The organism is Ruminococcus flavefaciens (assembly GCF_900108555.1).
GTDB classification, from domain to species: domain Bacteria; phylum Bacillota; class Clostridia; order Oscillospirales; family Ruminococcaceae; genus Ruminococcus; species Ruminococcus flavefaciens_P.
In genome coordinates this window covers 853-85,260 of the sequence record NZ_FNWV01000012.1, presented here as the reverse complement: position 1 = coordinate 85,260, position 84,408 = coordinate 853, and the positions used below count along the sequence as shown (strand labels likewise).

Here is an 84,408-nt window from a genome sequence, read left to right as displayed (position 1 = left end):
GCACTGCGGAGCTGTCTAAAACACTCCGCACACGAGCAGGACGACAACGCACTTTTCTATCAGATAATGTGCGTGCTGCACGGTGACGATTTCAAATATGACGGCGCTGAACTTGTGACGGACCTTTCCGATGTTATTTTCTACGCAGACTTCTCACAGGTGTTTGACCGAGACGCATCGCACCCTTACTATGCACAGCTCCAAGAGAAGGCTGCGGCACTTTTCACGAACAGAGGTGTGGAGATAGACTTCGGCAACGGTATGCACAAGTACGTTGCGTTTGAGCGCTCCGCAAGCATGAGCAGAAATGCTGTGCTGTCATTTATCCGTGAGGACCTTTTCTGGAAGGTCACAGAGCGCATTCGCCTCGGCATGGAGATAACCAAGTGTCAGCTCAGCAAGCTGTACGCATACAACGGACTTATGCTCTCAGGCGGCATTCGTGTTGATGGAATAAACATCGACAAGCCGCACAGAGTTATCGTTGTGGATAATCAAAAACACACTGTTCACGACACAGATGTTATCACTGTTGAAGACGATGGCAGCGACAATGCCGTTCGGAAGTATCATCGTGTTGAGCACAGGGAGAGTGTGGATATTCTCGGTTATGACGGAGAGGGCATTATCTCCAAGGAGTTCGCCAAGGTCATCAATAAAAAGCTGAACGGCGAGCATACCTCGTTTCAGATACGACTGCCGTACATCAAGGGAATGCTGCATCAGATAGATATTCACGACTTTTTCAAGAGCGCAGGAGTTGTAACGCTCACCGACATCTGGGGAGTTGAGCACAAGGTTGCTGACGTTGATATTATCCTAACCAAGAGTATGTTCAAGGGCTACAGTTGGCTCTGCGATAACAATATGAGCTGGGAGGACTATTGGGACGCATTCCGCAGATACAGGCACGCTCTGTACATCTCTGGTGTAAGCAAAGACAGTCCGCAGAAGTTCACGGAACTGAACTATCAATTTCTTAACACACTTTCAATGGCATCGGACGAGTTCCGACCGCTTGACCTGCCGTTATCATTTCCTGTGAATGATAACCGTCATTGGCTCACCAAGGAAACTGAACGTGAATACCACAGGCTTTGCACTGACAGGGAGTACCGCCTGAGCTTTTTCGCAGGCAGGAAGTATAGTCGAGGAAGCAAAGACTACTATCTCAAAAAGATACTGGAGAAAAATCCGAAGTTCATTGCAGAGCCTGTTTATGCTGACAGATTGAAGTCACGGGCGCAGGCTGTTCTGAAACAATATGCTCTCGGACGTCTTATCGTTGCAGGTGACAATCGCTATCTTTCCGCAGACCTTCTCGGTTTCCTGAAAGATTTTATACCAAAAAAGGCAAAGCGAAACACAAGTCAGCGCAACTTCTACAATGGTGCGGTGCAGAGCGATTTTGAGAAGAATGCTTTCTATGCTCCGTCCATGGCATATTCGCACAGCGAGGAGTGTACGCTCCTGCGAAATCCGCACATTTCCCGAAACGAAGAGGTTCAGCTGCAAGTCTATCCCGATGTTGAGAATATGCGGAAGTATTATTTCAGTCACCTCACTGACGTGGTTATGGTGAACTGGGATTCGCTGACTGCGGAGCGTCTCGGCGGTGCGGACTTCGACGGAGATATGATAAAAACTATCTCGGATCCTATCGTAAATCGCTGTGTCAAGAGAAATTCAAGGGCTGATACTCCGCTGTTGAAAATACCAAGTGCTGAACCTGTTATCCGTGATGCCACCGACTGGCAGGCGCGTTTTGAAACGGTCAAGAGCGCGTTTTCTTCTCGCGTGGGACAGATATCCAACGCCGCGCTTAACAGAAGCATAATCGCATACAATGAGAACTCCGACGACGAGCTCCGCGACAAATGCCGCGAGGAGACGGAAACGCTTGCTATCCTCACAGGTCTGGAGATAGACTCAGCCAAGAGCGGAGTGAAGCCTGATCTTACGGAATATCTCGGCACTAAGACTGTCGCCAAGAGCAAGTTCTTGAAGTACAAAAGCCTTCTCGAAAAGAGTGAGGGACGCCGTGCATGGTACGAGCCGACCTTCGAGGAGCAGTTCGAGAAGTTCTTCGCTGATACCGATTGGAACAAGGTTGACTCCAATGTGGAGCGTCTGCCCTATCTTGCGTATATGCTGGGTAAGAATACGACTCCTGTGGTTGACAAGCCTGCCAATGACAGCGAACTGTTTACATTTGCAGAAGATGAAAAATGGAAGGACAAGCTGAACGGCGATAAAATGAGAAAGCTGTCTGCTATTATTACCGACTATGAACGGTGTCTGTCACGCATCAGAGCCTGCGGTCAGCCGATAAAGGACAGACAGCGCAGAGGCGACATTCAGCGCATACTGTACAGCCGCGGTCAGGATCGTGAATACGACGCAGATATGCTGTATACCCTTTTTCAGGGTATACCCGCCGAGAGGATAACTGCTATCAGGCAGGAGCTGCAGGCTAAGAACTGGCACTTGACGCCCAAGGAACAGCGTGAAGATTTTCTCGCAGACTTGATACCTGAGCTTGAACGGTATTATCCGCTTTTCAGTGACTTCCGTTTCGGAGGTTACCGTGTTCTCATTGACCTCATAGCTGACATTGACGATGAAAACAACCTCACGGACAGGAAACGGCTTATCCGCGACGATGATTCGCCTGAGTTCATACGGCTTATGGAGGCTTTTCTCAATAAATCCGTGAATGCGTACTACCGTGACGCAGTTGCTGGCGAGTGCCGAAAGCTGATAGAAGCCGTAATGAAGCCTGACGAAGCAGTCAGGTACATAGTTGCTCTGGGCAAAAGAAAAGTGCTCTTCGATCTGCTGTATGACAGGATCGAAAAGCACGTCAGGAGGGACAAATAATGCTGAACGAAATTGAAGAATTCAAGGCTTACACTAATAAGCCTGTGTACAAGTGCAGCGGCAAGCGTGACCTTTCCTTCCTCGGACGTTTCAGCTTTGAGATGATGAAGGACTTCACGGGTCTGAGCCGTGTGCTGACTATTATCGCTCGGGGGTATATGTTCAAAAATGGTACTCCCGATGTGAACTTTGCACGGCGAGCTCTCTGTGCGTGGTGCAGTATTCCAGACAAAAAAACTGCCGCTCCGAAGGAGGAGTGGCAGTTCAGGACTGATTTTTGCGATTTGCATGAGGAGTTTCCCGAATTGGTGGATAAAACAGGAAAAGGCTGGTTTTACAGGCACGTTCACAAGGTTGAAAGGTTCATCACAAAGAACAGTGAAAACATGAGCAAGACTACTCTCTCCAACGCTGAGCCGCTGAAAACTAAATTTGATGCTGCTTGGAGAGATAAGGTGAAGCAGTATCAGGTATCGCTTTACTCGCCCGAGACCAAGGGTGCGTGGGTGCTACGGTTTGATGATGTACTTGCGGACGCTCTGGAGCTCGGACCGCTGGCGGATAAGACTTTTGCTTTCTCTGATGATGAAAAAGAGCGTATAAAGACCCTGCTGCCTGACGGTCTACCTTATGAGGTTGCGGAAACTGTTATCGCTTACTGCATCGCCAACAAGCCCGATGATTCGGACTATGTTATCCTGCCTGTTTCCAACTTTGATGCTTACTTCGGAAATACCAGTTTCAGCCACAAGTGGCTCAATTTGTTCCCTGACACCTTACTTGAACGGGATAAGCAGAGCTTTGGGGTGTGTAGGGTGATGAGAGCTTTTGCCAGATACGGCACACTTTGAGAGGCAGTTTGAATGTCAATGTAAAAAATTATAATTAAGAGTAATTAATTTATATGATTAAAAAGTATAGCTTTGTCTGTGGAAGTTGAATAACCTTTGGAGAGAAGTATGTACGCATATGCTGGTAATATCTTGCTTTTTTGACATATATGAAGTATAATATATTATGTAGAAAAAAATATTTTTTATAAATAGGTTGTTTGATTGTTTTCAGTGTTTCTTTCTCTAAAACCAATTTGGATTATGGCTAAACATGCATATAAATTCTCATTAACAACCAACAGAGTCAATGCATTTAACATTAAAGGCGGTGCGTATGTCTAAAATCCTAATTATTACATATTCATATGACAAAACGGTAGACTACATTATGAAAAAATTCAATCATAAAGCAGATTTTTTTCGTTTCAATGTAGATCTATTTTCAGAATATAAGGTTACTATATCTGCTGTGAACTGGGAAATAGCACATGGTAATGATACTATATCCAAAGATACAACAACGAGTATTTATTACCGCAAGCCTGCTTTTCCAGACACAAGTGAGTTTGAGATTGAATATAGGCGAATGATAAACAGCGATATTCTGGCGATAATATATGGGTTATCGCAGCAGTTATTTCAACTGTTATATGGTATTCAAGTGCAAAAGCAAGAGAATTGAAAACAGGTGTACTGCTCTATATGTTCTGGGGAGCTTCTCTCATGTGGCTCGTTGATGCAGTCGTTGAGTATATAGAGGTAGGCGCAGAGTATTTTGAACCTGCTGCAAAGGATATGCTCAATGATGCTTTCCTCGGCATATCGGTAGTTGCACTTGCACTGGTTGTATGGGTAGTATATATCCTCATAAAAGATCCGAAGCACACAGTAAGAAATATCCTTGCTGAAAAAGTAAGAAAATAAAATGAAAACGGCAGCTTAACGCTGCCGTTTTTCTATAAAAGATCATATATAATACATCAGATCAGAACTTGAACTTTTCAGCTCATTAAATCTGTCTATCAGATCTTTTAATGTGAGTTTTTCGGAAAAACTGCAAAAATAATCATTTATTGGCTTCCATAAACATTCATTTATTGCAGTATTGGCTTCAGATATCAGATTATCATTAAAAACAGTCAATGAAAGGAGCGAATTATCAAGTGCGTTTACTATTTCATTAAGAGTAATCTTTGAAGGCTCTCGTGTTAAAGTGTAACCGCCGCCTGCTCCTTTTACACTGCTTATGATATTTGATTGTTTTAGCAGAGGAATGATCTGTTCAAGATACTTAGCAGAAATATCGTTTCTGTCTGCAATGGCATTGACTTTGACTACACGTTCATATTGCGAGTTTACGGCAATATCAATAAGTGCTATAATTCCACATTCTACTTTGGTTGAAACTTTCATTAATTCACCTCCGTTATCATATTCTAGTATTCCGATTTACATACTAAGTATACCATAAATCAAATATCATATCAAGTATTTGAGTTATAGATTATTTCTATAGCTTTATGCTTTTCAAAAAGGAAAAGCTCCCGAACAACAATAAATGCTGTTTGGGAGCTTTGTGTTGATTAACGCTTATCAGCAGTCTTTTTTTCTGCGGAATACGCCTGAAACATACATTGCTGCTGCGCCAAGGATTATAAGGATACCTGCTGCGGCTTTTGCTGCAGCTAAGCCGAGAGAGTTCATTCCTGTCTGAGGAAGATCTACAGCATTGCCCTTTTCATCAGTGCCTGTACCTGTGAAACGATCTATTTTGTACTCAGAACCGTCATCAAGATCTATGACAACTGTGCCGTCTGCTGAGCTTGCTGTATTGGATACCTTAACATTCTTGCCTGCTTTTTTGCTGCGGTCAGCTGCTGCCATATCTGCAAGCTGCTTATCACTATAGCATTTGATCTGGTCTATAGTTTTTTCACCGACATATGTCAGCACATCCGGCTGAGCAGACGATCTTGTAAGTGTTATCTCAGTATCGGAAAGAACTGCTACGGCAGCTACTTCTGTCTTATCACTTGAGGTAAGTTCTACTGTCTTTAAGCCGATCCAGTTATACTTGATCTTCTCCTCAGAACCGTCCTCAGTATTGATAACTGTGATATTGCCCTTGCCGTCTATGCTGTAGTATTTCAGACCGTCATCTGTACTGCAGCTCCAGAGGCCCGGAGTAAAGAGATCCTTTATCTCGGGAAGAGCCGTAAGGTCTATCTTGTTTCCGTTCATGTCAAAGCTTTCTCCGCCGATAGGATCAACTGTGAAGCCCTGACCGTCCATGAACTGTATCATGTATTTGTTATTTTCATCAAATGATGCAAATGCGATCTCAGGACGAATTCCCGATATACGTTCGCAGTAGTCTGCCGCCATTTTTTCCATATCTGCTATTGTATATATCTTAACATCATCAGCACTGTAATTCGGCTCATATGTAAGTTTATACTTGCTTCCGTCATCAAATGTTACAGATAATTTTGTGAGACTATCGTATGTAACATTTAAAGTCGCTTCATCGTCCTTGCCCTTGTTGCAGATTATAGAAGTATCATTGTATTCTGCTGTGCAGTTCCATTCTTCGCCTTCTTCAGCAGAGTATACAATTGCTTTGCCGTCTTTTTTGAAGATGACATAATAGTGCTTTGAACTGAGATCAATATCCTGTGTCACACGATATAAGCCATTTCTGATGTACACAAATTTAACAGGCTTGCCGTCAGGATCAACTGCTGTATTCTCAAATCTGTCGAAAGAGGAATACTCAGCGATAACGCTGCCGTCCTTATCCATAAGACGTACGATACCCATTCCGTCTTTATCGTATGTTACCTCAGCTGATTCAGCCTTGCTCTTGCTGTGTGCATTGTGGTATGCAGTTACGATAGCTTTCATTTCGGGTGTAGTGATGTGATCGGCAATGCCAATACCGTCGGAGCCTGCAAAGTACATCTTCTCGGTAACGCCGTCATTCCATGCGATCACTGCATTTTTCTTATCTGTAAAGGATATTTTTCCTGTTCGTGTCTCTGATGATTTTTCGTCGGAGATCTTCATAGTAACAGAATCGCCCTTCTGTTCAAATGTAAAGCTCTTCTCGGGAGCACCGCTCTGATAATAGATATTTCCTGCATTGCTGTTCAGGAAATCATAGTAAACATCGTTTTCTCCGCCGTTCTTTGCCCACCATAATCCTGTTTTAAGATGTGTGATATCACGGCCGTCCGACATGATCTCGGTAGTATTGAACGCCTTGTCCATAGCTGCTACAAGATACTCATCAAGGTCTGTAACATCGTATGTAACAGAAACACTTCCGTCTTCGCCAACATATTTGTATGCAGGAAGGATATCCGAGAAGTCATACGACTCAATGATATCCTTTTCATATGCGTCAGCTGTTCCCATGATCGCATTTATAATGAGAGAGTCTGATCTTACAGGATTTCTGAATTCCTCAGGTGTACCATAACTCGGGATATAAATTGCGCTTAATGTACGGTCGATGTCTTTCATCTCTGTGAGCTTCGGGCTTTCTGCCGTATACTCCCCTGCAATTCCTCCATTGCCCTTGCCCATTATATAAAGTCCGTCAATATTCTTATCTGTGGAAGTTATCTCAAGAAGTTTTCTGCCTTTTTCTTCCTTTGTTTTGAGTTCAAGTACAGGTGCTGTTTTATCTATCACGATAGGAACTTCATATTTCTGTGGGTTCTTATCTGCACCTTCATAGTTGATATATCCTTCAATCACGCCCTTGTATGTGCCGTCTGCAAGATCTCCGATCTTAGTTTCGGAAAAATAGATTATCGGCATATACGGAGGCAGCAGAGAGTCGTCATCTGATTCTGATACCAACTTGTTGTCCTTATCATAGATCTTAATGCCTGAAGTGTTTGCAGCTCTCAGCAGAGAATAGGATATTTCAAGCTGTTCAGCCATTCCGTCCTTATCAGGAGAGAGATATATGCTTTCATTCTTGCACTCTGCGAGTGTAGCATTGTATTCATCATCAAAATAATGCTGAATTGCAAACGGTGACATGGCTACTTCATCTGCCGCCTCAGCAGGAAGTCTTCCGAGCAGCTTGTATAAAGCTTCAACATTAGCTGCAAACGAATCAGAAGCAGGTAATGTTCCGTCACCTGTCTGTGTATAAAAGACATAAGGTTCAAGGTCCTTTGTACCATTATGGAAGATCGGCACCTGTGCCCAGTCTCCGTAAAATCCCAGTACAGGGACAGAGATATCGCAGCAGTTTTCTGCACCGCTGAGTATGAGATATCCCTCAACAAAGAAACCGTTGGGAAAGTTTGCGCTGTGTGCTTTAATATCGTCAGCTGAAAGCTGTGCGCTGACTGTTACTTTTCTGCTTTCCTGTGCTTTTGCCTTCAGAAGAGATGAAAGATCAGCTGTGACACCGATATTGCTTGCTCCGCTGATTGAAAGCTGTCCTGATTCGTCCCCTTCAGCCCCAGCACCGTCCTCAGCTGTCAGTACCAGCTTTGCTTCCTTGAATTCAACGTCCTGATCGGTGAAGTTATTGATATCAATATCAAAACTGAATTTATCCGTGATATTATCCTTCAATTCCACCTTGGCAAGACCGTCCTTGCCCGTGAGGATAACTCTGTCATTCAGCGCATTTTTCATATTCACAAGTCCTGCGCCCTGACGTCTCGGACTCTCATATACATCTCTGTTTGAGAAAAGTGCGGCAGAGTTCATCATAAGATTCTTGATGAATGCTGTCTTTTCAGCACCTGTGAGCTCCAAGCCGTTTTTCCTGAGATACTGATCGAATACAGCAGCACAGCCTGCAACATATGGTGAAGCCATAGAAGTACCGTCAAGCTGCATTATCTTGTTGTCATATGCGGCAGATGAAACTGCACCGCCGATACCTGCGATATCAGGCTTGAGCGTAAGATCTTCTGCAGGTCCGAAAGAGCTGAATTCGCTGATGCCGCCGTCAAGCGGAGTAGCTATGCTTAATGTACTGTCCAAGCGTATCTTTTTGGACTCAGCCTCTTTCATCTTATTTCCGTCATTCATTGAGATAAACACAGACGGGAAGTAAAATTCGTCCATTGCCATTGTAGCGAGGCTGTCTTCTTCAATGTTGTTGCATACGACCATTGCAATAGCTCCTGCCTGCTGAGCATTGACTGCCTTTTCCACGAAGCTTAAAGTTCCTCTGTCGATAAGAGCTATCTTTCCTTCGACATCTTTACCCTCAAAATCCTCGGGCGCACCAATGCCGCAGTATACATATTCATATACCTCATCGCTCAGATAATCGCTGAGTTTACTGTTGTCGCACTCATTGAAGGCGATCTCATCATCAATGCCTTCTATCATGAAACACGGAACACGGCAGACAGAGTTATTGGCGGAAGCAACACATAATGCCTCCTTAAATCCTGACGGCTCGCCAATTGTATGAGTATCGGGTGATGATGTATCTATATCACAGTACTCTCCATGTCCGTTAATGTTATTGCTGTCGTTGCCTGCTGCTGTAACTACTACGATACCTGCATTATCGAGGGCTGCAATAGTATTCCTGTAAGGCTCATTTTCAGGATCAGCCAAAGCACTTCCGAAACTGAGATTGATAACATCAGCTTTGAGCTTTGCAGCATCTTCCAGAGCTGCAAGGACTGCATCTGAATCAACCGCACTGACAGACATTCCGCTTATCTCATCAAAATGCATCTGTTTGAATACCTTCATCATTACGAGCTGAGCGTCTTTTGCAATACCTGAGAGTTCTGCGCCATTGTCATCACTTATCTTATCGCCTGCTGCAATACCTGCAACGTGAGTACCGTGATATTCCTTCATATCAGCGTATTCATACGGTGTATCATCGGCATAGTCAATTACATACGGCAGCTTACTGCTGATATATGCCTTATCGGGATCGATCTTTACATTAAGATCATCTGATACGGCGATTATATCGTCCTTTGTGAGTTTGTTCTCCTTTTCATCTATGGGAGCAAACATACTATGAGTGACATCAAATTCAGAGTCCAGAACAGCTATGACCTCGCCCTCTCCGTAGTAACCTGTCGTCTCTCCGAAATAGTTGACTTCGCTGAGTTCGGGTGCTGTGTAGAGCTGAGGCTTGATCGTGTTCACAGTCTTGACCTTTGTTACGCTTTCTACCCAGCGGCATGACCTTGCTTGATCCAGAAGATTTTCAGGCAGCTTGCACGAAAAGCCGTTCATGAGAACGTTATAGTGATAGCCAACCTCAAGATCAGGATAGAGGGTCCTGAGTGAGGCTTCTGCTTCACTGCTTATCTGACGGAGCGCCTCAGCCTTTTCATCTGACTCGGCAGTATCAAGGAAATCCGTTCCCTGTTCTGCTGCTTCTTCTCCTGAAAGCAAAGCTTCTCCGCTGAGACTGATTATGACAGAGACGAGATCATCGGATTGCACTGCTTCGTATTCAGACGCTGCTAATGCAGCTGAAAGTCCGCAGTTAAGTACTGATGCTCCGCCGATCATCGCAGCAGCTGTCATGCTTAACAAATGGCGTGTAATGTTCTTCATTTTATCATCGATCCTTTCTGATTAAAATGCTGTAGTAAATACAGTGTTTACGTAAGTTGAATTTGTGAATTACATAAGCGTGTCCTCCTTTGAAAATGTACTATGTAGTTGATAAAACATTATCTGAGATATGTTTATACATCTTTAACTAATATCCGATCATTCCGTATCTATGCCTGTTTGTACTGTGTCCTGCAGGTCTACGGGTTTAAAATGATAGTATTCGATACCGAGTTCGTATTCAGTATCTTCGCCCTGTTTTTTCAGCATTATCTTGTTCTTATCGGTATTATAATATTCGGTGAAATCATCACAGCTATCCAGCTCGATATTTGCCGCTTTTTCAAAAGCTTCAAGATCATTAAGGAACTCTCCACACTCCAATACGCCTTTATTTACCCTGTATATCTTCACATGATTATTCATGTTCTCCTGATCTTCACTCCACTGATAATTACATACCACCTCAGGTGCAGAGTCATTTTCAAGATCAGCAAGGAATACGGAAGTCTTATCTTTATATCCTGTAAATTCTACGAATTTCTCTCCTGTAACATCATTGATAAAATAAGTATTCTCTATATCGGAAGTAACGCTTTCCTTACTGATATGCCAATTTTTAACGCCAAGCAAATACCCGGTATTATCCCTAATATAATACGGATAGAGAAATGCGGGACTGAATGAATAATCCTCTATTCCGAGTTCATACTCTGTATCAATGTAGCTGCTTTTAAAAATAAACTTATTCTTTTCGGGAGAATATTCATCTGAAAAATCTACATAAGAAGATAAACTGATATCATGTTCTTCTAAAATATGCTCATAATTATTAATAATTTTTCCTGCCTCAAGCATTCCGTCTCTGAGTCTGTACACTGCAGCGTGATTATTATTCTCTCCGTAGACTACTGCCCTAATATGATTACAGATCATCTCATCAGTTCCGTCATTATCAAGATCTACGAGATAAGCATATTTTTCACCTGATTTTATTTCAGAATAAGCAAATTCATTGCCTGTATCATCGTCTATGAATGTGATCCTCACAGAATTGTCATATTCATAGATATCCTCTTTTTCAATATGCCAGTTGCTGATACCGAGAATAGTACCTTTATAATCATCGGTTACTGATATAGCCGCATATGAATTTTCAACGCTGCCTGACATAGTATCGGTTTCCGAAATATCATCTGTATTTTTGTAGTTTTCCAGCTGAGAATTAAAATATACACCGCCCGTTACAACTATTGCAGCTGCTGCCAAAGGCAGAGCAACAGAACATACCTTTCTCCACACAGGACGGTGATACGGCTCAATATTATGTACCTGTACGTCCTCATAATAGTCTGCATCATTTTCTATACGTCTGAATATCTTTTCAGCCTCTTTATCATCTACTGCCTTGTATTTACGCGAAAGTACTTCAAGCGTTTTCATATCACAGTTTTCAAGGATTCTAAGATCTAATTTCCTGTTCATAAATAACTCTCCTTCAAATCACTATTTCATTGTCCGAAAGTAATCTGCGCAGCTTTTTCAAAGCCCTGCTGTTGCGAACTCTTATCATTGCAGGTGAAAGTGAAACAAATCCTGATATTTCAAATGAGCTCCGTCCGTAGTAATACTTCTGTATTATTATAGTTGAATCGGGTTCGCCGAGACTGTCTATAAGTTTCAATAGCGTTTGGCGTATTTCTTCTTTTTCAGCGGATTCGGATATATTTTCATTTGACGGAAAAGCATTGGTATTCTCATCATCCAATGAAATGCTGTTTTTGTTTTTGCAAAGCTTATGGTAGTATGCTGCGGATCTCCTCAACGCTACAGTTGAGATAAATCCCTTGATATCATCGTTTTGATTTGGTTTATATTCATATGAATCAAATACATCTTTAAAAATGTCACTTACACATTCATCTACATCTTCGAGGCTGCCGCAGCTTCGCAATCGGTTGAATGCAATTGTATAAACGTAGTTGAGATATTCGTCGAATAAAATGCGCTGAGCTTTACTTTTATCAGTTACTAAAAGATCACGGTACTCGCTTTGCTTCAATATTTGTTTCCTCCTTTCGCATTTCGTAAAAAAGCATTCATTATATATATTTACATTATAACATAAAAGTGTAGCATATAAAAATATATTTTTATTATTTAACCAAATATTTGTTAAATTTTTCCAATTGTAAGAAAGCGAAAACAGAAATCTCATATTTACCCGATACCAAATAAAGTTTAAGTCTTTATTTTTAGCACTAATGTTAAATAAACGATCATCAGTGCTTATTATTTAACGTAAATACGTTGTTTTGTTTTACGCTCATTAGCACAAAAGCATCATGTTTATTAAGTAACATATATAATTATAGTCAAAATAATTGCACCGAAGCATTTTTTGACCAACAGTAATCATTATAATACCATTATTATTTAGATACAGTAAACATATTGCTATACGGGTAATCATTTATTGCTGTTTTTTGACCAAAAGTTGCTTTTATAGCCATATCATCTTTACTTTCCATGTATTTTAATGTATATTAAAGTCAGCGATAACTTACAGCACACACAAATAAATTTATATATTTTTGTGCATTATTCCTTGCGTTTTGTCTAAGGAGGGATCATAATTTCACAAAGTGCAAGCCATTATCCGGAGAGGAAATTTAATTAAATAATCAGGAGGGAAATAATGACTAAGCAAAGATGTTCAAAAAGTTCAAAGAGTATCTCTTTAAAGCTGGTAAAGATCTTTACTGCCATAACTCTTGCATTTTCTTCATTCGTCACTTCCATGCTCCCCTTTTCATTATCAAATACTTCAGCAGCATACGATAAGATCAAAATAATGCCGCTCGGCGATTCCATAACCTACGGAATGGCTGATGAGGGAGGCTACAGAAAGTACCTCAGTTACTTCCTTCAGCAGAACGGATACAGCAATGTTGACCTTGTCGGTCCTGAGGGAAAGGACAGTGCCGCCTTCAATTATAATGGTAAGAGCGTGACTTATGACGATAATCATGCAGGCTACAGCGGCTATACGATCGTTAATATGCAAGGCGGCTGGATGGGACAGCTGAATGGTATCCTCGAAACAATGCAGGGCGGAGATTACATTAAAAAGTATTCTCCCGACATTATCCTGCTCCAGATCGGTACTAACGATGTCAATAACGGACACGTTACTGACTCGGAGGAGCATCTTCACACACTTCTCGACTATCTCAGAGAGAAAATGCCGACTGACGGAAAAATATTCCTGACGACAATTCCCGACCTCGGCAATTCGGGCTGGGGCAACAACAGCAGTAAAAACGGTGATATCGCAAAGTATAACGAACTCGTGAAGAAAGTTGCAAACGAATACAGCAGCAAAAACGTTATATTTGCAGATATCCACAGCGTAATAGACGGAACGAAAGACCTTGCGGACGGAGTTCACCCCAACGCAGGCGGCTATGAAAAAATGGGCAAATACTGGTTCGATACGATCAAGCCATATCTAAACGGCACAGTTACAACTACTCCTGAAGAGCCCACAGAGCCCACACCGAGCAATACGGAGATCATACGCGGAGACGTTAATTCAGACGGAGTTATCGACTCTCTTGATCTTGTAAGGATAAGAAAGGCTGCTCTTGCAGAAAAACCCGACTCGGACGCTCTCAGCCGCGGAGATATCGACGGCGACAAGGATATCGACAAGGACGACATAAAGCTCCTGTCGGATTATATCCTCGGAAATATCAAAGAGTTCCCGACTGTAACGGCATCTTCATCTCCTCAGAAGGAATATCCTAAGAGTTATGACTTTCCTGCCGTAAATCAATTAAAGAGTTCAAAAGACGTTCCCGATCCTTTCATATTCATGGACGGCTCAAAGGTAGAGTCTGCGGACGACTGGTGGAAGCGTCAGAGCGAAATAAGCTGTATGTATGAATACTATATGTATGGCAAGTGGATAGACGGCTCTGATGACGAAACTACTTACAGCATAAACGGCAATAGCATGACTATCAACGTTAAGCGCAAGAGTACAGGCAAGACAGCTTCATTCAAGGCAGTTATAAATCTTCCTAAGAATGTTCGCCATGAAGGCGGAGCTCCTGTTATTCTTGGTATGCACAAGGGTATTTCTGAAAGCACAGCAACTTCAAATGGCTATGCAGTGATCACATACGATAGTGACGGAATGTTCAGCGCTCCGGGAACTGCACAGGACAACAACCAGCATAAGGGTGCTTTCTATGATCTCTATCCTTATGGAAGGAACTGGGACGAGCAGACTGGTGATCTTATGGCATGGTCATGGGGAATCGGCAGGATACTCGACGCTCTTTACAATGGAGCCGCAAAGGAACTGAACATCAATCCTGACAGCTCTATCGTTACAGGTGTTTCAAGATACGGTAAAGCCGCTTCTGTCTGCGGAGCATTTGATACACGTATCAAGATGTGTGCTCCTTCATGCTCTGGTGCAGGCGGTCTGGCACTGTATCGCTACAGCTCCGTCGGAAAGACCTATGACTTCTCCAGCAAGGGCGGATCTTCATCTTATACATACAAGGAGAACGAGCCCCTCGGAAGCTTACAGGCTTCAGGCGAGCAGGGCTGGTTCAACGGAAGATTCATGGAGTTCAGAAATGCCGAACAGTTCCCAATGGATCAGCATATGCTGGGATCTCTCTGCTGTGATCCTAACAGATATCTGTTTATAATCGGCTCATGCGAGAGCGAAGACTGGGTAAATGCTCCGTCAGTATGGATGGCTTACCTCGGTATGAAGCACGTATGGGATTATGTTGGGCTCAGCGATCATCTTGCTATAAATATCCATAAATCAGGTCACGCAGTCATAGCAGAAGACGTCGAGAAAATGGTACAGTATTTCGATTATCACGTATACGGCATAGAGCCTAAGATGAACCTTGATGAGCTTAAAACATCTGTCTTTGACCTTCCAAAAAACAAGGACTCTTATCAGGATACGTTCACATCAAAGTGGCTGTATTGAGGTCACATTAATTAAGGCAATATCAGAAAAAATGATCTGCACTTTTTGATTTTTAAAATTTACTTTTTGGGTTTTAAGTAAGGGACAAATCAAAATATAAAAACGGCACTCTCGAATGATCGAAAGTGCCGTTTTTTGTTCATCATTTATGTATTGTAAAGCATGATAAGCTATGATATAATAGTTAAAAATAAATAATTTTTATTTCTGCTTTGACTTTTCCGTAAAAAATGGTACTAATAAGTAAAGGATCAAATTCCACCCCTGAGAGGAGGGTTCCCGTATGGATAACGGTGAAAGTAGCTACCGCCGTTTCCTTGCGGGCGACAATGAGGGAATGCGCGAGATAGTATGCGAATACAGAACAGGTCTCATGCTCTATCTGAACAGCTTTGTCCAGAATATTCACACGGCTGAGGAGCTGACAGAGGACACTTTTTTTGAACTTATGACAAAGCGTCCTAAGTTCTCGGGAAAAAGCTCTTTCAAAACATGGCTGTACGCTATAGGGCGTAATACTACCGCTAAATATCTCAGAAAACACAAAAAGCTCAGTGTCGTTCCGCTGGAATCACAGGAATATCTTGCTGATGCAAAAAACGTCGAAAGCGATCACATAAAAGCCGAACAGAAACGCAAGGTGCATCAGGCTTTGCACCGATTGAAACTTGAATACCGTCAGGTACTGTATCTTGTCCATTTAGAAGGATTCAGCAATGGTGAAGCTGCCATAATAATGAAAAAATCAGACAGGCAGATAAAAGCTTTACTGTATAACGCTAAAAAAGCGTTAAGATCCGAATTGGAAAGGAGTGGCTTTGAGTATGAAGAATAATGATGAGATGTATCAGAGCTTGCTTTCCAGATATGACGAATATCAAGAGAAGAAGAAAAAACGGACACTATTGATAAAGCGCACTGTCCCCGTCTTAGCCGCCTTCGTGCTGGTCGTTGGCATAGGACTGAGCTGCTGGAAGCATTTTGGCAATATGAATTCTATCCCAATGGTATCCGAAACTATAGACGAATCTATAATAACCGTGACTACCAACGCTGACAATGTAACTACTGAGGTCACGACGCAGGAGCAGTCAGAAACTCAGACAAGCAGTAAAAATGTGACTGTTACTACAGCTGTAACTGCTTCAAAAACTACAGCAACAGCAGATAAAGTGCAAACAACAACTATTGCTGCACCTATAGCAACAAATCGCAGTACTGCACCGACAACTGCAAAGACTACAGCTATAAAAACGTCAAAAACAACTAAGACGACTGTAACTGTTACGCATACACAGCCTGCAACTTCAACCACAGATGATGCACAAAAGGAAAAACCGTCAAATTCTACTACTACAGATATTATACAAGAAGGTCCCGGCGTTGCAACAACTTCTTCATCAGTTGTTAACCCCGAACCGAGCTTTAATGCTCAGCCGATCATTTTTAATAGTGCTGACGAAGCTATAGATACCATTAAGCAGAATGATGTCTCCTCATATGCCGAGGAATATCGCAATGCCTACCGAAAAATGTTCGACAGGTTAAATAATGACGGTGTTGTTTATCGTCCTGTAACAGATAATACAGACGAATTAGAGCAAAAAGATACTGTTATTCTTCTGCCGAATGCTGCATATGAAGACACAGGTATCATGTACAAGGTGGTTTACAACGGAAATACGTATCAGGTATCATTCAGATATGCCGATACTTCTGTTATAAAAAGTCCATACAACGTTCCAAAGTATCTCTACGACCGATTTAAGCGATCGATACATGATGAAGTCGTTGTGGGACATCAGACCTATAGCATAATTTATTCAAGCGATCAAAGTCAGGTAAGCGCAGCATTTTTCATTGACGAAGAACACTATTTTTACACTTCCGCATATACCACAAAAGATGAGCTTATCGCATTTTTAGAGCTGCTTGATTACGAAAGCGTAATTCTATAAATGAAAGGTATGAGGTGATCTTATGAAAAAGAAATTTATGTCGATAATGCTTGCAGCGACCTGCCTTGCATCAGCTTCACTGTCAGACGGAATAGCTGCATATGCTGCCGACAGTACTGCATCAGCTGTTACAGTCAAAGGCGATGCCAACTGCGACGGAGAAGTTGATATGTCCGATATCGTGCTCATTATGCAGGCTCTTGCAAATCCAAACAAGTACGGTGAAAGCGGTACAGCAGAAAGCCACCTTACTGCACAGGGCAAGGTAAACGCGGATATGGACGGTGACGGACTTACAGTAGGCGATGCACAGGCAATACAGAAGATGCTGCTTGGTATAACCGACTCTACAGTTAGCAGTAAACCTTTGCCTACACAGAGGATAGTATTGAACTATGAGTCCTTCTGCAAGCCTGGTGAAACGCTCAAAGTCGATGCTGCAATGGGTGACAGCTACTCATATCATGAAGAATGCGGCGGCTATCCGACTTTCGATACTCCCGGTCACGCCGAATACGGAATAAACGCCTGCGATCTCGGTACATATAAGAAAATAGATAATTCCCCGCTTATCATAAACGGAGAAAAAAGCGAATACAAAAAAGTGTATACAAAAGATGATATGAAATCCCTTGATATCAGCCGTAAATACGATGACTATGCTTCATATCATCACGAAACTGCCGAGATAGATTTCTCCAATTATGAAATAGGCAGCTCGGGAAACATAGACTTCCATTTCTATTGGATCTATGATGAAAAAAATCCATATGATGCATCAAGTAAATATTCTGGAATGAGTACAATAATCGGCTTCTATGTAGGTGAAAAGGCAATTGCTATCGGCGCAAGTGCTGATGATGCAAAGCTCAGATATATCGCTGAATACGGTGCTCAGTCCGATGTACAGTCCTCTCTTGGCGATATCGTATCAATAAGGACTCCTTACGATCCTGCTATGAGCAATTGGTCGGGTATCGGCATTTTACTGGAATTTGATTCTCCCGAATATGATATTTCCCTCGAAGCCGCTGACGGTCACTTCACATACTGGGATACAAAAGCAGGAAGCGGACCTATAAAAAATATGGGCACAACATATGAAATAGGCAAAAACGGCTATATTTTCTGGACTCCCGATGACCTACGCTATCCCGAGAACTATGAAACAGCGATAACTGTTAAGGGCACAAATGGCGATAAGTCCGTTGAGCTTGGCAAGATATATGTAACTCAGGGCGAAGGCTCAAAGCTTACTGCTTCACTTGAAATGCCTGATACCTCTCCCCTTACTCCCGTGACTCAGCCTATCGGAGTAAAAAGCCTTAATGACGCTGTCATTACTATCGCCAATTATGATCTAAAGGATTATGATGAACACTACCATGACAGCTATAAGCAGATGTTCGCAAGCTTCAAAAATGAGGGATATATCTATCATTTCACAGAAAAATACGGTGCTGAAAAAATACAGCTGAACGGAATGACTCTTATGCCGCGCATGAGTTATGAGGACATCGGCATAATTTATAATGTGAACTATAAGGGCAAGAAATACCAGATATGCTACTATCTGAATGACTCAGATTATGCTTCGGCAAGCTTTAGGGAATACTTTGACAGCAGACTGGGCTTCAAGGTCGCAAAAACTATTGATGATATGTACATTATCCTTGATAACGGCAAAAACGATATAAGTGCATTTTTCAGCATTGACAGCAGTCATTACTGCAAGGTAAGAACATTCGATACCGAAGCTGATCTTACAGGTCTGCTCAATGTTTTAGACTGCGAAAAGGTAAGCCTTGAAAAAGATATTACTCCTTCCGAGCCTACGACAATAGGCTTCAACAGCTATGAGGAATATACAAAATATATCGAGGAAAACGACCTTGCAAACACGATAGTTACCTATGATCAGCTCACTCAGTACGGAAAGTTCGTTCAGTTCTCCATAAACAGTCACTGGATGTACGATAACACTTTCTCACTTTTCTACATATTTAATGATGGTTCAGGAAAGACCTATGATTTGATAATAAATGATCGTCCGCATTATTCAGAAGATTACCTGGCTTATCAAAAGCTTACAGATGTTCAGATCAACAAATCAGATATGAGAAATGCCGATACAGATGCAGATAATGCATATTATGAATTTGACGACAAATTATACATTTATACAAAAGGCAAACTTTCTCAGATAAAGTGGTTCGATGACAAGCACGTTTATATACTCACAGGTAATCCATTGCTTGCCGATTATCCAAATGTGAATAACACTTATATGGCTAAGCTGCTTGACCTCAATTCATCTGATATCGACAACTCCGAATATCTTATCGGAAATGAAAGCGTAAGCAGTGCTGCTTCTACAACTCAGAAGCTCGTGCTGAACTGCAATTCTTTCTGCGAAAAGGGCGAAGTTCTCGCAGTCGATATGGCTATGGGAGATATCTTATCACGCCAGAAGTATTCCGATTATGATTCCGAGGGCTATCCAAATTCAGGACATCACGAATACAGCATCATGGCTACCGAAAACTATAAAAAAATCGACGATGAGAGACTACTCATAAACGGTGAAAAAAGCGAGTACACCAAAGAGTTCACAAAGGAAGATATGAGGACACTTGATATCAGCCCTAATATCGGCTGTTACGACCTTTATTACCACGAAACAGCTGAGATAGACTTCTCCGACTACGAAACAGGAAGCACAGGCTGTATCACATTCAGATTTGGCTGGAAAGCAGACGAAGAAAACTCGCTTAATACCCCAAGTGATTTCACAGGCATGGAGCAGACAATGTATTTCTATGTAGGTGAGAACGGTGTCGGTATCAGCAATAACGGCCGGGAAGCTGCACAGATAGCTTATGAGGCTAAATCCGATGATGACATCATGTTCTATGACTCCATATATGTTAAATGGAACGGCAAGGAAGTAATGTCAAACCTGTATGAAAAGCTCCGCAAGCCAAGTGATGAAGTGCTCGCGATAAACTTCAAGCTTTCAATGAGCCCTGACTATAACTTTGTATATAAAGGCAAAAAATTATCGGAGTACGCAAACGCTAATAACAGTGAGTACATGACAAAGCTCCGTGATCTTATGGGATACGGCCCTACACTGAAATACGGCGAAATGGTCTACACAACAGGTGCTCCAAACGGCATGAAATGGACTCAGGAATGGTATGAGGACAGAGTTGAATACTTCGGTGAAGAGCTCCTTTCAAAGTATATCGTTGACGGAGAATTCCTTGAGGAAGAGCTCAGACTCGATATCAACGAATTGATGAAAGAAAACCGTATCGCAAATGACGAAGCTGAAAAGGCTTATTACAGGTACATAGCCAATGAAGCCGTAAAGCAGCTCGATAAGCAGGGTATCAGATATGAGTACATGAACGACCCGAAGCGTCTTGTGATCTATGTAACTTCGGAAGAATTCAAGGCACTTTCACTTGATAATGTTGCAAGGTACGGACTTGATATTTCCGTAGCTAACGGCTTGGGTGTTGACGCAATAACCTGAAAACTGTATTACGATCGCATACTAAAAACTTATATTACCCAAAACGGCAGCGAGGATATTCCCCGCTGCCGTTTTCATGTCTTGCATAAAGTGCATTTTTGACATTATATCAGCCTGTTATCAGCTTACGCATAAAGCACAAGTCAAAAACATCGATCACGTTATCCTGACATAGATCACCGTTTTTCCAGTTTGCAAGTTCGCCGCTTCCGAGAAGAAATTTCTGCATAGTTACAAGATCGGCAACTGTGAATTCTCCGTCTCCGTTTACATCGCCGATGACCGCTTCTGCTCCGCCGATCTCCGACTCGGTAAGTGCGCATTTATATATCTTTATGTTGTCGATACTTCCCTTGAAACAGCTGTCATCGGAATAGTAAGACTTTCCGAGATAACAGCTCGTTCCCGAACCCATATCAGCTATCTGACCGTGTGTTTCCGTTGTGTGCAGCACTTCCCTGCCGTCTAAATACAGCTTTGTATCCGCACCGCTCACAACAAGTGTATAGTTATGCCACTGCGTACCGTCAAGGTCATAGATAAGCTCTGTTTCGTCACGCCATGAGTCTGTAGTTGCAGCAAATCTGAACAGCTCCTTTGCCACTCTGAAAAATACATACTTCTCATCATTTTTTCCTGCGGCAAAGGTAAAGAAATTACCCTCTGACTCAGACTTTATGTCCATGCTCACGGTATAATCGCGGCAGCCGTCAAGCATACCCAGAGGAAATTCTCCGTATGTATCATCGCTGCCGTCAAGGTACAGTACCTTTCCTTTCTGAGAGTCCTGTTTTACGGAAGCTCCGCCGTTAAGCGAAAGATTTCCCGTACCGTTCTCAAAATCAATATCAACATAGGGCTTGGCTTTTTCAGCTGAGCCTACAGGAGTTCCGAACACCTTGACCTCATATACCGTAGGTGTATACCAGTTATTGTTGGGATTGTTCTGGAGCGTTGCATTCTGTACATTAAGACGCACATACCGTGCCTTGCCCGAAAGCATATCACTGTTAAAGCCGTATGTCTTGCTTACGACCTCGCTGTTCTTATCAGTGTGGTCGAGAAGCTTCGTCCAGTTCACACCGTCAAGACTTCCCTCAACTGTGTAAGTGTAGTAGCCCTCAGAGCCCTTGCAGATATACCACGAAGTCTGGATATTTGAGAGTTCGCACACTCTTTCAAGATCTACCTGCAAATAGAAAGGCCATTTCTTATAATCGCCGATAGCTGTGAATGAGCTTTGATACGAGCCGTCAAAGGCTTTGGCAGGAGAGTTTCCGCTTTTGGCTGCAAGTGATGATGAAGCAGGTCTGTCCTGAGAGAGAAGCTCCCCCTGCTGTACAGGGTAAAGCTCACCTGTTGATGTATTGTACTTAAAATACGGACAATAATCATAGAATGCAAAGCCATTGTCAAAATACAGCGGACAAAGGGTAGTTCCGCTTGTGGACGAAGCTCTCAGCCAGCGGTATGCGTGCATGAGGTAGTTCTTATCCTGCATATTCACTATCCAGCCCGACTGCGATGAAAAAGTTGATGTATTACCGATACTGCGAAGCTCGCTCCACTTGCCTTTCAGGTCTTTTGTAACGCTGTAGGCTCCGCTGCTTGGATACCAGCCTGCTGCCTGAGAAGTAAACAGGAAGTAGTATCCGTCCTTCTTGATAAGGTTAGGGAATTCACGATACTGATCCTCAAAAAGTGTTGTCACGACTTCCGTAACATCGCTGTAGTCATCGTTCATGCGGAAAATATACATGGTGGCATTTGCTCCCTGTCCTTCTTTGTTGGCGGCAGCTATCAGATAGCCTGCTCCGTCATCATCGAAGAATATAGCCATATCGCGCACCTGTATGCCAAGAGGATTGTATACATGATGAACTGTGAATTGTCCGCCCGGTGTACCTGTGATAACAAGTGCTTTTCCGTCGCTGTAACCGCTTGGCTTTTCCCAGTGCGCCCATACTACCACCTTGTTTTTCTGCGGTATATAATCTATATGCACAGACTCTATCTTGCAGCTTTCCAGCGCAGAATTCTGCGAACTGTCAGCTACATTGCGCTCATTCCCGAAGCGTTTGCCGTCACTTGATGTAGTCTCGGCAAGATAGATATCGTCCTTGCCGTTATGCTTTTTCAGCGAGTAGCTATAGTAGGTATTCCCTACTTTATAACCGCTGGTATCATAGACGAGATTGCTGCCCTTCTGATTGTCGTAGGTGCTGAGTCCCGACGGAAGAACACAGGGAGTAAGCGACTTCACCGAGGAGTACACTTCTTTACCCTTAGACTTGACTCCGAGCTGATAATAGTAAGTCGTTCCCGTCACCATATCATCGTCCTCATATGAAGTTCCGCTGCCCTCATAAACGGATACGAAATCATTTTCGGGATCTGTTGAACGATACAGCGTAAAGCTGTCAGCCGATAGAGTAGTCGCCCATTGCAGTTCCGCATGGTCTGCATTTTTTTCGTCCGAAATACAGAACAGATCTCCAACAAGACCTATCTCGTCCGAAACTGTGACCGAAGCCCTGGCTGCATGAGAAGTTCCGCTCTTTGCGAAGCTTCCCATAGTCATCAGCATTGCAGCACTGCATATGACTGCGGCAGTACGTTTAAAGATACTTTTTATGCTGAATGTATTTTCCATAATATCACTCCTTTTCAGTTTTTTGACTGTCAAGCTTATTATAACATGATAAGTATATTATTGCAATAAAATGTCAGCATTTTATTAAAGGAAAAGCCGTATTCTTCACGAATACGGCTTTTTGAAGTTATTCACCAAAGATGAATTCCTTTAAGGAGATAATGTCACCCTTAGCAATTGAAACATATACATAGTAGCAGAGAATGTAAGATGCATCAAGGGCATCTATTTTGCCGTCCCCATTTACGTCATATGCTTCCTTCTGTTTATCGGTCAGCGGAACTGTCTGTGAAGTTGAATTCTTTGCATATATCAAAAGGATAATGCAGGCGTCAACTGCATCGACCTTTCCGTCACCCGATGCGTCGCCCAATTCGATATCAGGCTCAGTTGTTGTAACAGGTGTACTTGTTGTAGTTGATGTGGTGGTAGATGTTGTTGATGTAGATGTGGTCGTAGTTGTTGTTTCTGTAGTCTCAGATGTTGTGGAAGTTGTGGTCGAAGTCTCTGTGATCTCAGTCGTAGTTTCTGTAGCAGTTGATGTAGTCGAAGATGTAGTTTCAGTAGTTGTACTTGTTGTGGTGGTTGTAGTGGTAGTAGATGAAGTGGTTGATGTAGTGGTTTTGCTTGTTGTAGTTGTAAAGTAATCTTCACCAAGGAATCTTACCTTACCGTCAATTGACTCATTATTTACGCCGACAGTAACATTTTTTTCCCAGTCTGCTCTTGTACTCGGATAGTAAACATTCTGTATTCCTTCACAGCAATTGAATGCATTATCTGAAATAACTGTAACTGTCTTAGGAAGATATACATCTTCAATTCCAGCCATTTTATAGAATGTGTGCTTAAGAAGCTTTTTGCCTCCTCCCACAGTAACATCTGTAAGCGATTTCGGTATCCATCTGCCCCAGCCGTTATCTTCGCTTAGAACAAGGAAGTTTGTAGTTTCATCTTCGTCGAGATTAACTACCTGTTCCTCATCGAAGGCTGTAATATCGGTGGCAATGATATCCTGCACAGCCTTTGTGTACCTGCTGAGGGTATATGCTTCTCCAACAGGTCGATTCATCTTGTCAAAAAGCTGAGCCTTTACAGCGTAATACTGCGGAAGCTTTGAGGTATCAGCCTTGACCCCGCTGTTGATGAGCTTGCCTGCTCCAACAGAAGTTTCAACACTAAGAGTATTTTTTGAAGTCTCATCATCAATGAACGAGACTACGATCTTAGCATCAGCAGATTGAGTAGATGCTATCTGCACCAGACCTGTCTCGCTGTCAAATTCCAGAGATGTAATCTGGAACTGGTATTCTTCGGTGTTTGCAGCAAGTGGATCAGGTACGTCGTTTTTGGCAGCTTCACCCTTGAGAAAGCTTCCCAGCGAGTTTGTTGATCTTACATCAAATTCGCTTGAAGCATTTTTCGCTTTCTCTTTAGCTGCCTTTGCTTCGTGACCGGCACGGTATGATTCCTGATTTGGCAGAACAGCTACAGTACATATCACTGCACTTAGTACGCCTGCGATTAGTCGGTTCATAAGCATTTTTCGTCATTCCTCATTAATACATCAATTGGTATAATATACCAGATATATATTATACTTAAAAAATACTGCTTGCTAATAATTTTTTGGTCAATTTCAACCTTTTTGTACCATAAAATGCGATAGTTTAAACAGGCTTTTTAACTTATAAACAGGGCAAAACGCGATATAAGTCAGAGTCGTCATTTTTCAGTGTCAAAGGTATATAGAAAATCATATAGTCAACTCAAAAACAGGTCAAAAAATAAAAAAATCCCACATATCCATACCCTGTGGGTACAGACTGTGGGAGATCATTTTTCAATTATTTCCGCAAAGACAGCTTTCAGCAGTGAAGTATCACCCTGAGCAGCCTTTATCGTTGCAATAGCAAGCATATCCGCATCACATAATGCAAAGTCGATATCATGATCGGCATTTCTGACAAGCAATGTGATGAAAAGCCTTAACGTTCTTCCGTTCCCCTCACGAAAAGGGTGAAGCATATTCAGCTCGTGATACAGCTCCGCTATCTCAGAAACGAATTCATCATATTCCATGCCGCAAAGGAGATCCTGCACTTTCAGGCGATCAAATCTCAACTTTCCAAGCCTTTCAAGCTCATTATGATCGCAGAAAACCGTGCCTTTTTTCGAGATGTTTATAGTACGTACAGTGCCTGCCCAATCGTACAGATCACTGAAAATAAGCTTATGAAGCCCCTTGTAGAAATCAAAATCCACATCAACGAATTCCAGCTCCTTTTCAGCCTTTGCAGAACAAGATGTAACAATAATGGATTCCGCTTCACACAGAAGCTCCTGCTCTCTTATTTCAAGCTTATTGATGAGGACAGTCGTCCCCGGGTAGCAGCTGTCCTGACACCCTTCAATGCTATATACAGCCATTATGACCTTTCTGCGCATTTCTGCGCAACTATCTTTATAAGCTTATCGTGTGAAAGTCTGTTGTCAGCATACTTTTTTATCAATTCAACCGCTTCCTTGCTAAAGCCCAGACCTTCCATTTTGGCGGAAGCGATCTGATTTTTAACAGCCTTTTCAGTTGTAACACCGTGCATTCTATCAGCTCCTTACTTTCACATTATAACCGAAACAAATATCATTGTCAATAGTTTATTATGTGCAAATGTGCGTACTTTGACTGACTCTCATATATCACAAATGTGTCAGATGTAAAACGGCTCTGAACTATGCTTTTTTCAGCATATCAAAGAGCATATGTAACGCGCAGGCAGCAATTAATTACAGCATATTCACCAATCTATCGCCTGTCGGATTGTATAAAGCTACAAATAATTCCATTATCCTGTTTAATTCACAAAATGTTATCAAATTCTTTGCAATTATGTGATAAAATATGATTATGATGCTATATAGAATCGATAATAAGATTCTTTTTCAAAATTGATCTGTGAACCAAACAGGGCTTAAATTTTATCCCTGAATAAATTTTCATCTTGGGGGGACTCATTGTGGGGACTATAGATTTTGAAAACTGTACTCTTGAAAATGTAGTTGCTTTTGTGACTGAGGAAGTTGACTCTATCATTGTAGTCGACGGAAAAAATGATAGATACAAAACCATTGTCCGAAAAGGTGTGTTCGTTGATTTCATAGAAGAACAGGGACTATATAAGGACCTCATTGCCAAACTATGGTATCACTTCAACAACAGTTCAACAGGTGTTGTGGAGGATTATCATGTCTTTATCCCTACATCGGGAAAATTCATCGGCAAATACAGCAAAAGATTAAATATCGAATGTCACGGCGTGCCTCATGTTATACAGATGACGATATATCCTACAGCTCAGGAAGACATATATATCTTTATCCTTGATGAACTCGACGGAAGCCAGTACGTTGACGAAACTCTTACAAACAATAAGGTCAAATCCATTCAGAATACATATCTTTTCTCAATGTACGTGGATATCGTACAGGATACAACAAACAGTATCAGCGTTACGGAGTTATCCGATGAAGTAATGAATCAGCAGCTTAAATATTCCGAATGGCGCATGATGATCGTTAATATGATATGGCCTGACGATCAGGCTCTGTTCCTTCAAAGGACTTCCCCCGAATACCTCAAGAAGAACCTCGCTCCGGGCAAGACCTCATCATATGATTGTCTTATGATGAATCTTGAAGGAAAGTACATATGGGTAAAGCTTATTTTCTCCCGTGCCGAAACCAACAATGACGAGGATTTCAGATTTGTATTCATGGTACAGGATATTCACGATAATACAGTCGAGCTTATGTCCACGCTGAAAAAATACGAGGAACTTGCTTCAAAGGACACTCTTACTTCCGTATACAACCACGGACGTATCGAGACCGAGATACGCAACGCCATTGAAAGCAAAAAAAGGAAGCAGCAGAATACTTCCATTATGATGATAGATATTGACTATTTCAAGAGCGTAAACGACAGATTCGGTCATTCTGTCGGAGATGCAACTCTCGTTCGTTTCGTTAATACTATCTTAGATATCATAAAGGCTCGCGGCGCAGTACTGGGACGCTGGGGCGGAGAAGAATTCGTTGTTGTACTTTATGATGCCGATGCAGAAAACAGCTTCAACTTTGCCGAAAAGCTGAGAAATCAGGTCGCCGAAACAGATTTTGAAAATGTCGGACACATAACCTGTAGTATCGGTATCACACAGATAGATATAAATGACGACTTCGGAAACGCATTTGACCGTATGGACAAAGCGGTATACGAAGCAAAATCAGCAGGAAGAAACTGCGTAAAGGTCATATAAACAAAAGCCCCTTTTGAAAAGGGGCTTTTTTCATTACTATAAAGGATAATTAAGTATTTACTTTGCGGCTTTTTTCAGTGCTGAAAACACCTGCTTCTGTACGGGGAAGCGCTGCCTTTTCGGAACATCTTTTTCATACTGATGCATAAGTTCTTCCGCATCTGTCTTATCGAGCATTCCGATAAGCTCTGTAGTAAATCCGTGAACTGCGTTCATCATCCAGTAAGCACTCAGTGACTCATTAAGTTCCGAGGGCACATGATAGATATATCCCAGTACTTCACGTATCTCAGCCGAAGAGGGGCTGCCGCTCCCGAAGCTTTTAAGCTCTGCTTCAAGCTTTTCCGCAAAAGCGTCATGGCAAGGATCATCTGAGATCTTTTTCCCCATACCGAAAAGACCGTCACCTATTTTCTTCTTGCTTTCAAGCTCTTGTACCTGCGCGATATATTCGCTGTAAAGCTTTTTTACCTCAGCCATGCCCATAAGACTTTCCCCTTTCAGACAGTTTTGCTCTCGGCTTCATCGATTTCAGAACTATCCTCTTCCTCAACTGCTTCTGCCTCAACGGTTTCATCATCAGCTGTATGATCTTCTTTGATCTTAGCTGCATCAAGATCAATAAGAAAACGTTTTCTCGAATAGATAACAAACGCTATGGCTGCTGCCAGAAAAACACCGCCTATTATCCAGCACAATGTCTTGCTCATGGAAGTATCCTCAGCCGATGATATCTTGAAAGCAAGATAGCAGATATAAAAGGCTACTATCATTCTCAGTCCGGCGGACTTATAAGCTTTTGAACGCTTTTCAATGTCAAATTTTACTTCGTTCATAATTATTCCCTTTCACATAAATGCAGATTACGGCCCGGAGTCCCCATGACTGCTCCGAGCCGTATTATTAGCCTCTTAACCTGCCTTACCTGTCTTCTTGTTTGAAACAACGTCAAAGATAACAGCAACGAGAAGAACGCCGCCCTTGACAACATACTGCCAGTTGTTGTCAAGTCCCTTGATTGACATACCCTGGTTGATAACACCGAGGAGTATAGCACCTACCATAACTCCGCCGACTGTACCGCTTCCGCCGTATGCAGAAGCACCGCCGATGAAGCATGAACCGATAGCGTCCATTTCAAATGAGTTACCTGTATCACCGTTTACAGAACCAACACGTGCTGCAACGAGGAGACCTGAAAGACCTGCAAGTACTGACATAGATGTATATGCCATGAAGTAAACCATCTTTGTATTGATACCTGAAAGCTTTGTAGCCTTTTCGTTACCGCCGACAGCATAGAAATGACGACCGAATGCTGTCTTGGAAGTGATGAACGCATAGATACCTACAACTGCAAGTACCCAGATAGCCATTACAGGGATACCCTTGTAAAGTGAAAGCTTCCATGTGTAAGCAAGTACAAGAGCATCAATAACGAGTATCTTGCCGAACTGTGATATAGCAGACTCCTGCTTGTAGCCCTTCTTAGCCTTCTTTACGCGCTTGAGAACAGTTACTGCAATAAGAGCAACTGCAATGATTATACCCAGAATGAAAGCAGACCACTTTTTATCAGCGGTATCTACTCCGGGAACTTCGATATAAGAAGTAAAGATATCAAGGAATTTCTTGCCTACAGTGCCATCTGACTGAGGGATAGCGATAGTCTTTGACTCAAGGATCGCACGTCCGAAACCTCTGAACAGGAACATTCCTGCGAGAGTACAGATAAACGGCGGTATATGTACATATCCGATCCAGAAACCCTGCCACATACCGATAAGGCATGAGAATACAAGACAGAGTAAAATAACAACTATCGGATTAAGATTATGTTTGGTCAGCATTTGCGCGGCTATAGCACCTATAAAGCACACCGTTGAACCAACTGAAAGATCAATGTTACCGCCTGTGAGGATACACATGAGCATACCGCAGGCAAGCACCAGAACATATGCGTTCTGTATCAGAAGATTTGAAAGATTCTGGGGATAAAGAAGTCTCTGTTCCGTCCACCAGGCAAAAAATATAAATACCACGACCAAGGCTATGACCATGGTGTATTTCTTTATGAATGTTTTAACGTTCATATTACACTCCTTCGATCATTAATTTTTGTCGGAACTAAGGATAGCAGACATGATCTTTTCCTGCGTAGCTTCAGAAGCAGGCATCTCTGCGACCATTTTTCCTTCGTTCATAACATATATACGATCACACATACCAAGCAGCTCGGGCATTTCCGAAGATATCATAACAACTGATTTGCCCTGTGCCACAAGTTCATTCATAATGCAGTATATCTCATACTTTGCACCTACGTCGATACCTCTTGTAGGTTCGTCAAGTATAAGAACTTCAGGATCTGCAAACATCCATTTTGCCAGCAGCACCTTCTGCTGGTTTCCGCCTGAAAGGTTTCCTACTGCCTGCTGTACGGAAGGAGTCTTAGTTTTGAGCCTTCCCTTGTAATCCTCTGCAACAGCATTCTCCTTGTCAACGTTTATGATGCCCTTGCTGCACACCTTTTCAAGACGTGCCATAGTAGTATTTTTTGCAATACTCTCAGACAGTATCAGACCATTGCCCTTTCTGTCCTCGGTAACGTATGCAAGTCCTGCTTCGATAGCGGAACGGACATTTTTAAGCTCCATGTCCTTGCCGTCTATTTTTAGCTTTCCGCTGATGCTTGAACCGTATGATCTTCCGAAAATAGACATTGCAAGCTCGGTACGTCCTGCACCCTGCAAGCCTGAGAAACCAACGATCTCACCGCGGTGGACATTGAATGATACATTATCAACTACCTTCTTTTCGGTATAAAGCGGATGATGAACTGTCCAGCCGCTAACCTCCATGCCTATCTTATCGCTGACATTATGCTCGCGTGACGGGTAACGGTCGCTGAGTTCACGTCCGACCATTCCGCGAATGATACGAGCTTCATCGATATTATGCTCTGCATTGTCGATAGTCTCGATAGTAGAACCGTCACGGAGAACTGTGATCTTATCCGCAACATATGATATCTCATTGAGCTTATGGGAAATAATGATAGAAGTCATGCCCTCTTTCTTAAAGCCTAATAAAAGATCGAGAAGCATTTTTGAATCTTCTTCATTAAGTGACGAAGTAGGCTCATCAAGTATGAGCAGCTTAACGTTCTTGCTGAGAGCCTTAGCGATCTCGACCAGCTGCTGTTTACCTGTACCGATATCCTTTATAAGGGTAGTAGCCTCTTCTTTAAGACCTACCTGACGCATATGCTCGCCTGCTTCATGGTAAGTCTTGTCCCAGTCGATACCAAAGTGTCCCTTCTGCTCGTTGCCAAGGAACATATTCTCACCAATGGAAAGCTCGGGGATAAGAGCAAGCTCCTGATGTATGATAACGATGCCCTTTTCCTCGCTGTCATGCAGTGTCTTGAACTGGCAGGTCTCGCCGTTATATACTATATCTCCCGAATATGAACCATAGGGATATGTTCCGCTGAGAACATTCATAAGTGTGGATTTACCCGCACCGTTCTCACCAACAAGGGCGTGGATCTCGCCCGGTCTTACTTGAAGATTAACATTATCAAGTGCTTTTACACCCGGAAACTCCTTTGTTATCTTTTTCATTTCAAGTATAAATTCTGCCAAGTATATCCCTCCTTCACCCTGCGAAAATGGCTATTTACCGTTCGCAGATGACCTGAAAATTTAGAAAAAGGGGCGGGCATAGCCCGCCCAGAAAGTATTATTACGTTATTCGTTTATCAGGTCGTGGAAGCTGTTGACTCCAGATACTTGTTAGCACTATCCCACTGATAGAGACCTGTGTCTACAAGCTTATCCAGGTTATCCTTAGTGATTACATAAGGAACGAGGAGGTATGAAGGAACAGTCTTTACACCGTTGTCATATGATGATGTATCATATGTTGCCTCAGCAGAAAGTGAGTCAAGAAGGCTTGCATCAGGTGTCTGACCTGAAAGGATAGCCTTTGATACTTCAAGAGTAACGCCTGCTTCATCGCTTACGTTCTTATATACAGTCATTGACTGCTTGCCGTCAACGATATTCTTGAGGTTAGCGATATCGCCGTCCTGACCTGTAACGATAGGAACATTCTTACCGTTATAGTCTGAAGAGATAGCCTGAGCTACACCAAGAGCTGTTGAGTCATTTGAGCAGAGGGCAACGTCAAGCTGTGTGCCGTCTGAGTAATATGATGCAAGAGTATTCTGCATATTAGCAAGAGCTGTATCTGTTGACCACTGTGCTGTAGCAACCTGCTCGAACTTCTTCTTGCCTGATGGGATATTGAGCTTTCCGTCGTCGATATACTTCTTAACTGCGTCGTATGCACCGTTGAAGAAGAAGCCTGCGTTATTATCAGCAGGATCACCTGCTGTGAACTCGATATTGAAAGGACCTGTAGCATTATCAAGGTCAAGAGCCTCAACAACATACTCGCCCTGGAGCTTACCTACTGTGTAGTTATCGAATGATACATAGTAAGAAACAGCGTCTGTGTTCATGATAAGACGGTCATAAGCGATTACAGGGATACCTGCATCCTTTGCATCAGCAAGTGTCTGAGAAAGTGTGCTTCCGTCGATAGCAGCGATAAGGAGAAGGTCTACCTTATCAGCGATCATTCCCTGGATATCGTTGTTCTGCTGGTTATCGTTGTTGTCTGAATACTTCAGCTCAACAGAATAGCCTGCTGCCTCGAACTGTGACTTGAGGTACTCACCGTCACGGTTCCAACGCTCAAGAGACTTTGTAGGCATTGCGATACCTACTGTCTTTCCGGCTGCACTATTGTTGTTGTCAGCACCTGCGTCAGCCTCTGTAGCAGCATCGTCAGCCTTAGTTGTTGCTTCTGCGTTGTTGTTGCTGTTGTTATTAGTACTTTCATTAGACGAACTATCTCCGCAAGCAGTGAATGCGCCTAACATTACCAGTGAGCTTACAGCAGCAAGAAATTTTTTCATTTTCATTTGAAAATTCCTCCTTTTAAAATGTTAAAATTAAATTGTTAAAAAATTGTTGCCATTCTTTATTTTATAACGATAGCCGTTATAAAATATTTTACTCTCTTTTCTTTGAAGTGTCAATATGTTATACAAGCATTTTGGCGGATTGAATAACATCGCTCAACAATTTATATGCATAATGACAATCGACGCTTCATTCGGTCTTTCTTTCGTGTTACAGATATATAAAAATCGCGCGTTTTATACAAATGGTATTCCATTATGTGTACTCTGTCTTTCTATATAGTATAAACGAAGCACGGCTGCCCAAGTGGACAGCCGTTTAAAAAATTTTTTATTTACTTAAATCCCCGACCTTATGGAGAAGGAATTCCTGTATGCGGAGAGCGTCATTATTTGTAATTCCCTTTGATGATTTATCAACGTCAGCGTTGACTTTTCCCTGCTCCGTAAGAGCGTATTTGTCGCTTCCGCCTACACCGTACTTGTCAGGATTTGCAAGTGACTGCATTATGAGCACAACATCGCCCATGTCAACTGAATCATCACAATTTGCGTCGCCGCTCTTTGTAGGTTTCAGAACTTCATATGATACAGTCGTCGTAGTTGTAACAGAAGTCATTGTAGTTGAAGTAGTTGTTGCAGCCGAAGGCTCGGATTTTACGTTATCTTCAAAGAATGACATATCCCATGCAAGTGCTGCCTGCCATTGAGGAGTCATAGCATTTACGGAATAAGCCTCTACAGAGTCGGCATATTTCTTCTGCGTACCGCCTCTTTCGTTATATTCAATAAGAGTTGATTTTGAATAATAATCGCTTATCAGACCGTTTGCTCCGGAAACCATTACTCCGTTGGGAGCTTTTGGGTAACTGTTGTTCAGCTCATTGAGCCAGTAATAGCTTACCGGATCATTTACATGATATGAACCGTAGCCTGTAACATAGGATATACCAAGAGCATTTCTTCCGAAGATGTAATTCAGTGCATTCTCGGCATAGTTCCTGAACGTCTCATCTCCCGTAGCATCATAAGCATAGGAAAGAAGTACCGCATTATCAGCCATGATCGCATTTGAACCGTATTCATAGCCTATAAAGAAATCCATGACATACGGGATATAAAAATCTCCGCAGTATGGTTTATACGGTGCTTCCATATAGTTGTTTTTCGTATCCTTTGCAGCAGTATCAACGATATTCTTCGCAGCCGCCTTGATATTCACGCTTATTTTCTGCTTATCCTCTGCACTTACATTATCGCTGAGATAAAGCGACAGTGTTCCGAGATCGGCAGTATTTTTCTCATCGAAGGTATTTAATGAATACTGATAAAAGTCTGTTGCGCAAAAGCCTGATGTTATACCAAATGCATCATCAGTATCAATTTCTTCATTTTTCCCCTCATAAGCACTGAGAGCATCATAGTACTCCTTATCACCTGTAGTTGCAAAAAGCTCACAGGCTGCCCAGTAAGCCTCATCTCTTACACTGTAATCGAGAGAGCCCATACCTTGATCAGGGGTAAATGCAGTATCATTTTCGGACCGCGTACTCCTATAAGAAGCAACATCCCATTGTTATCGGTAAGCCATTATCGACTCCCACGCTGCCTTGGCATTTGCAAGACACTTCTCGGAAAATTCCTTGTCTATGCCCTTCCACAAACGCGCAGCCTGAGCAGCACAGGCTATCATATCAAATGTTGCAGCATAAGTCGGCGGAGTGACAACACGCACTTTTTCTAACTTTTCGGGATTTTTATAGGTCTCTCTGTAATCATAAAAATAAGCATTTTCTACATTATGATATACAAAATTTGCGTATTTATCGCCCCATATGCTGTCCTTTTCGGGATCTACCATCATTTTGAACATGAATTCAAGCTCATATCTTGCTTCATCAAGAACATCAGGAGCAGCTTTACCTGTAGTCTCGTTTTCGGGGACGTTCATTGTCTTGCCGTCAGCCCACTTATCAGCAGTACCGTTTTTCAGTGACATTTCATACATATTCTGGAGAAGCCATACCGTATTCGCTCCTGCAACAATATCCTTTGTCATAAATTCATCAGTATACCAGCCGCCCGAAACTTTAAACGGTGTTTTTTTATCAGCTGACGATTGATAGTAATAACTGTAAGACTCATGCCATTCCTTCTGCAAATACGCCTCATCAGCCCAATAGAAATCCTTATGTGCAAGCTTTGCCTTATTCTTTTCGTCATCACATGAGGTGATATACTTCTCCTCGATATCTATGCCCGAACGTGACTGATATAAAGAATTCATTGTATCACTGAGGACACTTTTATATATGTTATTTCCTATAGTAAATTCATGGCTGATGAATTTTTCATAGCTCCTGCCTGTTTTCTTATTAGTATAAGTATTTTCGGCATCGTCCACACGGATAGTATATTTTCCCTGAGCCGTCACCTCGGAAAAATCAATTATCTGACAGTATTCTTCCGCCTCCGTATCAAATCCGAGAGGCTGTGTCTTGCCCTTGTAAACTTCATTTCCTTTTTCATCAAGCACCTGAAAGTCCATGCTCTTCTTTTCAGTGCTTGTTGCATATGCGGCTCTTTTCACTGAATAAGGATAATATCCCAGCTGATTGAGTCTTACATCGCTTCTTGGATTAACTACGCCAAGTTCGTCCTCCTTATCCCAGCCGCAGGTTATTTTGTCACTATCGGTACACTCCCCACAGGTCACACATTCCAAGGACATATTATCGAATTTGAGCACAGTATCAGTAGGAAAAGCTCCAAACTGCCCGTACTTCCATGAACGTGCAAATTCAAATCCCCACACTGCATCATCTATAGTCTTTTTAGCTGTAAATGTTGAGTCAAATGAATTTTTGCCCTTTTCGATCTTGACCACCGTCCATGCTTCAGGGAATGAGTCTTTATTATTCCGCCATATCAGATCACCGGAGTCATAAACAAAATCATCATCTGTCATGTCATATAGAGAATCTATATATGTATCGAGCTCGCCCTCTTCTGTTGACTCTAACTCCCAGTGTACTTTATAAGTATGCCCCTCTTCGAGATGTATTTTTTCGTGTCTGAACTGTAGATCTGAACGCTCACCGTTTCCATGACCGAGTATCTTGATATTATACGAACCGTCCTTAACATCATACGAAGCATCTGCCACCGAATAAGTCAAGACTCTCCATGGTTTGGCGATACCGTCCTCAAAATCGCTTGTTCCGACACACTGTACTGCCGCCGCATCAGCTGTATCCGCCGATACATTTGCAGGTATCAGTGAAAACATCATCGCCGCCGCTGATACCGTAGCAGTAAGCTTGCTGAATAGTTTTTTCCCTCTCTTTTCATGTTTTTCGTCCTCCTCATTGTTGAATAATAGAATAAAATATAGTTATGGTGCTTCTATTATTATAGACCATTTTCCCAGTTATTTCAATACTTTTGTGCAAAATAGTATCCACTTCATACAACAGTGCTCCCACTTGAAAAAATCAGCGGCAGATGTTATAATAATATGAAAAAGGAAAAAGGTGGACAGCACTATGGCAAAAATAATGATAATAGATGATGATACACATATAAATGATATGCTCTGTGAAGTCCTGCAAAGCGAGGGCTACACTGTATCAAAGGCGTATTCGGGTACAGAAGCACTGCTGCTCCTGTCAGGAAGAAAGCCCGACCTTATACTTCTTGATCTTATGCTCCCGGGACTCAGCGGCGAAGAGCTGCTGCGCAATATAAACGGTATCCCTGTTATCGTAATCAGTGCAAAAACAGCCACTTCTGATAAAGTCGGGCTGCTTCTCGGCGGTGCTGCCGACTACATCACAAAGCCATTTGATATTGATGAGCTCCTTGCAAGGATAACCGTACAGCTCCGCAAAAGCCGCAGTTTATCGGAAGGCGTGATAAGATGCGGAGAATTGCAGCTCGATACCGACTCTCACACCGTAAAATACGGTCAGAAGGATATAAAGCTCACAAGAACCGAATACGCTATATTGAAGCTTCTCATGCAGAACGAAGGACAGGTAGTCGCAAAGCTCACTATACTTGATAAGATAAGCGATGATACTCCCGACTGCACCGAGGACTCGCTGAAAATACACGTTCATAATCTCCGCAGGAAGCTGAAAGCCGTATCCGATACCGACTACATATCAGCCGTATGGGGCATAGGCTTCATGCTGAAATGTTAACCATATCTTAACTCATTCCTTAACCGTTTTCTTAACCATTTGATGCTATAATGGTCTCAGAAAGAAAAAAGGAGGTTCTTATATGGACTATGTACTAAAAACAAATGCCATTTCAAAAAAGTACAAAGACTTCAAAGCACTTGACGGACTTACCATGAACGTGCCAAAGGGTTCTATATACGGATTTGTAGGCAGAAACGGCGCAGGAAAAACTACGCTCATACGCACGATATGCGGACTTCAGCCGCCCACTGACGGCACATTCGAGCTTTACGGAGTAAAAAATACAGACAGTGCCATATCCGACACAAGAAAGCGAATGGGAGCAGTTGTAGAGACTCCCTCTATCTACCCTTATCTCACAGCTAAACAAAATCTTGAGATACAGCATAAGATAATGGGCGTTCCCAGTCTTAAAAGTACGGACGCGCTTCTTGAGCTTGTAGGTCTTAAAGATACGGGAAAGAAAAAAGCAAAGGATTTTTCCCTCGGTATGCGTCAGCGTCTCGGAATAGCCGTTGCACTCTGCGGAAATCCCGATTTTCTTGTACTTGACGAGCCCATAAACGGTCTCGACCCACAGGGAATAATCGAGATGCGTGAGCTTATACTCAAACTCAACCGCGAAAAGCATATAACCATACTCATATCCAGCCATATCCTTGACGAGCTTTCAAAAATAGCTACTCACTACGGCTTCATCAACGGCGGACAGCTTATCCGCGAAATGAGTGCCGAGGAGCTTGAAAACGAGTGCCGCAAGTGTGTGCGAATGAAAGTCACCGATACTTCCGTCCTCGCAAGAACTCTTGACGGAATGGGCATAGAATATAAGATAATCGACAACGAGACAGCCGATGTCTTTGCTTCACCGAATATAACCAAGCTTGCTTTCAGCCTGTGGGAAGAAAAATGCGAGATACTCTCCGTATCCGAGCACGATGAGAGCCTTGAAAGCTTCTTTATATCACTTGTAGGAGGTGGCAGCAATGAATAAGCTCTTAAAAGTAAACATAAGCCTGATGAAATACAGATTTGATGTCAAATGCTGTATTGTATTGGGCGCAGTTCTCGGCGTAGTCGAAACCGTTGCGTGTCATCTAAAAGATGACCTTACATGGTTCGGTATGTTTGAAATGGGGGTACTCATGGTAATGATGATGTCGGCAGTAGGCGGACTGTTCATAAGCCGTGATTATTCAAACAATACCATACGCAACAAGCTTACCGTAGGTCACAAAAGAAACGATATTTACCTTGCAAACCAGATAACTGAGATACTCATATTCTGTCTGCCATTGATACTTTATATAATAACTTCCGTCATTTGTAACATCTGCTTCATAGGCACAAAGGATCTTGATATATCCGCCTTTACAAAGAATGTTATGGTCTGCCTTTTAGCGAATATTGCAATATCTGCCATAACCACATTTATAGCTATGACTGTCAAAAGCAATGCAGGCGGAGTTCTGCCCATAATCCTTATGTACCCTCTTCTGTTCTTTTCTGTTATGGCAGAGGAATTCCAGGATATAAAGTGGCTGAAAACCATTAATGACATAAGTCCTCTGAGTCAGCTTACGATTCTGTTGACACCTGATAAAAACCCGTGGACACATATATTCTATTCAGTACTGATAACCATAGTATTTATACTTGGAGGAATGGCCATATTCCGCAGGACCGATCTCAAATAAACAGGAGGCAAAAAATGGTATTATGTCTGTTATGCGCCGCAGTAGTTATAATACTGCTAATTGCAAAGATATATACGCTGAAAAAGTCAGCACGGGAAATATCCGAGCAGTTTGCTGACAGACTGAAAAACGATACCAATAATCCTGTCTATGTTACAAGCAGCGACAAGGACATAAAGCATCTTGCCGACAGCATAAATACTCAGCTCTCCATACTCCGCAAGGAACAGCTCTCATACATCAACGGCAACAACGAGCTGAAAAACTCCATCACCAATATATCCCACGACCTGCGCACTCCCCTTACAACTATACGCGGATACCTTGATATCGCAAAAAAGACCGACGATACACAGAAGCTCCACAGATATATGGACATAATCTCAGAGCGCACGGAAGCCATGCAGAAGCTAACAGAGGAGCTTTTCTGCTACTCCATGATAGTATCGAAGGACGAAGCTCCCGAGCTTGAAGATGTCTATATCAATCAGCTCCTTGCAGAGAGCATCAGCAGCTTTTATCCTGTTCTTACGCAAAACAGCATAACACCTTCCATAGATATCACCGATGAAAAAATAATACGCCGTGTCAATAAGGAGTCAATGTCCCGTGTATTCTCAAATATTCTCAATAATGCGGTGAAATACAGCAAAGGCGACCTTGATATACGCCTTGACGATGCAGGTGTTATAACCTTCTCAAACACTGCCGATGAAATAACTGCTGTGCAGGCAGAACAGCTCTTTGACCGTTTCTATACCGTAGAAACAGCCCGCGGTTCAACAGGTCTCGGGCTTCATATAGCGCGGTATCTGCTCAGCGAAATGGGAGGAAGCATTACCGCACTCTACGAAAACGGAAAGCTCACATTCACCATAACGATATGACTTCAGCCCTCACAGCAATGCTGTGAGGGCTTTTTCAAATGCACAATTTATAAATTATTCACATATTATCATTGACTATATATGATAAAAATGTTATAATATAAGGGATAAAATACGATATTATTGTCATCAATTGATTTTATTTAACTAAATATACATTGTGGGGGGTTTTTGTATGTTCAGCAATGATAAAATATTCAATAAAATAGCTGAAGCTCTCCTTGTCGACTATTCTAGCGTTTACTATGTCAATGCTATCACAAACGAGTATCAATGGTATTCCGTAGATCCCGAGTTCCATTCTCTGCACATAGAACAAGGCGGCGAGGACTTTTTCAAGAATATAATCCGTGATGCTGATAAAGTCGTCTATGAAGAGGACAAGCACATTTTCATGGAGGGCTTCCAAAAAGAAAAGCTCCTTTCCGATGTGAAAAAGGGCTCGATGCAAAGTATAGAATACCGCCTTATGATAGACGGACAGCCTGTTTATCACACTATCAGACTCATTCGCGGACTGAACGATGACGAGGATTTCTTTATACTCGGTGTCATCAATATCGACGACAGAGTCCGTGACCGCGAAAGATTGCAGCAGGCAGAGCACGAGCGCGAGATATACACACGTATATCCGAATCTCTTGCCTCATATTATGATGTATTGCTGTATATCGACGCAGAAACAGAAAAATTCACAGAGTTTTCGTTTGATAAAAAAACAGGCACGATATGCGTAATAAAAGAAGGTCAGATGTTCTTTGACGATCTGTCTGCAATGATAAACAAGAATTTCTATCGCCTTGACCAGAAAAGCGTTATGAGGTCGCTGACCAAAGAAAATCTCAAAGATGAACTGAAAGATAAAAAGCAGTATATCATCGAATGTCGTGTGATCTCAAACGGCGAACCTGTGCATACACGTTTAACTATCATGCTGTCAAGCAATCATTCGCATTTCATTATCGGCGTTGAAAATATCGAAGATGAGCTAAAAAAAGAGCGTGAACAGCTTAAAGCACTGAAAATCGCCAATGAAATGGCTCGCCGCGATGAGCTTACAGGAATAAAGAACAAAAACGCTTTCTACGAGCTTGAAAAGACCGTACAGAACAATATCGACAACGGTCTTGACTACCTGCCCTTTGCTATCGTTGTATGCGATATCAACGACCTTAAACGAATAAATGATTCTCTCGGTCACAAGGCAGGCGATGAGTACATAAAGGCTTCATGCAAGCTAATATGCGATATCTTCTCTCACAGCCCTGTTTTCAGAGTGGGCGGCGATGAATTCGTGGTATTTCTCAGAAGCTCAGACTTTGAAAACCGAACCTCTCTTCTTGAAGAGTTACACAATCGTGTTATAGATAATCAGAGAAAAAATGAAGGACCTATTGTGGCAAGCGGCATGGCTGTTTACAATCCTCAGCACGATAGAATGTTTACCGATGTTTTTGAACGTGCTGACACAATGATGTACGAAAACAAAAAATGGCTCAAAGAAGGAGCTGTTAAGCCTCATATGCACGGTCCTGACAGTCTCGATGCACCAATACCTATTGAAAGGAAAAAGAAGCTCGATGCCCTTTTTGATGCCTTTTCCGTTGTAGCTGAGGACACTTACGTCTATGTATGCGACATGAAGCATGATTACTCACGCTGGTCAAAGGCTGCTGTAAAGATCTTTGGTCTGCCTTCCGAATATATGCTCGGCGCAGGCGGTATATGGGAAAAGCATATCCACCCTGATGATGTTGAGATATACCATTCGGGAATAGCTTCCATCTTCTCGGGAAATGCCTTAGGCCATGATATGCAGTACAAAGCAAGAAAGCTCAACGGCGACTATGTTCTCTGCACCTGCCGCGGCGTAGTTATCAGAGATTCCAACGAGATACCCGAGTTTTTCTGCGGCTCGATACGAAACCACGGTGTACACGGACATATTGATCCGCTTACAGGTCTGAAAAATCAGTACAGCTTTTTTGAGGATCTGGAAACAAATATGGTCAAGAATATAAAGATGCGCATATGCATGATAGGTATAGGCAAATTCTCCGAGATCAACGAGGTATACGGATATCACTTCGGCAATCTCGTTCTTCAAAAATTCGGAAGATATATGTTTGATAACACCAATAAGTCAGAAAGCATCTATCGACTTGATGGAACTAAATTCGCAGTTATATCCACTCTTTCAGTTGAAGAAATGAATGACAGATACGATAAACTGCGCACACATTTCAGACAGGGCTTTTTCGTTGATGACAAATACATTATCCTTGATCTGAACGCAGGTCTGCTTACGGTAGATAATTTCCTGATAGATGTTCAGACCGTATATGCCTGCCTTAACTTCGCATACGGCGAATCAAAGGTTCGCAGGCAGGGCGATCTTGTTGAATTCTACAATGACCTCAACGACGAGAACAAGCAAAGGATAGAAAAGCTCCATGTAATAAGAGCTTCTATCATGCAGGATTATCAGGGCTTTTACCTGCTGTATCAGCCTGTTGTCGATGCTGTATCGGAAAAGATAATCGGCGCAGAGGCACTTCTCAGGTGGAAGAATGATGAATACGGCATAGTACCGCCCGATCACTTCATTCCTATACTTGAAAAGGATCCCCTTTTCTTCAAGCTTGGTCAGTGGATACTGAAAACCGCTATACTTGGCGCAAAAGAGCTTATGAAAAAGTACCCAGACTTTATAATAAATGTCAATCTTTCATATACTCAGCTTGAGAAAACGAATTTCCTCGATATGGTATTCGATACCCTTGAGGATACCAACTTCCCTCCCGAGCATCTCTGCCTTGAGATAACGGAGCGATGCAGGCTTCTCAACATGGATATGCTTAAAAACATAATCGTAAATCTTCGCGGAAGAGGCGTACTGATAGCACTTGACGACTTCGGAACTGGCTTCTCATCAATGGAGATAGTAAAAGAACTGCCATTCGATGTTATAAAGATCGACAGAAGCTTCGTTATGAAGATAGAAGATGATCTGAAAGAGCGCACATTTATCAAGACTTTTGCAGAAGTATCCTCAACATACGGAGCAAAGGTCTGCGTAGAAGGAATAGAGACAGCAGCAATGAGACATATCCTGCTGAATTATCATGTACACAGCTTACAGGGATATTACTATTCACGCCCGATAGAACTTGAAAAGCTGCTCGAAATGGATAACAATAAAAAAAAATAATTGCAAAGCAGCATAAACGCATTTCCGTTTCGTTTATGCTGCTTTTTGTTCATTTATAAAACTATGCAATACAACATTAACAGTAAATTATAATAATTATGCAAACTTAATAGTTTTTTCGTGATATAATACATATATATAGCAAATAACATCAAGAAAAGGAGGGGTTCAATGGTTCAAAGTATGCAAATACAATTCTGTGCTTTGATAATCCTTCTGCTTATATGCTACTACTCATTTAAAAGGCAAAGCGTTATACTTGAAAGTATGTGGATATATCGCCAGCTGGTTCTGGTAACGACTTTCTGTGTCATAGCTGATCTGTGTTCAATAGATGCCATAATAAATGCACCCCCGGAACAGGCTGCGATATTCTGTAAAATATATCTTTTCTTTGTAATATGGACAAGTTATCTTTCCTTCAATTATATATGCTATGATATCGTAAAGCTGCGAAAACAAAAAAAGCTGCGGCGCATTTTCTTCGTTGCCACATTCATACTCAGCATCATACCATTCATGCTGCCGATATACTGCATAAATAAGGATAATGAAGTATACAGCTACGGTCCTGCTGTAATATACACATTCATCGTTGCACCTTTATATATAATCGGTTCTATCATAATGATACTTTTCTTCAATAAACAGATGAACCCCTACCGCAGTCACGCAGCTATGCTATGGATGGTACTTGAGACCGCAGGTGCTACCATACAGCTTTTCAACCGCGAACTGCTTCTTGTAAGCCTTTCAATGGCTCTCGGAATAACCATACTCTTTGCGAAAATGGAAAATCCTGATTCGGGTATAGACCGAAATCTCGGAACATATCGTATCCAGATGCTATATGAATACATAAAACAGCTTTTCGACAATAACAAGCTGGACCAATCATTCATTATCATAAACAACGAAGATATGGAAAAAAACATAGTTTCGGAAGATCTGCTGCTGGAAATATCAAACTACCTTAAAAAGCTGTCAAATGACAAGGTATTCCGAGGAATAGCCAACGACCTTATCGTCGCTTTCCCTGATGACGGTACGCTTGATAAGAAGATGATAGAAATAAAGAAGAGATTTGAAGCAGGCTGGTCTGATAATCAGTTCCCAAATCCGCATTTTATCACTGTCCCTTCATTGAAGCTTTTCAAGAATATTGCTGAATTCGGTATGGCATACCGTTATTATTCAAATATCGTAAGCGAAAGCCATGACGACTGCTTTGTTATCGACAAGGACGCTATCCTCAATATGGAGAATTTCCGTTCCATGCAGAACGAGATAAAATCCGCACTCAGTGAAGAAAGGTTCGAGATATTTCTCCAGCCTATATATTCGGTTCAGGAGCAGAAGTTTGTATCCGCAGAAGCTCTTGTGCGTATGCGAAGCAACGACGGCAGTATCATAATGCCGAACAAATTCATTCCTATCGCTGAAATGTCGGGACAGATCGAACAGATAGGCGAAAGAGTATTCGAGCTCGTATGCAAACTGATACACGACCACGATATAACCTCTATAGGTCTGCAATACATCGAGGTCAATCTTTCGGTAGTCCAATGCGAGAACCCCGATCTCGCACCGAAATTTTTCAGGATAATGCATAGATACGGCATTGACGCAAAAAAGATAAACCTTGAGATAACCGAGTCGGGCGCGATAAAGCAAAAGGACATACTTCTTGAAAATATGGAGTATCTCCGCAAATACGGCTGCTCCTTCTCCCTTGACGATTTCGGTACAGGTGAATCGAACCTGAACTACATATTAAATATGCCCGTTGATATCGTAAAATTCGACCGAACTATGGTCAACGCATATTTCAAAAGCGAAAAAGCAAGAATAATGTTTGAATCGGTAACAGATATGATAAAGCGTCTTGGTATGCAGATAGTTGCCGAAGGAGTCGAGGAACAGCCTCAGCTTGAAAAGCTTTCCAAGCTCGGTATAGACTATATACAGGGATATTATTTCTCAAAGCCTATACCTGTCAGCGAATGCCTCGATTTCGTCCGCTGTAACAATTCCTCCACCTCCAAAATATAGCAAACAGCCGTCCATTTGACCGATGGGCGGCTGTTTGTGTATCATCTGTTATTTATGCTTTCGGGATAGAGGTCGTGATGAGAAAGTCTGTCCCATGCAAGCTCCTCCCACTTAGTACCGGGCTTGCCATAATTGCAATACGGGTCAATGGAAATACCGCCGCGAGGCAGGAATTTTCCCCATACCTCGATATATTTCGGAGACATGAGCTTTATAAGGTCTTTCATGATTATATTAACGCAGTCCTCATGGAAGTCGCCGTGATTGCGAAAGCTGAAAAGATAGAGCTTCAGCGACTTGCTCTCCACCATTACCTTATCGGGAATGTATGATATATATATTGCCGCAAAGTCAGGCTGTCCTGTAATAGGACAAAGGCTCGTGAACTCAGGACAGTTGAACTTTACGAAATAGTCATTGTCAGGGTGCTTGTTAGGGAATGTTTCAAGCACAGACGGGTCGTAATCCGAGGAATACTTTGTGTTGTTATTACCGAGAAGAGTAATGCTTCCCTTTTCGTTTTCGCTTCTGCCGCTCATATTATTCTCCTTTCATAGCAGGGTCGTGGATACCGTTTGCCTCAAATGCAGCTATCCTGTCACGGCAGGTGCCGCAGACTCCGCATGGCTTATCTCCGCCCTCATAGCAGCTCCATGTGAGCTCATAGGGCACACCGAGTTTCAGTCCCTCAGCCACTACCTGTGCCTTGTTTATGCCTATAAACGGAGCAACAACTTTAAGCTCGCAGCCGCTTCCGAGATAGATAGCGCGGTTTATAGCATCGTTGAAGTCGCTGCTGCAATCGGGATAGGCATTGCCTGCCGCATCATCGCTGTGAGCACCGTAGTATATCTCCGTACAGCCGTTTGAAAGGGCTATACTTGCCGCAGATGCAAGGAAAAGTCCGTTTCTGAACGGAACATATGTGGAAACAGGCTTGCCGTCAGTCTTTTCAAGCTGCTCGGCGTAGCTCTCCTTGGGGATATCTCCGCTTGAACCTTTAAGCAGCGTACAGTCGCTGTCTGCAAAAATGAGCGCGAGGTCAAGCTCCTTATGTCTTACACCGTAATGAGATGCTATCTTGCGCGCAGCTTCAAGCTCACGGCTGTGCTTCTGACCGTAATAAAGTGAAAGTGCCAGCACATTATCAGCACCATATTTATCAACTGCGATAGCGAGACAGGTAGTGCTGTCAACTCCGCCGCTAAATAATACCAAAGCTTTCATAGTATCCTCCTCAGTCGAATTTAACAAGGTCTTTCAGTTCTGCACTGTCGCGGAATGCTCCCATAAAAGTACCTGTTACTGTCTTTGCGTTGGGATTTCGGATACCTCTTGCAGTCATGCAGCTGTGGCTTCCGCGTATCATTACGCCAACATCGGGAGTGCCTGCTGCTTCGGAAATTATCTCAGCAATATCTCTGCCAAGTCTTTCCTGCAATTGCAGACGCTTTGCAGCCATATCACAGATACGTGCTATCTTGCTGAGTCCAAGTACTTTACCGTGAGGGATATACGCAACATTCACGCTCATATCATACATGAGAGCGATATGATGCTCGCAGTAGCTGAAAACGGTTATATCCTTCATAACAACAGCACTGTCCATATCGGCATCATAATCCGCTTCAAAGGTCTTTCCGAACATTTCCGCTATCTGATGATTTGTATAGGCAGTTCCCTCAAGTACTTCCTCAAGCATACGGGCAACACGGGCAGGAGTTTCTTTAAGTCCCTCTCGCTCGGGGTCTTCGCCTATTGCCTTGAGTATTCCGAGAACATGATATTCTATTGCTTCTCTGTCCATTATACGCCCCTCCTTGAAGGCTCCCAGATAAACTTATGCAGCTGGAGCTGAAGCCTTACACCGTTCATTTTACGCTCTTCCATGAATGTGACTATATCCGCAGGATCTATCTCACCGAAAACGGGACTGATATATACATGACAGCGTCCCACAAGCCCGTATTCCTCTATTATCTCCGCAGCTCTTTCAAGATCCTCCTTGCTGCCCGATACGAATTTAACTGTATCATGCTCACCGAGAAGGCGGAAATTATCCCTGCACATAAACTCTTCCATACCGCTTGACGGCAGCTTGTAGTCCATAGTGAACACGGGACGATACTCCGCATCAGCCAGTCTGCCGAGGTATATACTTCCGTTTGTCTCTATCTCAACACGGCAGCCCTGCTTCATAAGCAGCTCAGCCACCGCATCACATTCCTTTTGCATAAGCGGCTCTCCGCCTGTAAGAGTAACGTTTTCAACGCCTTTTTCAGCCACCCACTCAGCTATCTCCTCGGGTGTCTCGTAGTCCGCAGGAGCAGACTCGCAGTTTGCCCATACGGTATCGCAGTAAGAGCAGCAGAGATTGCAGCCTCTGAAACGTATAAAAGCAGCAAGCTCACCTGCATGAGCTCCCTCACCGTTAATACTTATAAATTTTTCAACTACAGGAAGCATCAGTTTTCCTCCTCATAACACGCACAATTCTCAGGTGTTTCGTATACAACAACGCTCTCCATAGGGAGTCCCTCTGCTTTGAGTATCCCGTAGAAATGCTTTGCAAAATTCTCGGCTGTGGGACGGAAATCCACCTCGATAAGTCGGAAATCCTCGTCATTGAGTGCCGCAAGAGTCGCAGCTTTCAGCGAACCCTTTTCGTAAATAAGCACATGGTCAAAGCTTTTTGCAAGAGTGCGCACTGCCTTTTTAAAATCGGCGAAATCTACTACCATTCCGCGTTTTTCTCCGTCGGCAGCAAGCTCGCTGCTTTTAACGACCACCTCTATTTTCCAGCGGTGTCCGTGAATATTTGCGCATTTTCCGTTATAGCCTGCAAGGAAATGAGCACTGTCAAATTCCGCAGAAGTTTTCAGTCTGTACATAATATCACCTCATGGATATACGTCGGGCGCATCATAACGCCGCCTTATAAAATAAAAAGCGTCTGCCATGAGCAGACGCACCTGTTTCGTAAAAAGAGCGCAGTTCCCTCTGCACTCACAGATGCCCTGGTTTTGTTTAACGACAGGATGGCGCAAACGAACTGTCGGGAAAATACTCCGTTTCATATTATAACATCTGTAGGTGAATATGTCAAGCAAAAAAAACGAAAACGGTCCTGATATTGCATCAAGGACCGTTTTATTGCTGTTAAAGAAGTCTTTTCTTGCGTTTTCTGATGAACACAGCTGATGCACCTGCCAGAAGCAGTAATACGCCTCCTGTTATCTTGAACCATGTTTTACGGAAAAGCAATCTGAAAATATTGGTGGTAACGAGTATGTTCTTATAGTGATACTCCTCCTCATTTCCTGCCATATCCGTAAGAACAACGCATACCTCACGGGCACTGCTTGAATTCGAGATATTGAATGAGCACTCATCATCGTTCAGCCTTGTATTTACAGACACACCGTCAACATAAACGCGGATATTCTTCAAAACGATATTATCTGAAACAGAAAGACGTGCAGTATAGCTCTCGCCCTTATATGTCCTGTTATCAGCGATATTGATAGGTATACAGAGAGGCTTTGTCTTATCGACACAGAATGATACCTCCGCATTCTTCTTGTCAGAGTCGCTTATATTAACGTTGCCTGCTTCATCGTATGAATGGATAGAAACAGTATATCTTGCATCACTGTCAAAATTACGCGAGAAGATATTATAGATATATCTTGTCCATTCATCAACACCGCCCTTAACTTCAACGGTATAATCAATACCTTCCCTGAGCTCCAGCATTTCCGAATCCTTTGTGATAAGGACTGTGTCCTGTTTTGCGTGTTTGTCTGCATTATACTCAGTGATGATAATGTCCTTCGGACTTGAGATATATCCGCCGTTAAGCTCTGCTGTATCCTTTGCGAGGGTAAATGTCGAACCAAATCTGTTGACTGAAAATCTGAATTTCTTTTCTATCTTATTTGAAGCATTATCCTCGGCAGTTGCCTTGATGGTATAGATATCATCATATTCGGGCTTGTTTGGGATATTGTCAAAAACGTACTCATATCCGCCGTTCTTTTCGGTAAGCTCACCGCGAATATTAGTGACCTTGCCTCTGTTTGCACCCTCAAGCTCAACCTTTATGGTCTCCTTTTTGATATTAGGATCATCGAAACGGATACTCGGACGTATTTCCTTGCTGTTATTTGATCTGCTGATACTATCAAAGCTTACTGTAGGCTTTTTGGTATCTACGCAGAAGCTTCCGCTATATGTATCAAATGAATTTCCTGCCTTGTCTCTGCCTGAGATACTCAGCTCGTAATCTCCGTTCTGCTCAAATTTAATAGTCGAAACATAATCACTTCCGACCTTTGCCCACTCCGAAGCCTTCGGGAAATCACTTGTCCTGTTATCATAAGTACCTGTTATTTTTATCCTGTTCGGATCAAAGTTTTCCTCTTTTATCCTTAACGTAGCGGTAACATTACTGTTAAAATAATGCTGATTTTCTGCTCCCTTGTCAAAGCTTACGTTCAGAACAGGTGCGGTACCGTCAATTATGAACTCTCCCGATTCATAAGGATCAGCTTTAAGGTCGCCCATGTCTCTGCAATTGACAGTAAGCTTGTATTTGCCGTCATTTTCAACAGACACCTCTGCACTGTACTGTGCTGTATCTGTTCCCTCAGTACCGCCTGAGAGAGTCCACGTAGACTGCAATCTCTGACCATTGAGCATGACCTCAGCAAGTGAAGGATCGAAATTGCGCTCTGTAACAGTTATGACAGCTTTTCTGCCTGACTTGAAAATATTCTTGTATTCACTGTCTGACGAGTTGTTTCCGTCAGCAAATGCTACCCTTATCACAGGCTTGACAGTATCAATGCTGAATGTCTCCCATGCTGTATCGTCATAGTTGGGATTTCCTGCTCTGTCGTTCATTCTCAGAGAGATACTGCTTCCGTTTGAATTGCCCGAAATAACCATATCTCTTGTTACCTCGGTAACAAGATTATTTTCCGACTTGTCCCTGTTTATATTCCATGCATCCGCATCAGTATCCTCGGGATCACCGTTCCTGTTTATGCCAAGTCTTGTTTCAGCTTCACCCGAAACGCTTGTAAATACATCAGCTATACCCGAGAACGAATCACGTACCGTAAGCTGTGCATGGACATCGGAATTATAAAGCGGCAAACCGTTTTTATCCTTATGACTTGTCGGTGGAAGAACTATGGATACATGATCTTCCTCTGAATGTTTATCACTGTTTTCGGTAACGATGCCTAAAGTCTCTGCGATCAGTGAGCTCTTGCCCACATTATCCCATGCAGTGATCTTTGCAAAGCCCTTGAAGTTCACAGGCACTCTCAGTTCCCATGCATCGCCCGAACGGCGTGCGCTGACAGCATCTCCGACAGGATTTCCGTCCTTATCAAAGAGATGAGCCTTTACCTCTGAGATACCCGAGCTTGGCGATCTGTCATCGACTCTTACTCTTATCACAGCCTCACCGTCAGAGAAAGCTTCAAATCTGAAAGCTCTGTCTCTGCGCAGTATATCCGTACCGTTTGTATCAGCACCTGCAACAGTGGGAGCATCAAGGTCAATGTATACTCTCTCCTCAGATACCTCGCTTTCAAGATCTGCATTATCCCTTACAAAGAACTTGACACGGATACTTCCGCTCTCAGGCGAATTATTGTATCTTCCGTCCTCTTCTCTTCCGAGCCTGTGTATGCCGCTGCATATCTGCACCTTGTATTTACTGTCTGCGGCACATTTCAGGTATACATCAAAGCTGTCCTGCTCTTCGCCTTTTTCAAAGGAAATATAGTATTTTCCTTCTTTGAGGAGCTTGATGTCGATATTGTTTTCCGAGATGAGCAGCGGATAGCTTACGCCGTTTACTTCCACAAATATCCTGTATATTCCCGAGCATTTATCAGGATTCACATCAGCCGCATATAAATTCAGCTTGATATCCTCATAACTGCCGTACCATTTTTTGATGACAGTGTTTTCTCCGTCTCTTATCTCCTGAGTATGCACCTTTGATACATCGGAAGCATCAGTGATACTGCTTAAAGGTCTTTCGGTATCAAATATGAGATTGATCTTTTTATCCCCTGTATCTGAACTGAGAACAGCACTGTTATCCACATTATCAGCAGCTTTGATGCTGAATGAGCTCTTGAGGTTTTTGCCTTCGATATCATGTTTATCTATCATCATACCGAAGCTTTTTCCGTCATCATTGCGCAACATACGCTTTGCAGAACCGCTGTCATCGCCGACATACCACTCTGCACCCTTTACTCCCGAGCCTTCAGAATCGCCGTAAATATCATTTACTGCCGCATTGATGATAGTGCCCTCTTTTACGACGTAGTTCATTTCGCCGTCAGCAACTGCTATAGGTACAGCATTTATCACCTCTAAGGACTCAGCTGAGATAACAGGAGGCGCACAATCCATACGGACATTGATCGTATACATCTTTTCAGTGCCAATGCCTGAATTGCCGCTGTTATCAACGGCGTATACATCAACGCTGTCCTGTATCAGAGTATTCTTGTATTCATCGGCAGGCTTTAAAGTTACCTTGAAAGTCTGCGACTGTGTATCAAATGTAAGAGAAGGTACTGTCTTGTGAGTATTCTTTGCACCTGCCAAAGCTTTTTCATAAGCACTGACATGATTTTCCAGCTTTGCAGCCGCCACAGCGATCTCCGCAGCCTCATCAGCAGCGTCCTCATTCTTTGACAGCTCAGTGAGCTTTGCGGAATAATACTTCTTCAGCTCATCGCATACGCCGTTCCTGATGATCTTTTTATAGTAGTTATAGCTGTCCCCCTGATCTGAATACTTTGATGCGTTTACTTCCGAAAGATCAATAGTACTTAAAAGTTCAACAAGCTCTTTCTCGGCACTTCTTACTGCCGCATTTTCAAGATAGCCTGTTATGGCATCGCTCCAGCCGCCCTCAGGTCTGTCAAACCTGTAATCACCTACGATAACGGAAGCTATCTCCTGCTTGTTTACAGTAGGAGCGTTTATGAACTTCTCGTATACATCACGTATTTCCTTTTCCTCATAGAATACGGTATCATTCTCGGGTATCGGGCATTCCTCTCTGTCATGGATATCAAGAGTAAATACCGCACCTTCTTTTCCGTACCATTTGTTCTCATCATGTTCCTCAGTATCGGAAACAGTCGGTGCATTTTTGTCGTTGTAGAAACAGATACTGTCGTCAATTCCGCTGCTAAGTCCGTCAGCGTCCTTGATAATGTTCTTAACGAGGATAAATACAGGATCTTTGATGACTTTGGAAGTGAGCTTGAATTCTCTTTCATCTGCGTCTATAGAAAACTTTGAAGAGTGCAGACCAGAAACATCATTTCCCTTGAAGTAATCATAACTTATAACACTGCTGTCAAATGAAGCAGGCAAAGTCATAAGAGTCTTTATCGGCGTATCGCTGTCGATGGAGAAGCAGCTGCCGCTTCTGAGAGATATATCCTGAGAAGGTGCGAAGGTGTAGCTTCCGAACTTAGTGAACTTTTTGTATTTCAGTTCGATCTCGTTTTCGCCCGGGAAATACGGTATCTTGCAATAACCAACTGCGTTTTCACCGCTGATATCAGAGTACATCTTTCCAAGATCTACATCATGATGACCAAAGTACTCATATCCGTCAAGGTAATAGTTTCCAAGCTCAAGGTAGGGAACACGGAAGAAATACGTACCGTCGTTTCCCTTTTCAACATGGAAGTAACGTGTTGTCTCTCTGTCACTTGCTCCGTCAAATGTACTTTTTACACATACATTCCAGTTTACGCCCGTAACAACGAACTGCGCGTTATTGCTGTATCTGAACTGTTCAAAAGTAAGGAGATCGCTCATCTTGAAGAAATCATTCTCCACCTTGAAATCCTTGGATTTTGAACCGTCATATATGGAAAGAGCCTGTTTATCCTTGGCTTCTATCCTGAGATCATTTATTTCCTTCCACTTAAATCTTCTTTCGCCTGTCTCCTTGTCTCCTCTGAACACCTTATAATTGCCGGAGATAGTGATACTGAAAAATCTTGGCGAGATGATATAGCTTGCCCCTCCGAAAGAGAGTCTGTATTCATCATTTCCGATATTTTCCGATTTGAAAGAGATCGGACGCTCCACAGTTACTATCCTTGCCTCATCACTTTCGATGAGAGTATATTCATCATTCGGCTTTACAGTGATCTCAGAGCCGTATTTGCAAAAACCGTCCTCAGGTATGCCCGAGATAGTGACATTTACAACATCAGCCGCCACCTCTGCCTTATAATAAGCGTCATATTCAAGCGAATTTCCCGAAGCTGACTTTCTTCTGTATTCCGTTTTTTCGATGCTTACCTTTTCAGCTGACGGAACTTCACCGCTGTTTACAGTTATAGTACCGCCGTTCGTACCGTTGTACTCACAGACAGGCGTACTCTTGGCAAACATTCTCTTTGCCATGACATAAAAATCTGCTTCGGGTATACCTCCGTTGACAACAACAGTATAAGTTTTAGTGTTCTGTTGAGTAGTAGTTGTAGTAGTAGAAGTTGTAGACGTTGTTGTAGTAGAAGTTGTGGTAGTAGAAGTGGTAGTTGTACTGGTAGTAGTTGTTGTAGTTGTAGTTGCAGTCGAAGTTGAAGTAGTGACAGCATCTGTTTTTTCTACCTGCGCAACTTCTTTTTTCTTTCCGTCGCTGTCGTCTGAAAGATCTACAGAATCACTTTTCAGTGTACCTATAGAAGATACAGCTGCCGAAGCAGGCAAAGTGCCGAAAGAATTTGCAATAATAACGAGAGCTGCCGTAAAAGCTATTTTCTTTTTAAAATCAAAGATACCGTTATTCACTTTGACTTCCCTCCCTTTTTAACAACAAAAACCACTGCCGCTCCGATCACGAGCAGCGAAGCTGCAAGTACAGGAGCAAACATATTTCTGTTTCTTCCTTTTTTCAGATCACTCTTCACCTCATCAGCAGAACTTGTCTCCACAGAAGAAGTAACAGCAGCAGTTGTTTGTGTCTCAGATGATCTGTCGCTGCTTGTTGAGCTGACTGTAGATGTGGTCTTGAAAGCAGTACTTGTTGAAGAAGTTACAGTTGTTGTGCTCTCCGCAGTTGTAACAGCAGAAGCTTTTTCTCCCGTATCCTCTGCTTCTGCCGCAGGCTGCTGAGCATTGTTTTCTTCTTCATTACTGCCGCTGTCTGACTGATCTTCATGATATTTGTCCGTAATGATTATGCTTCCGCCGTTAAGAGCAGAAAAGCACTCTCTTCCGAACATAGCATCATTACTGTTATAAGTAAATATCATTACCTCAAATTCTCCTGCACTGTCAGGCATTGATATGCCGTATTCACCCGCAGGGGTATTTTCAGGTATACTGACTCTGAGAGCACCTATCTCGCCGTTGTCGGTAAACCTGCTCCTGCCCGAGACCTCAAAACAGGCAGAGATAGTATTTCCCGAGTCATAGCAATTATAGATATTGACTCCCGTAAGCTTCTTTGCTTTTGCTGCTGCTTCATAATCACCTGCAAAACTCAGTCTGCTGTCGAGTTCAAACAGTACATTAAGTGACACGAAACCACAGTTATTGTTTATACTGACAGGTAACTCAACGATAGTATCTCCGCTGAGCTGAGACCTGTCTATCTCGCAGCTGCCCACGCTCACTTCTATATCAGAGGGAGCTTCATACTCCGCTTCCGCACAAAAGCACACACATGACGGCAGCACAGCCATAGCTGCGGCGAGACCTATGACAGAGTTTACAAGCTTCATTTATTTCTCCTGTTACCGTCAATAACATCGGGATCGGCGTTAATGACGATTATATTCCTTATTATCCTGAAATCGTTTTCTTTATCCTTATTGTTTCCCACAACTATGGTATCGCTTATCTCTTCCTGTTTTTTCTTGCCAACAACAACAGTTATCATGCTGCTGTCGAGCTCTTCATCGGCAGGACCGAGAGCATCAGCGTTCTCGTTCAAAGTGCGTATGCTCATTGCCGCAGAATGAACTTTGTCCGCAGGTTCTGCCGGGCTTTTTCTCGATCTTATCTCGGATACCGTATTTGAGATGACCTTGAATCTTGCCGCCAGCATAAAAGCTGTAAGCAGGAGCACAATGCCGATCCCAAGAAATATCTGAGAGATGATCTGCCATTCAAAAGATGTCATATACTGCCTCCCTTTATTCAGAACCGTTTATGCTCTCGATGACTCCGTCGTAGTAATTAAGTATATACTCCTTTGCTTCCGCAGCCGAGTCATCAGCGGCATTGAGTTTTTCGGTCTTATTCCTGATATCTTCAAGAAAAGCCTTCTGTTCATCATATGATATGCCTGACTTGGCAAAATCGCTCATATTTGAATTTTCCAGATTTAAAAGAGTCTTATAAGTTTCGAGTATTATTATCTCAGAACCTGCATTTGCCTCATCAACAAGCTTATTCAGATCGTTCATGCTCTTCCACAGATCCTCCGAGTAATTCTTTTTGAGCAGTTCATTTTCCTTTTTCTGAGTCTGAGAATAGAAATCACCGATAGTGCAGTATACCTGAGCTATCTCGTATTTGTCGGGCTCACTGCGCTTGAAATCGGAGGTCTGAGCTTCTCTGAACCATTTTACGGAAGCTATCTTGCCTGATATACTTCCGTTCTGCTCAGAGCTGTCTCCTTCATTGCCGTAAAAATAATAATACCAGTAAAGTATTCCGAGCTCATAGGCGATCTCCTCATACTGAGGTGACTGTTTGAGCTGATTGATATTCTCATTTATAAGTGCGAGTATCTGCTCCGCCTCTTTTGCGTCAAATACCATATCATTCTTATAGAGCTCGATAAGCTTGAGATAAGCGTCCGCGTAAGAGCCGTCGGCATTTATAACGTCCTCAAAGGCTTCCGACCTTGCGTAATACTCACCTGTATTCTCTGCCTTTTCAACGAGCTTGTTGAAATCCTCGCTCCTGCTCTTATTTGCCATTATATTTGCAAACAGTGATATACCAAGGCATAGCACAGCAAGTCCGGCAACTATGCTTGTCGCACGAAGATATGTGTGATTATCGGTCCTTTCAAGCTCTTCATAAAGCTCATCGCAGGAGCGGTATCTCTTTGACTTATCCTCGTTCACGCACTTGCGTATTATTCTCACAAGACCTGCATTAGTGCCCTTGTCGAACACAAATCGCTCAGCAGAGCTTACGAATTCGCCGTTTGCCGAAACGTTTTTGGGCTTTTTGCCTGTGAGCATATGGTACATGGTAGCACCTATATTAAAGATATCGGTCTGTTCGTCAAGCTCCTGCTCATAGAACTGCTCAGGCGAAGCATAAGCAGGCGTATAGGCAAACGCACCGCTTCGCCTTTCGATAACAGAACCGAAATCTATAAATTTCAGCCGTCCGAACTTATCAGGTCTGCGTGAGTTTTCAAAGTCCTCCTCATTTCTTACGACCATGATATTATCGGGCTTCATATCGCTGTGTATAAGACCGCACTTGTGGATAAATGACATAACACGGCAGATATCCTTTGAGTATCTCAGCATGGTCTTATGTCGGAAAGGTCCGTATGCAAGGAGCTTTTCCATAGAAACGCCGTTGATATAGTCCTGAACTATATACAGCGCGTCGGGATCGTTGTCGATGATCTCGATTATATTAGGGAAAAAGGAGTTTTTAGCGTCCTTTTCATAGAATTCCTTGATAAGCAGAGACTCCTGCCTTGCATTGTAAGCATCTGTGCCGTTGGTCTTCATGACCTCCTTGACGGCACGCTGAGCATTATTTGCCTTCAGATCGACAGCACGGTAAACGACCGAAGTACCGCCTTTGCCCGCAACATTGACGATCTTATATCTGTTTTCAAGGACAAAGCCTTTATTTAGCAAATAGATCTCCTCGCTTTCAGCAGAGTTTTACCATTAGGGCGGTGATATTGTCTTTTTCTCCGCGCTGTATGACCTGATCCTTCAGCTTTTCAAGATTTGACTTCATAGTTTTCTCGTCTTTGTTTGCAGAGGGACTAAGTGCCTTGTGTATCTCCTCAGATGATATCTTTTTTCTGAACCCGTCCGAACACAGCATATACACATCGCCCTTGCTGTAGGGAGATATGCTGTAATCGTATGAAGTATCATCAAGACCTGCACCGATACAGTTTGTGAGCTGGTTCTGTCTCGGGTCCTTCTCAGCCATTTCCTGAGTGATGATACCGTCCCTTACCTCCTGAGCCACTACAGAGTGGTCGGAGGTGAGTACCTCTATCTCATCATTGGTTATCTTGTACAGACGGGTATCACCCACATGGGCAGTGAGAACGTTCCCGAACTTAGGAAGTATGAGCAGCCCCGTAAATGTAGTAGCCATATCCGAGGAATGTCTGTCCGCATAATCGTTTATACGCTCATTAAGCTCATGAAGCCTGTCGTCAAGGGACTCTCTTATTTTTAGTATTGAAGCGGAATTTCTCATAAGCTCCGCAAAATCAGCTGCAAACCATTCGTTTATGCGCTTGCAGACATAACCGCTTGCCTTTTCGCCTGCCGAAAGACCGCCTACGCCGTCGCAGACAGCTCCGAAGAATATCTTCTCGCCGTCATACTCAGCCTCCGAGATAAAAAGCGAATCCTGATTGACCTTTCTTACAGCCCCCTCGGTAGTCACATAAGAAAAAAAGTATTCCATGCTGCCTCACCGTCAGCTTTCTTCAAAGAATGTATAGCCTATGCCGTGGTACAGGAAATTACAGCCCGAAAAGACGCTTATCCTGTCGCCTACATCCACCTCATCGCCCTCAACGCTCAGGGACTGGCAGGAGATATTTTCAATAAAAATGCTGTGTCTGTTCTTGGTATTATCCCGTCCCACTATCATGCCCGACAATTCCGCACAGGTGAAAGGATAAACGAAAACAGGTATCCTCTCCTTGCTTGAGGAGTTGATGATATAGGCAAGCTTTTTCATATTTGCCTTCTGCTGAGAAGACTTTTTCGCATCTGTTCCCTTATCGCCCACTAAAACCGTAGCCGAATCCGTATCATTGACATTGAATACGAAAGGGATATCGCATATATATATAACATCGCCGCTGCTGATCTTTTCCTTTATTATTCGCTCGCCGTTCTCGGCATAGCTGTTGAGGAAAGTACCGTTTGCAGACTCTTTATCTTCTACATAGAAAGTACCGTTTTCATAGCTTATTACAGCGTGAACCTTTGAAACAGTGCCCTTGTCCGTAAGAGCAAGGTCATTGCCTGCACGGCGACCTATGGTAAACGGGAAATGGTCGATAGGTATCTCCCTGTTATTTTCATCTTTCAGGAATGCAGGACACTCCGAAACGCGCTTGCGGCTCACAAGGATAGTATGATCTCCGTCATCGTCATCAGCTGCTGCTCCTGCTTTCTCAGCCGCAGCCGGCTGAGGCTTTTCCTCTTCCTTCACATCAGGCAGCATAAGCACATCATGGAGCATCTTATAGAGCTGTGTAGGCGAGATGAAGCCGCTTTTGTTCTTGGGATTATTAACATATTCGTCAAGGAAGTAGTTGTACTTCTGCATAACAGCACCGTTTGTAACGGTAAAGCTTGCATTTTTGTTTACCTTCATAAGGAATTTTGCGGTATTCGCACATTTATAGCCGTTATTCACAAGCGGAAGATATGCCACGTAAAGCTTCTGCTTTTCAACATTGTAGAAAACATTCTTAGGATCACTTAGCAGTATATTGTCCACAGGCAGACCTATGTCAACGCAGTGCTCCAGTATCTTCTGGAACTGACTGATGATACCGAAATACTTATCCTGTGTCATAGTCTGCTTGACATATTCCGAAAGGGCGGTCATATTGGTAACGTTGTATTTCAGCACATTTCTTGTTGCAGTTTTCTCCCATCTCACGCTGAGAAGCCCCTTATCCGAATTCTCATTTATGAGCTTGAGTTGATCTTCGTTTATCTGATCCTTCTTTTTCAGACCTGCCTGCAAAAACGTATCGCAGCTCTGATAAAGAAGCTTGGTTGTAATTCCTGCCATTTCCTCACCCCTAAGTGAAATAAAGCGCGTTTGCTCCGCACATAAAATATTTTATAAAATGCTGTCACACTAATACCTGATACCGTAAACAATCAGTGTGATACATACAAATTTATTATACCACTTCATAAAGGTTTTGTCAATATTTTGAATAACTTTATAGCAGAGCTAAGCACAATATTGAAAAAAACACCGAGTTGTGATATACTTTATTCTGTAAGGAGGAAAAAAACATGAAATATGATATCTCACTGAACACACTCTGCGCCGACGACTTTATAAGGCTTTTCAGTTTAGCAGGCTGGGGAGAGCCGGAACGCGAGCTTGTAGAAACTTCGCTGAAAAACAGCTACGTTACATTCGCTGTAAAGAACGGTGAAGAGGTCATCGCTATGGCAAGACTTATCGGCGACGGCGGAATGGCATTTTTCCTCAAAGACCTTATAGTTGCTCCCGAGTATCAGGGAGAAGGTATAGGAAGATCGCTTCTGGAATATATCGAGGACTATATCCGCAGTCAGCTGAAAGAGGGCTGGTGGTCTTATTTTCAGCTTATGAGTGCCAAGAATAAAGACGAATTCTATCTGAAATGCGGCTTTAAGTCGCACCCCCACGAGCGCAGCGGTCACGGTTTTACAAAAATAATAAAAAAGGAAAAGAATAATGGCTAAAATTATAATGACCTGCGGCAGGATATGCAGCGGCAAAAGCACATACGCTCGCAAACTCAAAGACGAGCTTGGCGGAGTTATACTCTCTATCGATGAGCTTATGCTGGATATTCTCGGCGGTGAAACAGGTGATAAGCATGACGAATATGTCATGCGCACTCAGAAATATCTCTATAAAAAGTCCGCAGAGATAGTATCTGCGGGAACTGATGTTATACTTGACTGGGGCTTCTGGAAGAAGTCCGAACGCGACTTTGCCCGTGAGTTTTACCGCAAACACGGCATCATCTGCGAATTTCACTATATAACTGTTGATGATGACGAGTGGAAAAGTCGTATCGAAAAGCGCAACGCAGAAGTGCAGAACGGACGCAGTGACGCTTATTTTATCGACGACGGGCTTGCGGCTAAGTTTGAGGAGCTGTTTGAAGTCCCCGCCCCGACAGAAATGGATATATTGATATAAAGAAGCCCCTTATGAAAAGGGGCTTCTTTCGTCATAAAAACGTCTATATAAATTTAACTTTAAGGAGGAGTAAAACTGAAAACATATATCAGTTTGGCTGAGGATTATGGAATTTGCCCACCTTCCATGAGCCGTCAGGCTGGATAACTACTGAAAAATCATCTGTTTCTGTGTATGGCTCAAAGCTGCCGTCGATATCAACGTGACGGAAATCACTGTAATGTCTTTCAACTGTAAAGAATATCTCTTCGTCTGTCTGACGCTGTACTTCTGTTACCTTTGCACTTTCAAGGTAAAGGTCAACACCGGGGTTGCCTGTGAGCCAGCATAACTTACCGTCATTTACTGAATACCATTTGTCTATTGTCGCATCGTTCTCGGCATATCTGTCACTGAAAGTTTCATGATACTGAGCGCGTAATTCCTCAAGAGTTATATCATATACATAGGAAAGTGTGCGGCCTTCTGCTGTTGAAAAGCAGTTCATAGTATCAATATTGAAGTACTGCGGAGCTGAACGTCCGAATTTACAGTCTGCCTTAATAGCTTCCTCATAGAAATTCTGTGCCTTAGCGATAAGCTCTGAATTTTCTGTATTGACTGCTGAAGCTGTGTTATTGTCGGTATTTGCTGCTTCGGAAGTATCATCTGTGCTTACGTAAATTTTAACAGTTGAACCTGCGGCAAGTTTTGTTCCTGCGTCAGGTTCTGATTTTATTACATAACCCGGATTTACTGTAATATCTGCACTCTTTACTATTTCAACATTCAGTCCCATATCCTTGAGATGTGCCTTTGCAAGCTCATCTTTCATGTTTTTAACATCAGGAAGTGTTACTTCTTCGGTATTTGCCTGAGTTTTCTGATCTGCCCATACCTTATGGATAAGGTCATCATAGTCTGATTCGTCAAGCTTTATCACTTCATTCATATCGAAGTCATAAGAGTAAAGTCCCTGAACCGCTTTTACAACAAATTCATCACCCTTGTAATATTTTAAGTCTTTGCCGTCATTGAATTTTATATATGCGCCCTTGTCGTTTTCGGTGTTGTAAAGACAGCAGTCGACTTGATATGGGTTTCCGTTGTTATAGATGAAAATAGTTGAATATTCTCCCATAAACTGAGGTGCATCGGATAATTCTGTCCATTTGCCCTTGTTGAAGTTTTCAGCAAGCTGCTTTACGAAATCCTGTTTTACGTCAACAACTCCGGGTGAGATAGCGGCATATGTTACACGCACCTTATCATTGGATATATCTCCGAAAGGGCAGCCCTCCTCAACAGGTGAAGCAGGCTGAGTTGACGGGCTTGTTGCAGGATCTGTTACTACAGGGACAGGATCGTTAGTATTGAAGTTGTTCTTGTTCTTCATAAAATACATTCCGCCTGCAACAACGCCGCCTGTGAGTACCAGTGCAGCCGCAACAGCTGTGAATTTCTGCCATACAGGCTTTCTGTACTGCTCTACGCCTGATACTTCGATATTATCTTTATTATTACTTTCTCTGGTTCTTTCATTATATATCTTTCTGCTCATAGCGAACATCCTCTCCATTTCTTCATCGGAAGCAGGACAGTTTTCAGCGATTTGTTTTATTGTTTCATTGTCTGCATTTTCAAGCATTGTAAGATCAAACTCCTTATCGTTCATAACTGTACCTCCTTTAAAGTGATATGTTCATAGCGGTGAGTTTTTCCCTGAGCTTTTTTAAAGCGCGGCTGCATCTCATTCTTACAGCTTCGGGAGTCAATGACACTTTGTCTGCTATCTCCTGTGAGCTTCGCATGAAGAAATATTTTTGCATTATAATAGTTGAATCGGGTTCGCCGAGAAGTGATATACAGTTCATAAGGCTGGTTCTTAGTTCTTTTTTCTCATAGTCTGCTTCTGTATTTTCGGGAGCTTCCTGTTCGGGTACGTCCTCGTCATCAACAGAAACAAACGTAAATCTTTTTCGTGTCAGCTTCCTGTACATATCGGCAGCCTTATTACGGGCAACTGTTCCGATAAAACCTGAGATATCTTCGCCTACTGCCTTGCTGTTGTCATAATGTATGTAAACATCAGCAAAAACATCTCCTACACATTCTTCAATGTCCTCACGGCTTGCGCAGCTGCGCAGACGGCTGAAAACTATGGTGTATACATAGTTGAAATACTCTTTGAATACTATACGCTGTGCTTCTTCCTTTGATCGGTCCGAAGCTTTTTTATACTCTTCATGTGTCATATGGATCACCTCTTATGTAAAGCTTTAAGATGCATCGTGTTGGCTTTCATAATATCTATTCTCCCTTTGGGATATAAACGTAACAGGTTCAGAATTATTTTTTTATTTTAATTAATGTTCAGCCTTGAACGCAGTTAAATGCAATAATCACATTATACATCATTGAGAGCGAAAAAGCAAAAAATACCGCCGAGAACATCGTCCCGACGGTATTTTATATATGTTATCATGTTTTCTGCGTATTGTGTACAGCTTTATGCTTCTTCGAGCTGTGTTGCAGCACCGATAAATACAGGTACGTTGTTCTTGTCAACGATCATGTATACGAAAGGTCTGTTGAGGTCGATATGTATTATCCTCTTAGGCTCAAAAGCAGTTGCCTTCATCATCAGTACAGCTGTTACAGCAGCAGCCTTTGTGCCCTTTTCTGTTACCTCGATCTTTGTCTTGTGAAGAACATCGCCTATATAAAGAGGAGCTGCGCCTTCAACTGTAAGATCGTTTATCTTTGAGAAGTCAGCAAGTTTATCGTCAAAAGCCTCTCCCATACCGATATCAATGAGAATGTCCTTGAGCTTTTGGCTGTAATTGTACTTGAACTTAGGCATTGTAACGTGAAGCTCGATCTTGCTTGGATCTTCGCATTCCTTCAGGTCTTCCATAAGCTTTTCAGCATCGAGATCGTTTACATAGTCAACGATATTCTTTTCTCTCGGAAGAATACCTACAAAGCTGTACTCGCCGCCCATATAAGGCTTCTTGAAAGCGTCTGCGTCGCCGAGGTCGAAATACTCGCTTTCTTCGCTGGACATTTTCATTATGTCGTGCTCAACGCCGTTGAGATCGGTGAACTTTCCATCATAAGAACTGTCGTAAGGTGACTGCCACTCTGCTTCAAAGTAAAGGGTATTAATGAGCATCATCATTGCTGTCTCTTTATCTGTAGGGTCAAGGTCGCCCTTTTTAAGAAGAGTTGGTATCATGCCTTTGGTATTTTCGCTTACCCAGCTGTTTACATCGTTTACTGTAGAATCGTCAAACTTTGACTTATATACCTCAGAGTTGTAATATTTCTTGTTCTTTTCAAGGAACTCGTCCAGTACCTTGAATGTAGGATCATCTCTGAACCATATAGAATTGGCAACAAGGAGCTTCTGCTTCTGTTCATCGGGAAGATTTGCAACATAGTAAGCCATATACTCGTTGAGTTCATCGAGAGTCATACCGTTTCCGAGTACGGCTTCCATCTGTTCCAATGTCTTTTTGTCAGCACCATTTGCAGTCATAGCAAGGGCTGATGATATGGAAAGAGGTGAGATAAGGAGATTTTCTTCACCTTCCTTAGTAGGATCAAAGGCTTTTTTGAGAAGATCTATGCCGAACTTCATCTCTGCCTTTGCAAATGTTTCGTCAGTAACTTTGCCCTCAGATGCTTTTATATCTACCTGATCGGTAAGACGTACACTGCCGATCATAGTAGCTCCGTAGAACTTGTCTATCTTTCCGAGTATGTAATCGGATACCAGCTGGAGATCAGCTTCGTCCACAACATCGTTCTGGTCTATATCCGCGTTAAGGAAAAGCTCCTTTGAAAGAGGATTTTTTTCGGGATCGCTGATATATTTTCTGTAGCCGATAAGGTCAAAGGAGTCGATCACTCCGTCATCGTTGATATCACCGTAATAGTTGATACCCGGGGCTTTTACCTGAGTGATATCATTTACCCAATATCTGCTGCGGTCGTCTCTTTCGTTCGGTTCCTCATCTGTAAGACGCAGCGCAGGATAGTCCTCACTTGATGTGAATTTGATCGTGGCAATTGTACCGGGAGCAAGCTTATCGAGCATAGCCCTGTTCGAGTCTGACAGCTCACCGAAAACAGGATCTATCCCAAATTCGAGCACATTGGAATATGACCATGTTGAATAGTAGCCGTCTGTTTTGAGAACGACCTTAAAGCTCGCAGGTTCATCGTATTCTACGTTATAAATATAAACATCTTTGAGTTCATATTCATATTTATCCATTCCCTCAAGCGGATCCGGTCTGTTTTCATCTTCGGCAGAAGCTGAGAATGTCGGATAAATTCCTTTCTGAGGAATACCGCTTACAGCTCCGAGAGCCAGTGCAAAGCTCAGGACACCTGCGGTAACTTTGGTGAATTTTTTCATGTTTTCCATAGCGAATTACCCCTTTCATAATTAGATCATTTTATGGAACAGTTTCCATATTAACAGTATAACATCACGTATTTCCCATGTCAACGAAATATCCGCATTTTCTACACAAAATAGGCAAAAAAGGCATATTGTGCTCAGCGGTTGAACATAATGCCGAAATAAATCAGCAGACCAATTCTGTCCCCCCTCGTAATAATACACAAGAGAACTGAGCGTTATTTGTGCAGATATACAAAGCTTCGTGAATGAAAAACTAAATTACATTATTAGACGTATGAAAAAGCGAAAACTCTCAGTGATATTGAAAAAAATCGAAAAAAGCTCCCGTTTGATCGGGAGCTTTTGCTTTATCAGTGATAGTAAGAGTCGATACCGAAATATTCTTCAAGTGTGAGACCGCTTGCGTGGATAGGATAGGACATATCTGTTCCTACATAGCGGATATGCCATGATTCGTACTGATAGCCTGTAATTCCCTGCTTGCCCTGTGGGTAGCGGAGGATAAAGCCGTATTCATGGCAGTGATTTTCGAGCCATATAGCCTCGGGAGTGCCTGCAAAGCTGTCATCTATCTGGTTAACGTCTATGGCAAGACCTGTCTGGTGCTCGGAATAGCCTGCTCTTGCGGAATATGTATCTGCCGCAGCCTGTCCGTCACGGGCAACGTAATTGTTGTATATCTGAGCCTGATAGTCATAGGAACGGAAGCCTGATGAGAGCCATATATTCAGTCCCTGCTGTGCAGCTGCGTTCTGGAGCTTGTAGAACTGATTCTGGCAGGTCGCATCAAGTCCGGGATTGAAGTCGGAAGGCAGGCTGTAGCTCTTATTTGCTATGAGCACGCCCTGAATATAAGTCAGACCGTCATAGCTATACTGTACAGGTGCAGGTCCGTAGTTGTAATCGTTAGGTGTAGGAGCAGTATCGCTTGATACTCCGTTTGCCTGCTGAGGTGCAGGCTGATTTGAAGCCTGATCTCCACCGCCTGCGGGAACTGCCTGCTGCTGAGCTTCTGTTGCAGTTTCAGTATATGTATTCTGAGCAGCTTCTGTTGCGTTTTCTTCTGTAGCTGCACTTGTTACTGCAACAGTAGTCGTTGTATCCTGCTTTTCCTCTGTAGTTGTAACAGCTGTTGTGGAAGCAGTTACAGCCGCTTTAGTTGTTGTTTTGGTATCTGTGCTTATCTGTCCCTCAACGACCTTTCCGCAAGATGCCAATGAAAGCATAGCTGCAAAAGCCATGATAGTTAATATTCTCTTTTTCATTTTTAATTCTCCTCTTTCAATACTTTTTTGCTCTGTCTGAACGTTTCTGTAATAATAATCGAAGCATCATTACATTTTGCTACACAAAAATACATATTTTTTTATTTTAACTTAAAATCCTTCCTAAAAAGCATTATATCACATTTGTGTCGCTTTTGCAATAAGTTATTGTACGATATTGAAAAAACTGCTGAAATGTAGTATAATTCAAGAAAAAGGAGGAGCAAGATGTTTTATTTAAAAAATGCAAATAAAGCCGACATTGAGAAAGAATACCTTTTCGTGCGCGATATTCCTGCCGATGAAAACGGATTTATCAACGATTATCCCAATATAAGCCGTACTGACTTTGATGACGCTCTGGATACTCTTATAGCAAATTCTTACGGTGAGAGACTCCCCGACGGCTATGTACCTGCAACAACATATTTTCTGTGGCACGATGATGATATAGTCGGAGAATTTCAGCTGCGGCAGCACCTCTGCGACTCTCTTATCGAGGGTGCAGGACATATAGGCTACTATATATCCCCTGAATACCGCGGAAAAGGCTATGCCACCGAGGGACTGAAACTCATTATCGAAGAAGCCAAAAAGACTATCCCAGAGGACGAGATATACCTCCGCGTTAGAAAGAGCAATCCTGCATCATTAAAGGTAATGCAGAAAAACGGAGGATACATACACCACGAAAATGACGAGTCGTACTTTGTACGCATAAAAAAGGAGCAGAAATGAAGATATTCATAGATGCAGACGGCTGTCCCGTAACGGATATAGCCGTCAGACTGGCAGTAAAGTACTGTGTCCCATGCACTATCATATGTGATACAGCTCACTCTATTTATCGTGAAGGCGCAGAGACCATAATAGTTGACAAAGGTGCGGACAGTGCGGATTTTCGCCTCGTAAACCTTGTGACCGAGGGCGATATCGCCATAACTCAGGACTACGGACTTGCGGCAATGTGTCTCAGCAAAAGAGCTGTAGTCATAAATCAGGACGGAAAACAGTATACCGAGGAAAATATTTCGGGACTTCTCTCGTTTCGCGCCGTATCCGCCAAAATACGCAGAAGCGGTGGGCGCACAAAGGGGCTTTCCAAGCGTACTGCCGAGCAGGATAAAGCCTTTGAAGCTGCACTTTCAGAGCTGCTGAAAAAAGATACTATATAAAAAGGAGAAACGAAAATGATACACTCGGGAACATTTACCATAGATACTCCACGGCTTCTGCTCCGCAGATTTGAGCCTTATGACCTTGAGACCATGCACAAGAACTGGGCATCTGTGCCCTCTGTACAGATAGAATACGGCGAGCCTGTTTACAAGGAGATCGAAGAAGCAAAGGTACTTCTTGAAAAATATATCAGCGGATATGAGTCCGACAGCTTTTACCGCTGGGCAGTTATTGAAAAAGCAAGCGGTGAAAACATCGGACAAATAGCGTTTTGCCGAGTATATGAGGAGCTTCGTGCTGCTGAGATAGAATACTGCATAGGAACTGCCTTTCAGGGCAGAGGTTATGCAGGAGAAGCACTTTCCGCAGTCATCGAAAACGTATTCAAAAGGACAGATTTCCGGAAGCTCGAAGCCTATCACCGCGCCGAAAATACCAAATCAGGACGGGTACTGGAAAAATCCGCAATGCATACTACAGATAATGTTGAAAGATTCAGACAGCAGGGACTTACTCCCGAAGGCGAGATCTGCTACTGTATAGAAAGATACTAAAAACCGATTTGCTCACATATTTAAATAATATCTCCGTAGGCAACACCACAACTCTCAACTCTCAACTTCTATTAGGAAGTTTCTTTTACTAATATCTTTCTAAGAGCAGCAACATCGAATACATCAATCGTTTCGTCTTTGTTGATATCATATTTTTCAAGTGTTATGTCGCTGTTCGTTTCTGCCGAAGCACCAAGAATGTACTTCTGGAGCTTAACAAGGTCGGATACATTATAATTGCTCTCGTCAGGCTGCTGAACTGTCGGAGTATTTTTCAGATACGAGTCAATAAGCTCCGCCCAGTACTCTCCCATAAGCTTGTAGCCCTTATTATTCGGGTGAACTCCGTCCATGAGCTGAGTTTTCACATCTGTGATAACGCTTGCAACATCGGCGTTGCGCAGCTGAGGACCTTTCAACGAGCTTTCATCGGGACTCTGAGCATCTTTTTCCATATCCCAGCTGCTGAGTATCTTTACGCTTCTCATTTTCTGCACAACACTTGTTACGTTTGCATTATAAGCAAGAAGAGTCTTATGTATATTTTCCTCTGCCACATCATCGGGATAATTGGTCTGCCAGTCCGCGGAATGACGGTAATTGCCGAACCAGTCGTAAACACCGCTGCGGTTAGGGTCAACATCTGGAATAGTAGTCACAAAAAGCGAGGAACTTTCTGGGATATTCTCCATGATATACTCAATAAGCTCCTGTAACCTTTTTGGCGCATTATCCATGTCGTGGTTGTCGATAACATCGTTAGTACCTATCTGCAATATAACGATATCAGGCTCGCACTTCGCAAGACAGTCCGTAGACTTCAGCGTTTCAAGGATACCGTTTCTGCCCGGGTACTCCTTTATAGCGTAGCCGCTGTAGCCTGTATTATCATCATCATAAGTGAAGCTCTCCCCTGTTTCGCTGTCGGTAAACTCCGCCGTGAAGTTATTCCCCTTTGAGCCTACCATATCAACGGAATATCCCTTTTTAGTCAGTTCATTGTACAGGTACTTCCTGTAAGAGCCTGTAACTCCGTAGCCGTCGGTTATGGAGTCGCCGATAGCCATGATACTGATCTTTTCAGTTCCCTGCTCACCCAGTGCGCAGGCTTTTTTATTTGTACGACCAATTCCCGTAAGACAAACAGCCGCAGCTGCTATAACAGATATTATTTTACGCATTTTCTTCTCTCCTTTTGAATTTTTATAATTTTACCATATAAAAACCGTTTTTTCAACCGAATAAATAACCGATGAAGTTGATTTTTCACAGGAAATATCTCTCCCTGTTATTGCTTTATTTCCGCCCATATGTTATAATGATATTATAATAAGTATGTGTACTCAATAACGGCTTTCAGGCAGTTTCGCCGCATATCACATTCGGCGGACAGGCAATGATTATTTTACGGCAGAATTTGTTCACAAAAAGTTAATAGATTGTTTACAATTTTCTTTGCACATTCCTGCTGTCTGAACAGTTATACATTAGTGAAGGGAGGTTTCAGCGTGTCAGTGGACATAAAAGATCAATACGATAAGATATTCCGCTACTGTTACTACAAGATTCACGACCGGGATAAAGCTGAAGATCTGACACAAGAGACCTTTCTCCGTTTTCTTGAAAGCTCTCATTACCACGATATGGGTAAGGAGCTCCACTATCTGTACACTATCGCAGGTAATCTGTGTGCAGATGCCTATCATCGGAAGAAAACTGAAGAGCTTTCGGAAGATATGAGCGACGGAAAAGATTATGAGGACTTCATTCTTACAAATGTGGCACTCGGCAACGCCATCAAAAAATTAACGGCCGAGGAACAGGAGATAATCCTGCTGCGTTACGTAAATGAAGTGCCAATAGGCGTGCTGAGCGAGCTATACGGGGTATCACGGTTCAAGATGAGCCGCATGATTAAGCAGATACTCACACGTCTGAAAAAAGATTTTAAAGGATCGGAGGGCTGAAGCTTGAATAAAAGAATGAAAAAAGCTGTTCAGGAATCATTCAGATTTCCTGAGACCAAGCACAAAAATGAATTTCTTATGCAGGCTGAGGTCATCTCCGCTCAGGAAATGCAGCGGAAAAAGAGATATCCTGTTGTATTCAGACTGTCCGCCGCAGCTGCGGCTTGCGGAATGGCAGTAGGTTTATGGGCACATCTCGACAACCGCTCTAAACTAAGCGAAAATGATTTTCGTGACGAGCCTGCGATCGTTACGACAACGGTCGGCAATGGTGAAAACCAGCCGGTCACTACTGCTATCGGGAACGGCGAAACAGCAAGTGCAACAACTGTAAACGTCAGCGCAGTCACAACGGTCAGAACAGCGGCTGCAAAGACAACTACGGTAACTTCGGGTCAGGCTCTTACTGCACTGGGAGCAAGATCTCGCAGCACAACTGCAAGCCGTTCCGACCACAGCAGCGTTACAACGAATACAGGCAGCAATTCAGCTGCTGAATATACTATCACAAACGAAGAAAAGACCTATTATATGAAGCATCTCGGCGCATTCACCTCCGCCTTTGTAATGGGAGGAAATGCCATTCCGATGGCTTCAGCCGCCGAATACAAGCTACCGTATACAAGAATGTATTCGGGCGAGAGCGATGTATTCGCAGATATCGAAGCAAATTTTGAGATCGTCGATATCAACGATGACGGATTTTTCAATATGAGAGACTGCTATGATCTGTTCTGCTACAGCAATTATTATGAGGTATCTGATACGGTTGCGAAAAAATGCAGAAAATATGGTGTCTCCAAGATAGACGATGAGGAGAACGATACTCCTTCATGGCTCAGTTATACAGAATTTATAAGATATTTCCTTATCAAGGAAGGTGCAAAGCCTGAATTTTTCAGTAATGAAAGTCAACCTTACCGCGAAACGGTAAACGGCACATATGCTCCTTTTGCATCTGATATGTTCGTATCGGCAGTATTCAGCGAGAGCGACCACCTTATGGCAGGTTATCCGCTCATATCTGCCGCATACAGAAACAACCGCATCGACCTTGATGTAAATGCTGACGGGCTCTTTGATATAAACGATTATATCGACTATTTCGTCTGCACCACTAATTTAAGCAAATCCAAGCAGGACAGCGGAGAATTCATACCATGGGAAAGACCTGAGACTACTGTTCAGCGATGCAATGAGCTTCGCAGTGAAGCCGAAGCGATCACCCATGACAACTGGCTTGAAAACTACTTCGTATGGTGTCTGCTCGAATATACACCGTTCCGCACGGAATATGCAGAAGCAAGCTATTATAACAGCATTATTCCCGAGCCGTATTCAAAATACTACAGTCCCGAGAGATATTTCGAGGAATACTGCGAGACTACGGGCATAGAAGAATATCTCTTCACATTCAATACCCAGAAGTTCAACAGCTGCTTTGATGAATACTGCAAGGACGTAGCGGCAGGAAGAAGATCAGCTCCCGATATCAACCTTGACGGAGTGATCGACCGAAAGGACTATGAAGCTTCCGATATTTACTTCGGTGATATCCTTAACGGAAGAAATGCTTCACAGAGCGACCTTCCTTCCCGTGTATGGAACAATATCACATCAAACTGTGATTTCAATAATAATGGCACAAGCGGCGATGTCTATGATATCATGATAACTCAGATGTATGTGCTTATCAAGACAGGCGAAAGCAATTCAAACTCAGGCGGTTCATATAACTATGACAGTAATATGGGCGCCCTTTGGGATATGAATACTTCACGCAGCGGTGACGTTAACGGTGACGGCGAGGTAGATATGGCTGATGCAGTGCTTATTATGCAGTACCTTGCTAATCCCGATAAATACCAGCTCACAGACTCAGCTATGTACAATGCTGATGTTGAAGGCGACTGCGACGGACTTAATTTAAACGACGCAAGTACTATCCAGCGCAGACTTCTTGATCTGTGACAATAAACCAAGCTTTCACATTCCTCATATAAATGATATTTGGAAAGTACTCCCACGGCTAAAGTTGTGGGAGTACTTTTTTGCAGCGTTACACCGCGGTCAAAGCTTCGGGACGTCGGGGACGCCGTCCCCTACTGATCAATATACTAAAAAGCCACAGCTTAACTTAGCTGTGGCTTTATTTATTCTATATCATGGCTCTTTGGGCTCGTCTTTTTCTTCTGCACGTTCAAGTGCTGAGATAACAGCGCAGAGCTTTTTCCTGCTTCCGCTGTCAAACTCAATTGTGACAACAGTATCATCACCGATAGGGAGCGTATCCGTTACCGTACCGTCTCCGAAAAGCCGATGATGAACCCTGTCGCCTATTTTTATTTCAGTATGATCAAGCATAGCTGTTATCTCTCATTGTAGTAAACATCTACTGAGCCAATGCCATGATCTATATCCATTTTGTACTTTCCGCCGTTCTTTGAGAAATCTGTCTCAGGGTTTGTAAGTCTGAATGTCATCTCTCCAACACCGCCGTCAGCGTCTATATTTCCGTTGATAGTACCCTTGAACTCAAACTGTCCAACGCCCTGATCTAAATCAAGACCGCCGAGTGTGCTGTTGATAACATTGATATCTCCTGCTCCGCCGTCGATATCCAGCTTTTCCTTGCAGTCCATGTCATTTATGTTGACCTGTCCTGCTCCGCAGTCGATCTCGCCGTTATCACAAGTAACATCTGTAAATGTTACCTCTCCTGCACCGCAGTCTATCTTGAATTTGCCGCATTCTATATCCGAAGCTGTTGTCTCACCTGCGCCCATATTAAGAATGAAGCTTGCGTAAACCTTTTCAGGGAGAGCTATATTTAAAGTAGCATTGTTATCCCCCCACAGGTGGAAGCTTGGCATAGTGATAAAGCCGATTCTCTTCTTTACACATGAAGTTTTAAAAGTTGTTCCCTCTACTTTTGCATCAAATTCGTCAGGGATATTTTCAGCATCAATATGTATCATCTTGTCATTGCTCTTTGTAATATTCAGGTCGCCGAAAGGTATGTCCAGATCTACCTTTGTAACTGTTTCAGAGTTGAATGTCTGATGAATGTCCTTTAACTTGAAGTACTTATCCCTGTCGTTCACATTATAAATAATGACACCGATAACAAGCAGGATAATACCAACAACTACCAATACCAGCCATACAAGTCCGCCGCCCGAGCTCTTCTTCTGAGGAGCCTGTTGTGTCTGAACATATGGTGTACCCATGTTCATATCCATATTCATATTCTCATTCATTTACTTTTCCCCCTTTTTTGAAAAGACCGCCAATCCAGTTACATACGCTCTTTATACCTCTGCCCATTGCAGGTATTGCTTTGTTTAAAACAGGCTTGCAGAGAAGCAACACTAATCCTGTTAAGATGAGACCTGCACCAAGAAGCATAAGTCCTATGCTTGGCACTTCAAACACTGCTGCGATACCGCCTATGATCAATGCGATACCTGCTACGACAAATGCAAATACGATAGAGAATGCTGTGACGATCAATGCAAATAATACTGAAACAACAGCTATAAGTATTGGAAGCCATATCGGGAATGTTATTACTGCAAGGAATATTTTTAGTCCCCAGTTACCTGACTTCTGCTGTACAGGTGCACCCTGATACGGATACTGATACTGGGGCATAGGTCCCGGCATCGGACCTGCTGCGAATGCAGGTGCAGGCTGAGGATCAAAAGCCTCAGGACCGCTTATCTCTATACCGCTCTCACGGAGAATATTCACAGCCACCTCTTCTGGTGAACCCATTGATGCAGCTGTCTCCTCTTCCTTACCGAACCCTGCGTCGAGAAATACCTCTTCGTAGTAAGTAAGGGCATCATTTATATCATCGGAATTCATACCGCCTTTTTCCAGGCAGTTTCTCAATTTTGTAAGAAATTCAAGCTTGTTCATTCTCTTCAGCTCCCTCATCCATTAAAATACTGTCGATCTTCTTTTTGTGATTGCGCCATTCTTCCCTGTATTCCTCCAGAGAAGTTTTCCCTTGCACCGTTAGACGGTAATATCGGCGATTTCTTCCCATATACTCCTTATCATATGTTTCAAGCATATCGCCTTTCTGCAATCGTCTGAGTACAGGATAAAGTGTGGATTCTGATATATCCACAGCCTTTCGCAGATACTGCGTTATCTCATACCCGTAGGTGTCATTGCGCTGAACTATGGAAAGCACCATAGCGTCAAGCAATCCTGCATTAATTGTAAAACCCATATACTTTCTCCTTTCCATATAGTATTTTATGGTTTGCAATATTTGCTTTCTGGCAATATTATACGTCGTATAATATTGTTTGTCAATACAATATTATGATTTTTACAACGATTTGTATACTTGCACAATCGCATCTGCCATTTCAGAGCCTCTCAATGTCCAACTTGCACTATTGTCGCAAAAAAAAGAGCATATAAAAGCCCGCAAGCAGTTACCTCAACCGCTTACGGGCATAAAAACTATATCATGTATTTTCAATATAAATGACGAATTCCATTTCGGAAGTCTCTTCGAGCCGTCTGACATAAACTCTGCCGCCAAGAGCCTTTACAGTTTCATTGGCAACATACATACCTATACCGCTGCCTTCTTTATCGGAAGCATTTGAACCCCTCCAGTAGCTTCTGAATATATAAGGCAGCTCCTTTTCGGGCAGCAGCTCGCCGCTGTTCCTTACAGATATGCCGAAACCGTCGTCCTGCTTTGTGAATGTCACCTTTATGCCCTTACCGTCACCATACTTCACAGCATTTTCAAGTATTTGGCTTATAGTACGGTAAAGAGCATATTTATCGCTTTCCATTACAGAGCGGCTGCTGCACTCGACTTCAAAAGGTATCCTTTTCATAGCCATTCTGTCTTTATACTCATTCCTTACAAGCTCAGCAAGCTCCATAACGGAGAAACGGTTTATTTCAAGATCGGTGACCGCTGCCGATGAGGAAGATGATCTGAGAAGTTCAGCCGCAATGGCTTCTATCTTCTCAGTATTTTTGTCAATTTTATCCGCAATATTCACAGTCATATCATGGTCAGATGAGTAAAGCCCGGTCCTTACCGCATCGGTGTAAAGACGTATATTCGACACTGGAGTCTTTACTCCGTGTGCGACCGACGAAACAAGAGTGCGTCTCTGTCCTTCAAGCTCATTTATACGCTTAGTGCTTGACGTAAGCACATCGGACAGCATATTCATACCCCATATATACCGACCGAAGTACCTGCTCCTGCTTTCGGGCAGCTTCTGTATATCACGAAGCCGAGCCAGCCGCTCGGGATAATCCGCCAGCCGTCTGAACGGGACTATGACTGCAAACCACATATACAGCGCGTGGACGAGTATTATCAAAAAGCTGACTATAATAACGATATTTCCAACCAGAAGCACATGACCTATGTCATCTTCAATGTAGCAGTATTCAATAAAGCCTGTTATTTCACCTTTATCATTATACAAGGAACACAAAGCCCTGCTCTTGTCAACAGATGCATAAAATACTTCATTCCCGTCACTCTGAACAGGAATGAAGCTTATATCATCAGGCAGGTCATCGCCGAATTCGGCTCTCCATTTATCCATATTAGATGAGATCAGGCTTTCTGCGTCCTCACTGCTCTCGGCTATCATTGCCGAAAGCTCGGAATTTATCCTGTTAACAGCTATGTTTCTGCTGCTTATCTCAGCGGACATAAGCTTTCTGCACCCTATATTGAACCCCAAAGCTACAGCCGCAAGAACAATAATAAGTATTATCATTATCTTTTTCATCGGCTCGCTCCAAATCTGTAGCCGACCTTCCAGACGGTCTGTATTATCTCGGGAGAATTCGGATCATTCTCGATTTTTTCCCTGAGCCAGCGTATATGTACACTTACTGTGCTCTGCTCTGTAAAGCAGTCGTACCCCCAGACTGCGTTGAACAGCTCGTCCTTGCTGACAGCTTCTCCCTCATGCTCCATGAGATACTGCAAAAGCTCAAATTCCTTCACATTGAGCTTCAGCTCTTTTCCGCCCGATGTTACACGGCGTGATACCGTATCCAGCTCCACACCGCAGCTTTGCAGTATCCCCGTACTGCTGCTTTCGACATTTCCTCTCTTCATAAGTGCCCTTATCTTCGCAGTAAGCACCCTTACCGAAAAAGGCTTGTCGATATAGTCGTCAGCTCCTGTCTCATACCCGAGAAGCTTGCTCTCCTCATCGGTGAGCGCACTCATCATGAGAATATGTGTATCCCTTATACTTCGTATGGCGGTACAGGTCTCATATCCGTTCATTTTCGGCAGCATAACGTCCAGAAGGACTACTCTGCACTCTTCCCCTTCAAGCAGCGCAAGGGCTGTCTCGGCATCAGCGCAAAGCTTAACCGAGAAGCCCTCATTTATCATAAAATCTCTTACCAGTTCCCCCATTTCGGGGTCGTCCTCAATGATAAGGATATCTGTCATCTTATACTCCTTTATTCCCAGCTTCCGAGGTCGATAAATTCAGGTTCTTCGGCAACGCCGTCTTTACCCGTAAGTATCGCCTGAAGCGTATTTGTGGCATAGTCAGCGATAACCATATGCACCACACTGTCGCTGCGGATACATACCAGATCTTTACTGAGTTTTTCACAGGTCATAAGCTCCTTGAAATGATCCAGCGTCATATCCTTCTGTCCGCAGAAAAGCTGTTCATACCTCTTCCACCTTATTAAATTGCCCTCACTGTAAGTCAGATAATCGTTATTTCCCTCAGCAGCAAAGGAATTGACTGCGCAAAGATAATTCGGATCGCTCCATTCAACTGTTTCGTTGAGCTTTGTATCGCCCTCACGCAAAACAGTCTCTCCATCTTTTTCCTCATCAGTAACCACAAGCTCTGCGATAAAAGCATCTTTTTTATCCGTAGCAAGTATATTTACACAGAAAGGATATCTCTTTGAATTCTCTGCCAAATACTCTGCACACTCTCTTGCGCTGCCCATATTTTCAAGTGCATACCTCATAGCATAGGTATAGCTTGTCTTGTTCTCATATGTATATTCTGATCCGGCACTGCCCACATCAAGCTCACCAAGAAATACGCCTTCTTTATTAACTGCGCTAAGTATAGGGAAAAATCCCATATAAGTAACAGATGTAAAGCTCTTTTCGCCGTTTTTATAGTGTACAAGAGTGTGCGCCTGACATATCTGATTTTCGCTTCCGAGCTGCCATTCAAGCACACGGCAGGTAATACGCTCTCCCGAAGCTGTTGTACTGCCGTTTGCAGTTATTGCACTGCAAGCTGTACCCCTGAGTACATCGGGTATCAATTCCATTAGTATTACCTCATCATGACTAAGTACGCCGTTCTTTTTGAATTCATTAACATCTCCGCTCAATCCCTCTGCAAAGCCTTCAAGCTCCTGTCTGTAATCTTCATCGAGAGACGTGTAGATAGCTGTTGTGCGCTTTTCTATCTCCTCGTATTCCTCATTTGAATCATTTGCAACCGAATTGATATTTTCGTAGAGGTACTGTTCCAGATACTCGACATAATCAGGACGCGCAAGGAGTATAGCCTCCGCGTAGGCAGCTCCTACGTCCTTATAGCTTCCCTTTTCATAGTCAAGAGTAACATCATAATAGCTGTCCTTCTGCTCTATCCTGCACAGTCCGTCAGCCGACTCATAAACTTCCTTTGTTTCCTCTTTTGTAGGAGCTACGCCTGCATAGTGCTTTTCGGAAAAGACGTTTTCAACAGGCACAAGCTGGCTTTCGCCGCTTTCAGGAATATCAAAATCATCATAAGTAACTCGTCCGCAGCCGCTCAGCATCATTGCCGATAAGAGTACAGCGCAGACAGCTGCAATTTTTCTGCTTCTCATACTATCCCCCTTACCAGCCCTGCTCCATGAGCCAGTTTTTCAGCTTGCGCTCTCTTGTGGGGAGCTCACCCTCATCTATAAGCTTACCGAGGTCCATTTCGCCCTGTATATCGCCGTCAATAAGGTAGAGCACCTTATCGCTCATAGCTGCTACTCTTACGCTGTGAGTTACCATCATAATAGTAGTGCCCTCACGGTTTGCAGCTGATATCTCTTTCATAACGTCTGCGGCAGCTTTTGAATTCAGTGCGCCTGTAGGCTCATCGGCAAATATCATCTTAGGCGAATTGATAAGTGCTCTGCACAGGCAGGCTCTCTGGAGCTGTCCGCCAGATACTTCGTTCACCTCATTCTCGGCTATCTCGATTATGCCAAGTCTGCGCATGAGCTCCTCGGCTTTTTTATTAGCAACATCGCGGGGAGTTCCCGCCTGATATGCAGGAAGCACGATATTATCGAAAACGCACAGCTTCTTCATCATATACATCTGCTGAAAGATAAATCCCATTTCATTGAGTCTCAGCTTTGAGAGCTCTTTTCTGCCCATTGAGCCAAGATCCTTTCCGCCGAAGTCCACAGAGCCCGATGTCATTGCGTCCATACCGCTGACTGTGTACAGCAGCGTTGATTTGCCGCTGCCGCTTGGTCCCATAATAGATACGAAATCGCCTTTATTGAGGTCAAAGCTGACATTTCTAAGTACATTGTTGCTGTATTCCTTTATTATATAAGTCTTACAAAGTTCCTTTACGGATAAAACCTTTTCCATAATGCTCTCCCTTATTCCTCTGAAATTTTCCATATGCCGATATTGCGTATTCCCTTGAGTGTGACTGATACCGTCAGAAGTACCACACCGAGAATTATGAGCGGTATGATAATGAAGCTTACAGGTATCTCAAGCAGGAAGTTGACTCCTGTCATCTCATAGCTCGCCATGAACTTTGTCATAAGCAGCTGACCGAGAGTCCTGAACAAAACCTCTGCCAGCACAACAGAGAATACGACAAGAACCGCCATTCGCAGAAGATGCCATTTTTTTATTGCACCGTCGGTAAATCCCGAGCTTTTCAGCAGAGCTATCTCAGGAGTCTCCTCCGTAACGAATACAGTAGAATAAAGATAAGTTATAAGTATAAGAACAAAGATGACCGCACCGCCAAGTACATATTCAAGCAGAGCAAAGAGCCTGTCATATTCCGCCAGCATATCTTGCTTCAGGCTTTCCTGCCATGTTCTTATTGTATCATCGCCGAAGCATTGCTTCATCTGCTTTACAATACCTGCTTTCTGGCTTTCGGGAGCATCAATAACATAACCGATCCAGTTCTTGGAGTATATTTTTTCTCCCTTTCGGTAATCCTTACCCATAATAATAGCAGGATTCCCTGCCTCACTATAGTCAAAGAAAGCAGTGATAACAAGCTGTCTTTTTACATCTTCGCTGTTGATACCGTCCTCGCTTTCTTCATGTATGCTCATATCAATAACATCGCCAAGCTTCATGCCCAGTTTCTTTGCGGTAAAATAGCTCATAGCTGCTTCATTTTCCAGCTGAGGCATCTTGCCGCCGTCACGGTATCTGAGCTTCTCTATCTCTCCGTCGCCCCATAATACGTCAAAATTCTCTTTTTTATTTCCTTTGCTGTCAAGAAGAGTGCCCCACGAATAATTAAGTGTATCAATATATGCAGGGAATCCGTTTTCCTTGAACATTTCATTTAAAAGCACATCATAATTCTTACCCTCAGCCTCTGAGCGTTTATCCAGTTCTTCCCTGAACTCGCCTCTTATACGCACATCAAAGTCGATAGTATGACACAGGAAGAGCTTCATATATTCTTTTGAAATGATACTGTTTCGCACATTGTAGCAGAGCAGTATTATAGCCGCACCAAGAGTATAGGCGATTATCAGGAAAATGTATCTCTTGAAGCGTCCGAGTATATCTGTAATGGCAAGGAAAAACGGCACTGACATCTTCTTTCTCTTGTGCAGGAACAGCGGAAAGCCCTTGCCGAAACGCTCACCGCGGTTCTCACCGTGTATCGAGTCTATTACCGATATCTTGTTTATCCTGCGCATGACCATGAGCGAGAAGCCTATCATCATGGCTATGATAGCCAGTACTGCCACAATACCGATGATAACAGTCTCATACCTCTGAGGAAGTATTACATTTGCATTAAAGAGATTGACAACATATCCCGAAAGCGGTATACCTGCGGCTATGCCTATTGCACCGCCTATTATGGCAAAGGCAATGTATTTCGCAGCAAACAGCCACCTGAAGCTGAAGGAATCGACTCCCAGAGCCTTCATCATGCCTATTTCCTTTTCCTCGCTCTTCAAGTCGGCTATCATAGTAAATCTGATAGTCATAAATATGATAGCGATAAGGAAAACACTGATTATCACTACAAATACCGAGACGATAGCCTGCATGATAACATCATCGTCCGTATTATCATATTTCATATACATAGGACAGATCATATCTTCTGCTTTCAGTGTATTATGCAATTCATCCATTTTAACGGAATTACAATCCTTCATATACAGACCATAATCCTTAATTTTTATTACTTCATCCTTGGTAAGTATATCATAATCCTCATCTGCAACGATTATACGCCTTCTGCCCGGGAAGCCGCTTTCCTTGAAGAAACAGGCTACCTCAAGCTCATATACATCTCCCATAGATGTTGTGAACTTCACCTTATCGCCCACTCGCAGTCCTATGCTTGTGCTGAAATCCACAGGACAGGCTATAGTGCCGCTTTTAAGATAAAACGGTTCATCATTTGTATCGTACAGAAGATCGAATTCACGCGGCAGCTTCATAAAATATGCCCGCCACTTGAAAAAGCTGTTAGTCTCGTCCTCCTCGATACGGGGGAAATCTATCCTGAGCATATCTATCTTCGTCATATCACAGGAATGATACTTCTCCACATCTTTGTATCCGTCAAGGATACTCTCGATCTGCCTGATCTTTTCATCGCTGGCAGCAGTTTTGGCAGGCACCATCATTTCCAAAGAACAGGTATTGCACATTTCCGCCATTCTCTTTTCACCTGTAAGATAAGAGAATATCTCCACAGAGCCTGCAAATACCAGCACTGATGCCACAGTTATGAAAATAAACAGTATCACATTCAGACCTTTTTTGCATTTAAGGTCTTTTTTCAGCATCTTAAAGAACATTTCCTACTATCCTCCGCTGTTGTTATTTGTTTTTTACTGTTATTATAATATCATACCGAAGTTTAAAAAGTCTTTAAATATTAAAAAAATTTCTCACCATATGATTATACCATAATATACCTATAAAAACAACATTTACAGCGGTATGTATGATATTATCATTTTTTCAGCCAGTTTTCACACGTATTTCATCTTAGTCTGCAAAAATAGCAATAAGAGAGATGACAGAATAACAATTATGTGATATAATAGATATAAACACTCATTATATTTTATCTGAACAGCTTTGACAGATAATAAAAATATGGAGGTCAAAATATGAAAAAGCTAACAGCTCTTTTATTTGCAGCTGCGCTTCTCTGCGGATGCAGCTCAAAAAATGAAAAGGAAAGCGGCGGCAATACAGCTTCAAATACAAATACTACCACTGCTGCATCAAGCAGTGATGCTTCCGAGCCCACCACAGACTTTGACGATATGCATATAGATACTTCCTATGAGGATCCTGTTGAAGGCGAATCCATAGATGTAACAGAAATGGAAGATGTAAGCTGGGACAAGCTTTACCGTCAGGAGCTTGAGGATTTCAAGAAATCCTCTGACTATGATGATACAGCACGTTTCACTATCTATGATATAAATGACGACCAGATACCCGAGCTCATCATTTCCTACGGTCCTATGGGCAACAAGACTTATCTTCTCAAATCCCTTAACGATACCGACTACACAGAATTTGAAAAGATCGAAAACTGTGCAGACCTCTGCTACGTAATGAACAAAAGTCTCCTCGTTACATACAGATACAACGATGCTGAGCATATCCAGACTGTCCAGCTCTATCGCCTCAAAAACGAGAAGCTCCCTAACGTTTACACATATCAGCTCACAGATAATACCGCTATGGTAAACGGCAAGGAAGTTACAGAGGACGAGTACACAGAAGAGTATAACCACTTCATCAACGGCGTTATAAAGTCTGTAGGTATGGATCACAGCTTCGATGATGATGTCATCAATGCAGCTCTCGGACAGGCTAAGGACTGGAAGGAAGCTTACTGCTCTATCCTCAACGACTACCTTAAATATAAGAAGGAAAACGATGATAACCACTTCTCGCTCATGGATATAACAGGCGACGGTGTTCCAGAGCTTTTCGTGTCAGGCGGATATCATTATGCACCATACGTTGATATCTATGCATGGAACGGCTGCCCTGTACCTGTAGGCACTTTCGGTGCTGACGGTACTGTGCTTTTCAACGACGAAAACGGCGAGGTCTCCACCAAGTTTGACGGTCCGAGCTATACATCAGGAAGCGTTTACACATTCTCCAACGTTTTCAAGTTTGAAGAGGCATTTACCTACGGCAACAATGAAAACAGCAAGAAAAACGATGAAAACGTAGAGCTGGTATATTACCTCAACGGTGAAAAGACTGATAAGGATAACTACGAAAAGACCGTTAAGGAGCGTACATCAGGCAAGTACTATGTTCTCGGTCAGGATAACGACATCACAGAAGAGACAATAAAGGCACTTGCCGACGGCAAATACAAAGAAGCCGAAAAGAAATAATACTTTAAAGGCGGATAAATTTTAAGGGATATGCAGAATAAAGCCATTGTAACGCAATACCCATGGCTTTCAAATTCATTTATTATAAAAAGAATGTCATTTTTCAAATAATACTTTCCAAATTCACACTACGATCTATTTTATTTTTTCAGTAACACACACATAAAAAGCTTTCCTTTGATATATCATTTTTTCAATTGATATTTAAAGGATAATAAGCTTTCTATCATAAAATACATCATACTACACAAGGAGAAAACTATGAAAAACAACATTCAATTTAAGGGCAAACCATACTCAGATGACATTTCTTTTATCCGCATTAAAGATCATAACAGAATAAAAAGTACCTTACTGGAATTCAATGACGGACTGCCGCCGCTTCAGGGCGAAGAGGCATATGTGGATTCCGTTTCCGAAAAGATAGCCGCTAACGGCATCGTATACCGCTTACAGACAAATACGAAGCATATCGGTTTCTTTTCACTTTATGCAAATGACCATACGACTCAGACTGCATTTATCTCATTTATCGCAGTCGGACCTCAGTACAGAAACGAAGGATACGGCAGCAAATTATTGAATAAGGCTATACTTACAGCAAAAGAAAACGATATGAAAACAATGAAGCTTGAAGTATTAAAGTATAACACAAATGCTCAGAAGTTCTATAAAAAACATGGGTTTACTTTTTCAAGTGAAAGTGAAAACAGCATATATCTTGAGAGGGCAATTTAAGGCTTGCCTGAATTGCCTCACATAATAATTACTTGACATAACAAAAAGACCGCGTTTAAATTAAGAAACGCGGTCTTTTTTATAGGCAAACACCTATTTGGCATTTATAAGCGATTACTGCTTGTTGTATGTAGCCCACTGATAACGTGCTGTGAGAGGTGTCTTTCCGTCGTAGTGACCAAGCCACTCATCAACACCTGTACCGGGCCATGCATTCATCATGATCTTACCTGGTGTCTGAGGAATGTTATCATAAGCTGTGTATACAGCCTTACCGTCAACATACCATGTTATGTGGTCACGCTGCCAGTCAAAGCCGAATGTATGGAAGCCCTGTGAAGAGTCGAAACCGAGGTCGTACATCTTCTCGTGATTTCCCTGTCCGTTTGTATAGTAGTTGAACTGGACTTTTGTAGTATCCTTACCGAGGATCTCGATATCGATCTCATCCCAAGGATTATTGTCTGAAGGACCTGTATATGTAAAGAATGATGAGTTTACACCTGTATTCTTCATAGCCTGCATAGATGTCTCGTAGTAACCAAAGCCGTAGAAATCGTTAGTTCTGTACTCAGCACCTGCATAGTGGTACTTGCCTGTGTTGTCCTTACCGATAGAAAGTTCAAGTGCGCCGTTTCTGAAAGCAGTCTGTGACTTATACCAGCCGCAGTCGAAAGGATCGCCGTTTGTCCAGCCGTCAGAAGCTATAAAGTAACGTGATGAGCCTGTTCTGAAGTCATCTGCCATTGTAGCGTTGCTGTTGAAGCTGCCTGTAGATGCACTGTTGTTATTGCCCTGATTCTGGTTATTGTTCTGGTTGTTCCAGTCGTTGTTCTGGTTCTGCTGTCCCCAGTTGTTCCAGTTGTTGTTCTGGTTCCAGTCATTGTTTACAACACCATTCCACTGGTTGTTGTTCTGATTGTTCCAATCCCAGCCCTGATTCTGGTTATTGTTCCAGTTGTTCCAATCGTTGTTCTGCTGCTGATTGTTCCAGTCATTATTCTGATTCCACTGGTTATTATTGTTCCAGTCGTTGTTCTGGTTCCAGTTATTGTTGTTCTGGTTATTCCAGTCCCAGCCATTGTTCTGGTTCTGCTGTCCCCAGTTGTTCCAGTCGTTATTCTGGTTCCACTGGTTGTTATTGTTCCAGTCGTTATTCTGGTTCCAGTTGTTCTGGTTATTCCAATCCCAGTTATTATTGTTCCAATCGTTATTTACAACGCCGTTCCACTGGTTATTGTTCTGGTTGTTCCAGTCCCATGTGTTGTTCTGGTTCTGATTGTTCCAGTTGTTCCAGTCGTTATTCTGTCCCCAGTTGTTCCAGTCATTGTTCTGGTTCCACTGATTGTTATTATTCCAATCATTGTTCTGGTTCCAGTTATTCTGGTTATTCCAGTCGTTATTCTGATTCTGATTATTCCAGTCCCAGTTATTCTGATTCTGGTTGTTCCAATCGTTATTTACAAAGCCGTTCCACTGGTTATTGTTCTGGTTGTTCCAGTCCCATGTGTTGTTCTGGTTCTGATTGTTCCAGTTATTCCAGTCATTATTCTGACCCCAATTGTTCCAGTCGTTGTTCTGGTTCTGCTGTCCCCAGTTGTTCCAGTCGTT

62 protein-coding genes and 2 pseudogenes are annotated in these 84,408 nt (G+C 42.7%); 24 read left to right on the top strand and 40 right to left on the bottom strand.

Annotation, left to right across the window (positions count from 1 at the left end):
* From BLW60_RS13785 to BLW60_RS13770, 4 genes are all read left to right on the top strand, one after another.
* Window positions 1-2,880, top strand: a 2,880-nt coding sequence (locus tag BLW60_RS13785) for an RNA dependent RNA polymerase (protein WP_242872888.1), incomplete at its 5' end; no start/stop codon positions are given.
* Window positions 2,880-3,731 carry a hypothetical protein gene (locus BLW60_RS13780; RefSeq protein ID WP_074718373.1) on the top strand — a complete coding sequence of 284 codons (852 nt, stop codon included), beginning with the start codon at window positions 2,880-2,882 and terminating at the stop codon, window positions 3,729-3,731. The genes BLW60_RS13785 and BLW60_RS13780, both read left to right, overlap by 1 nt.
* Window positions 3,732-4,101: 370 nt before the next feature.
* On the top strand, window positions 4,102-4,395 hold the full coding sequence (locus BLW60_RS13775) for a hypothetical protein (protein ID WP_139283429.1): 294 nt from the start codon (window positions 4,102-4,104) through the stop codon (window positions 4,393-4,395).
* A complete protein-coding gene (locus tag BLW60_RS13770; RefSeq protein WP_347496696.1) occupies window positions 4,392-4,637 on the top strand; it encodes a hypothetical protein in 246 nt (81 codons plus the stop codon). The genes BLW60_RS13775 and BLW60_RS13770 overlap by 4 nt, the downstream gene beginning before the upstream one ends.
* Window positions 4,638-4,679: 42 nt before the next feature.
* Here the strand turns inward: BLW60_RS13770 and BLW60_RS13765 are convergent, their stop codons facing one another.
* The 4 genes from BLW60_RS13765 to BLW60_RS13750 all read right to left on the bottom strand — a co-directional run bounded on the left by BLW60_RS13765 (window position 4,680) and on the right by BLW60_RS13750 (window position 12,348).
* Window positions 4,680-5,126, bottom strand: coding sequence for an Rrf2 family transcriptional regulator (locus BLW60_RS13765; RefSeq protein WP_074718367.1), 447 nt, complete (start codon window positions 5,124-5,126; stop codon window positions 4,680-4,682).
* A 180-nt stretch (window positions 5,127-5,306) separates the two neighbouring features.
* Complete coding sequence (locus BLW60_RS13760) at window positions 5,307-10,286, bottom strand: S8 family serine peptidase (protein WP_074718365.1); 4,980 nt, start codon at window positions 10,284-10,286, stop codon at window positions 5,307-5,309.
* A 159-nt stretch (window positions 10,287-10,445) separates the two neighbouring features.
* Window positions 10,446-11,771 carry a hypothetical protein gene (locus BLW60_RS13755; RefSeq protein ID WP_074718363.1) on the bottom strand — a complete coding sequence of 442 codons (1,326 nt, stop codon included), beginning with the start codon at window positions 11,769-11,771 and terminating at the stop codon, window positions 10,446-10,448.
* A gap of 13 nt (window positions 11,772-11,784) precedes the next feature.
* A complete protein-coding gene (locus BLW60_RS13750; RefSeq protein ID WP_074718361.1) occupies window positions 11,785-12,348 on the bottom strand; it encodes an RNA polymerase sigma factor in 564 nt (187 codons plus the stop codon).
* Between the two features lie 636 nt (window positions 12,349-12,984).
* Here BLW60_RS13750 and BLW60_RS13745 point away from each other — a divergent pair.
* The 4 genes from BLW60_RS13745 to BLW60_RS13730 all read left to right on the top strand — a co-directional run bounded on the left by BLW60_RS13745 (window position 12,985) and on the right by BLW60_RS13730 (window position 20,808).
* Window positions 12,985-15,309 (top strand): glucuronyl esterase domain-containing protein, encoded by a 2,325-nt coding sequence (locus BLW60_RS13745; protein WP_074718359.1) that lies wholly within the window; start codon window positions 12,985-12,987, stop codon window positions 15,307-15,309.
* Window positions 15,310-15,592: 283 nt separating this feature from the next.
* The gene (locus tag BLW60_RS13740) at window positions 15,593-16,144 is read left to right on the top strand and encodes an RNA polymerase sigma factor (RefSeq protein ID WP_074718357.1); all 552 of its coding nucleotides are present in this window, start codon (window positions 15,593-15,595) and stop codon (window positions 16,142-16,144) included.
* The gene (locus BLW60_RS13735) at window positions 16,134-17,267 is read left to right on the top strand and encodes a hypothetical protein (protein ID WP_074718355.1); all 1,134 of its coding nucleotides are present in this window, start codon (window positions 16,134-16,136) and stop codon (window positions 17,265-17,267) included. The genes BLW60_RS13740 and BLW60_RS13735 overlap by 11 nt, the downstream gene beginning before the upstream one ends.
* Window positions 17,268-17,289: 22 nt before the next feature.
* Entirely contained in the window at window positions 17,290-20,808 is a 3,519-nt protein-coding gene (locus BLW60_RS13730; RefSeq protein ID WP_074718353.1) for a dockerin type I repeat-containing protein, read from the top strand.
* Window positions 20,809-20,917: 109 nt separating this feature from the next.
* Here the strand turns inward: BLW60_RS13730 and BLW60_RS13725 are convergent, their stop codons facing one another.
* The 4 genes from BLW60_RS13725 to BLW60_RS16890 form a co-directional block, all read right to left on the bottom strand.
* A complete protein-coding gene (locus BLW60_RS13725; RefSeq protein ID WP_074718351.1) occupies window positions 20,918-23,461 on the bottom strand; it encodes a LamG-like jellyroll fold domain-containing protein in 2,544 nt (847 codons plus the stop codon).
* Between the two features lie 127 nt (window positions 23,462-23,588).
* Window positions 23,589-24,998 carry a dockerin type I domain-containing protein gene (locus BLW60_RS13720; protein WP_139283428.1) on the bottom strand — a complete coding sequence of 470 codons (1,410 nt, stop codon included), beginning with the start codon at window positions 24,996-24,998 and terminating at the stop codon, window positions 23,589-23,591.
* 299 nt (window positions 24,999-25,297) lie between these two features.
* Window positions 25,298-25,891: a Fic/DOC family protein gene (locus BLW60_RS13715; RefSeq protein ID WP_074718347.1), complete on the bottom strand. Its 594-nt coding sequence runs from the start codon at window positions 25,889-25,891 to the stop codon at window positions 25,298-25,300.
* Entirely contained in the window at window positions 25,891-26,064 is a 174-nt protein-coding gene (locus tag BLW60_RS16890) for an antitoxin VbhA family protein (RefSeq protein WP_175460946.1), read from the bottom strand. The genes BLW60_RS13715 and BLW60_RS16890 overlap by 1 nt, the downstream gene beginning before the upstream one ends.
* A 414-nt stretch (window positions 26,065-26,478) precedes the next feature.
* Here BLW60_RS16890 and BLW60_RS13710 point away from each other — a divergent pair, with 414 nt between their 5' ends.
* Window positions 26,479-27,780: a GGDEF domain-containing protein gene (locus BLW60_RS13710; protein ID WP_074718345.1), complete on the top strand. Its 1,302-nt coding sequence runs from the start codon at window positions 26,479-26,481 to the stop codon at window positions 27,778-27,780.
* A gap of 57 nt (window positions 27,781-27,837) precedes the next feature.
* Here BLW60_RS13710 and BLW60_RS13705 read toward each other — a convergent pair whose 3' ends face one another.
* The 6 genes and pseudogenes from BLW60_RS13705 to BLW60_RS17220 all read right to left on the bottom strand — a co-directional run bounded on the left by BLW60_RS13705 (window position 27,838) and on the right by BLW60_RS17220 (window position 36,062).
* Window positions 27,838-28,266 carry a hypothetical protein gene (locus tag BLW60_RS13705; RefSeq protein ID WP_074718343.1) on the bottom strand — a complete coding sequence of 143 codons (429 nt, stop codon included), beginning with the start codon at window positions 28,264-28,266 and terminating at the stop codon, window positions 27,838-27,840.
* 14 nt (window positions 28,267-28,280) lie between these two features.
* The gene (locus BLW60_RS13700) at window positions 28,281-28,616 is read right to left on the bottom strand and encodes a hypothetical protein (RefSeq protein ID WP_074718341.1); all 336 of its coding nucleotides are present in this window, start codon (window positions 28,614-28,616) and stop codon (window positions 28,281-28,283) included.
* Between the two features lie 75 nt (window positions 28,617-28,691).
* Window positions 28,692-29,873 (bottom strand): sugar ABC transporter permease, encoded by a 1,182-nt coding sequence (locus BLW60_RS13695; RefSeq protein ID WP_074718339.1) that lies wholly within the window; start codon window positions 29,871-29,873, stop codon window positions 28,692-28,694.
* A gap of 18 nt (window positions 29,874-29,891) precedes the next feature.
* Window positions 29,892-31,427: a multiple monosaccharide ABC transporter ATP-binding protein gene (gene mmsA, locus BLW60_RS13690; protein ID WP_074718337.1), complete on the bottom strand. Its 1,536-nt coding sequence runs from the start codon at window positions 31,425-31,427 to the stop codon at window positions 29,892-29,894.
* A gap of 116 nt (window positions 31,428-31,543) precedes the next feature.
* Window positions 31,544-32,773, bottom strand: coding sequence for a substrate-binding domain-containing protein (locus BLW60_RS13685; RefSeq protein WP_074718335.1), 1,230 nt, complete (start codon window positions 32,771-32,773; stop codon window positions 31,544-31,546).
* A 331-nt stretch (window positions 32,774-33,104) separates the two neighbouring features.
* A pseudogene (locus tag BLW60_RS17220) lies at window positions 33,105-36,062 on the bottom strand (glycoside hydrolase family 9 protein).
* A 256-nt stretch (window positions 36,063-36,318) separates the two neighbouring features.
* Here BLW60_RS17220 and BLW60_RS13670 point away from each other — a divergent pair.
* The 6 genes from BLW60_RS13670 (at window position 36,319) to BLW60_RS13645 (ending at window position 44,828) form a co-directional block, all read left to right on the top strand.
* Entirely contained in the window at window positions 36,319-36,978 is a 660-nt protein-coding gene (locus BLW60_RS13670) for a response regulator transcription factor (RefSeq protein WP_074718329.1), read from the top strand.
* Between the two features lie 82 nt (window positions 36,979-37,060).
* Window positions 37,061-37,975: an ATP-binding cassette domain-containing protein gene (locus BLW60_RS13665; RefSeq protein WP_074718327.1), complete on the top strand. Its 915-nt coding sequence runs from the start codon at window positions 37,061-37,063 to the stop codon at window positions 37,973-37,975.
* Complete coding sequence (locus tag BLW60_RS13660; protein WP_074718325.1) at window positions 37,968-38,678, top strand: ABC transporter permease; 711 nt, start codon at window positions 37,968-37,970, stop codon at window positions 38,676-38,678. Before BLW60_RS13665 ends, BLW60_RS13660 begins: the two co-directional genes overlap by 8 nt.
* A gap of 14 nt (window positions 38,679-38,692) precedes the next feature.
* Complete coding sequence (locus tag BLW60_RS13655; RefSeq protein WP_074718323.1) at window positions 38,693-39,565, top strand: sensor histidine kinase; 873 nt, start codon at window positions 38,693-38,695, stop codon at window positions 39,563-39,565.
* Between the two features lie 175 nt (window positions 39,566-39,740).
* Window positions 39,741-42,776, top strand: a complete 3,036-nt coding sequence (locus BLW60_RS13650) for a bifunctional diguanylate cyclase/phosphodiesterase (RefSeq protein WP_074718321.1) — start codon at window positions 39,741-39,743, stop codon at window positions 42,774-42,776.
* 171 nt (window positions 42,777-42,947) lie between these two features.
* On the top strand, window positions 42,948-44,828 hold the full coding sequence (locus BLW60_RS13645; RefSeq protein WP_074718319.1) for an EAL domain-containing protein: 1,881 nt from the start codon (window positions 42,948-42,950) through the stop codon (window positions 44,826-44,828).
* Window positions 44,829-44,869: 41 nt separating this feature from the next.
* On the opposite strand, the gene queF is transcribed toward BLW60_RS13645, so the two are convergent.
* From queF to BLW60_RS13590, 11 genes are all read right to left on the bottom strand, one after another.
* Window positions 44,870-45,367, bottom strand: coding sequence for a preQ(1) synthase (gene queF / locus BLW60_RS13640; RefSeq protein ID WP_028518221.1), 498 nt, complete (start codon window positions 45,365-45,367; stop codon window positions 44,870-44,872).
* Window position 45,368: 1 nt separating this feature from the next.
* Window positions 45,369-46,055 carry a 7-cyano-7-deazaguanine synthase QueC gene (gene queC, locus BLW60_RS13635; RefSeq protein ID WP_074718317.1) on the bottom strand — a complete coding sequence of 229 codons (687 nt, stop codon included), beginning with the start codon at window positions 46,053-46,055 and terminating at the stop codon, window positions 45,369-45,371.
* Window positions 46,056-46,065: 10 nt separating this feature from the next.
* Window positions 46,066-46,635, bottom strand: a complete 570-nt coding sequence (folE, locus tag BLW60_RS13630; RefSeq protein ID WP_074718315.1) for a GTP cyclohydrolase I — start codon at window positions 46,633-46,635, stop codon at window positions 46,066-46,068.
* Entirely contained in the window at window positions 46,635-47,297 is a 663-nt protein-coding gene (gene queE / locus BLW60_RS13625) for a putative 7-carboxy-7-deazaguanine synthase QueE (RefSeq protein ID WP_175460948.1), read from the bottom strand. The genes folE and queE overlap by 1 nt, the downstream gene beginning before the upstream one ends.
* Window positions 47,294-47,719, bottom strand: coding sequence for a 6-carboxytetrahydropterin synthase QueD (gene queD / locus BLW60_RS13620; protein WP_074718312.1), 426 nt, complete (start codon window positions 47,717-47,719; stop codon window positions 47,294-47,296). The genes queE and queD overlap by 4 nt, the downstream gene beginning before the upstream one ends.
* A 268-nt stretch (window positions 47,720-47,987) precedes the next feature.
* Window positions 47,988-53,684, bottom strand: a complete 5,697-nt coding sequence (locus BLW60_RS13615; protein WP_074718310.1) for a hypothetical protein — start codon at window positions 53,682-53,684, stop codon at window positions 47,988-47,990.
* On the bottom strand, window positions 53,681-54,619 hold the full coding sequence (locus tag BLW60_RS13610; RefSeq protein ID WP_074718308.1) for a hypothetical protein: 939 nt from the start codon (window positions 54,617-54,619) through the stop codon (window positions 53,681-53,683). The genes BLW60_RS13615 and BLW60_RS13610 overlap by 4 nt, the downstream gene beginning before the upstream one ends.
* On the bottom strand, window positions 54,616-55,020 hold the full coding sequence (locus BLW60_RS13605; protein ID WP_074718306.1) for a hypothetical protein: 405 nt from the start codon (window positions 55,018-55,020) through the stop codon (window positions 54,616-54,618). The genes BLW60_RS13610 and BLW60_RS13605 overlap by 4 nt, the downstream gene beginning before the upstream one ends.
* Before the next feature lie 13 nt (window positions 55,021-55,033).
* Complete coding sequence (locus tag BLW60_RS13600; protein ID WP_074718304.1) at window positions 55,034-56,734, bottom strand: serine/threonine-protein kinase; 1,701 nt, start codon at window positions 56,732-56,734, stop codon at window positions 55,034-55,036.
* Window positions 56,735-56,750: 16 nt separating this feature from the next.
* Entirely contained in the window at window positions 56,751-57,530 is a 780-nt protein-coding gene (locus tag BLW60_RS13595; RefSeq protein ID WP_074718302.1) for a PP2C family protein-serine/threonine phosphatase, read from the bottom strand.
* Between the two features lie 12 nt (window positions 57,531-57,542).
* On the bottom strand, window positions 57,543-58,880 hold the full coding sequence (locus tag BLW60_RS13590; RefSeq protein WP_074718300.1) for an FHA domain-containing protein: 1,338 nt from the start codon (window positions 58,878-58,880) through the stop codon (window positions 57,543-57,545).
* Window positions 58,881-59,113: 233 nt separating this feature from the next.
* Here BLW60_RS13590 and BLW60_RS13585 point away from each other — a divergent pair, with 233 nt between their 5' ends.
* Both BLW60_RS13585 and BLW60_RS13580 read left to right on the top strand, forming a co-directional pair.
* Complete coding sequence (locus BLW60_RS13585; protein WP_074718298.1) at window positions 59,114-59,551, top strand: GNAT family N-acetyltransferase; 438 nt, start codon at window positions 59,114-59,116, stop codon at window positions 59,549-59,551.
* Complete coding sequence (locus BLW60_RS13580) at window positions 59,544-60,017, top strand: P-loop nucleotide/nucleoside kinase family protein (protein ID WP_074718296.1); 474 nt, start codon at window positions 59,544-59,546, stop codon at window positions 60,015-60,017. Before BLW60_RS13585 ends, BLW60_RS13580 begins: the two co-directional genes overlap by 8 nt.
* A gap of 88 nt (window positions 60,018-60,105) precedes the next feature.
* Here the strand turns inward: BLW60_RS13580 and BLW60_RS13575 are convergent, their stop codons facing one another.
* The 4 genes from BLW60_RS13575 to BLW60_RS13560 form a co-directional block, all read right to left on the bottom strand.
* Entirely contained in the window at window positions 60,106-61,671 is a 1,566-nt protein-coding gene (locus BLW60_RS13575) for a PASTA domain-containing protein (RefSeq protein WP_074718294.1), read from the bottom strand.
* A 13-nt stretch (window positions 61,672-61,684) separates the two neighbouring features.
* Window positions 61,685-62,251 (bottom strand): RNA polymerase sigma factor, encoded by a 567-nt coding sequence (locus tag BLW60_RS13570; protein ID WP_074718291.1) that lies wholly within the window; start codon window positions 62,249-62,251, stop codon window positions 61,685-61,687.
* Between the two features lie 254 nt (window positions 62,252-62,505).
* Entirely contained in the window at window positions 62,506-64,431 is a 1,926-nt protein-coding gene (locus BLW60_RS13565) for a serpin family protein (protein ID WP_074718289.1), read from the bottom strand.
* Window positions 64,432-64,781: 350 nt separating this feature from the next.
* Window positions 64,782-65,696 carry a M15 family metallopeptidase gene (locus tag BLW60_RS13560; RefSeq protein ID WP_074718287.1) on the bottom strand — a complete coding sequence of 305 codons (915 nt, stop codon included), beginning with the start codon at window positions 65,694-65,696 and terminating at the stop codon, window positions 64,782-64,784.
* Window positions 65,697-65,924: 228 nt separating this feature from the next.
* Here BLW60_RS13560 and BLW60_RS13555 point away from each other — a divergent pair, with 228 nt between their 5' ends.
* The 3 genes from BLW60_RS13555 to BLW60_RS13545 are packed head-to-tail and all read left to right on the top strand — an operon-like array spanning window position 65,925 to window position 67,429.
* Window positions 65,925-66,434: a GNAT family N-acetyltransferase gene (locus tag BLW60_RS13555; RefSeq protein WP_074718285.1), complete on the top strand. Its 510-nt coding sequence runs from the start codon at window positions 65,925-65,927 to the stop codon at window positions 66,432-66,434.
* The gene (locus tag BLW60_RS13550) at window positions 66,431-66,871 is read left to right on the top strand and encodes a YaiI/YqxD family protein (protein WP_074718283.1); all 441 of its coding nucleotides are present in this window, start codon (window positions 66,431-66,433) and stop codon (window positions 66,869-66,871) included. Before BLW60_RS13555 ends, BLW60_RS13550 begins: the two co-directional genes overlap by 4 nt.
* Before the next feature lie 15 nt (window positions 66,872-66,886).
* The gene (locus BLW60_RS13545; protein ID WP_074718281.1) at window positions 66,887-67,429 is read left to right on the top strand and encodes a GNAT family N-acetyltransferase; all 543 of its coding nucleotides are present in this window, start codon (window positions 66,887-66,889) and stop codon (window positions 67,427-67,429) included.
* 71 nt (window positions 67,430-67,500) lie between these two features.
* Here the strand turns inward: BLW60_RS13545 and BLW60_RS13540 are convergent, their stop codons facing one another.
* Window positions 67,501-68,610, bottom strand: coding sequence for an SGNH/GDSL hydrolase family protein (locus BLW60_RS13540; protein WP_074718279.1), 1,110 nt, complete (start codon window positions 68,608-68,610; stop codon window positions 67,501-67,503).
* Window positions 68,611-68,937: 327 nt separating this feature from the next.
* Here BLW60_RS13540 and BLW60_RS13535 point away from each other — a divergent pair, with 327 nt between their 5' ends.
* Window positions 68,938-69,396, top strand: a complete 459-nt coding sequence (locus BLW60_RS13535; protein ID WP_037272803.1) for an RNA polymerase sigma factor — start codon at window positions 68,938-68,940, stop codon at window positions 69,394-69,396.
* Window positions 69,397-69,399: 3 nt separating this feature from the next.
* A complete protein-coding gene (locus BLW60_RS13530; protein WP_074718276.1) occupies window positions 69,400-71,367 on the top strand; it encodes a dockerin type I domain-containing protein in 1,968 nt (655 codons plus the stop codon).
* Window positions 71,368-71,559: 192 nt separating this feature from the next.
* Here BLW60_RS13530 and BLW60_RS13525 read toward each other — a convergent pair whose 3' ends face one another.
* The 9 genes from BLW60_RS13525 to BLW60_RS13485 all read right to left on the bottom strand — a co-directional run bounded on the left by BLW60_RS13525 (window position 71,560) and on the right by BLW60_RS13485 (window position 80,481).
* Window positions 71,560-71,760 (bottom strand): hypothetical protein, encoded by a 201-nt coding sequence (locus BLW60_RS13525; RefSeq protein ID WP_028519014.1) that lies wholly within the window; start codon window positions 71,758-71,760, stop codon window positions 71,560-71,562.
* Window positions 71,761-71,765: 5 nt separating this feature from the next.
* Window positions 71,766-72,656, bottom strand: a complete 891-nt coding sequence (locus tag BLW60_RS13520; RefSeq protein ID WP_074718274.1) for a DUF4097 family beta strand repeat-containing protein — start codon at window positions 72,654-72,656, stop codon at window positions 71,766-71,768.
* A complete protein-coding gene (locus BLW60_RS13515; RefSeq protein ID WP_074718272.1) occupies window positions 72,649-73,320 on the bottom strand; it encodes a DUF1700 domain-containing protein in 672 nt (223 codons plus the stop codon). Before BLW60_RS13515 ends, BLW60_RS13520 begins: the two co-directional genes overlap by 8 nt.
* Window positions 73,307-73,639, bottom strand: coding sequence for a PadR family transcriptional regulator (locus BLW60_RS13510; protein ID WP_074718270.1), 333 nt, complete (start codon window positions 73,637-73,639; stop codon window positions 73,307-73,309). Before BLW60_RS13510 ends, BLW60_RS13515 begins: the two co-directional genes overlap by 14 nt.
* A gap of 244 nt (window positions 73,640-73,883) precedes the next feature.
* Window positions 73,884-75,188, bottom strand: a complete 1,305-nt coding sequence (locus BLW60_RS13505; RefSeq protein WP_074718268.1) for a sensor histidine kinase — start codon at window positions 75,186-75,188, stop codon at window positions 73,884-73,886.
* On the bottom strand, window positions 75,185-75,868 hold the full coding sequence (locus tag BLW60_RS13500; RefSeq protein WP_074718266.1) for a response regulator transcription factor: 684 nt from the start codon (window positions 75,866-75,868) through the stop codon (window positions 75,185-75,187). Before BLW60_RS13500 ends, BLW60_RS13505 begins: the two co-directional genes overlap by 4 nt.
* An 11-nt stretch (window positions 75,869-75,879) precedes the next feature.
* Entirely contained in the window at window positions 75,880-77,274 is a 1,395-nt protein-coding gene (locus BLW60_RS13495; protein WP_074718264.1) for a C45 family autoproteolytic acyltransferase/hydrolase, read from the bottom strand.
* A 10-nt stretch (window positions 77,275-77,284) separates the two neighbouring features.
* Entirely contained in the window at window positions 77,285-78,043 is a 759-nt protein-coding gene (locus tag BLW60_RS13490; RefSeq protein WP_074718262.1) for an ABC transporter ATP-binding protein, read from the bottom strand.
* Between the two features lie 11 nt (window positions 78,044-78,054).
* Window positions 78,055-80,481 carry an ABC transporter permease gene (locus tag BLW60_RS13485; protein WP_074718259.1) on the bottom strand — a complete coding sequence of 809 codons (2,427 nt, stop codon included), beginning with the start codon at window positions 80,479-80,481 and terminating at the stop codon, window positions 78,055-78,057.
* A 318-nt stretch (window positions 80,482-80,799) separates the two neighbouring features.
* On the opposite strand from BLW60_RS13485, the gene BLW60_RS13480 reads away from it, so the two are divergent.
* The gene (locus BLW60_RS13480) at window positions 80,800-82,059 is read left to right on the top strand and encodes a hypothetical protein (RefSeq protein WP_074718257.1); all 1,260 of its coding nucleotides are present in this window, start codon (window positions 80,800-80,802) and stop codon (window positions 82,057-82,059) included.
* Window positions 82,060-82,320: 261 nt separating this feature from the next.
* Complete coding sequence (locus BLW60_RS13475) at window positions 82,321-82,797, top strand: GNAT family N-acetyltransferase (protein WP_074718255.1); 477 nt, start codon at window positions 82,321-82,323, stop codon at window positions 82,795-82,797.
* 126 nt (window positions 82,798-82,923) lie between these two features.
* Here BLW60_RS13475 and bglS read toward each other — a convergent pair.
* Window positions 82,924-83,553 (bottom strand): annotated as a pseudogene (gene bglS, locus BLW60_RS16330) (beta-glucanase); the annotation flags it as partial.
* Window positions 83,554-84,408 lie beyond the last annotated feature (855 nt).

Excerpts from the sequence above, each read along its gene's own strand:
- BLW60_RS13780 (WP_074718373.1), top strand. The coding sequence starts at position 2,880 with ATGCTGAACGAAATTGAAGAATTCAAGGCTTACACTAATAAGCCTGTG.
- BLW60_RS13775 (WP_139283429.1), top strand. The coding sequence starts at position 4,102 with ATGAAAAAATTCAATCATAAAGCAGATTTTTTTCGTTTCAATGTAGAT.
- BLW60_RS13765 (WP_074718367.1), bottom strand. The coding sequence starts at position 5,126 with ATGAAAGTTTCAACCAAAGTAGAATGTGGAATTATAGCACTTATTGAT.
- BLW60_RS13760 (WP_074718365.1), bottom strand. The coding sequence starts at position 10,286 with ATGAAGAACATTACACGCCATTTGTTAAGCATGACAGCTGCTGCGATG.
- BLW60_RS13755 (WP_074718363.1), bottom strand. The coding sequence starts at position 11,771 with ATGAACAGGAAATTAGATCTTAGAATCCTTGAAAACTGTGATATGAAA.
- BLW60_RS13745 (WP_074718359.1), top strand. The coding sequence starts at position 12,985 with ATGACTAAGCAAAGATGTTCAAAAAGTTCAAAGAGTATCTCTTTAAAG.
- BLW60_RS13740 (WP_074718357.1), top strand. The coding sequence starts at position 15,593 with ATGGATAACGGTGAAAGTAGCTACCGCCGTTTCCTTGCGGGCGACAAT.
- BLW60_RS13735 (WP_074718355.1), top strand. The coding sequence starts at position 16,134 with ATGAAGAATAATGATGAGATGTATCAGAGCTTGCTTTCCAGATATGAC.
- BLW60_RS13730 (WP_074718353.1), top strand. The coding sequence starts at position 17,290 with ATGAAAAAGAAATTTATGTCGATAATGCTTGCAGCGACCTGCCTTGCA.
- BLW60_RS13725 (WP_074718351.1), bottom strand. The coding sequence starts at position 23,461 with ATGGAAAATACATTCAGCATAAAAAGTATCTTTAAACGTACTGCCGCA.
- BLW60_RS13720 (WP_139283428.1), bottom strand. The coding sequence starts at position 24,998 with ATGAACCGACTAATCGCAGGCGTACTAAGTGCAGTGATATGTACTGTA.
- BLW60_RS13715 (WP_074718347.1), bottom strand. The coding sequence starts at position 25,891 with ATGGCTGTATATAGCATTGAAGGGTGTCAGGACAGCTGCTACCCGGGG.
- BLW60_RS16890 (WP_175460946.1), bottom strand. The coding sequence starts at position 26,064 with ATGCACGGTGTTACAACTGAAAAGGCTGTTAAAAATCAGATCGCTTCC.
- BLW60_RS13705 (WP_074718343.1), bottom strand. The coding sequence starts at position 28,266 with ATGGGCATGGCTGAGGTAAAAAAGCTTTACAGCGAATATATCGCGCAG.
- BLW60_RS13700 (WP_074718341.1), bottom strand. The coding sequence starts at position 28,616 with ATGAACGAAGTAAAATTTGACATTGAAAAGCGTTCAAAAGCTTATAAG.
- BLW60_RS13695 (WP_074718339.1), bottom strand. The coding sequence starts at position 29,873 with ATGAACGTTAAAACATTCATAAAGAAATACACCATGGTCATAGCCTTG.
- BLW60_RS13685 (WP_074718335.1), bottom strand. The coding sequence starts at position 32,773 with ATGAAAATGAAAAAATTTCTTGCTGCTGTAAGCTCACTGGTAATGTTA.
- BLW60_RS13670 (WP_074718329.1), top strand. The coding sequence starts at position 36,319 with ATGGCAAAAATAATGATAATAGATGATGATACACATATAAATGATATG.
- BLW60_RS13665 (WP_074718327.1), top strand. The coding sequence starts at position 37,061 with ATGGACTATGTACTAAAAACAAATGCCATTTCAAAAAAGTACAAAGAC.
- BLW60_RS13660 (WP_074718325.1), top strand. The coding sequence starts at position 37,968 with ATGAATAAGCTCTTAAAAGTAAACATAAGCCTGATGAAATACAGATTT.
- BLW60_RS13655 (WP_074718323.1), top strand. The coding sequence starts at position 38,693 with ATGGTATTATGTCTGTTATGCGCCGCAGTAGTTATAATACTGCTAATT.
- BLW60_RS13650 (WP_074718321.1), top strand. The coding sequence starts at position 39,741 with ATGTTCAGCAATGATAAAATATTCAATAAAATAGCTGAAGCTCTCCTT.
- BLW60_RS13645 (WP_074718319.1), top strand. The coding sequence starts at position 42,948 with ATGGTTCAAAGTATGCAAATACAATTCTGTGCTTTGATAATCCTTCTG.
- queF (WP_028518221.1), bottom strand. The coding sequence starts at position 45,367 with ATGAGCGGCAGAAGCGAAAACGAAAAGGGAAGCATTACTCTTCTCGGT.
- queC (WP_074718317.1), bottom strand. The coding sequence starts at position 46,055 with ATGAAAGCTTTGGTATTATTTAGCGGCGGAGTTGACAGCACTACCTGT.
- folE (WP_074718315.1), bottom strand. The coding sequence starts at position 46,635 with ATGGACAGAGAAGCAATAGAATATCATGTTCTCGGAATACTCAAGGCA.
- queD (WP_074718312.1), bottom strand. The coding sequence starts at position 47,719 with ATGTACAGACTGAAAACTTCTGCGGAATTTGACAGTGCTCATTTCCTT.
- BLW60_RS13610 (WP_074718308.1), bottom strand. The coding sequence starts at position 54,619 with ATGAAGCTTGTAAACTCTGTCATAGGTCTCGCCGCAGCTATGGCTGTG.
- BLW60_RS13605 (WP_074718306.1), bottom strand. The coding sequence starts at position 55,020 with ATGACATCTTTTGAATGGCAGATCATCTCTCAGATATTTCTTGGGATC.
- BLW60_RS13595 (WP_074718302.1), bottom strand. The coding sequence starts at position 57,530 with ATGGAATACTTTTTTTCTTATGTGACTACCGAGGGGGCTGTAAGAAAG.
- BLW60_RS13590 (WP_074718300.1), bottom strand. The coding sequence starts at position 58,880 with ATGGCAGGAATTACAACCAAGCTTCTTTATCAGAGCTGCGATACGTTT.
- BLW60_RS13585 (WP_074718298.1), top strand. The coding sequence starts at position 59,114 with ATGAAATATGATATCTCACTGAACACACTCTGCGCCGACGACTTTATA.
- BLW60_RS13580 (WP_074718296.1), top strand. The coding sequence starts at position 59,544 with ATGGCTAAAATTATAATGACCTGCGGCAGGATATGCAGCGGCAAAAGC.
- BLW60_RS13575 (WP_074718294.1), bottom strand. The coding sequence starts at position 61,671 with ATGAACGATAAGGAGTTTGATCTTACAATGCTTGAAAATGCAGACAAT.
- BLW60_RS13570 (WP_074718291.1), bottom strand. The coding sequence starts at position 62,251 with ATGACACATGAAGAGTATAAAAAAGCTTCGGACCGATCAAAGGAAGAA.
- BLW60_RS13565 (WP_074718289.1), bottom strand. The coding sequence starts at position 64,431 with ATGGAAAACATGAAAAAATTCACCAAAGTTACCGCAGGTGTCCTGAGC.
- BLW60_RS13560 (WP_074718287.1), bottom strand. The coding sequence starts at position 65,696 with ATGAAAAAGAGAATATTAACTATCATGGCTTTTGCAGCTATGCTTTCA.
- BLW60_RS13555 (WP_074718285.1), top strand. The coding sequence starts at position 65,925 with ATGTTTTATTTAAAAAATGCAAATAAAGCCGACATTGAGAAAGAATAC.
- BLW60_RS13550 (WP_074718283.1), top strand. The coding sequence starts at position 66,431 with ATGAAGATATTCATAGATGCAGACGGCTGTCCCGTAACGGATATAGCC.
- BLW60_RS13545 (WP_074718281.1), top strand. The coding sequence starts at position 66,887 with ATGATACACTCGGGAACATTTACCATAGATACTCCACGGCTTCTGCTC.
- BLW60_RS13540 (WP_074718279.1), bottom strand. The coding sequence starts at position 68,610 with ATGCGTAAAATAATATCTGTTATAGCAGCTGCGGCTGTTTGTCTTACG.
- BLW60_RS13525 (WP_028519014.1), bottom strand. The coding sequence starts at position 71,760 with ATGCTTGATCATACTGAAATAAAAATAGGCGACAGGGTTCATCATCGG.
- BLW60_RS13520 (WP_074718274.1), bottom strand. The coding sequence starts at position 72,656 with ATGAATGAGAATATGAATATGGATATGAACATGGGTACACCATATGTT.
- BLW60_RS13515 (WP_074718272.1), bottom strand. The coding sequence starts at position 73,320 with ATGAACAAGCTTGAATTTCTTACAAAATTGAGAAACTGCCTGGAAAAA.
- BLW60_RS13510 (WP_074718270.1), bottom strand. The coding sequence starts at position 73,639 with ATGGGTTTTACAATTAATGCAGGATTGCTTGACGCTATGGTGCTTTCC.
- BLW60_RS13505 (WP_074718268.1), bottom strand. The coding sequence starts at position 75,188 with ATGAAAAAGATAATGATAATACTTATTATTGTTCTTGCGGCTGTAGCT.
- BLW60_RS13500 (WP_074718266.1), bottom strand. The coding sequence starts at position 75,868 with ATGACAGATATCCTTATCATTGAGGACGACCCCGAAATGGGGGAACTG.
- BLW60_RS13495 (WP_074718264.1), bottom strand. The coding sequence starts at position 77,274 with ATGAGAAGCAGAAAAATTGCAGCTGTCTGCGCTGTACTCTTATCGGCA.
- BLW60_RS13490 (WP_074718262.1), bottom strand. The coding sequence starts at position 78,043 with ATGGAAAAGGTTTTATCCGTAAAGGAACTTTGTAAGACTTATATAATA.
- BLW60_RS13485 (WP_074718259.1), bottom strand. The coding sequence starts at position 80,481 with ATGTTCTTTAAGATGCTGAAAAAAGACCTTAAATGCAAAAAAGGTCTG.
- BLW60_RS13480 (WP_074718257.1), top strand. The coding sequence starts at position 80,800 with ATGAAAAAGCTAACAGCTCTTTTATTTGCAGCTGCGCTTCTCTGCGGA.
- BLW60_RS13475 (WP_074718255.1), top strand. The coding sequence starts at position 82,321 with ATGAAAAACAACATTCAATTTAAGGGCAAACCATACTCAGATGACATT.